Origin of the sequence: Microbispora catharanthi (assembly GCF_006334915.2) — a bacterium.
GTDB lineage: Bacteria > Actinomycetota > Actinomycetes > Streptosporangiales > Streptosporangiaceae > Microbispora > Microbispora catharanthi.
Genome location: NZ_VDMA02000022.1, coordinates 1 through 115343, shown reverse-complemented (window position 1 = coordinate 115343; position 115343 = coordinate 1). Strand labels below are relative to the sequence as shown.

The 115343-nt window shown below is 71.9% G+C and carries 93 protein-coding genes (1 of these 93 running past the window's edge); 36 read left to right on the top strand and 57 right to left on the bottom strand.

Annotated features, from left to right (window positions below):
• Both FH610_RS33150 and FH610_RS33145 read left to right on the top strand, forming a co-directional pair.
• Nucleotides 1-1086 carry the 3' portion of a beta-galactosidase gene (locus FH610_RS33150; protein WP_205826246.1) on the top strand. The gene continues 954 nt to the left of window position 1, outside the view, so only the last 1086 of its 2040 coding nucleotides appear in the window; the start codon falls outside the window, past its left edge; its stop codon occupies nt 1084-1086.
• Nucleotides 1087-1101: 15 nt separating this feature from the next.
• Nucleotides 1102-2730 (top strand): FAD-dependent monooxygenase, encoded by a 1629-nt coding sequence (locus FH610_RS33145; protein ID WP_276607722.1) that lies wholly within the window; start codon nt 1102-1104, stop codon nt 2728-2730.
• 94 nt (nt 2731-2824) lie between these two features.
• Here FH610_RS33145 and FH610_RS33140 read toward each other — a convergent pair whose 3' ends face one another.
• Complete coding sequence (locus tag FH610_RS33140; protein WP_139579173.1) at nt 2825-3547, bottom strand: maltokinase N-terminal cap-like domain-containing protein; 723 nt, start codon at nt 3545-3547, stop codon at nt 2825-2827.
• A 185-nt stretch (nt 3548-3732) separates the two neighbouring features.
• Between FH610_RS33140 and FH610_RS33135 the strand changes: the two genes are divergently transcribed.
• Nucleotides 3733-4716 carry a hypothetical protein gene (locus FH610_RS33135; RefSeq protein WP_139579172.1) on the top strand — a complete coding sequence of 328 codons (984 nt, stop codon included), beginning with the start codon at nt 3733-3735 and terminating at the stop codon, nt 4714-4716.
• A 30-nt stretch (nt 4717-4746) separates the two neighbouring features.
• On the opposite strand, the gene FH610_RS33130 is transcribed toward FH610_RS33135, so the two are convergent.
• The 3 genes from FH610_RS33130 to FH610_RS33120 all read right to left on the bottom strand — a co-directional run bounded on the left by FH610_RS33130 (nt 4747) and on the right by FH610_RS33120 (nt 7447).
• On the bottom strand, nt 4747-5583 hold the full coding sequence (locus tag FH610_RS33130; protein ID WP_139579171.1) for an SDR family oxidoreductase: 837 nt from the start codon (nt 5581-5583) through the stop codon (nt 4747-4749).
• On the bottom strand, nt 5580-6041 hold the full coding sequence (locus FH610_RS33125; RefSeq protein ID WP_139579170.1) for a hypothetical protein: 462 nt from the start codon (nt 6039-6041) through the stop codon (nt 5580-5582). The genes FH610_RS33130 and FH610_RS33125 overlap by 4 nt, the downstream gene beginning before the upstream one ends.
• 215 nt (nt 6042-6256) lie before the next feature.
• Nucleotides 6257-7447, bottom strand: a complete 1191-nt coding sequence (locus FH610_RS33120) for a ChaN family lipoprotein (protein ID WP_139579169.1) — start codon at nt 7445-7447, stop codon at nt 6257-6259.
• 118 nt (nt 7448-7565) lie between these two features.
• Between FH610_RS33120 and FH610_RS33115 the strand changes: the two genes are divergently transcribed.
• Together FH610_RS33115 and FH610_RS33110 are read left to right on the top strand one after the other, a co-directional pair.
• Complete coding sequence (locus tag FH610_RS33115) at nt 7566-8231, top strand: response regulator transcription factor (RefSeq protein WP_139579168.1); 666 nt, start codon at nt 7566-7568, stop codon at nt 8229-8231.
• A 20-nt stretch (nt 8232-8251) separates the two neighbouring features.
• Nucleotides 8252-9343, top strand: coding sequence for a sensor histidine kinase (locus tag FH610_RS33110; RefSeq protein WP_240809339.1), 1092 nt, complete (start codon nt 8252-8254; stop codon nt 9341-9343).
• Nucleotides 9344-9432: 89 nt separating this feature from the next.
• On the opposite strand, the gene FH610_RS33105 is transcribed toward FH610_RS33110, so the two are convergent.
• A complete protein-coding gene (locus FH610_RS33105; protein WP_139579166.1) occupies nt 9433-10035 on the bottom strand; it encodes a dihydrofolate reductase family protein in 603 nt (200 codons plus the stop codon).
• 42 nt (nt 10036-10077) lie between these two features.
• Here FH610_RS33105 and FH610_RS33100 point away from each other — a divergent pair, with 42 nt between their 5' ends.
• The 4 genes from FH610_RS33100 (at nt 10078) to FH610_RS43035 (ending at nt 23947) form a co-directional block, all read left to right on the top strand.
• Complete coding sequence (locus FH610_RS33100) at nt 10078-12723, top strand: helix-turn-helix transcriptional regulator (RefSeq protein ID WP_139579165.1); 2646 nt, start codon at nt 10078-10080, stop codon at nt 12721-12723.
• A gap of 439 nt (nt 12724-13162) precedes the next feature.
• Nucleotides 13163-16885, top strand: a complete 3723-nt coding sequence (locus tag FH610_RS33095; protein ID WP_205826245.1) for a laminin G domain-containing protein — start codon at nt 13163-13165, stop codon at nt 16883-16885.
• A gap of 97 nt (nt 16886-16982) precedes the next feature.
• Nucleotides 16983-23333 carry an RHS repeat-associated core domain-containing protein gene (locus FH610_RS33090; protein WP_205826244.1) on the top strand — a complete coding sequence of 2117 codons (6351 nt, stop codon included), beginning with the start codon at nt 16983-16985 and terminating at the stop codon, nt 23331-23333.
• Between the two features lie 83 nt (nt 23334-23416).
• Complete coding sequence (locus tag FH610_RS43035; protein WP_161628139.1) at nt 23417-23947, top strand: hypothetical protein; 531 nt, start codon at nt 23417-23419, stop codon at nt 23945-23947.
• Nucleotides 23948-24034: 87 nt separating this feature from the next.
• Here FH610_RS43035 and FH610_RS33085 read toward each other — a convergent pair whose 3' ends face one another.
• The 15 genes from FH610_RS33085 to FH610_RS33020 form a co-directional block, all read right to left on the bottom strand.
• The gene (locus tag FH610_RS33085; RefSeq protein ID WP_139579164.1) at nt 24035-25849 is read right to left on the bottom strand and encodes a vWA domain-containing protein; all 1815 of its coding nucleotides are present in this window, start codon (nt 25847-25849) and stop codon (nt 24035-24037) included.
• 49 nt (nt 25850-25898) lie between these two features.
• Complete coding sequence (locus FH610_RS33080; RefSeq protein WP_139579163.1) at nt 25899-26960, bottom strand: AAA family ATPase; 1062 nt, start codon at nt 26958-26960, stop codon at nt 25899-25901.
• An 88-nt stretch (nt 26961-27048) separates the two neighbouring features.
• Complete coding sequence (locus tag FH610_RS33075; protein ID WP_139579162.1) at nt 27049-28029, bottom strand: glutathione S-transferase C-terminal domain-containing protein; 981 nt, start codon at nt 28027-28029, stop codon at nt 27049-27051.
• A complete protein-coding gene (locus tag FH610_RS33070) occupies nt 28029-28553 on the bottom strand; it encodes an NADPH-dependent FMN reductase (RefSeq protein ID WP_139579161.1) in 525 nt (174 codons plus the stop codon). Before FH610_RS33070 ends, FH610_RS33075 begins: the two co-directional genes overlap by 1 nt.
• A gap of 115 nt (nt 28554-28668) precedes the next feature.
• Nucleotides 28669-29202 carry a flavin reductase family protein gene (locus tag FH610_RS33065; protein ID WP_139579160.1) on the bottom strand — a complete coding sequence of 178 codons (534 nt, stop codon included), beginning with the start codon at nt 29200-29202 and terminating at the stop codon, nt 28669-28671.
• 337 nt (nt 29203-29539) lie between these two features.
• The gene (locus FH610_RS33060) at nt 29540-30676 is read right to left on the bottom strand and encodes a sulfite oxidase (RefSeq protein ID WP_139579159.1); all 1137 of its coding nucleotides are present in this window, start codon (nt 30674-30676) and stop codon (nt 29540-29542) included.
• A gap of 21 nt (nt 30677-30697) precedes the next feature.
• Nucleotides 30698-32014 (bottom strand): lanthionine synthetase LanC family protein, encoded by a 1317-nt coding sequence (locus FH610_RS33055; RefSeq protein ID WP_139579158.1) that lies wholly within the window; start codon nt 32012-32014, stop codon nt 30698-30700.
• 79 nt (nt 32015-32093) lie between these two features.
• On the bottom strand, nt 32094-32270 hold the full coding sequence (locus tag FH610_RS43030; protein WP_161628138.1) for a hypothetical protein: 177 nt from the start codon (nt 32268-32270) through the stop codon (nt 32094-32096).
• On the bottom strand, nt 32267-35119 hold the full coding sequence (locus FH610_RS33050) for a fumarate reductase/succinate dehydrogenase flavoprotein subunit (protein WP_139579157.1): 2853 nt from the start codon (nt 35117-35119) through the stop codon (nt 32267-32269). Before FH610_RS33050 ends, FH610_RS43030 begins: the two co-directional genes overlap by 4 nt.
• Nucleotides 35120-35881 (bottom strand): ABC transporter ATP-binding protein, encoded by a 762-nt coding sequence (locus FH610_RS33045; protein WP_139579156.1) that lies wholly within the window; start codon nt 35879-35881, stop codon nt 35120-35122. It lies immediately after the preceding gene.
• Complete coding sequence (locus FH610_RS33040) at nt 35878-36765, bottom strand: ABC transporter permease (RefSeq protein ID WP_139579155.1); 888 nt, start codon at nt 36763-36765, stop codon at nt 35878-35880. The genes FH610_RS33045 and FH610_RS33040 overlap by 4 nt, the downstream gene beginning before the upstream one ends.
• Nucleotides 36762-38174: an ABC transporter substrate-binding protein gene (locus FH610_RS33035; protein WP_139579154.1), complete on the bottom strand. Its 1413-nt coding sequence runs from the start codon at nt 38172-38174 to the stop codon at nt 36762-36764. Before FH610_RS33035 ends, FH610_RS33040 begins: the two co-directional genes overlap by 4 nt.
• Before the next feature lie 12 nt (nt 38175-38186).
• Complete coding sequence (locus FH610_RS33030) at nt 38187-38414, bottom strand: indolepyruvate ferredoxin oxidoreductase subunit alpha (RefSeq protein WP_079312946.1); 228 nt, start codon at nt 38412-38414, stop codon at nt 38187-38189.
• Complete coding sequence (locus FH610_RS33025) at nt 38398-39147, bottom strand: GntR family transcriptional regulator (RefSeq protein WP_139579153.1); 750 nt, start codon at nt 39145-39147, stop codon at nt 38398-38400. Before FH610_RS33025 ends, FH610_RS33030 begins: the two co-directional genes overlap by 17 nt.
• Nucleotides 39148-39277: 130 nt before the next feature.
• Nucleotides 39278-39853, bottom strand: coding sequence for a TetR/AcrR family transcriptional regulator (locus tag FH610_RS33020; RefSeq protein ID WP_139579152.1), 576 nt, complete (start codon nt 39851-39853; stop codon nt 39278-39280).
• A gap of 110 nt (nt 39854-39963) precedes the next feature.
• Between FH610_RS33020 and FH610_RS33015 the strand changes: the two genes are divergently transcribed.
• The gene (locus FH610_RS33015) at nt 39964-42162 is read left to right on the top strand and encodes a glycoside hydrolase family 3 protein (protein WP_139579151.1); all 2199 of its coding nucleotides are present in this window, start codon (nt 39964-39966) and stop codon (nt 42160-42162) included.
• A 115-nt stretch (nt 42163-42277) separates the two neighbouring features.
• Here FH610_RS33015 and FH610_RS33010 read toward each other — a convergent pair whose 3' ends face one another.
• Nucleotides 42278-43936, bottom strand: coding sequence for a TIGR03767 family metallophosphoesterase (locus tag FH610_RS33010; RefSeq protein WP_139579150.1), 1659 nt, complete (start codon nt 43934-43936; stop codon nt 42278-42280).
• Between the two features lie 715 nt (nt 43937-44651).
• On the opposite strand from FH610_RS33010, the gene FH610_RS33005 reads away from it, so the two are divergent.
• Entirely contained in the window at nt 44652-45929 is a 1278-nt protein-coding gene (locus FH610_RS33005; protein WP_139579149.1) for a serine hydrolase domain-containing protein, read from the top strand.
• Between the two features lie 11 nt (nt 45930-45940).
• Here FH610_RS33005 and FH610_RS33000 read toward each other — a convergent pair whose 3' ends face one another.
• Nucleotides 45941-46138 carry an alpha/beta hydrolase gene (locus FH610_RS33000; RefSeq protein ID WP_338104605.1) on the bottom strand — a complete coding sequence of 66 codons (198 nt, stop codon included), beginning with the start codon at nt 46136-46138 and terminating at the stop codon, nt 45941-45943.
• Between the two features lie 223 nt (nt 46139-46361).
• On the opposite strand from FH610_RS33000, the gene FH610_RS32995 reads away from it, so the two are divergent.
• Together FH610_RS32995 and FH610_RS32990 are read left to right on the top strand one after the other, a co-directional pair.
• Complete coding sequence (locus FH610_RS32995) at nt 46362-46946, top strand: dihydrofolate reductase family protein (RefSeq protein ID WP_139579148.1); 585 nt, start codon at nt 46362-46364, stop codon at nt 46944-46946.
• Between the two features lie 62 nt (nt 46947-47008).
• Nucleotides 47009-47797 (top strand): MBL fold metallo-hydrolase, encoded by a 789-nt coding sequence (locus tag FH610_RS32990; RefSeq protein ID WP_139579147.1) that lies wholly within the window; start codon nt 47009-47011, stop codon nt 47795-47797.
• A gap of 92 nt (nt 47798-47889) precedes the next feature.
• Here the strand turns inward: FH610_RS32990 and FH610_RS32985 are convergent, their stop codons facing one another.
• From FH610_RS32985 to FH610_RS32935, 11 genes are all read right to left on the bottom strand, one after another.
• Complete coding sequence (locus FH610_RS32985) at nt 47890-49242, bottom strand: family 43 glycosylhydrolase (RefSeq protein ID WP_139579146.1); 1353 nt, start codon at nt 49240-49242, stop codon at nt 47890-47892.
• A 279-nt stretch (nt 49243-49521) separates the two neighbouring features.
• Complete coding sequence (locus tag FH610_RS32980; protein WP_139579145.1) at nt 49522-50955, bottom strand: gamma-aminobutyraldehyde dehydrogenase; 1434 nt, start codon at nt 50953-50955, stop codon at nt 49522-49524.
• 75 nt (nt 50956-51030) lie between these two features.
• Complete coding sequence (locus tag FH610_RS32975; RefSeq protein WP_139579144.1) at nt 51031-51381, bottom strand: cupin domain-containing protein; 351 nt, start codon at nt 51379-51381, stop codon at nt 51031-51033.
• A gap of 131 nt (nt 51382-51512) precedes the next feature.
• Entirely contained in the window at nt 51513-52889 is a 1377-nt protein-coding gene (locus tag FH610_RS32970) for an NAD(P)/FAD-dependent oxidoreductase (RefSeq protein ID WP_139579143.1), read from the bottom strand.
• Nucleotides 52886-54022: an ABC transporter ATP-binding protein gene (locus tag FH610_RS32965; RefSeq protein ID WP_205826243.1), complete on the bottom strand. Its 1137-nt coding sequence runs from the start codon at nt 54020-54022 to the stop codon at nt 52886-52888. Before FH610_RS32965 ends, FH610_RS32970 begins: the two co-directional genes overlap by 4 nt.
• Nucleotides 54012-54806 (bottom strand): ABC transporter permease, encoded by a 795-nt coding sequence (locus FH610_RS32960; RefSeq protein ID WP_139579142.1) that lies wholly within the window; start codon nt 54804-54806, stop codon nt 54012-54014. The genes FH610_RS32965 and FH610_RS32960 overlap by 11 nt, the downstream gene beginning before the upstream one ends.
• Complete coding sequence (locus FH610_RS32955; RefSeq protein ID WP_205826242.1) at nt 54803-55714, bottom strand: ABC transporter permease; 912 nt, start codon at nt 55712-55714, stop codon at nt 54803-54805. The genes FH610_RS32960 and FH610_RS32955 overlap by 4 nt, the downstream gene beginning before the upstream one ends.
• Nucleotides 55699-56790 (bottom strand): ABC transporter substrate-binding protein, encoded by a 1092-nt coding sequence (locus tag FH610_RS32950; RefSeq protein WP_139579141.1) that lies wholly within the window; start codon nt 56788-56790, stop codon nt 55699-55701. The genes FH610_RS32955 and FH610_RS32950 overlap by 16 nt, the downstream gene beginning before the upstream one ends.
• On the bottom strand, nt 56783-58300 hold the full coding sequence (locus FH610_RS32945) for an FAD-dependent oxidoreductase (RefSeq protein ID WP_139579140.1): 1518 nt from the start codon (nt 58298-58300) through the stop codon (nt 56783-56785). Before FH610_RS32945 ends, FH610_RS32950 begins: the two co-directional genes overlap by 8 nt.
• Nucleotides 58297-59493, bottom strand: coding sequence for an FAD-dependent oxidoreductase (locus tag FH610_RS32940; protein ID WP_139579139.1), 1197 nt, complete (start codon nt 59491-59493; stop codon nt 58297-58299). The genes FH610_RS32945 and FH610_RS32940 overlap by 4 nt, the downstream gene beginning before the upstream one ends.
• A 2-nt stretch (nt 59494-59495) precedes the next feature.
• Nucleotides 59496-59846: a (2Fe-2S)-binding protein gene (locus FH610_RS32935; RefSeq protein ID WP_139579138.1), complete on the bottom strand. Its 351-nt coding sequence runs from the start codon at nt 59844-59846 to the stop codon at nt 59496-59498.
• 194 nt (nt 59847-60040) lie between these two features.
• Here FH610_RS32935 and FH610_RS32930 point away from each other — a divergent pair, with 194 nt between their 5' ends.
• Together FH610_RS32930 and FH610_RS32925 are read left to right on the top strand one after the other, a co-directional pair.
• Nucleotides 60041-60676, top strand: a complete 636-nt coding sequence (locus tag FH610_RS32930) for a TetR/AcrR family transcriptional regulator (protein WP_161628137.1) — start codon at nt 60041-60043, stop codon at nt 60674-60676.
• Nucleotides 60677-60753: 77 nt separating this feature from the next.
• The gene (locus FH610_RS32925) at nt 60754-61650 is read left to right on the top strand and encodes an aminoglycoside phosphotransferase family protein (RefSeq protein ID WP_139579215.1); all 897 of its coding nucleotides are present in this window, start codon (nt 60754-60756) and stop codon (nt 61648-61650) included.
• A gap of 25 nt (nt 61651-61675) precedes the next feature.
• On the opposite strand, the gene FH610_RS32920 is transcribed toward FH610_RS32925, so the two are convergent.
• From FH610_RS32920 to FH610_RS32905, 4 genes are all read right to left on the bottom strand, one after another.
• On the bottom strand, nt 61676-62026 hold the full coding sequence (locus tag FH610_RS32920) for a hypothetical protein (protein ID WP_139579136.1): 351 nt from the start codon (nt 62024-62026) through the stop codon (nt 61676-61678).
• Between the two features lie 127 nt (nt 62027-62153).
• On the bottom strand, nt 62154-63221 hold the full coding sequence (locus tag FH610_RS32915) for a hypothetical protein (RefSeq protein WP_139579135.1): 1068 nt from the start codon (nt 63219-63221) through the stop codon (nt 62154-62156).
• 5 nt (nt 63222-63226) lie between these two features.
• The gene (locus FH610_RS32910) at nt 63227-66784 is read right to left on the bottom strand and encodes a WD40 repeat domain-containing serine/threonine protein kinase (protein ID WP_139579134.1); all 3558 of its coding nucleotides are present in this window, start codon (nt 66782-66784) and stop codon (nt 63227-63229) included.
• 162 nt (nt 66785-66946) lie between these two features.
• Nucleotides 66947-68092 (bottom strand): DUF3103 family protein, encoded by a 1146-nt coding sequence (locus FH610_RS32905; RefSeq protein ID WP_139579133.1) that lies wholly within the window; start codon nt 68090-68092, stop codon nt 66947-66949.
• A gap of 514 nt (nt 68093-68606) precedes the next feature.
• Here FH610_RS32905 and FH610_RS32900 point away from each other — a divergent pair.
• From FH610_RS32900 to FH610_RS32885, 4 genes are all read left to right on the top strand, one after another.
• On the top strand, nt 68607-71960 hold the full coding sequence (locus FH610_RS32900) for an ATP-binding protein (protein ID WP_161628136.1): 3354 nt from the start codon (nt 68607-68609) through the stop codon (nt 71958-71960).
• A 211-nt stretch (nt 71961-72171) separates the two neighbouring features.
• The gene (locus tag FH610_RS32895; protein WP_139579131.1) at nt 72172-74475 is read left to right on the top strand and encodes a nitric-oxide reductase large subunit; all 2304 of its coding nucleotides are present in this window, start codon (nt 72172-72174) and stop codon (nt 74473-74475) included.
• Nucleotides 74472-75059, top strand: a complete 588-nt coding sequence (locus FH610_RS32890) for a hypothetical protein (RefSeq protein WP_139579130.1) — start codon at nt 74472-74474, stop codon at nt 75057-75059. The genes FH610_RS32895 and FH610_RS32890 overlap by 4 nt, the downstream gene beginning before the upstream one ends.
• Nucleotides 75059-75805, top strand: a complete 747-nt coding sequence (locus FH610_RS32885) for a slipin family protein (protein ID WP_139579129.1) — start codon at nt 75059-75061, stop codon at nt 75803-75805. The genes FH610_RS32890 and FH610_RS32885 overlap by 1 nt, the downstream gene beginning before the upstream one ends.
• Before the next feature lie 4 nt (nt 75806-75809).
• Here FH610_RS32885 and narI read toward each other — a convergent pair whose 3' ends face one another.
• The 6 genes from narI to FH610_RS45520 all read right to left on the bottom strand — a co-directional run bounded on the left by narI (nt 75810) and on the right by FH610_RS45520 (nt 83617).
• On the bottom strand, nt 75810-76544 hold the full coding sequence (gene narI / locus FH610_RS32880) for a respiratory nitrate reductase subunit gamma (RefSeq protein ID WP_139579128.1): 735 nt from the start codon (nt 76542-76544) through the stop codon (nt 75810-75812).
• Nucleotides 76541-77233 (bottom strand): nitrate reductase molybdenum cofactor assembly chaperone, encoded by a 693-nt coding sequence (gene narJ, locus FH610_RS32875; RefSeq protein WP_139579127.1) that lies wholly within the window; start codon nt 77231-77233, stop codon nt 76541-76543. Before narJ ends, narI begins: the two co-directional genes overlap by 4 nt.
• Nucleotides 77230-78885, bottom strand: coding sequence for a nitrate reductase subunit beta (gene narH, locus FH610_RS32870; RefSeq protein WP_139579126.1), 1656 nt, complete (start codon nt 78883-78885; stop codon nt 77230-77232). Before narH ends, narJ begins: the two co-directional genes overlap by 4 nt.
• 114 nt (nt 78886-78999) lie before the next feature.
• Nucleotides 79000-82665 carry a nitrate reductase subunit alpha gene (locus tag FH610_RS32865; protein WP_139579125.1) on the bottom strand — a complete coding sequence of 1222 codons (3666 nt, stop codon included), beginning with the start codon at nt 82663-82665 and terminating at the stop codon, nt 79000-79002.
• Nucleotides 82665-83246, bottom strand: a complete 582-nt coding sequence (locus FH610_RS45525; protein ID WP_338104604.1) for an MFS transporter — start codon at nt 83244-83246, stop codon at nt 82665-82667. The genes FH610_RS32865 and FH610_RS45525 overlap by 1 nt, the downstream gene beginning before the upstream one ends.
• On the bottom strand, nt 83207-83617 hold the full coding sequence (locus tag FH610_RS45520) for an MFS transporter (RefSeq protein WP_338104602.1): 411 nt from the start codon (nt 83615-83617) through the stop codon (nt 83207-83209). Before FH610_RS45520 ends, FH610_RS45525 begins: the two co-directional genes overlap by 40 nt.
• Before the next feature lie 242 nt (nt 83618-83859).
• Here FH610_RS45520 and FH610_RS32855 point away from each other — a divergent pair, with 242 nt between their 5' ends.
• Nucleotides 83860-84174, top strand: coding sequence for a hypothetical protein (locus tag FH610_RS32855; RefSeq protein WP_139579124.1), 315 nt, complete (start codon nt 83860-83862; stop codon nt 84172-84174).
• Between the two features lie 104 nt (nt 84175-84278).
• On the opposite strand, the gene FH610_RS32850 is transcribed toward FH610_RS32855, so the two are convergent.
• Entirely contained in the window at nt 84279-84836 is a 558-nt protein-coding gene (locus FH610_RS32850) for a hypothetical protein (protein ID WP_139579123.1), read from the bottom strand.
• Between the two features lie 110 nt (nt 84837-84946).
• On the opposite strand from FH610_RS32850, the gene FH610_RS32845 reads away from it, so the two are divergent.
• The 5 genes from FH610_RS32845 (at nt 84947) to FH610_RS32825 (ending at nt 89280) form a co-directional block, all read left to right on the top strand.
• Nucleotides 84947-85531, top strand: coding sequence for a TetR/AcrR family transcriptional regulator (locus tag FH610_RS32845; RefSeq protein ID WP_139579122.1), 585 nt, complete (start codon nt 84947-84949; stop codon nt 85529-85531).
• A 144-nt stretch (nt 85532-85675) separates the two neighbouring features.
• Nucleotides 85676-86533 carry a hypothetical protein gene (locus FH610_RS32840; protein WP_139579121.1) on the top strand — a complete coding sequence of 286 codons (858 nt, stop codon included), beginning with the start codon at nt 85676-85678 and terminating at the stop codon, nt 86531-86533.
• A gap of 200 nt (nt 86534-86733) precedes the next feature.
• Nucleotides 86734-87183, top strand: a complete 450-nt coding sequence (locus FH610_RS32835) for a VOC family protein (protein ID WP_139579120.1) — start codon at nt 86734-86736, stop codon at nt 87181-87183.
• A 320-nt stretch (nt 87184-87503) separates the two neighbouring features.
• The gene (locus FH610_RS32830) at nt 87504-88112 is read left to right on the top strand and encodes a hypothetical protein (RefSeq protein WP_139579119.1); all 609 of its coding nucleotides are present in this window, start codon (nt 87504-87506) and stop codon (nt 88110-88112) included.
• 178 nt (nt 88113-88290) lie between these two features.
• Nucleotides 88291-89280 (top strand): Acg family FMN-binding oxidoreductase, encoded by a 990-nt coding sequence (locus tag FH610_RS32825; RefSeq protein WP_139579118.1) that lies wholly within the window; start codon nt 88291-88293, stop codon nt 89278-89280.
• Nucleotides 89281-89297: 17 nt separating this feature from the next.
• Here FH610_RS32825 and FH610_RS32820 read toward each other — a convergent pair whose 3' ends face one another.
• Genes FH610_RS32820 through FH610_RS32810 form a run of 3 tightly spaced genes read right to left on the bottom strand, consistent with a single transcriptional unit; the run spans nt 89298 to nt 92008 of the window.
• A complete protein-coding gene (locus tag FH610_RS32820; protein WP_139579117.1) occupies nt 89298-90266 on the bottom strand; it encodes an ABC transporter substrate-binding protein in 969 nt (322 codons plus the stop codon).
• Nucleotides 90267-90284: 18 nt separating this feature from the next.
• Nucleotides 90285-91049, bottom strand: a complete 765-nt coding sequence (locus FH610_RS32815; protein ID WP_139579116.1) for an amino acid ABC transporter ATP-binding protein — start codon at nt 91047-91049, stop codon at nt 90285-90287.
• Nucleotides 91046-92008, bottom strand: a complete 963-nt coding sequence (locus FH610_RS32810; RefSeq protein WP_139579115.1) for an amino acid ABC transporter permease — start codon at nt 92006-92008, stop codon at nt 91046-91048. The genes FH610_RS32815 and FH610_RS32810 overlap by 4 nt, the downstream gene beginning before the upstream one ends.
• A gap of 322 nt (nt 92009-92330) precedes the next feature.
• Here FH610_RS32810 and FH610_RS32805 point away from each other — a divergent pair, with 322 nt between their 5' ends.
• The 3 genes from FH610_RS32805 (at nt 92331) to FH610_RS32795 (ending at nt 95669) form a co-directional block, all read left to right on the top strand.
• Nucleotides 92331-93029 carry a GNAT family N-acetyltransferase gene (locus FH610_RS32805; protein WP_139579114.1) on the top strand — a complete coding sequence of 233 codons (699 nt, stop codon included), beginning with the start codon at nt 92331-92333 and terminating at the stop codon, nt 93027-93029.
• A 100-nt stretch (nt 93030-93129) separates the two neighbouring features.
• The gene (locus tag FH610_RS32800; RefSeq protein WP_139579113.1) at nt 93130-94482 is read left to right on the top strand and encodes an NtaA/DmoA family FMN-dependent monooxygenase; all 1353 of its coding nucleotides are present in this window, start codon (nt 93130-93132) and stop codon (nt 94480-94482) included.
• Nucleotides 94479-95669, top strand: a complete 1191-nt coding sequence (locus FH610_RS32795) for an LLM class flavin-dependent oxidoreductase (RefSeq protein WP_139579112.1) — start codon at nt 94479-94481, stop codon at nt 95667-95669. Before FH610_RS32800 ends, FH610_RS32795 begins: the two co-directional genes overlap by 4 nt.
• Before the next feature lie 44 nt (nt 95670-95713).
• Here FH610_RS32795 and FH610_RS32790 read toward each other — a convergent pair whose 3' ends face one another.
• Nucleotides 95714-97147, bottom strand: coding sequence for an MFS transporter (locus FH610_RS32790; RefSeq protein WP_139579111.1), 1434 nt, complete (start codon nt 97145-97147; stop codon nt 95714-95716).
• 133 nt (nt 97148-97280) lie between these two features.
• Here FH610_RS32790 and FH610_RS32785 point away from each other — a divergent pair, with 133 nt between their 5' ends.
• Nucleotides 97281-97883 carry a TetR/AcrR family transcriptional regulator gene (locus FH610_RS32785; RefSeq protein ID WP_139579110.1) on the top strand — a complete coding sequence of 201 codons (603 nt, stop codon included), beginning with the start codon at nt 97281-97283 and terminating at the stop codon, nt 97881-97883.
• 16 nt (nt 97884-97899) lie between these two features.
• On the opposite strand, the gene FH610_RS32780 is transcribed toward FH610_RS32785, so the two are convergent.
• The 6 genes from FH610_RS32780 to FH610_RS32755 all read right to left on the bottom strand — a co-directional run bounded on the left by FH610_RS32780 (nt 97900) and on the right by FH610_RS32755 (nt 105714).
• Entirely contained in the window at nt 97900-99642 is a 1743-nt protein-coding gene (locus tag FH610_RS32780; RefSeq protein WP_139579109.1) for a dipeptide ABC transporter ATP-binding protein, read from the bottom strand.
• Nucleotides 99639-100481 (bottom strand): ABC transporter permease, encoded by an 843-nt coding sequence (locus tag FH610_RS32775; protein ID WP_139579108.1) that lies wholly within the window; start codon nt 100479-100481, stop codon nt 99639-99641. The genes FH610_RS32780 and FH610_RS32775 overlap by 4 nt, the downstream gene beginning before the upstream one ends.
• A complete protein-coding gene (locus tag FH610_RS32770) occupies nt 100478-101449 on the bottom strand; it encodes an ABC transporter permease (protein WP_240809337.1) in 972 nt (323 codons plus the stop codon). Before FH610_RS32770 ends, FH610_RS32775 begins: the two co-directional genes overlap by 4 nt.
• A gap of 56 nt (nt 101450-101505) precedes the next feature.
• The gene (locus FH610_RS32765; RefSeq protein WP_139579107.1) at nt 101506-103116 is read right to left on the bottom strand and encodes an ABC transporter substrate-binding protein; all 1611 of its coding nucleotides are present in this window, start codon (nt 103114-103116) and stop codon (nt 101506-101508) included.
• 88 nt (nt 103117-103204) lie between these two features.
• Nucleotides 103205-104338: an MsnO8 family LLM class oxidoreductase gene (locus FH610_RS32760; protein WP_420813753.1), complete on the bottom strand. Its 1134-nt coding sequence runs from the start codon at nt 104336-104338 to the stop codon at nt 103205-103207.
• A 179-nt stretch (nt 104339-104517) separates the two neighbouring features.
• Nucleotides 104518-105714, bottom strand: coding sequence for an LLM class flavin-dependent oxidoreductase (locus FH610_RS32755; protein WP_139579105.1), 1197 nt, complete (start codon nt 105712-105714; stop codon nt 104518-104520).
• A gap of 213 nt (nt 105715-105927) precedes the next feature.
• Between FH610_RS32755 and FH610_RS32750 the strand changes: the two genes are divergently transcribed.
• Nucleotides 105928-106875, top strand: a complete 948-nt coding sequence (locus FH610_RS32750; protein WP_139579104.1) for a GlxA family transcriptional regulator — start codon at nt 105928-105930, stop codon at nt 106873-106875.
• A 154-nt stretch (nt 106876-107029) separates the two neighbouring features.
• Nucleotides 107030-108028, top strand: a complete 999-nt coding sequence (gap, locus tag FH610_RS32745) for a type I glyceraldehyde-3-phosphate dehydrogenase (protein WP_139579103.1) — start codon at nt 107030-107032, stop codon at nt 108026-108028.
• A gap of 19 nt (nt 108029-108047) precedes the next feature.
• Here the strand turns inward: gap and FH610_RS32740 are convergent, their stop codons facing one another.
• Together FH610_RS32740 and FH610_RS32735 are read right to left on the bottom strand one after the other, a co-directional pair.
• Nucleotides 108048-109304 carry a PP2C family protein-serine/threonine phosphatase gene (locus FH610_RS32740; protein ID WP_139579102.1) on the bottom strand — a complete coding sequence of 419 codons (1257 nt, stop codon included), beginning with the start codon at nt 109302-109304 and terminating at the stop codon, nt 108048-108050.
• 135 nt (nt 109305-109439) lie between these two features.
• Nucleotides 109440-109625 carry a hypothetical protein gene (locus FH610_RS32735; protein ID WP_139579101.1) on the bottom strand — a complete coding sequence of 62 codons (186 nt, stop codon included), beginning with the start codon at nt 109623-109625 and terminating at the stop codon, nt 109440-109442.
• Between the two features lie 50 nt (nt 109626-109675).
• On the opposite strand from FH610_RS32735, the gene FH610_RS32730 reads away from it, so the two are divergent.
• The 5 genes from FH610_RS32730 (at nt 109676) to FH610_RS32710 (ending at nt 113780) form a co-directional block, all read left to right on the top strand.
• Nucleotides 109676-110485 carry a peptidase associated/transthyretin-like domain-containing protein gene (locus tag FH610_RS32730; protein ID WP_205826239.1) on the top strand — a complete coding sequence of 270 codons (810 nt, stop codon included), beginning with the start codon at nt 109676-109678 and terminating at the stop codon, nt 110483-110485.
• 323 nt (nt 110486-110808) lie between these two features.
• Nucleotides 110809-111423: a trimeric intracellular cation channel family protein gene (locus FH610_RS32725; RefSeq protein WP_139579100.1), complete on the top strand. Its 615-nt coding sequence runs from the start codon at nt 110809-110811 to the stop codon at nt 111421-111423.
• Nucleotides 111424-111567: 144 nt separating this feature from the next.
• The gene (locus FH610_RS32720) at nt 111568-112125 is read left to right on the top strand and encodes a DinB family protein (RefSeq protein WP_205826238.1); all 558 of its coding nucleotides are present in this window, start codon (nt 111568-111570) and stop codon (nt 112123-112125) included.
• On the top strand, nt 112126-112812 hold the full coding sequence (locus FH610_RS32715; protein WP_205826237.1) for a 50S ribosomal protein L11 methyltransferase: 687 nt from the start codon (nt 112126-112128) through the stop codon (nt 112810-112812).
• A gap of 167 nt (nt 112813-112979) precedes the next feature.
• Nucleotides 112980-113780, top strand: coding sequence for a crotonase/enoyl-CoA hydratase family protein (locus tag FH610_RS32710; RefSeq protein WP_139579099.1), 801 nt, complete (start codon nt 112980-112982; stop codon nt 113778-113780).
• 93 nt (nt 113781-113873) lie between these two features.
• Here the strand turns inward: FH610_RS32710 and FH610_RS32705 are convergent, their stop codons facing one another.
• On the bottom strand, nt 113874-115106 hold the full coding sequence (locus FH610_RS32705) for a permease (protein ID WP_139579098.1): 1233 nt from the start codon (nt 115104-115106) through the stop codon (nt 113874-113876).
• Nucleotides 115107-115343: the final 237 nt, after the last annotated feature.

The window sequence follows — 115343 nt, the reverse complement described above, 5'->3', positions numbered from 1 at the left end:
CACTCCACCAGCGCGGTCAACTGGCAGCCGGTCAACCTGGCGAAGAAGCCCGGCGGCATGGCCCGCGACTCGCTCACCCACGTCGCCTACGGCGCCGACGCCGTCTGCTTCTTCCAGTGGCGGCAGTCGGCGGGCGGGGCCGAGAAGTACCACTCGGCGATGGTCCCCCACGCGGGCACCGACAGCGACGTGTTCCGCTCGGTCGCCGACCTGGGCGCCACCCTGGCCGCCCTCGCGCCCGTCGCGGGCACCCGGCGGCTGCGCGCCCCCGTGGCGGTCGTGTTCGACTGGGACTCCTGGTGGGCCGCCGAGCTCGACTCCCATCCCACCTCGCTGCTGCGCTACCGCCAGGAGGCCCTCGACTGGTACACCGCGTTCCTCGACGCGGGGGTCCGGGCGGACGTGGTCGACGTGGACGACGACCTCAGCGGCTACCGGCTGCTCGTGGCCCCGATCCTGCACGTCGTGCCCGCCGCTCTGGCCCGGCGGCTGGAGGACTACGTCACCTCCGGCGGGCACCTCGTCACCACCTACTTCTCCGGGGTCGTCGACGAGGACGACCACGTGTGGCTCGGCGGCTACCCCGGGGCCCTGCGCGACCTGCTCGGCATCCGCATCGAGGAGTTCGGCCCCCTGCTCGACGGCGAGGCCGTCGACCTCGACCTCGGCGTGACCGGCACCCTGTGGACCGACCGGATCGACCTCACCGGCCCGGCGACCGAGGTCCTCGCGACGTACAAGACCGGCGACCACGCGGGCCGCCCCGCCGTCACGACGCGCCGTACGGGAGCGGGCTCGGCGTCGTACGTCTCCACCCGGCTCGGCCCGGAGGGCCTCGGGGTCGTCCTTCCTCACCTGCTGGACGCCGCCGAGATTGCCTCGGAGCTGCCGCCCGAGGCCCGCGGCCTGGTCGACGTCGCCGTCCGCACCGACGGAACGGACGACTACTGGTTCCTGATCAACCGTACGGACCGGCACGTCGACCTGTCCGCGATCCCCGGCGACCCCCTCCACGGCCCCGCCCTGGCCCGGGACACGACCCTGGCCCCCCGGCAGGTCCGCGTCCTGCGGCGGCCCCGCCCATAGCGGGGCCCCCGCCGGCTGGCGCCGTCCCCTCCGCCAGGAGAGGATGACGGGGCGACGAGGGTCGGGCGCTGCACGCGCGGTCCACCGTCCTCGCACCGAAGATCACGGTCAGCGGATCGTTCTCGGGAGAGGCACATGGGAGAAGTCGTCATCGTCGGAGGCGGCCCCACCGGGCTGTGGCTCGCGGCGGAGTTACGTCTCGCGGGGGTCGAGGTCACGGTCCTGGAGAGGCGGGCGGAACGCGACCCCCACTCCAAGGGCTTCACGATCCACCCTCGCACGATGGAGCTGTGGGCGTCGCGCGGCGTCGGCGAGTCGTTCGTCACGCAGGGCAGGCGGGTGCCGGACTCGCATTTCGGTCTCCTCGACCATCGGATGGACTACGGGACGCTCGACACCCCTTTCCCGTACGTCCTTCTGCTCGCGCAGCCGAAGGTCGAGGAGCTGATGGAGGGCTACGCCCGCGACCTGGGGGTGCACGTCCGGCGCGGGCACGCCTTCACCGCGTCGACCCAGGAGACGGACCGGGTCGTAGTGCGGGCCGAGGGCCCGGGAGGGCCCTCCACCATGGAGACGGCGTTCCTGGTCGGCTGTGACGGAGCGGGCAGCGCGGTCCGCTCGGCCGCCGGGATCGGCTTTCCGGGAACCGGCTCCACGGCCTACGCCTGGGTCGCGGACGTGACGCTCGACGATCCCCCGGCGGTGCCGTACTTCCAGAAGACCAACGAGGCCGGCCAGGTGCTGGTCGTGCCCATCGGCCCCGGCCTCCACCGGGTGGCGGGCGTCGACGGCGCAGGCGTCCTCGGGTACGAAGGCCAGCCTGCGGAGAAGGAACTGCGCGCCTGGCTCGTGGCCGTCGCCGGCACCGACTTCGGCCTGCACGACCCCGTCTGGGTGTCCGGCACGGGATCCGCCTCGTGCCTCGCCGACCGATACCGCAGCGGCCGCGTCCTCCTGGCCGGAGACGCCGCGCACCGCCTGTTCCCGGCCGGGGGCATGGGCCTGAACGTCGGCGTGCAGGACGCGTGGAACCTCGGCTGGAAGCTGGCCGCCACGGTGCGGGGATGGGCTCCCGACGGGCTGCTGGACAGCTACCACGCGGAAAGGCATCCGGTCGGCGCGGCCACGCTGCGCCTGACCCGGGGGCAGACCGCGCTCATGACGACGTTCACGCCCGAGACTCTCGCCCTGCGGTCGGTCCTGGACGACGCCATCGCGCGGGTGCCGGAGTTCTCCCGCTTCCTGGCGGAGCAGGCCTCCGGCATCGGCGTGTCGTACGGACGGGGCGCCGGTGATCACCCGCTCGTGGGGACACGGGCTCCGGACCTGCGACTGTCCGGCGGGCCGGGGCTGTTCGCGCTGCTCGTCCCCGGGCGCTACGTGTTCCTCGACCTCACGGGGACGGGCCGCGCCCTGCCCGGCCGGGTGACCACGTCCCCGGAACCGCCCACGCCGCCGGGACTCGTCGTGTGCGCGGACGAGCCGGTCGAGTCCCGGGCCGGATGGCGGCGGGTCCGCGCCGCACTGATCCGTCCGGACGGGCACGTCGCCTGGGCCTCGGAGGAGGACGACGACGCAGCCCTGCGGTCCGCGGCGGCCACGGCCCTCGCCGCCACGACACGCGTCAGGACGCCCGGTTCCTGACCGCCTCCCGCAACGGCGGACGATTGTCACGACGGCGACGACACCCGCACCGAAGGCCTCACCCGGCGGCCGGACGGCTCGTCGGAGGTCAGGATCAGCGGGGCGCGTCCGTGATGACGGCGAACACGCCCCGGGCCTCGGCTCCGTCCGGCAGCCGCCAACCGGCCGCGACGTGACCCAGGACGTCGGCGACGCCCGCGCTGTCCGCTTCGCCGGGCCGCAGGACGCGGGTCACCCGCATGGTCAGCCGTCCGCCCCGGCCGCCGTCCACTGCGCCGTCCACTGTGGCGTCCGCTGTGCCGTCCGCCGTGGCGACGTCCGCGACGATGTCGGTGGCGTGCGGCGCGTCGGCAACGGCGGTCGGCCGGATCGGGCCCGGCGTGGCGGCTCCCGTGAAGCTTCTGGTGACCGACGGGTCGGGGGTGTCGCTCTCGTTCTGATCCTGCGCCTCGACGTCCCCCACGAACAGGGCGTGGAGTTGTGCGGCGAGGACCGGATCGTGGGTGCCGTCATAGATCCACCGGCGTCCCAGGACGCCGTGCTCCGTCGTCCCGATGAGAGCGCGATCGGCCCCCTCCAACGGCGCTCCCCGATAGGTGAGCGGCACGTGATAGGAGACGGGACGGTCGCCGGACACGTCGGTGACCACCATGAACTCCATGCCGACCTCGCCCTGCGGGTCGTCGAGCCGGAAGCCCCCGGCCTTCGTCAGCTCCGGCCGCCGCCCGTCGCCTTCGTACCAGGGCTGGGTGGGAAGCCACGACGTGAGCAGCTCCAGTTTGCTGGGCGTCAGCGTGGTGTGATGGATGACAGCCATACCGTGGAGCCCCTTCGTCGGCGTCCCGTCACCGTTCTCCCCGGCGCGACCGCCCGGGGCCGATCATCGTCTCACACGGCCCGCGGCGGCTCTTCACCTGCTCCCCCATGCGGGGGAGCCGAGTGGTTCCCGCGGGGGAGGCCGGCGCCGGCGCTCGCCGGAAGGATCTCGACCATGCACACGGGTTGGACACAACGGTGAAGGGCACCGCGACACCGGTCGGGACGGGCCAGGTCGGAGCCGGATGGACCGCGGCGCGTGTGGTGGCCGGTTACGGCGCCGCACTGTCGCTGTCGCTCTATCTCGCGGTGAAGGTCGTCTGGGTGGTGGCGGCGCTGCTCGGGCACACGCCGTCCACCTTCACGGACGGCGACTGGGTCCTGCTGAACGCGGTCACCGTCGCCATGTCGATCGTCGGCATCGCTTTGGGGCTGGTCCTCGCGCAACGATGGGGCCGCCGCGTCCCGGCGCCGCCGCTGGTCTTCTTCGCCTGGATGGGAGCGGGATTCCTCATACCGATGATCCCCTACATGCTGTTCAGCGCCGTCCTCGGAGGCAGCGCGGGAGGCGGCGACTCCGGCGGCGGGGATGCCGCCCCATCGTGGGAACTGGTCTTCATCGGTATCGGATTCGCGGGCATGGCCCTGGGACTGGCCATAGCGCTCCCCGTCTACATGCGGGAAAGGTGGCCGGCCGCGTTCCTCGGACGCGTCGGTGACCGCCCTCCCTCGCCCCTCGGCCGATCCGGTCTGCGAGCTCTGTACATCCTGGTCGCGGCGCCGGCCCTCCTATGGACGTATTGGACGGCGGGCGGAACGCTCGGCCTCTCCCCCGCGCACCGCGACCTGATGGACGTCAACGGACGACTGCTCGCCGGCAACTCCGCGCTCTGGGCCCTCATAGGCGCCGCTGCGATCCGCACGATCGCCACGGGACGGCCGAGGATGCCCCTGTGGATCCCCATGGCGTTGGCCTTCACATCGTCGGGTTCGCTGTTCGCGTGGGCGGCGTGGAAGCTTCCGTGGGCCCTCCTCCGGCCGGGCGGCTACGCGGCCGCCGAATATCCGGCCGTTTCCGTCGTCCAGCACGGGCTGGGCGTCATCGCCGGAATCGTGATGCTGGCCGCGCTACTCAAGGCCGCGCGAACGCGCCGGAGCGAGGTCGGGTGACCCACGCCCCGGCGGCCCGCTGTGGAGGTGCTACCCGGCGAAGTCCGTGACGTGGTCGCGGGCCCAGGTGGCGAAGGTGCGGGGAGCGTGGCCGGTCACCTGTTCGACGGTGTCGGTCAGGGGCACGGGGCGGCCGTCATTGGCCTGCCAGTAGTCGAGCAGGGCGTCCGCGTAAGGACCGGGGATGTAATCGGCCATCTCCTGCCTCCATTCCTCGGGGGTGACGTGGTTGACAGTGATCGGCCGGCCGGTGATCTCGGCGAGTTGCTCGATCTGTTCGCTGAACGTGAGGCTCTCCGGGCCGGTCAGGTGGAGGCACCGGCCCCGATGGCGCGGGTCGGTGAGCACGGTGAAGGCCACTTCTGCGAGGTCCCGTTCGTGGACGGGGTCGGTGTGGGAGCCCGGGTAGGGCAGGCTCACCGGGCGGCCGGCCCTGACGGGCCAGGCCCAGGCGCCCGCGTTGCCGGCGAAGGAGCCGGGGCGCAGGATCGTGGTGGTGAGCGGTGCGGCGAGCAGTGCGGTCTCGACGTCGAGGTGGGACGCGGCCAGCGGGTTGCCGGCCGCGCCGGGGTCCAGCACGCTGGCGGAGGACAGCAGGACGACGTGCTCGACCCCGGCCGTGACGGCGGCGTCGACGAACTCGGCGATGTGCGAAGCCTCGGCGTACAGGAAGACCTCGGTGACGCCGGCGAGAGCGGCCGGGAAGGTGGCGGGATCCCGCAGGTTGCAGGTGACGGCCGTGACGCCGTCGGGGACCCGCAGTTGTCCGGGGTTGCTGGAGGCCACGCGTACGGGGCGACCGGCATCGAGCAGCAGGGTCAGCAGGTGGGTGGCGACCGCGCCGCGGCCTCCGGTGACGAGAATCATGGGAATACTCCGGTGATCGGTACGGATGTGCATGCGAATGCCTTCCGGCGGAAGCGTGGAAGGCTCAGTGGGCAGGCGCTCCCCGGCGCGGAAGCAGCGGGATGCTCATCGCGCATGCCGCGGTGACGGCCAGGGTGAGGAGCAGGCAGGGCAGAACGTCTGGACGGCTCGCCCGGCGTGACGGTGGCCAGGTAGACCGTCGACGCGATGGCGGAGCCGGCCGCGTTGACGATCTGCTGCACCGCGTTGAGCACGCCGCCGGCGCTGCCGGCCTGGGCGCCTCCGCCGACGATCATGAGGGAGCCCATCGCGAGCGTGTAGCTCGCGCCGAGCCGGGGAGCCGGTGACCAGGAGGCGCCGAGGTCCCGCACGGTGGTGGGGGCGGCCACGTTGGTCACCGTGGTGCTCAGCAGATCGAGCACGTCGGCGGCGACTACGAGCAGGAAGATCGCCCGCACGTGGAGACAGGGTTGAGGACATGGCGAGGCAGACTCTCCACTGAGAGATCCAGACAGCCTTTACTGAGGCTGTCGTGCCGGCCGGATGTCCCGACGCGCTCGTGAACGAGCACTGCACCTTACGATCAAGAAATTACCACGAACCCGACGCAACCGGAGAACCCGGCAGGCAGATCCAACCCGAGCGCCCTGGGGTGAATCCGTGCTTCTCGCTGTCAGTGACCGCGGTTGGCGGCGCAGCTCCCGGGAGGTGGCGCGGGCAAGGTGATCGGCTGCTGCCGCCGGTACTGTTCCAGGTCGATGAGGTTCCCGTTGATCGCGTTGCGCCTCTGGAGTTCCGCCCAGTACACCGGGTCGAGGAAGATCGCGGGGTTCCACAGCGACTGCGTCAGGTCCGCCAGTTGGCCCAGGTACAGCACAGCGTCGGCCAGCCTTCCCAAGGGGACGCCGCACAGCCGCGGCGCGTCCATGAACTGTCCCGCGTCGGTGGATTCCAGCCAGGTGCCTGAGCACGGGATCACGGTGCGCCGTGGACAGGTCACCAGGCGGGGATGGCTACCGGCCACGATTACGTAGACGTGCTGGCCGGTCTGTTCCTCGATCAGCGGGACTCCGTGGTCGGCGTTCTGTCCTGGCCCCGGCGAGTGCATCACGTGCCCGCTGCCGTAGCAGATCAGTGCCCGGCGTTTCTTGGCGAGCACTTCCCGTTTCACCACTGACGCCATGTGGGCGTCACGTTGGGCGAGAAAGACATCCACTTGGTCTTGGGTGGTGATGTGGGACCAGTCGATCGGCGGATCCCCGAGCAGCACCCGGATCCTTCGCTCCGCAGGCAGCGTCCAGTTGACGGCGCGGACCGTCCGGAAGAACTGTTCACGGATCGGCTGGTCGCCGGTGGCCCCAGGTGACTGCGTGGTGTTCCGCCAGACCTGCCGCAACACTTGGTCGTCGACAGCCGCCCCGGCGACGAACCGGTCGACGATCGGCTGGTACAGCGCGTTGCCGAACTCGACGACGATGTCGTCGACCACCTGCGGCAACCGCGGATCTGCGAGCAGCGCCTGCTGCGCGTCACCATGTTCCTGCTGGCCGTGTGACTCACCGATCGCAACGAGCCGGTGGCGCTCGAAGGCCGCGAGCACCGCCTTGTTGAGGTCCCGTGTGGCCGCGTCGGCCCTGCCCGCCGAGCCGGTCGTCAGCCGCCCGCCGGCGCTGCCCGCCGAGCTGGTCGTCAGCAGTCCGCCGACTGCCGTACCGGCACCGGTGACGGCGAGGAACCTACGCCGCGTCAACCGTGGATCTCTCACGTCTTGTCCTTTCCGAAGGGCGATTTCGCTCGTGTGACGGACACCGTGCTCACGGGTCGCGCCTTTCGTGGACGCCTCTCCGGGATGGTTGTACGGCACGGCCGGTGTCGGCCGGGTGTCAGCGGCTGACACCCGGCCGACACCGGATCCCTGGCATCGTGAGCAGTGCGGTCGCGGCCTGCCGAACGCGGCACCGCCGACGAGAAGGAGGACGTTCGTGCGAGTTCTGGTCGTCGAAGACTTCGAGGTTCTGGCGAGGGCGATCGGGACCGGATTGCGCCGCGAGGGCATGGCGGTGGACGTCGTTCTCGACGGCGACGACGCGCTGGCCCACCTGGCCGGCACCCGATACGACGTGGTGGTGCTGGACCGCGACCTGCCCGGCACACCCGGCGACGACGTGTGCCGTGACATCGCCGCCGGTGGCGCCGGGTCGCGGGTGCTGATGCTCACCGCCGCCGGCACCGTGCGAGACAGGGTCGAGGGCCTGGGTTTGGGCGCCGACGACTACCTGCCCAAGCCGTTCGACTTCACCGAACTCGTGGCCCGCGTGCGCGCGCTGGGGCGCCGCTCGGCGCCCGCCGTGCCTCCGATCCTCCAGGCAGAAGATCTGACCCTGGACCCGAGCCGGCGGGTGGCCTTTCGCGGCGGACGGCGCTTGGAGCTCACCCCGAAGGAGTTCGCCCTGCTGGAATGCCTGCTCGCTGCCGGTGACCGGGTTGTGTCCACGGAGGAGTTGCTGGAACGGGTCTGGGACGAGGCCGCCAATCCGTTCACCACGGCCGTCAAGACGACGGTGCGCCGGTTGCGGGCCAAACTCGGCGAACCGCCGGTGATCGAAACCGTCCGTGAGGGCGGCTACCGGATCGGAGTCCCGCGATGAATCCCGCATCGGACCCAACGGTGACCGGCCGTGCCGGCCGCGCCCGGCACCACCTGCGCCGGCCGTCCCTGCGCACGCAGCTCACAACGCTGTACGCCGGCCTGGTTCTGGCCGTCGTCGTCCCGATGCTGCTGCTCGCCGGCTTCCTCTTCGGGAGAGACCAGATCCGCGTCCGGGCCGGGGACGCCGCCCCTCCGCCCGACACGGCCACCCAGCAAATCGATGCCGCGCTCGCGATCACCGCGATCATCGTCGTGGTCCTCACCGTGCTGATCGCGTGGTGGCTGGCCGGGCGCTTCCTCCGCCCGCTGCGCGCCATGACCGTGACCGCCCAGGAGATTTCAGCCACCAACCTCAACCGGCGGCTCGGCCTGCGCGGCCCGGACGACGAGCTGACCAAGCTGGGGCGCACCCTCGACGACCTGTTCGACCGGCTGGACTCCTCGTTCGCGGCACAGCGCCACTTCGTGGCCAACGCCTCGCATGAGCTGCGCACCCCGCTGGCCGGTCAGCGCGCCGTACTCCAGGTCGCGCTCGCCGACCCCGACGCGAGCGAGGCCAGCCTGCGAGCCGCGTGCGAGGAAGCACTCGGTCTCGGCGAACTGCAGGAACGTTTGATCGACGCCCTGCTCACACTTGCGGAAGGACAGAAGGGCATCGAGCACAGGGAAGCGGTCGACCTGGCTGATGTCACCAAGGGGGTGATGCTGTCGCGCCGTGCGGAGGCCATCCGGCGAACCATCACGGTCCAGGCATCGCTGAACCCAGCACCGATCAGCGGTGACCCCGACCTGCTCGCCAGCATGATCGGCAACCTGGTCGACAACGCACTCCGCCACAACGTCCCCGACGGACACGTCACCATCGCCACCGAACTCACGAACGGTCGCGCCCGCCTGTCGGTCGGCAACACCGGCCCGACCATCCGATCCCAGGACCTGCGACGGCTTTTCCAACCGTTCCAGCGACTCGGTACCCAACGAACCCACACCGCCGGCGGCCACGGACTGGGCCTGGTCATCGTGCGGGCCGTCGCCGAAGCACACGGCGCGCAGCTGACGGCCCACCCCCGCCCCGGGGGCGGCTTGGACGTGACAATACTGTTCGACTGATGCCACCCGGCCGACGACGGTGCCGCCCGCCCTGTCGCCTGCCCGGGCGGCACCCTGTGCGCCGCCCGCTTCGTGGACGCCCGAACGGCTCAGTCGCTGTCGCGGACCTTGTCGTACAGCAGGCACAGTGCCCCGCTCTCGGCCTGCGCGACGGAGACAGCCCGCCAGCCGGTGGCGGGAAGGCCGTCGGCGAACAGGCGGGGCCCGTCGCCGACCAGCTCGGGCGCGAGCGTGATGCTCAGCCGGTCGAGCTCTCCGGCCCGCAGCAGGGCCTGGATGACGCTGGTGCTGGCCAGAACCACGATGTCGCCGCCGTCCTGCTGTCGCAGCTCCTTCACGACCTCGGCGGGGCCGGCGGCGACGATGCGGGAGTTCCGCCATGGGGCCTCGGTGAGCGTGGTGGAGAAGACGACTTTCTCGACGGTGTTCAGCCACTGGGCGAAGGCCCGGTCGCGGGGGTCGGCCGACTCGTCCTCGGCCACCGTGGGCCAGAAGCCGCCGAAGCCCTGGTAGTTCTTGCGGCCCAACAGCGCGGTGGTGGCCCCGGCGGTCACCTCGACCATGTGGTCGCGGGCCACGTCGCTGACGGCGTGGGGGACGATCCAGCCCATGTCGTACTCGCCGCCGGGCCCGTGGATCCGGCCGTCGAGAGAGAGGGTGATGTTGGCGATTACGGTGCGGTTCGTTGTCATGAGGCAAGTCTTCTCGGGGCGAGAGTGACTAACATCGGCCAGATGGCTGATATGCCAGATTCGGACATGGCCGACAACGGTGCTCCGCCGCCGGAGCTGACCTCGTTCGTCGGCCGCCGGGCCGAGTTGCACATGATCGGAGCCGCCCTGGGCGAGGTCCGGCTGGTCACCCTGGCCGGTGCGGGAGGCTGCGGCAAGACCCGTCTCGCGGCCCGGCTCGCCAGACGGCCGGCGCGTCTGCCGCGCGACGGCGTGTGGTGGGTGGATCTCGCGCAGGAGACCGACCCGGCGGCGGTGCCGCGCCTCGTCGCGGCGGTCCTGCGGGTGCTCCTCGCCGGCGACTCCGACGGGACCGCCGCCCTGTCCAGGCAGCTGCGCGAGCGCGAACTGCTTCTGGTGCTGGACAACTGCGAGCACCTGCTGGACGGCGTCGCCGACGTGGTGGCGGGCCTGTTGCGCCACTGTCCGCACGTCACCGTCCTGGCCACCAGCCGGGAACCGCTCGGCCTGCCCGGCGAGCTGGTCTGGCGGGTCCCACCCCTGGACGCGCACGACGGAGTCGCCCTTTTCCTCGACCGGGGCCATGACGTGCCGCGCACCGAGGAGGCCCTGACCGCGGTGCGCCGCATCTGTGCCCGGCTGGACGGCATCCCTCTCGCGCTGGAGCTGGCCGCCGCCTGGACCGGCACGCTGACGCCTCAGGAAATCGACGCCGAGCTGGACGACCGGTTCTCGATCCTGGTGACCGGCAACCAGGGGGCTGCGCCGCGGCACCGCACGCTGGCGGCGTCCATGGCCTGGAGCCACGACCTGCTTCAGGAACGCGATCAGGTGCTGTTCCGCCGGCTGGGCGTGTTCGAGCCGGGCTTCACCCTCGCCGCCGCCCAGGGCGTGCTGGACGGCCATGGCCGTGTGGAGCTGCTCACGGGCCTGCGCCGGCTGATCGACAAGTCGCTGCTGCTGGCCGAGACCCGCAAGGGCGTCACCCGCTACCGGATGCTGTCCTCGGTCAGGCGGTACGCGTGGGAGCGGCTCGCCGAGGCGGGCGAGCTGGCCGCCGTGCGCGACCGGCACCTGGCCGTCTGCCTGGCCCTGGTCCGGGAGGCCGCCCCGCTGCTGGACAGCGACAAGGACACCTGGCGGGCCAGGATGCGCGAGGAGTACCCCAACCTGCGCACGGCGCTCGAATGGGGTCTCACCGGCGACCGCCCGGACAAGGCTCGCCGCCTGGCGGCCGAGCTGGCCTGGCTGTGGCACCTGGAAGGCCGGCTCGGCGAGGGCCTGGGGCTGCTCCGGCTGGCGGCCGAGCGGGGCGCCGGCGAGCACAGCGCGCTGCAGGCCCGGGTCCTCACCGGCCTCGCGCTCGTCGCCGACACCACGCATCCGGCCGGGCTGGAGTTCGACGCGGCCCACGCCGCCCGTCTCATGGCGCTCGACCACGGCGATCTGCGGACCGCCTGCCTGGCGGGGTCGCTCAGCGCCATCGGCATGCTGCTCACCTCTCCGGACGAGGCGCGGGTCAGAGCCGCCGCCGTCCACGAGGAGGCCGTCGCGGCCGGCGACGCCTTCGTGGCCGACGCCGCGCAGGTCCTCGTCGGCCTGGTCCACCACATGAGGGAGGAGCATCGCCAGGCGCTGGCGGAGATGGAGGCGCCGGTAAGCGGCCTGCTGCGGCGAGGCGACCGCGGTGTGGCGGCCCTGGCACTCGGCCTGATGGCCCTCGGCAGCGCCTATCTGGGCGAGCTGCCCCGGGCCAGAACGTGGGCGGAGCAGGCGGTCGAGGTCGCCACCCCTCTCGCCGACTACCACCGTGCCGGTACGGCGCGCGCCGTCCTCGCCCACGTGTGCCACCTGCAAGGCGACGACAAGGCCGCCGAGCTCGCCCTCGACCCGGTCATCCGGCTGGTGGACCAGGCGCCCTCGGCTCCCTTCGTGCCGAGGCTCGCGTTGACGATCGGGCGGCTCTGCCTGAGCAGGCGCGAGCCACTGCGGGCGGCCGAGTGGTTCAGGAGTGAGACGGCCTGGCGCGGCGGCGAGCAGCCGGACGAGCTGCTGACCCCGGAGACCCGCATCGCCCTGGCGGCGGCGCTGCGACAGGCCGGCGACCCGGAGGGCGCGGCCCGCGCCTGCGCCGCCGGCCTCGACGCCGCCCGGGCCCTGGGAATGCCGCGCCTGATCGCCGAGGCTCTTGAGCAGCAGGCGTTCCTCGACGAGGCGCGCGCCGTCGCTCTGCATCTGGAGGCCCTGCGCCTGCGCGCCGCCAACGGCCTCCGCCTGGCCTGCGTGGACAGCCTCGAGGCTCTGGCAGCGCTGGCCGACGCCACCACCGGCGCCCGGATCATGGGCGCGTGCGATCGGGCCCGGGAGGAGCTCGGCTACCCCAGGCCGCACCGGCCGAGTGTCCCGGCCGCTCCCGAAGGCCGCCGGATGGAGCTGGAGGAGGCCATCGCCTTCACCGGCCGCGCTCACGGCGGACGCCGCCGTCCCGCCACCGGCTGGGCCAGCCTCACCCCCGCGGAACAGGAGGTCGTACGGCTGGCCGTGGCGGGCCTGTCCAACCCCGAGATCGCCGGCCGGCTGTTCATGAGCCGCAGCACGGTCAAGACGCACCTGGCGCACGTGTACGCGAAGCTCGGCGTGGCCAACCGCACCGAGCTGGCGGCGCTGCACCGCGAACACGACCGCTGAGACGCCGGCCGGCTCCGGCCCGGGGGTCAGACACGCTCTACCGCGAGCGGCCCGCCTCCTGACGGCGCCGCCCGCCCTGGCGCCTGCCCTGAGACCCCCTGTACGCCGCCCACTTCACGGACGCCGTCGATCACCCGCCGTGAGTGCCCGGTCTCCGTGACGCGACATCCACGGCGGAGGTCTCGCACAGCGACGTACGCCCCGTGCATCGCCGTGTCAATTTGTCTGACTTACCGACCTAATATCACTTTATTTGCTCTTTATGTTGATAAGATTATTCAAATCCTTTATGGGCGAAAAGAATTTATTGACATGGGGTGACAGTAAACGTTTAATGTGTGCGATCTTGCATATTTCGTACGGGAGATAACCCATGTTTAGGTTTCCCGGACTGCGGAGTTGGCGTTCGCTCACTGCCGTGGTCGTGGCGGGTGTACTGGTGGGAACCGGGACACCCCCGGCCGCGATGGCGGCACAGGAAAGTCGGACGGGATCCGACGCGGGCCGGCTCAGCGGCTGGCAGCAGGCGCTGAAGCGCGCTGCCGAGATCCGGGAACCGGTCGAGGTGACCGAGGCCCGGACCGAGTTCACCACCACATATGCCAATCCGGACGGCGAGTCGTTCCGGCTGGAGCAGTCGACCACCCCCGTCCGGGTCAAGGGACCGGACGGGACGTGGGTGTCACCCGACGCGACGCTGCAGCGTCGCGCCGACGGAAGCGTCGGACCGGCCGCCGCGGCCGTGGGCATCTCCTTCTCCGGCGGCGGCGACGGCGGGAACCTCGTCACGATGAACCGGGACGGCCGGACCCTCGCGCTGGGCTGGCCGGGAACCCTGCCCGCGCCGGTGCTCGACGGCCCGAACGCCACGTACCAGAACGTGCTGCCGGACGTGGACCTCAGGATGACCGCGACGACCGAGGGCTTCCGCCAGGTCCTGATCGTCAAGACACCGGAGGCGGCGAACAACCCCGCTCTCGGGCGGATCCAGTACGCCGTCAAGTCGTCCGGGCTCAAGGTGGAGGAGACCGCGGACGGCGGCATGTCCGCGACCGACGGCAACGCCACCGAGGTCTTCACCTCGCCTCCGGCCGCGATGTGGGACTCCACCGGGAACCCCGCCGCCGGGCAGGCCGGGACGGCCGACGCCCCCGCCGCGCCGTCCTCCCCGGCCCCTTCCACCGCCTCCACCCCGTCCGCGAAGGGCGGCGCCCCCCAGGGCGCGCCCGCCGCGGACGGCTCACCGGCCCCGAACACGACATCGGGCACGACACCACAGGCGACGGAGACGAGCGCCCCTTCGGACGAGGGGCAGGCCGCCGACGGCCCCGCCCCCGGGGCGGGGCACGCCGAGCTGCCGATCGAGGTCGGCAAGGACACGCTCACGCTCGTCCCCGACGCCGGCCTGCTGCGGCAGAAGGACGAGTCGGCCTACCCCGTCTACATCGACCCGACCGTGACCTGGGGAGAGACCGACAGGACGCTGCTGCGCTCGGACGGCTACAAGTCGTACAACTGGAGCAACGGCAGCAACAACCAGGGTGAGGGCGTCGGCCACTGCGGCACCTGGAACGGCTACTACTGCGGGCCCGGCTACACCCAGCGGCTGTACTTCCAGTTCTCCCCCGCGAGTCTCAAGGGCAAGCAGGTGCTGAGCGCCGCGTTCCGCGTCACCGAGCCCTGGGCGTTCCAGTGCGACCCCCGGTGGGTCGACCTCGTCCGTACGAACAACTTCACGTCGTCCACCACCTGGTCGGGCCGTCCCAAGGAGCTCGACTGGATGGTGGACCGGTACGTGTCGGCGGGGCGCGGCTCGGCGTGCGATCCCGACGAGCCGACCGCGCCGATCGAGTTCAAGGACAACCCCGAAGAGACGAACGAGAACCTGACCCCGACCGTGAAGGACTTCGCGGCGGGCAAGTTCTCCAAGCTCACGCTGGAGCTGCGGGCGCACGACGAGGGCGACACCTCCGCCTGGAAGCGGTTCAGGAACGACGCCGTGCTCGTCGTCGACTACGTGGGTATGCCCGGGGTGCCGACCGGGGTCGGCCTCGTCACCGGCTCGGGCACCGTCTGCGAGACCAAGGAGTCGGCGCCCGCGATCCTCTCCGACCCCACGCCCACCATGGCGACCACCCCGCAGACCCTCGCGGGCGGCGAGTCCGGCGCGATGCTGCGGGGGGCGTTCTACGTCCAGAAGAAGAACGCCGACGGCACCTGGACGCAGGCCTTCTCCACCATCGAGCGGCCGACGACCGGACACGTGGGCGACAACGTGAAGGTGACCGCTGACGCGCCGACGCTGTCGGAGGGCGTGCTCTACCGCTACGACTCGTGGACGCGCTCCTACTACAGCAACTACACCAAGTGGCTGGCCGGGACCAGCAGCTACCTGAGCGCCGGCTGGTGCTACTTCAAGGTCGACCCGACCGCGCCGAAGGCGCCGGTGGTCACGCTCGGCGCGCCGTACACCGCCTGCACCGCCACGAGCTGCGCGCCGGCCGGCGGGCCGGGACAGAGCACGACCGTCACCTTCGGCCCGGCGTCCGGCGACGCCAACAACGTCGCCTACCAGTACCGCGCGTCCACCAGCTCGACCTGGTCGTCCGACGTCACGGGCGCCACGGCGAAGGCGTTGATCACTCCCCCTGCCGCCGGGACGTACAGCCTGTACGTCCGGGCCAAGGACAACGTCGGCAGGTATGGCGCGACCACGGTCGTCGACTTCCTGGTCGCCGCGGGCGCGGGCCCGGCCGGCAGGTGGCACTTCGACGAGGACTCCGGCGCCGCCGTCGACCGGGGCAGCGGACACCACGACGCCACGCTCTCCGGCGGCGCCGTACGGGACACCCGGGGACGCCGCGGCGAGGTCTGGTACGACGACGCGGGCACGGCACTGGACACCCCGAAGGTCGACAAGGGGTTGGGCCTGAACGGCACGTCGGCGTACGCGGCGACGTCCGGGCCGGTGCTGGAGACCCGGTCGGCCTACACGGTCTCCGCCTGGGTGCGGCTGGACAAGGTGAGCGACGACGGCATCGTGCTGTCGCAGGACGGTTCGGGCGGCTACAGCCCCTTCCTGCTCTGGCACGAGAAGGACTACGGCGCCTTCTGCTTCGGCGTCAAGGACAAGGACGAGGCGACCGGCAAGGCCTACTACGGGGTCTGCTCGAAGAACGGCACGTCCCGGGCGAACGTCTGGACCCACCTGGCCGGCAGCTACGACCCGGCGACGCAGAAGCTGAGCTTCTACGTCAACGGCGTGCCGCAGGGCACCGCCACCATCTCCGGCGTGTGGTCGGCCACCGGACCGTTCGAGATCGGCCGCTACAAGTGGGCCAACGTCTTCCAGTTCTACTTCCCCGGCTCGATCGACGAGGTCGCCGCCTGGCAGCGGGTCCTGACCCCGGAGGAGGTCGCGACGGAGGCGCGGTCGGAGTCCCCGGCGTCCGGGCGCAACGACGTGGAACTGGTGGCCGACTGGGACCCGGCGGACGCCGCCGGAACGCAGGTGCCCGACTCGCTGTCGGGTTACGGCCGGGCGCTGGCGCTGGCCGGCGGGGCGTCGCTGGACGGGGAGGGCCTGGTGCTCGACGGCGTGGACGCCGCCGCCACCACCGCGGGCCCGGTCGTGGACGACACCGGCTCGTTCACGGTGACCGTGAAGGTCGAGCTCGACCGGGACAAGATCCTGGCGAAGCCGATCGGGACCGTCGGCCAGGTGGCCGGGCAGCGCACCGCCGACGGGTCGTCGTGGGGCCTGTGGTTCGAGCTGACCGGCAAGGAGACGCAGCTCGACGACGACGGCAACGAGGTCAGCGTCCCGGTCGGCTTCTGGCGCTTCGGCCGGGTCAACAAGGACGGCACGAAGACCTGGGTGAGCTCCGACGCCTCGGCCAGCCTGGACAGCCCGGTCCGCCTGACCGGCGTGTACGACGCCCTGGCGGCGAACGGGCGAGTGGTGCGGCTCTACGTCGGCCACGAGCAGAACGACCTCGACATGGCCTACACCGCCGTGCCCGGGTCGGGCGACTTCGCGGCCGGCAAGGGCTTCAGCGCGACCTCCTGGGGTCACTTCCTCCCCGCGAGGATCACCGATCTGCGGCTGTGGGCGGGCGCCATGGCCGATTCCGACCAGATGGACGCCGTCATCGGCGACTGACGGCGGTGCGGGGACCGGCTCGCCGGTCCCCGCACCTCCCGCATCTTCCCCCGGTTGATCCGCGGGTTCTCTCTTTTCCTCTCGAGGAGGTTGGGTCATGCGTCGGCCCGGAATTCGTGCTGCCCTGGTGGCCGCGTTGGCGGTGGTGATCTCGTTACCCGTCGGGGTGACGGCGGCCTCGGCCGCGGAGGGACCACCCGGCGCCCCACCCGTGCAGAAACAACGGTCCAGCAAGGTCAGGGCCATGGACGCGAGCGGGGCGAAGGAGGCCAGGGAACGGGTCGCCGCGTCCAGGGCCCGCAACGACGCCGCCGCCGACCGGGCCGCGAAGGAGCGCGAGGCCGCCCGGTGGCCGAGCGCCGGCGAGGCCGACGTGCCGATCGGCGGCGAGCGGAGCGTCAGCGTGGGCGGGCTCCCGGTGAGCCTGAAAGCCGCCGCCCCGGCCGATACCCCCGGCACCGCCGGTTCGCGGACGGCCCGCGTGCGGGTGCTCGACCGCGCCGCCGCCGAGGCGGCCGGGGTGGACGGGGTGCTGCTGGCCGCGTCGGCGCAGACCCCGGGCACCGCGACGGTGAGCGTCGGCTACGCCGCCTTCGCCTCCGCGTACGGCGGCGGGTGGAGCGGCCGGCTGCGTCTGGTCCAGCTGCCCGCCTGCGCCGCGACCACCCCCGAACGGGAGGAGTGCCGCACGCGGACCCCGCTGGACACCGACAACTCGGCCACGGCGCAGACCCTCTCGGCGCCGGTCACGTTCGACGCCGCCCCGGCCGTGCTGGCCCTGACCGCCGACACCCCGGGTGAAGGAGGCGAGGCGGCGGACGGCAGCGGCAACTACGCCGCCACCCCGCTCGCCGCGTCGTCCACGTGGGAGGCGGGCGGCAACTCCGGCTCCTTCACCTGGTCCTACCCGATCGCCCCGGTGGAGCCGGCGGCGGGACCCGCGCCCGCGCTGGACCTGTCGTACGACTCGGGCAGCGTGGACGGGCGCACCTCCACCACAAACAACCAGGGCACCTCGATCGGCGAGGGCTTCGACACCGCCGCCACCTCCTACATCGACCGCCAGTTCGGCAGCTGCGACGAGGACGGCCACGACAAGCAGTACGACCTGTGCTGGAAGTACGACAACGCCTCGCTCGTCCTCAACGGCAAGTCCACCGAGCTCGTCAAGGACGACACCAGCGGCAAGTGGCGGCTGAAGAACGACGACGCCTCCACCGTCACCCACTCCACCGGCGCCGACAACGGCGACGACGACGGCGAGTACTGGACCGTCGTCACCGGCGAGGGCACGAAGTACGTCTTCGGCCTCAACAAGCTGAGCGGCGCGGGCAGCCAGCGGACCGACTCGGTGTTCACGGTCCCGGTGTACGGCGACGACTCGGGCGAGCCCGGCTACACCAAGGGCGACGCCTTCGCCGACCGATCCGTCACCCAGGCGTGGCGGTGGAACCTCGACTACGCCGAGGACACCCACGGCAACGCCATGACGTACTGGTACACGGCGGAGACGAACTACTACCGGAAGAACAAGTCCGACACCGCGACCACCTCCTACGTCCGCGGCGGCTACCTCGACAAGATCCTCTACGGGCAGCGGTCCGACACGCTGTTCACCGTGGACGCGCCCTACAAGGTCGCCTTCTCCTACGCCGAGCGCTGCACGGCCTCCGACTGCGGCAGCCTCACCAAGGACACCGCGGAGAACTGGCCCGACGTCCCCTTCGACGCCATCTGCAAGAAGGACGCGAACAAGGACGACTGCCACGCCGAGAGCCCGGCCTTCTTCAGCCGCAAGCGCCTGGTGAAGATCGAGACGAGCGTCCTGTCCGGCACGGCGTACAAGCCGGTCGACTCGTGGGCGTTCACGCAGAAGTACCTGGACGGCGGCGACATCGGCAGCTCCGCCGACCAGACGCTGTCACTGATGTCGATCGTGCGGACGGGCTCGGCCGGTGACACGCCGCTGACGCTCGACCCCGTCTCGTTCACCTACGCCATGCGGACCAACCGGGTGGCGGGCGGCACCCAGCCGGGAGGCGGCAACATCCTGCCGCTGACCAAGCCGCGCGTCGAGACGGTCACCTCGGAGACCGGCGCGATCATCACGGTCAGCTACAACGAGCCGGAGTGCGTGCGCGGCTCGAAGATGCCGAAGGCCGAGGACGACAACGCGCTGTCCTGCTATCCGCAGTTCTGGCACATCAACGGCGCCACCGACGCCTCCATCGACTGGTTCAACAAATACCGCGTGCTCGCGCTGAACATCGCCGACCCTGCCGGCCACAACCCGCTGGTCGAATACGCCTACGAGTACGCCACGCCCGGCTGGCGCTACAACGACAGCCCGTTCACCCCGGCCGACGAGCGCACCTGGTCGCTGTGGCGCGGCTACCAGAAGGTCACGACGTACGTCGGCGACGCCGACGGCACCCGCACCACGTCGGTCACGGTGTACCTGCAGGGCATGAACGGCGACCGGCTGCTCAAGTCGGCCGACCCGAGGACGGTCGATCCCGACAAGCGGCGCACCGCCACCGTGCCGGGCCTCGACGTCGGCGGTCTCGACGTGCCCGACCTCACGGACTCCGAGCAGTACTCCGGCTTCACCCGCGAGGAGGTCACCTACGACGGGGCCGACCCGGTCGACGTGACGGTCAACGACCCCTGGTCGGCGAAGACCGCCACCCAGCACAAGTCGTACGCCGACACCGAGGCCTACTACGTGCGCATGGGGAAGACGTCGGAGCACACCTACCTGACCGTCCCCAAGACCTGGCGCACCGTCACCACCTCCACGACGTACGACTCGTACGGCATGGCGGTCAAGCAGGACAGCACGGGCGACACCGCCAAGAGCGGCGACGAGACCTGCACCCGCACCTGGTATGCCCGCGACGACGCCAAGGGCCTGAACTCGCTGGTCTCCCGCACCCGCGTGGTCGGCCGCGCCTGCTCGCTGAAGGAGGCCGACCTGTCGCTGCCCGCGGGCTCCGACACCTCGGGCGACGTGCTGTCCGACACGGCGACCGTGTACGACAACACCGCCGCGACCGGGTGGTCGGCGAGCCAGAAGCCGGTGAAGGGCGAGGCCACCTGGACGGGTCGGGCCACCGGCTACCCGTCGGCCCTCACCGGTGACGAGCGCCCGCCGACCGGCTGGCAGCGCACCGAGTCGACCACCTACGACACGCTGGGCAGGCCGCTGACCGTGACCGACGCGGGCGGCAACCCCACCACCACGGCGTACACGCCGACCGGCGCCGGAGTCCTCACCAAGAAGGTGGAGACCAACGCCAAGCAGCAGAAGGCGACGACGTTCCTCGACGCGACGCGCGGACTTCCGGTGCGCACCTACGACCCGAACAACGGCAAGACCGAGCAGACCTACGACGCTCTCGGCCGGCTGACCGGCGTGTGGCTGCCCGACCGCAGCAAGGACGGCGGGCAGACCCCCACCTACGCCTACTCCTACGTGTACGAGCGGGGCAAGGCGCCCGCGATCGGCACCTCGACCGTCAAGTCGTCCACCACCGCCAGCTGGTCGTACGAGATCTTCGACTCGCTGCTGCGGCCGATGCAGACGCAGAAGCCGACCCCGAACGGCGGCCGGCTCCTGACCGACACCCGCTACGACTCGCGCGGCCTCGCCTACGAGACCTACGCCGACATCTTCGACTCCACGCAGACGCCGAACGCCACCTACACCCGGGAGGAGTACGGCGAGGCGCCCAAGCAGACGAACATCGTCTTCGACGGCGCCGGCCGGCAGACCCGCAGCACGTTCCTGTCGTACGGCGTGGAGAAGTGGACGACCACCACGGCGTACACCGGTGACTCCACCGCCGTCAGCGCGGTGACCGGCGGCAGCGCGGTGCGGACCATCACCGACGCGCTCGACCGCACGGTCGAACGGCGCGAGTACAACTCGCCCTCCCCCGCCGACACCCAGTACGGCGCGCTGACCTCCAGCGGGTACACCTCCACGTCCTTCACCTACCGCGCCGACGACAAGGAACTGACCGTCACCGCCCCCGACGGCGCGAAGTGGTCCTACACCTACGACCTGTTCGCCAGGCAGACCGGCATCAGCGACCCCGACAAGGGCGCGAGCACCGTCCGCTACACCGCGCTCGACAAGACCGACACGGTCACCGGCGCGAACGGCACGGTCCTGCTGTACGGCTACGACGAGCTCGGCCGCAAGACCGGGCTGTGGTCGGGGTCGCGCACCGACGCGAACAAGCTGGCCGCCTGGACCTACGACACCGTGGCCAAGGGCCAGCTCGCCTCGTCCACCAGTTACGACGGCGGCGTCTCCGGCAAGGCGTACACGAAGAAGGTCCTCGCGTACGACGGCCAGTATCGCGCCACCGGCACCGAGATCGACATCGACCCGAACGACCCGATGGTCCTCTCCGGGGCGGCGAAGACCAGCTACACCTTCGGCAGCGACTACAACCTCGACGGCACGCTGAAGAACTCCACCGAGCCCGCCGTCGGCGGTCTGGCCGAGGAGAAGATCAGCCTGACCTACACGCCGACCGGGCAGGTGACCGGGCTGACCGGCACCACCGACTACCTCCAGAAGGCCGACTACAACGCGCTCGGCCAGCCCCTGCAGTTCACCCTCGGCCTGTCGGGGGCCACGGAGGCCAAGAAGACCTTCCTCAACAACACCTACGAGGAGGGGACCGACCGGCTGAAGCGGGCCTTCGTCACCACCCAGTCCGCGCCGGTCAAGCCGCAGGACCTGGCCTACCACTACGACGACGCGGGCAACGTCACCGAGATCGCCGACACCCCCACCCAGGACGGCGCGGGACAAAATGACATCCAGTGCTTCGCCTACGACGGGCAGCGGCGGCTGACCGAGGCGTGGACGCCGGCCACCGACGACTGCACGAACAAGACCCTGGGCGGTGCGGCGCCGTACCGGACCTCCTACACCTACAACGCCTCCGGGCTGCGGGCGACGGAGACCCGCTACAGCGGCTCCACCGCGACCACCTCGGCGTACTGCTACGGCGACACCGCCAAGCGGCACGCCCTGACCGCGGTCGTGACGGGCTCCTGCACGGGCGCGACCGCCACCTACTCCTACGACAAGTCCGGCAACACGACCGGGCGCGACGGCCAGGTGCTGACCTGGGACGCGCAGGGCCGCATCGCGACCCTGACCCAGGGCACGCAGAAGACGGCCCACGTGTACGACGCCGACGGGGGACTGTTGATCCGCCGCGCGGTGGGCGACGGGGAGAGCGTGCTCTACCTCGGCGCCACCGAGATCCACTCGAAGAAGACCGGCAGCACCGTCACGACCTGGGCCAGCCGCTTCTACGCCGCGGACACGCAGGTGATCGCGGTGCGCACCACCCAGGACGGGAAGAACGCGGTCTCCTTCCTCGCCGGCGACCAGCACGGCACCTCCTCGCTGTCGGTCGACGCGGCCGGTCAGGCGATCAGCAAGCGCTTCACGACCCCGTTCGGCGCGCCGCGCGGGGACACGGTCGGCGGCGCCTGGCCCGACGACAAGGGGTTCCTCGGCAAGCCCGCCGACGCCGCCACCGGGCTCACCTACGTCGGGGCCCGCATGTACGACCCGGTCGTCGGCAGGTTCCTGAGCGTGGACCCGGTGCTGTCCACCGACCAGGCCCAGTCGCTCAACGGGTACTCCTACGGCAACAACAACCCCGTCACGTTCAGCGACCCGACGGGTGAGGAGATCGGCTCGCGGCCCAACTCCTGCCAGTACGACCTCAAGTACTGCTCGAAGGAGGAGCAGGGGAAGGTCGGGTACGACCCCAAGACCGGCAAGGTCGACCCGTACAAGAACAAGAAGAAGAAGCCCAAGAAGAGCCACCCGACGCCGAGCCCGTCTCCGGGCCCGCCGCCGGTACCGCCGCCCGGCGGATGCTTCTGCCACTCGAACGGGATCAACCTGTTCAAGGCGCTGCTCATCCACCCGTTCCACTGGGGCAACAACACGAACGGCGCCAACGAGCTGGCCCTGAGCTACCACACGCTCTTCAGCGACGGATCATGTGAGCGCCGCGCCCTGCAGTACGTCTGTTACAACGGCTCCCCCGGAGGCGACCAGCCGATGACGGTCGGGGACGTCCACTTCTACCCGTACTCGAAGAAGGACTTCGAGAACCGGCTGCGGGATGAGAAGCAGCGCCGGGACGACATCGCGCGGGTCGCCGGGCGGAAGACGGCCGACGAGTACGGGCCCAACCTCGAAAAGCACGAGGCGGTCCACTCGGAGCAGTGGGCGAGCTACAGCACCGCCACCGCCTACATCGCGGCCTACGGCTACCAGTCCTTGAAATCCCAGCGGGAGACCGGAAGTCCCGCGGCGACCAATACCTTCGAGGTGGGGGCCAACCTGTGGTGGGGCAGCTACGCGAACTGGCGGCCGCTCGAGTATCGCCTGCCGGGGACCTAGGGAGTGTCTGACAAAGGCTGCCCAGGGCCATGATTTGTCGGACACGACCTAGGCTCGGAGGCCGGCGAAGGGAGAGGGAGACGATGACGCGTGGAAGAAGGCCGGGGCGCGGGCGCACCGCCGTCGCGCTGGCCGCTCTGGCCTTCTTCGGCGCGGCGTGCGAGACCACCGCGCCCGCGCCCAAGGGCGTCCTCGCCGTCGAGCGCGCCGAGGACGGCGGGGTCAGGCTGCTGCTCGGCGGCTGCCCCGGCTACGTCGCCAGCGACTTCTCGGTGCTGCAGGACACCGACGACGACGGCGAGCTCGTCACCTGGAGCGTGCACAACGGCGGCTGGACCGGGTCGGTGAACGAGATCCGGCTCTTCCAGGCGCCGCCCGAAGGCTGGCGGTCCACCGGCGACAGCCTCACCGCGCTGCGGGAGGGCGTCCCCTACGTCGCCACCGTCAACGGCACCGCCGGCGACCTGGGCCTGCGGAGCAGGGTGCCGTTCACCACGGCCGACCTGGCGGGTCTCGGCCGCGGGCAGGTGCTGGCGTGGGCGGGAGGCGAGGAGACCGTGAAGACGGACCGGGACGTCTTCATGCGCGCCGACCCGGACCGTTGCCGTCCGTGACCGGCGGCACGTCCCGCCGCCGCACCTTGTGACGGGTGTGGCGGCGGGACCGCCGCAGGCCGCGAGCGGCCGCGGAGAAAGCCCCCGTCAGCTCATGCGGAACACCGGGCCGCGCGGGGCGAACGGCAGGAAGGCGCCTTCGGGGATCAGGAAGGCGTGTTCGCGGCGGATCCGCACCACGTCGCACTCCCCGTCGGTGATCAACAGGATCGGGCCGTCCCGGGGGAAGTCCTCGGCCCGTTCGAGCAGGTCCACGCCCGGCTGGAGGATCGTCCCGCCGCGTCCCCGCACGCGGACCCTGCGCGCGACGTCCTCCACCGGCAGGTATCCCGCGTCGTAGGCGACGGCGTCGCAGAACACGACCCGGGCGCGCGGCACGTCGCGCGCGGTCGCGTACGACGCGATGGCGCCGAGCGCCTTGCCCAGGAGCCGGGTGTTCATGGATCCCGACGTGTCGAGCACGACCCCGAACGTGGCCCGGCGCACCGCCTCCTCCGGCCGCACCCAGCCGGGACGGGGGATGTCCGGCGTCGTGGACTGGCGACGGGAGGCCCGGGCGTAGGACCTGCGCCGTTCGACGGCGGGGACGTGCTCCTCGAACCAGCGCGCGAGCGCGGCGTCCCAGGGCAGCGGCGGGTGATCCAGGGCCCGGATCTCCTGCTCGAGGCCGGCCGGGAGGGTGCCCCTGCCTCCGCTGTGGTGGTAGGCGAGGCCGGTGACGAGGGCGTTGCGGTAGTAGTCGTCCAGGTCCACGTAGCGTCCCGGAGCGCCGGGACGCGGCAGCGGCTGCCCGAGCATGTCGCCCAGGCCGCGCCCGCGCAGCGTCGCGAGCTTGCGCAGGCGACGCAGGTCGCGCGCGATCCGGTCGTAGACCGCCTCGCAGGACAGCCCGCGCAGCTCCGGATCGTGGAGGAGTCCTTCGGGCATCTCCCCCACGCCCATCTCGACCAGCCAGCCGTTGACCACGTAGTCGCAGGCGACGTTCCACAGGTAGGGCTCCCGCCAGCCCACCCGCTCACCGTGCCGCAGTGCGGCGTGGAGCATCTCGTGGGCCAGCACGAACCGCCACTCCTCGATGGTCATCGAGACCAGCGGGTTGACGTAGATCTCGGCCGCCTCGGCGTTGACCGCGGCCACCGAGATGTCCCAGCCCCGGGCGAGGTCCGCGTCCGCCACGATCGTCATCCCCGCCGCCAGCGCCCCCAGCAGCGGGTAGGACGACACGAACCAGCCGAGTGCGTGGTCCCACGGCTTCTTCACCCTGCTCTGGACGGAGTCGCGCGCGCCCCCGGCCACCTCGATCGCCATCGTCGCCGCGGCGGAGATCCCGATCGCGAGCCCCTTCTCGTAGTCGCGGGCCGTGGCCGTCTCGACCGTGCCGGCGAAGAAGTCCGGGAAGGCCGGCACGTCGAACTCGGCGGGCACCCCGGACGTGCGCCACAGACCGGCCAGCGTCCGTTCGTCCTCCGGCGGGAAGACCGGCGGCCGCGGCTCCGGCGCCCTGCCGATCTTGAGGGTGGCGAGGAACCGGTCCACGCTCAGGCAGCAGGCGGCCAGGTAGGGGTGACGGGGAGCGCGCCGCGGCTGCTCCCACCGAGGGGTCTCCTCCCTGTTCAGGTCCTCGGGCAGGGCGTTGCGCGGGTCCATGTGCCCGAATCCCGCGTGCAGCAGGCAGTGCGCGAACACCCACGCCCACTCGCCCGCCTCGGCGCGCCTTCGGGAGTGGTGATACACGCTGCCGCCCGGCGTGATGTAGGCCCACCGGTCGTGGGGCAGCTCGTGCTCGTCCGCCGCGTACAGGTAGCCCCGGAGGTGGCGGAACAGCGGGTGGGAGCGCACCTCCTCCCAGCCCTTGAGCACGGCGTCGCGCCAGGGGTCGGCCTTCTGCTTCCTGCGGGCCACCTCAGCTCCTCACCACCTCAGCTCCGGGCCATCTCAGCGCCCGGCCACGTCAGCCGCGGGCCGCGGCCAGGCGCGGCAGGTCGCGGCCGACCTCGACCAGGAACCACGACGGCAGCACCGGCGCACCGTCGTCGCCCGCCGCGATGACGAGCTGCGCGCATTCGAGCGAGACCCCCGCCAGCTCGACGAGCAGGTTCTTGGCCCGGAAGGCGAGCTGCCGGCCGGCGGGCGAGGCGTGCTCCTTCGACTGCGGCAGCTCCTTGACCAGCCGGGCCCGGAAGGTCTCGGACAGGAAGTACAGCAGGTCGCGGTCCTCGGGCCGGCGCGGCCACCCCGCGTCCCCCTTGATCACGGCGTCGAGGTCGTACGCGTGCCGCACCGTCTTCACGTACGCCCGGAAGGCCGAGGCGTGCGCGGCGGACAGCGTGCCGTAGGCCAGCAGTCCCAGGGTCTCGTCGTCCAGCCGCTCACCGTAGGAGTGCATGGCGTCGGACAGCATGTGCCAGCCGCGCGGCGTGGAGAACGGCTCCTCCGTCTTGGGCGGCGCGCTCCACAGGTGGTCGGGGCGCTGGACGAGGTAGTCGACGATCCAGGGGTGGATGCCGCTCGTGGCCGCCCAGCTCAGCCAGTCGTCGGCCGAGGCCCGGAGGTGGACATGGATCATGCGGTTGACCAGCGCGGACGGCATGGGCCTTGCGAGCGCGTTGTCGGTCGCCCGGTTTCCCGCGCCGATCACCACCGACCCCGCCGGCAGCTCGTACGTGCCGATGCGCCGTTCGAGGATCAGCGAGTAGAACGCCTTCTGGACCTCCGGGGAGGAGGCGTTGAGCTCGTCCAGGAACAGGCAGTAGGGCTCCTGCCTCGCGATCGTCTCCGGCGGGGCGAACCGGCTGCGGTCCCCGACGATCTGCGGGACGCCGATGAGGTCCTCCGGAGCCAGTTGCGTGCCGAGGAGAGTCACGCACTCGAGGCCGAGGGAGTCGGCGAACGAGCGGACGAGCGAGCTCTTGCCGATGCCCGGCGCACCCCACAGGAACACCGGGCGCACGACGGCGACGTGCAGCAGCACCTCCGGAAGCTGCGCGGGAGTCACGGTCAGGGTCGCCTGCATGCCTTCAAGATTCGCAAAGCCCGCCTATCCGCCGCACCTCATTAAGACCCGCCGGCGCGACGCCGGCAGTGGCGGCAGGCCCGCGTGGTCACCGGTGCCGTCCGGTCAGCGCCCCGCGCCCGTGCGGCTCGTCCCAGTCGGCCTCCCGGGGCTCGACCGCGATCCGCACCGGCCCGTCGCCCAGGTAGGCGGGCCGGGCGGTGAGCCGGAAGGCGGCGAAGTCGGTCGTCTCCCGGAACGCCGGGAGCCGGTAGAGGTCGCGTGCGTACGGCCAGAGGTGGGGATAGTCGGTCAGCGGCCGTTCGCCGATCCCGGCGAGCGGGTTGTGCAGCAGGTCGTACCTGACCAGGACCACCCAGAGCTGCACGTCGGACTCGGTGAGGCGGTCCCCGAACAGGTACCGCCGGTCGGCCAGGCGGGCGTCGAGGCGATCCAGTGCGGCGAGCACTTCGCCGCGCCGCCGCTCGTACTCCTCCTGCGTGGCGGCCCTGGCCACCAGGTGCACGCCCTGGCCGAGGTCACGGGCGATCTCCTCGTCCAGGGCCTCGATCTCGTCGCGCAGGTCCTCCGGATAGAGGTCCGCGCCCGAGTCGGCCCACTGACTGAACCGGGTGCCGAGGTCGACCGGGATGTCGGGGTAGTCGTTGCTCACGATCCGGTTCGTCCGCCGGTCCCACAGCACCGGCACCGAGATGTGGCCGGGGTAGCCGGGCTCGGTGGCGTCGTACGCCTCGGCGAGGAGCGTGAAGCCGTTGACCGGGTCGGGACCGCGCCGCTCGCGGAACGCCCAGCCGCGCGCGTCGCGCTCGTCGTCGACGTACGACAGCGAGACGACGTCCTTCAGCCCGGCCAGGTCGCGCACGACGGCCACCCGCTGCGCCCACGGGCACACGTACGAGACGTACAGGTGGTAGCGGCCGGGCTCGGCGGGGTGGCCGCCGGAACCGCCGGCGGTGATCCGGCCCCGGAACGGATAGAGGGGTCCAGGCCGGTCGGTCCTGCCCGGCCCGTACGGGCCGAAGGCCGCGACGTCGGCGGGGCTCGCGTACGCGGGAGCGTGCGTGGTCATCAGGCGGTCGCCCTCCTCTCCAGCGCCGCGGCCACCTGGGCGGCGACGCGATCCGTCCAGTCGGCGAGGATGCGGTCGAGGTCGGGGATCTCGGCCTCGAGCAGCGCCAGGCCGGGGGTGGGCACGAGGGCGCCCAGTTCGACCAGCACGGGGCGCAGGTGCAGCTCGACGGCCAGCGCGTGCCGGGGGGAGCCCATGACCAGCAGCGGCAGGGCCACCGTTCCGGCCAGCGCGCCGCCGGGGAGGCGGTCGAGGAACGCCTTGAGCAGGCCGGTGTAGGTGGCCTTGTAAGTAGGGCTGGCCACCAGGAGCACCTGCGCTCCGGCGACCAGTTCCAGCGCCACCTCCACGGTCGGCGAAGGCCCGGGGGTGAACAGGTGCGGCCCGATCCCGGACAGGTCCACGACCTCGGGCGGCGCCTCGTACCCGATGCGGCGCCCCACCGCCTCGGCCGCCGCCACGGCCGCGAGGTGGGTCCGGGAACCGCCGCGCGGATTGCCGACCAGCACCACGAGAGAGCTCACGAGGCCACCGCCTCGTGCCGCGCGGCGTGTCCTGTGTCCGTGTCGAAGAGCGTACGAGTGGTCAACAGACGGTCCTCCAGATCGGAACGGGTAATCGTGCGAAGCGGAAGCGGGATCACGGGTGGGCGATGAACCGGCCGAAGCGGCCCTGGTGGTAAAGCAGCGGACGCCCCGGCCCGCGCACCTCGGCCTGGGTGACCAGCCCCACGACGAGGACGTGGTCGCCCACGCCGACCCGCTCGTAGGGCAGGCAGATCAGGTGCGCGGAGACGTCCTCGAGCAGGGGCGCTCCGAGCGGGCCCGGACGCCACCGGGTGGGCTCGGCGAAGCGGTCGGTGCCCTTGCGGGCGAACCGGGCGGCGAGATCGGCCTGGTCGCTGGCCAGGACGTTGACGGCGAAGTGGTCCGCCGCGCGCAACGACGGCCAGGTGGTGGACGACCGGTCCACGTAGAAGGAGACGAGGGGCGGGTCCAGGCTGACCGAGGAGAACGAGGTCGCGGTCAACCCCACCGGCACTCCCCCGCTCCGCGCGGTGATCACGACGACCCCCGCCGCGTGCACCGCGAGGGCACGCTTGTAGCCGTCGGCGTCCAGCGCGCGCTTGTAGTCGTCGGCGTCGAGGCCGGGGCCGAGCAGAGTCTCCGTCATGGCAAACCTCCGGAAGGTCGCAGCTGCTCACAAGGTCGATCCCGCCCGCCGCAGGCACCACGACACGCGGGATCAGGGATTCGGATGGAGGCGGGACCGGGCATGACGCGGTCACGCACGGCTCGCGAGGAGGGCGGCCGCGTGCCGCGGCCGGCCCCTCATCGGCACGAAGACGACGGAAGATTCACAATCAACGACACTGCGCGCTGGCGACGTGGCCGTAGTCCACGCTCGAACGCCGGGTCAGACGAACGCCCTGGCTCATACCACCGAACGTACGATCACCGGCCGAGAAAGTCAATATTTCCTACTAGCTTTACAGGAAAATCCAACTGGGTCAGGTGACGACGACGGGATGGCGCACCACCGCGTCGAAGCCGTAGCCGAGGGCGTTGCAGGCCGCACGGCCGGGCTGAACGGCGCCCGTCTCGTCGGCGGCCCGGACGAGCAGCCGGAGGTTCCCCGCCTCGCGCGGGGTCCAGGGGAAGGTCCAGCGGACCCAGCCGCGCGGGTGGCGTTCGCCGTGCAGGCGCGCGGGCCGCCAGGACACGCCCTCGTCGTCGCTGACGTCGACCCGGACCACCTGTCCGTTGCCGGACCAGGAGCGGCCGTGCAGCAGGTGCTCGCGCCCCGCCTCGAGACGGGCCGGCCAGGGCAGTTCGAAGGCGCTCTTCACCCCCACCCGCGTCAGCGGCGGGCCGCCCCCGGGCGGATGGCCGGGGCCGTGCATCCGGTACAGCCGTGTGCTCCACGGCGACTCCAGCGGCTCCGCCGACACCTCGATGTCCCCCAGCCACTTGATCGAGGCGGCGCCCACCCATCCCGGCACCACCAGACGCGCCGGGTGGCCGTGGTCGGGCGGCAGCGGCCGCCCGTTCATCTCGTAGGCCACCAGCACGTCGTCCAGCGCCTTGGCCACGGGAAGCGGGCGCCGCACCCTCCCCAGGTTCTCCCCCGCCTCGACGTAGTCGGCGTCGAGCCCGCGCGGCATCAGCACGACGGCCCTGTCGCTCATCCCCGCCCTCTCCAGGAGCGTCGCGAGGCGCACGCCCCGCCAGCGCGCCACCCCCACCGCGCCCAGCCGCCAGGGGGTGCCCGACACCTCCTGGTTCTGCTGCTCGCCGTACAGGCGGCGCCCGTTGCCCGCGCACTCGATGAACGCGGTCACGGTCTCGGCCGGCATGCCGAGGAGGTCACGATAGGTGAGCGCGACCGGCCCGCCGCGCAGGGCGTCGCCCCACAGCGTGAGCCGCCAGGCGGCCGCGTCGATCAGCGGTGTCGCCGTGTGGTTGCGGACGAAGAAGAGGCCGTCCGGCGTCAGGTAGTCCTCGCCCCGCAGCGCCTCCCAGCGGGTCTCCGCGTTCGTGCCGTGCACGGCGAACAGGCGGGGCGGCAGCGGCTTGCGGATGCCGGGCGGGGTTTCCGTTTCCGGTGCCGCACACCGTGCTCCAAGGCCGTCCTTCATGGCAGTCATGTGCCTCCTCACCTGCCGCTGTCAGCCGGCCGGCCTCCGCAGGGCGACGGCCGGCATGGGAATGGGCGGGAAGGGGTTGTCGGGCAGCAGGATCACGCGGCGCGGCCGGTCCGCCTGTCCCGCCGCGTCCAAATGCAGCAGGGCCGCCCCGATCCCCGCCGCGCCGGTCAGGTAGCCGGTGTCGGCCGACACCTCTCCGGGGCGGTGCCGCCGGTATGCCTGATACCAGCGGTATCCCCTGCCGTCGTAGCCGGTCGCCCGGCCGATCAGGTGGTCGGCGAGCCTGCGGGCGAACTCCAGGTGCTCCTGCTCCCCCGTCGCCGCCCACAACCCCACGTACAGCTCGATCAGCCCGGCGGTGCCGCAGCATTGGCAGGCGACGTTCCACAGCCCCGCGGTCTGCCGGAAGGGCGCGCCCGACTCCCTGACACCCCTGGCGAGCCGCCTCACCCACTCCAGGTCGCCGCCGTCGCCGCTCACCCGATACAGCTCGTAGAACATGCGCGCGATCCCGGCGGAGCCCGAGCAGTAGCCCAGGTGGTCGCCGACCGTCGCGCTCTCCCCCGTCAGGACGCCGGCGGCCCGGACGAGGCCCGCGCCGCGGCGTGCCGCGTCGAGGAACGCCTCCTCGCCCGTCGCGCCGTACAGCCGGGCGAGGAGGAAGGCCGTCCCGGCCGTCCCGGCCAGGAAGCCGGGCGGGGCCGCCTCCGCGGACAGGGCGGGGCACGCCGCGGGCCGCTCGCGGGGGGCGGTCAGCCGCGCGATGCGCCGTCCCGCCTCGACGGCCATCTCCTCGTAGGCCGGCACCCCGAGCGCCGCGGCGGCGCGCAGCAGCCCCAGGACGACGCCGCCGTCACCGCGCAGCGTGACATCTCCCGACCAGCCGATGCCGCCGTCGTCGAACGCGCGGGCGCTCCTGACGATCCTGTCGGCCGCCGCGAGCGCAGCGCCCTCGAAACGCTCCTCGCCGAGCGCCCAGCCGGCCTCGGTCAGCGCGAGGACGACACCGGCGAGGCCGTGGTGGAGCGACACGTCGGCCTGCCGCCGCCAGGTCGCCGCGAGGTGGCGGGCGCCGGCGCGGGCGTCCTCCAGGTACGCCTCATGGCCGGTGCCGGCGGCGAGCTCCAGGAAGAACAGCACGATCCCCGCCGCCCCAGAATGAAGGGACGCGGGCTCGCCGGGCGTCGCCGACCGGCCGTGCGGGTCGGGGTTGGCCCGCCATCGTCTGCCGCTCTCGTCGTCGACGGCGGCCGTACGTATCCACCGTCCCGCCATGATGGCGGCCGTCAGCGGGGTCTCTGCGCGCTCACCGGATGAGCGGAACGGGTCCGGGCCCATGGATGCACTATCCCACAAATCCGGTAGGTAATAGCAACTATTCGCCCGAGCCTTTCAGTCCTGTTCAGCGGGTTCACCGTCACCTGAGCCACCGGCTCAACCAGCCGAACACGCCGCCCTCGTCCTCCTCCGGCGCCGCGTCGTCGTCCGGCAGGTCGTACCAGTGGGTGTCCCCGGGGAAGGGAGCCGGGGGCGTGCCTGGCTCGCCCGCGGCGAACGACGAGGCGCCGGACGGAAGACGGCCGGGCGCGCTCATCCCCGGGCCCCCGCCGGGACCGCGCTCGAACCTTCGGCCGACTCGGCTCGTGCGGCGTCCAGCGCCCTGCGGGCGTAGGCCCGGACGTCAGCGTCGGAGTCGCCGAGAGCGACGTGCAGGGCCGCGGCGACCTCCGGCCGCGCCGCCCACCCGGACAGCGAGAGGACCGCGGCCTTGCGCACGTCGAGGTGCGGGTCGGCCAGCGCCGCCACCAGCGGTTCCACCGCGAGGGCCGGGCCGGCGGCGGCCAGTCCCCGCGCCGCGCCCACCCTCACCTGCCAGGCCTGATCCGCCAGGCCCCGTACGGCCGTCTCCGCGAAGCCCGGCTCCCGGTGGAGAGCCTGGCCGAGCCCGGAGAACGCCTCCAGGGCCGCCGCCCGGACGAGCGGGTCGGGGTCGGCGGCGAGCCGCGCGACGGCGGGGGCGCCGCCCGGCAGGCCGATGACGCCGAGCCCTCTGGCCGCCCAGACGCGTACCTCGCGGTCCCGGTCGCCGGCGGCGAGCGCCACCCGCTCCGCGTCGTCGAGCGCGACCAGGCCCCTGACCGCCTCGATCCGCACCCGGGTGTCGGCGTCGGCGAGCGCCGCCTCGAACAACGCGGCGTCACCCAGGTGCAGCGCCCGCAGGACGTCCAGGACGGCCGCGCGGACGACGGGGTCCCCCACGCCACCCTGGCCCGCTGCACCCTGGCCCACTCCACCCTGGCCCACTCCACCCTGGCCCACTCCACCCTGGCCCACTCCACCCTGGCCCACTCCACCCTGGCCCGCTTCCGTGTAACCGGCGACGGCGCGGAGCGAGGCGCCGAACTCGGCGGTCGCGGGCAGCACCTCGACGAGCTCGCGCAGGCCGGTGGCGGCCGCGCGCCGCACCGTGCCGTGCGGGTCGGCGAGGGCCCGGGTCAGCGCGGTCTCCACGCCCCTGGGCGCGGTCTCCGTCAGCGTCGCGACGGCCGCCCTGCGGACCTTGGGGTCGGCCTCCGCCAGGTAGGGGGTGATCTGGTCCAGCGCCGGCTCGGCGTCGGCGAGCCGCAGGAGTTCGAGGATGCGGGGCGAGCGCCCGATCGCCTCCACCGCAAGCCGCCCGCCCGCCCTGCGCCGCGCGGGGCCCGCCGTGCCGTACGCGCCGAGCGGGACGGGCTCGGCCGGGCGGGGGGCGAAGCCCTCGACGGGCACGAGGTAGGGCTCGACCGGGCGCTTGACGAACTCCATCGCCCCGGCGGCGTTCTTGCGCAGGTTGAGGTGGTAGAGCCACTCGTCGTCGTCCCGGCGAGGCAGGTCGGCGCGATCGTGGTAGAGGCCCCACCTGCTCTCGGTGCGGAGCAGTGAGGACCTGGCGGCCATCTCGGCGCAGTCCCTGATGAACGTCACCTCGGCGCAGCGCATCAGCTCGTGCGGGGTCCTCGCGCCCATGGTCGCGATCTCGTCGCGCATCCGCTCGAACGTCTCCAGCGCGATGTCCAGCTTCCTGGCGGTCTTCGGCGGGGCGACGTAGTCGTTGACGAACCGCCGCAGCTTGTATTCGACCTGTTGCTGCGGGGGGCCGTCGGGGTTGCGCAGCGGGCGGTAGATCAGCTCGTGCGCGTCGGCGATCTGGTCCTCCGGCAGGCCGTCCGGCGTGCGATGGTGCTCGGCGGCGTGGGCGCCCGCGAGGTCGCCGAACACGAACGCCCCGATCATGTAGTTGTGCGGCACGCAGGCCAGGTCGCCCGCGGCGTACAGGCCGGGGACCGTGGTGGCGCCGTTCTCGTCCACCCAGACGCCCGACGCCGAGTGGCCGCCGCACAGGCCGATCTCCGAGATGTGCATCTCGACGTCGTGGGTGCGGTAGTCGTGCCCGCGTCCCGCGTGGAAGGTGCCCCGGGTGGGGCGTTCGGTGGTGTGCAGGATGTTCTCGAGCGCGGTGAGCGTCTCGTCCGGCAGGTGGCTGACCTTGAGGTAGATCGGACCGCGGGCCGAGGCGATCTCCCCGGCCACCTCGGCCATCATCTGGCCCGACCAGTAGTCGCAGTCGACGAACCGCTCCCCCTCGGCGTTGACCTGGTAGCCGCCGAACGGGTTGGCGACGTACGCGCAGGCCGGGCCGTTGTAGTCCTTGATCAGCGGGTTGATCTGGAAGCACTCGATGCCGCTGAGCTCCGCGCCCGCGTGGTAGGCCATCGCGTACCCGTCGCCGGCGTTGGTCGGGTTCTCGTACGTGCCGTAGAGGTAGCCGCTCGCGGGCAGGCCCAGACGCCCGCACGCACCGGTCGCGAGGATCACGGCTCCGGCGGAGACCGTGACGAACCCGCCCGAGCGGGTGTCGAACCCGGCGACGCCGACGGCCCGGCCCTCGCTGGTCAGCACGCGGACCGGCATCACCCGGTTCTCGATGCGCACCCTCTCGCGGATGTCGCGGCGGCGCAGCACGCGATAGAGCACCTTCTTGACGTCCTTGCCCTCCGGCATGGGCAGGACGTAGCTGCCCGAGCGGTGGACCCGGCGCACCGCGTACTCACCGTGCTCGTTCTTCTCGAACTTCACGCCGTAGCGCTCCAGCCGACGGACCATGTCGTAGCCGCGCGTGGCCGTCTGGTAGACGGTGCGCTGGTTGACCACCCCGTCGTTGGCCCTGGTGATCTCGGCGACGTAGTCCTCGGGGGTGGCCTTGCCGGGGATGACCGCGTTGTTCACGCCGTCCATGCCCATCGCCAGCGCGCCGCTGTGCCGTACGTGCGCCTTCTCCAGCAGGATCACGTCGGCGCCGCGCTCGGCGGCGGTGATCGCGGCCATGGTCCCGGCGGTGCCGCCGCCGACCACCAGGACCTGGCATTCCAGATGCGTGCGGTCCGCCGGGGCAGGGATGTCCATTCAGAGCTCCTCGATGATGCGGGCGCGCAGCCCGGCGCGGTCGATGTCGGGGGTGCGCGGGTCCGGCACGCGCAGGACGCGTCCGATGCCGCCGTGTCCGCCGCGATGCCCGAGCACGACGACCCGGTCGGCGAGCAGCAGCGCCTCGTCCACGTCGTGGGTGACGAAGACGACCGTGGCGAGGGTGTCGCGGAGCACGTCCAGCAGCAGGCGCTGCATCCCGGCCCGGGTCTGCGCGTCCAGCGCGCCGAAGGGCTCGTCCATGAGCACGGCACGCGGCGCGCCCGCCAGGGACCTGGCGAGCTGCACCCGCTGCCGCATGCCGCCGGACAGCTCCCGGGGCAGCCGGTCCTCGCAACCGGCGAGGCCGACGCGGGCGATCCAGCTCTCGGCGGCCGTCCTGCGCTCCCGTCTCGGCACGCCGCGGATGCGCAGCGGCAGCTCGACGTTGCGCAGGACCGTGCGCCAGGGCAGCAGCGCGTCGTCCTGGAAGACCATCGCGCGGTCGGTCGAGGGCCCGGTGACCGGCACGCCCTCGGCCAGGACCCGCCCGGCGCGCGGCGCCAGCAGTCCCGCGATCGCCCGCAGGACCGTGGACTTGCCCGACCCGGACGGACCGACAATCACCAGGACCTCGCCGGGAGCGATGTCGAGGCGCAGGTCCTCCAGCACGGCGTGCCGCCCGTAACCGAGGGACACGCCCTCCAGCCGGATGGCGAGCCCGGCGTCCGCCCGTGCGGCGTCCACCGCGGGCGCGGTCATCGGGCGCCGCCTTCCACACCCTCGTCGACACGGGGAAGCCACCGGGTCAGGCGCCGGCCGAGCAGTTCGATCGTGGCCGAGGCGACCCAGCCGAGCACGCCGATCGACGCCATGCCGACGAGCACCGCCGGATAGTCGACGACCGTGTAGGCGTGCCAGGTGCGGTAGCCGACGCCGAACTCCCCGGAGATCATCTCGGCGGAGATCACGCAGATCCAGGCGACGCCCATGCCGACGGACAGCCCGCCGAAGACGCCCGGCAGCGTGCCCGGGAGGACGACGTTCCACAGCACGTGCGCGCGTCCGCCGCCCATCGTGCGGACCGCGTCCTCCCACAGCGTCGGCAGCGCCCGCACGGCGTGCCGCGTGCTCACCATTATCGGGAAGAAGGCCGCGGCGAACGTGATGAACACGATGCCCTGCTCGTCGGTGGGGAACACCAGGATCGCGATCGGGACGAGGGCGATGGCCGGGATCGGCCGGACGACCTCGACGGGCGGCAGCAGCACGTCGCCGGCCCAGCGGGACCGCGCGACCAGGACGCCCAGGGCGATGCCGGCCACGGCCGCCAGCGCGAACCCGGTGAGGATGCGGATCATGCTCTGGGCCAGGTCGAGGTAGTAGATCCGGGTGCCGAGCTGCCGGCCGAACTCCGCCGCGACCTCGGCGGGCGAGGGCAGCCGGTCGAACCGCAGTCCGACCCGGGCGTCCGCGGTCGTCAGCCACTGCCACACCGCGACGACGGCCGCCAGGGAGGCCGATCTGACCGCCCACCTGCGCAGGCCGTCCGCCGTTCTCGTCCGGCCCGTCGCCGTGACGGCGTCCGCGCCTGCGACGGCGGGGGCAGCGGGGCCGAGCGTCGCGTCCAGCGCCGGAGTGCTCATCGCGAGGCACCTCCCGCCGCGGCCTTCAGCGCCTCGTCGTATCCGACGATCCGCGCCCGGGGGTGCTCCTTCACGTACGCCTGCGCGCCGTCCCGGGTGGTGAAGGGCGCGAACCGCTCGTTCTCGTCCGCCGAGGGGTCGCGCACCCAGACCGACTTGTCCGCGAACCAGTGCGTGCCGGTGGCCGCGTCGGGCACGTAGGCGGCCCGTACGGTCCCGCCGGCCGAGGTGGCGGCGGCGATCTGGCGCAGCAGGCAGGTGGGGGTGGCCGCGGGGCGGAGCCGGTCCTCCCCGGCGAGCCACAGCTCGCCCGCCTTCGCGGGGTCGCGCACGGCGGTCCCGCAGGCCTCGTCGGTCCCGGTGATCCGCGCCGCGTTGACGGTGCTCGCGGTGCCGGCGTCGTAGGAGGCGCCGTACGCCTTCCTGATGGAGGAGTCGTTCGCGAACTTCGTCACGTCGACGTCGGTGAAGTCGGTGCCGATGATCTTCAGGTACTTCTCGTCGTGCCGCAGGGCGGCCAGCAGTTGCGGCTTCACGGTCACGTCGAACGAGGCGATGCCGTCGCGGCCGTTGTAGAGGTAGACCACCTCGGGCGGCAGGCCGGTGGCCTCGGCGACCGCCTCGGCCGCCTCCAGGGGATGCTCGTGGAGGTAGTTCGTCGCGTCGATCTGCGCCTGGAGGAACGCCTGGAGCACGTCGGGGTGCTCCTTCGCGTACGCCTGCCGGACGACGACGCCGTGGAACGTCGGCACGCCGAGCGCCGAGCCGTCGTAGACGAGCCTGGCCTGGTTCTTGAAGACGAGCAGTCCCGGCCAGGCCACGAACTGGGCGTATCCCTGCACGTTCCCCGACTGCAGCGCGGACGCGCCCACCGGCGGCTGCTGGTTCACGACCTCCACGTCCGTCGCGGGGTCGAGCCCGGCCCGCTCCAGGGCCTGGACGAGCGTGCCGTGCCCGGCCGAGCCCGAGCTGGCCGAGACCTTCTTCCCCTTCAGGTCGGCCAGCGTCTCCACGTCCGACGACGGGGGCACGACGACCGCGTTCAGCCCGCCGCGCAGGTTGTAGCCGGTCACCGAGACGAGCTCGGTCCGCGCGGAGGGCACGCCCTGGGTGCGGGAGGCGTTGATGAGGAGCGGGTAGTCGCCCATCGACCCGATGTCGATCTTCCCGGCCACCATCTTGGCGGTTATCGGGGCGCCGGTGTCGTAGTCCTGCCACTCGACCCGGTATCTGTCGCCGAGGCGTTTTTCGAGGTAGCCGAGGCCGCGCAGCAGCGTCCCGGCCGTCACCGTGTTGATGGTCTTCGACTGGTATCCGACGACGACCGTCTGCCTGCCGTCGTCGGCGCCGGCGGACACGGAGCACCCGGCCGCGGCCAGCAGCGCCACGGCGGCGATGAGCTTACGCATGGGGGTGTCCTTCTATCGGAGCAGGTAGGGGATGTTCACCGTGACCGCGTCCGCGGGGCACCGGTCGGCACAGGGGCCGCAGTACCAGCACTCGTCCACGTGCATATAGGCCTTGCCGCTGACCTCGTGGATGGCCAGCGAGTCGAGCGGGCACACGTCCACGCACAGCGTGCAGCCCTCGATGCACAACGACTCGTCGATCGTGACGGGCACGTCGACGCGGCTATTGACCAGGGTCATCGGTGTTCCTCCAGAGATGGCCACGCATGGTGAGGCGGTCGCCGCGGAACCTGACGAACTCCAGGTCGACCGGGCGGCCGTCGGACAGGTGAGTGAGGCGCTCGACCATCAGCAGCGCCGCACCGCGCGGCGCGTCGAGGACGGCCGCGGTGTGGGCGTCGGCGTTCACGGCCTCGATCGTCAGCTCCGCCACGCCGAGCGGCTGGCCGGCGACCCGTTCCAGCAGCACGAACACGTCGTTGTGGACGAGATCGGCGTCGAAGAGCGGCTCCCCCACCTCGCGGACGAGGTAGGTCAGGTCGAGCGAGAGCGGCAGCCCGTTGAGCCTGCGCAGCCGCTCCACGTAGACGACGGACTCGCCGTGCGGCAGGCCGAGCCGTCCCCGGACGGCGGCCGGAGGCGGGATCAGCCCCATCGCGCGGACCTCGTTGGTGACCTCGCCGTGCTCCCGGAGGGTCTCGGCGAGGCCGAGCAGCCGGTGCAGGCCGTGCGGATACTTCTCCGCGGCCACCGTGGTGCCCACTCCCGGGCACCGCTCGATGAGGCCCTCGTCACGCAGCAGGTCCAGGGCCTCCCTGATCGTGTTGCGGGAGGTCCCGAACTCCCGGGCGAGGGCGGACTCCAGCGGCAGGTGACCATCGCCGAAACCGCCGTGCACGACCTCCCGCCGCAGCAGGTCGGCGACCTGGCGGGCCCTGTCCGCCCGGCGCCGTCTCGCGTCCGCCAACTCCATGAGGCCAAAGACTACCTTCCAGGTAGGAATACCTGGATAACGGCGCGATTACGCCACTCCGGGAGATCGCGAAACGCGATCCACCTGCGACTTCATGCCGATACGGCCGACAACCGCCACCCCGGGAAGGTCAGGCGGCGAAGAACCGGTCGGCGAAGGCCTCCCACTGGGCGAGGAAATCGATGCCGGCGTCACGCAGCCAGTTGAGCTGCAGGCCGTCGAGGAAGGCGAGCAGGTCCACGGCGGCCTCACCGGGCCGGGGATGCCAGGCCAGCAGGTAGCGCTGCAGCATGGCGCGACCCTCGCGGAGCCGTGCCTGGAAGTAGGCGTGAGCGGGGTGCGCGGGGTCCAGCGCCTCGGCCGACAGCACCGTGTAGAGCTGCACGAGCGAGCGCTGCGCGAGGTTGCGGCGGACGAATCCCGACATGACGGCACGGGCAGTGGCCGCGTCGGGCGCCGGTTCCAGCGCGTCGACCACGCTTGCGAGGTCGAGCGTGTCCCGGCGTTCGAGGACCGCGATGAGCAGTTCCTCCCGGGAGCGGAAGTGATGCAGCAACCCCGCCTTGGTCATGCCGCACGCCGCCGCGAACGCCTCGAGAGTGACGCCCTTGAATCCGGAGGCGGCGATCAGCTCGGTGGCCGCCTTGAGGATCTCCTCGCGGCGTTCGGCGAGCGGCAGCCGGCGCCGTCCCTGCGAGGGGGTCATGCCGTCCTGGCTCCTCGGAGGCGGGGGTTGATTTCGATCACGATACCAGCCTAGGTTATCTACCGTTTGGTAGATAGCGCTGTCGCGCCTGTTCAGAGAGTTGTGTGCGCATGTCGACGCCCTCTTCTCCCACTCCCTTCTCCGCCGCCGTCGCCGAGGTGCGTGCCGGACGGCCCCTGGACGAGGCGGTCGACGAATTGCTGTCGGAGCTGACCCGGGAAGAACGCCTGTGGCTGCTGGACGGAGACCTGCCGTTCTGGCGGGGCATGGCCGAGATGATGACCGAGGGGTACAACCTCACCCCCATCCCGATGGGCCGCGTCGAACGGCTGGGCATCCCCGGCCTGTTGTTCTCCGACGGCCCGCGCGGCGTGGTGATGGGACAGTCGACCGCGTTTCCGGTCTCCATGGCCCGCGGCGCCACCTGGGACGTGGCACTCGAGGAGCGCGTCGGCACGGCTGTCGGGCTCGAGCTTCGCGCCCAGGGCGCCAACTTCTTCGGCGGCGTGTGCGTCAACCTGCCCCGCCACCCCGCCTGGGGGCGTGCCCAGGAGACGTACGGCGAGGACCCGATCCTGCTCGGCGAGTTCGGCGCGGCGCTGACCCGGGGGGTGCAGCGCAACGCCATGGCCGTCGTCAAGCACTTCGCGCTCAACAGCATGGAGAACGCCCGCTTCAAAGTCGACGTCACCGCCGACGACGCGGCCCTGCACGAGGTCTACCTGGCGCACTTCCGCCGGATCGTGGAAGAGGGCGTGTCGGGCGTCATGACCGCCTACAACTCCGTCAACGGCGAGTGGGCCGGGCAGAACGAGCACCTGATGGAAGGCGTGCTCCGCGAGATGTGGGGCTTCGAAGGCGTCACCGTCTCCGACTTCATCTGGGGCCTGCGCGACGCCGCCGCCTCGCTGCGCGCCGGGCTGGACGTGGAGGAGCCCTTCCGCCAGCAGCGCGCCGAGCACCTGCCCGCCGACCTGGAGGCGAGCCGGGCGAGCTGGGACGACGTCGACCGGGCGGCCCGCCGCGTCCTGCGCACCCAGCTGCGCCACTACGCCGCCCTCACAGAGCCCGAGCCCCCGCTCGACGTGGTGTTCGGCCCCGAGCACCGCGCGCTGGCGCGCGAGGTCGCCGCCCGCGGCATGGTGCTGCTCAAGAACGAGCCGGTCGGTGACGCGCCCCTGCTCCCCCTGCATCGGGACGCCGTCACCTCCCTGGCGGTCATCGGGCGCCTGGCGGACGTGGCCAACACCGGGGACAACGGCTCCTCCGACGTGCGCGCGCCGGAGGTGATCACCGCGCTGCGGGGTCTGGCCGAGGCGCTCCCGCGGACCCGGATCACCCATGTCGCGGACGACGATCCGGCCGCTGCCGCCGCGGCGGCCGGACAGGCCGACGTCGCCGTCGTCGTCGCCGGCTACACCGCCGCGGACGAGGGCGAGTGGGTCGGCGGGGACGTGCTGACCGATCCCGGCCTGCTGGCGCTGTTCCCACCCCCCGGCGACGACCCCGCCGGGCAGTCGTTCGCGGCCTTCCTGGCCGAGCCCGGCGCGGTGGACTCCATCAGCGGGGGAAGCGCCGGCGGCGACCGCGCGAGTCTGCGGCTGCGGCCCGTCGACGCCGACATCATCCGGGCCGTGGCGGCCGCCAACCCCCGCACCGTCGTGGTGATCGTCACCGCCGGGGCCGTCATCACCGAGGAGTGGCGCGACGCCGTACCCGCCGTGCTGGTCTCCTGGTACTCCGGCTCTGAGGGGGGCCGCGCCCTGGCCGACGTGCTGCTCGGCGACGTCGACGCCGCCGGACGGCTGCCGTACTCGATCCCGGCCGCCGAGGAGCACCTGCCGCACTTCGACCGTGACGCCACCGCCATCACCTACGACAAGTGGTTCGGCCAGCGGCTGCTGGACCGGGACGGCCACGCGCCGGCCTTCCCGCTCGGGTTCGGGCTGTCCTACACCGGCTTCGCCCTCGCCGACCTCACCGTCAGCGTTCCCGACGGCGACTCCTTCACGGGCGTCGTGACCGTGACCAACACCGGCTCACGTGCGGGCCGCCACGTCGTGCAGCTCTACGGACGGCCCACCGGCATCGACGCGGCCGCGGACGACTTCCCCACCCGGGTCCTGCTCGGCTTCGCCACCGTCGACCTCCCGGCCGGAGCGTCGGCCCGGGTCACCGTGCCCGCCTCGACCCGGCCCCTGCAGAGGTGGACGCCCACCGGGTTCGTCCCCGCCTCCTCGACGGCCCTGATCGAAGCGGCGTCCTACGCCGGCGACCCCGACGCCGTCGTGTCGACCGTCACACTGTGACGGCGATGGTCAGCACCGTCGCAATCGACGGCGCAACGAGATACGACGATTTCCGGTACGGCCGAGGGCGACCGCTCTGGCACCTCCGCGGCAGCGGGTGCCCGCAGGCACCCCGTCAGCGCCTCTTCAACAGAAGCTCGGTGTTGCGGTCACCGGGCAGGCCCGCCAGCCCGCTCCGCATGCCCGGGGAGTTGAACGAGAGCTCCCGGTAGAGCGCGGCCAGGCCGCTTTGGGACAGATCGGTGAAGTCGGTGCGGTGCGGCGCGGCCGACTCCACCAGCGTGGTGAACAGGGACAGCGTCCCATCGTGATTGTCTGCCAGCTCGACGACCCTCGCCAGCTGCGGGTAGTCGACGTGGGAGGCGGTGGAGATCTCCCAGAAGCCGCCCTGAGGGACGATTTTGTTGAGGTGGGAGTGACCGTTGATCCACGCGGCCACGTTGCCGTGCTTCCTCAGCACTGCCAGCAACTCCTGCCCGCCGTGGCGCTTCTCGTGCGGGCGGGCCGGATTGGGGGCGAGGTTGGTCATGGCCCAGCTCGGGTGATGACTGAAGATCAGCGCGGTGTCGTCGGCGTGGGTCTTCAGGGTCCTCTCCAGCCAGGCCAGCTGCCGGGTGCCGACCGATCCGCGGTAGTCGCCGCCGCGGTCGGTGGTGTCCAGGCTGACGCCGATGACCCCGTCGGCGATCCGGAAGGAGTAGTCCAGCCGGCCGCTGTCGAGATTGTCCCGGGTGTAACCGTGGCCGACGGGTCCCGAGCCGGTGTACGCCGGGTCGAGGTGAGCGGCGATGTAGGCGTGCGGGCTCAAAGGGGCGCGGCGCTCGTCGGCGGTGACCGTGCGGGCCTTGCCCTTGTAGCGCTTCCACGCGGCACGGAAGCCGGCACCGGTGGGGTCGCCCCGGCGCAGTGCCCGGTAGACGGCGCCGGCCTCGGAGGCTGGCAGGGCGAACAGCTTGCGCGAGCCGGTGGCCAGGTCGGTGAAGAAACCGCCGGCCGCGGAATAGGCGCCGCCGAAGAGCTGGTCGTGATTGCCGATGGTGGAATACCACGGTACGGCCAGGCCGGGGCTGCTCACCTCGCGGATGGCCGCCTCCAGGAAGCCGTCCAGGCGGGGGAACCCTACTCGCTTGTCGACGTCGCGCATGCCGGAATCGGGCTGCCAGTAGAGGCCCAGGCCGGAGCTCTGCACGCCCTCGTACGCGCCGGGGTCGCCGGTGTTGGGGGTGAAGCGGCCGCCGGTCATGGCGGTGAGGAACCACTCCAGCTCGATCCGGGAGTTGTTGTCGGTGTTGTCACCGGTGGTCATGACGAAGCCGATCGGCGCCCGGGTGGCCGGGCCGTGCCGCAGGGTGTTGACCTGTTCGATCAATGAGACGGCGCCGACGGCGGTCAACGCCTCCTGCGGGCGCCAGGAGCCCATGTCGCCGGCGCGCAGGAACTCATAGCGCTGCGGGTTCTGCACGTCGGTGATGTGCAGGTCGGTGAACTGGACGAAGCAGGCCAGCGCCGTGCGGCGTTCGGCCCTGCCCTTCTTGGCCTCGGCCAGTTCGGTGCGTGTCACCCGTCGCCAGCCGGGGCCGTCGGACAGCCTGCGGTATCCGCCGGTGCCGCGCGGTCCGGCGACGGTGTGAACCGTCGTCATGGGCGTCGTGGTCGAGGGCGTCACGGCCGAGGAGGCGGCCGGGGTGGAGGAAAGTGCGATCTCCAGCGCGACGCCCGAGGCTGTCATCCCGGAGGCGAGCAGGAAGGCGCGGCGGCTGAGGGCGGGATCCATGATGCTCCCAGTGGTGGCGTCGAGGCGAACGTCCACTGGGAATGTTTGACAGCGGGAATGACTCCCGGCCTAACACGGCTGAAACGCTGTCCAGCCATATATGGCCTAGAAATAGCCGTAGGTGATACGGACACCTGGGGGCAGCGGGCCGGAAGCCTGCCGCTTTCCCACCGTTCAGAAGAGCTCGGTCTCGAGTCCGTGAGGCCGCCGCGGCCCGGCCGGCCGGTCGGCCCGCGACGCGCGCGTCATCGGCCCGGCCTACCCCTCACCTGTGATCAGGATGTGATTCGCCGCGCGACGTGGCCTCTGTGCTTCGGCGACCAGCCCCGGGCGCGGCGACCACAGCCGCCGTCGAGTATCCACGGTCCGGGTCCGGGAGGGCTGGACAGGCAGAGATGGCCGCTTGCGCCCCAGCCCGACAGGGTGGTTACTCTCGTCGAACAGGTCGCCCACCTCAGCGGTCTGGGCAGCCCCGTGGCCTTCCGGGCGGCCTTCCACCGCCACGTCGGCACCTCCCCCGCGAACTACCGAGCCACCTTCCGGCGGTCGCAATAGTCGTCCGCGTGGTCTCCGGCCTCGCCGCCGTGCACCGGTCGTCCTGACGCCCCGGCGACTCAACCGTCTGTCCGAAATATTCGTGAACATCATTGTAAGAATCGATCTACGGAGCCTATGATCATCCTCGTTTGTCAGCTATTGAACGGGGGATCAATCCATGCTGACCCGCAGGGACTCTCTGCGCCTGCTCGCGGGCGCCGCGGCGGGAGTCGCCGCACTGCCCGCACTGTCCGCACGGCCGGCGGCCGCCGCGGATCGCGTCTGGACGGTCACCGGCCAGAGTTCGTCGTCGCTGAAGCCCTTCGACGACACGCTCGAGAGCTACATGAAGGCGCGCAACATCCCGTACGGATCGCTGGCCGTGCTCCGGCAGGGCAAGCTGGTGCTGGCGCGGGGATACAACTGGACGACGGACACGTTCCAGGCCCAGCCGACGTCGCTGTTCCGCCTGGCCAGCCTCAGCAAGCCGGTCACCGCCACCGCGATCATGAAGCTCGTCCAGGACGGCAGGCTCAGCCTGTCGGCCACGGTGGCGCCGATGCTGGGGCTCAGCACGGCCCTCGACCCCCGGCTCGGTAACGTCACCGTGCTCAACCTGCTCCAGCACCTGGGCGGCTGGGGAGTTTATAGTCAGGACGCGCCCGACTACCTGCCCGACCCGATGTTCTCGGACTTCGACATCAGGGACGCGCTCCGCGTGCCGCTGCCCGTGACGCAGGCGAATATCATGCAGTACGTCTCGACGACGCGCAGGCTGGACTTCGACCCCGGGTCGACCTTCTGGTACTCGAACTACGGCTACATGCTGCTCGGCAAGGTCATCGAGAAGGTCACCGGTCTCTCGTACGCGACCTATGTCCAGCAGTCCGTGCTCTCCCCGATGAAGATCACCCGGATGGTGCAGGGCCGCACGGCGCAGAGCCTGCGGCGGTCCTCGGAGGTTCCCTACTACTCCCAGTACGGCGGGACGACCGTGCTGGACGGCTCCGGGGCCTGGGTGCCGGCGCCGTACGGGGCGTTCAACCTCGAGAACATGGCCGCGCACGGCGCATGGCTCTCCACGGCCGTCGACATGGCGAAGTTCACCACGATCTTCGACGCTCCCGGCCTGCTCACCCAGCCGAGCCTCGACGCGATGTTCGCCCCGCCCTCCAACTACAACCTCACCGACCCCTCGTGGTACGGCATGGGCTGGTCGGTCCGCCCCGTCAACGGCAGCCGCAGCACCTGGCACAGCGGGTCGATCGCCGGTACCACCACGCTCATGGTCCGGCGGTGGGACGGCCTGAGCTGGGTGGTGCTGTTCGACCAGCGCGACGACCCCTCGGGCCTGGGGTACGACAACGAGATCGACAACCTGATGCACCAGGCGGCGGACAGCGTCCGCTCCGACTCCTGGCCGTCGACGAACCTGTTCCCGTCCTACGGCCTGTGACCCCCGCCTGATCAGCCGCAGCGCGCGCCCTTGGGCGGGACCGTCCCCTCCAGCAGGTACGCGTTGACCTTGTCGTCGATGCACGCGTTCTGACCGTAGGCGCCGTGCCCCTCGCCGTTCAGCGTGAGCAGCACCCCGGTGCGCAACTGGGCGGCGAGGCGCGGCGCCCACTTTGTACGGCGTGGCCGGGTCGTTGGTCGTGCCGACAACGACGATGGGGTTGGAGCCGCCGTCGAGCTAGTGCGGCATTTCACGACATACGTGACCTCTACAGGAAATGGTCGTCTTCCCAGACAGAGTGACGCCATCAGCGCGTGAGCCGCGTCGCCGGTCCTCGCGCAACGCATCGCCAAACCGATTGCGAACCACAACCGGATGACCTAGCGTTGGCTTACTGATGGCAAAACGCAACCAGTTGGGATGAGGCGACGAATGAGCGACACCGAGCCGCAGACCGCGACCGGGAAGGTCCTCTGGCACTTCACCATGTCGCTGGACGGTTTCGTGGCGGGGCCGGACCACGGGATGGACTGGATGAGCGGGATCTCGGCCCGTCCGGGCCTGATCGACGAGTACGTCCGGAGCACGGGCGCCGTGCTGGGCGGCCGGGACGGCTGGGACGCCGCCGGCGGCCACCGTCCGTACGGCGGCCTCTGGGACGGCCCGGTCTTCGTGCTCACCCACCACCCCGAGGACGCGGCGCCCGCCGACGGCGTCACGTTCCTGAACTGCGGCCCGGAGGAGGCGGTGCGGATCGGCCTGGAGGCGGCCGGCGGCAAGAACCTCGAAGTGTTCTCGCCCACCATCGGGCGGCGGCTTCTCGAACTCGGGCTGATCGACGAGATCGACCTTCACATCGCGCCGGTCCTGCTCGGCGAGGGCGTCCGGCTGTACGACAACCCCGGCGGCGGGCCGATCCGCCTCCACCGGCTCGGCGAAGGCGACCCCACGTCGGTCGTGAACGTACGCTACCGGCCGGCCACGACGGCGCGGATCCCGGCCGGAACCGTCGAGTGACCGAGCGGCGGCGGCACCGATCGTCACGCACGGCCGCAGACGCGATCTGACACTCTGTACCGATGCGACAGGTCACCGTGCTCGGCAGTTGTGGCGCGTTTCCCGAACCGGGCCGTGCCTGCAGTGGCTTCCTGGTGGACTGGGACGGCTTCCGCATGGTGCTCGACCTCGGATACGCCACGCTGCCCCGGCTGCTCGCGCGCCGGCCGGACGGCGCGGTGGACGCCGTCGTCATCACGCACGAGCACCCGGATCACTGCATCGACCTGCACGCGCTGTTCCGAATGCGGTTCTACGGCCACCCGGGTGCACCTCGGCTGCCGTTGTACTGCCCGCCGGGCGTGCTCGACCGCATCGGCGGACTGGAACCCGACGTCGACCTGCGTACGGTCTTCGAGGTGCATCCGCTGCCCGGCCGCCACCGGGTGGGGCCCTTCGAACTGACGGGACTGTCGCTTCCGCATCACGTGCCCAACGCGGGCGTCCGCCTGGAGGCCGGCGGAATCGCCCTGGCCTACTCCGGCGACACCGGCCCGACCCCGGTGCTGGCCCAACTCGGCCGCGACGCCGACCTGTTCATCGTCGAGGCCACCGACCGCGGCGGCGAGACCGGCCGTTCCACCCGCAATCTCATGACTTCCGACGAGGCCGGTCATTGGGCCCGGCGGGCGGGCGCCCGCCGTCTGATGCTCACCCACTTCTGGCCGGGCAACGATCGGGACGCCTCCATGGCCGCCGCTCGGCGGGCGTTCGGTGGTGAAGTGCTGGCCGCCGAGGAGGGCCTCACCGTCGGGATCGGTGAAGGTGTGATCGCGAAGGACGTCCCGAGCGGTGGCGCGGACCCCGGGTGACGCGCCGCCGGCGCCTGCCGAGCTGGTCGAGCCCGCTCAGGCCGCCGGCGTACGGCCGAGACCCCCAGCGGCGTGAGTCCGCGCCGGGGTGGTCAGTCCTTGCTGTGCCCCGGGTTCCGGCGCGCGACGTACAGGCGGTTGCCCTCGGGGCCGGTCCACTCCAGCCGTACGACGCCGGGCACGGCGGCGTTGCCGATACGCGACGGGTCGGCCCAGTAGCCGACGTTGGGGTTGCGGAAGAACGTCGCCCACAGCTGGCCGCTGCGATCCACGAAGATGTTGTTGTGGCCGGCGCCGACGCCCAGGGTCCACCGCTTGGAATACGGCCCCTCGAACCTGTCCGCGACGGCGATGATCGCGTCGTACTGGTACTGCACGCGGCCGGGGGCGGCCGCGTCGTAGGCGTACCGCGTGCTGCCGTCGGAGTTGGCCGACGAGCGGTCCCACGCGGCGTGGATGAGGTAGTACTTGCCGCCGTACTTGAACACGTACGCGCCTTCGAGATACGGCTCGGGTGCGTAAGGCGTCTGCTGGAACTTCGGCAGGTTCGTCGTCGGGATGATGTCCTCCATGTCATCCCGGAACTTCGCGTACAGGTTGTTGTGCAGCACGAGCCACGCCTCGTCGCCCTCGCTGTAGAGGCCGCCGTCGATGTGGTGGTAGGCGCCGGGCTTGATGAAAGCGGGCCCGCCGATGAAGGAGTCGCCGAAGGGCTTGTCGTAGTTGCCCTGGATGAGCCGGTACGGGCCCTCCACCCCGCCCTCGCTCACGAGCATGAACGAGCCGACCTTCTGGGAATGGTCGCCCATGCACGCGACGATGTACCACTTGCCGCGGAAGTAGTGCACCTCGGGCGCCCAGGCGTTGCCGCGCTTGCCGAACTGGTCGTCGTACCAGTACTCCTGCCACGGAGCGACGACCGTGCGCCCGGGCCGGTTCTCGCCGACGAACTCGGGCGACCACACCTTGCCCTTCTCGGCGTCCGGCCGGATGCCTGTGGTGTCGGCCAGCTTCCACGGCCCGTGCAGGGACGTGGCCGTCCACACGAAGATGCCGTCGTTCCACGGGCCGGCCGCCCCGAGCCCGGGCACCCGGGTGGTGCCGGTGGCGACGTAGATCGGACGACCGTCGACGTCGAAGCAGTTGACGTAGGTGTCCCGCATCCAGACCCGGCCGAGCTCCTCGTCGCGGGGGCGCAGCTCCAGCGGGAGGATGAAGGAGTTGTCGTCGCGCGGCCACAGGTCGGGCCGCGTGTCCGCCAGGCCGTAGGGCGCGAGCTCGGGCCAGTTCGACGGGTACCGCCCCATCGGCGCGCCCCCGTTCGGCAACTCCTTCGGGTCCGCGTGCGCGGCGGCCGCCGGCAGCGCCGCCGCTCCCAGCAAGCCCGCCACACCGGCCAGCACGGACCGCCGGCCCACGTACAACCCGTTATCGGAACCAGTCATCAGTAGCGTCCTCCTTTCTCACGCAGGACGCGGGCGCCCTGCCGGGAGGACACGGTAGTGAGACTCATTTCGACAGTGAACAGACGACAAAAAGGTTCTCCACGCGCCCACGTCGGGCCGGACGTCACTTGCCACCGGTCGTGGAAGTCTCCGTCATTTCCGGGCCGAGCGCGGAAAACAACCGGTGACGAATCCGTGTGAAGCGTCAGCGGGACACGGAATAGCCGGCGCGCACAATGCCGAATCGCTTTCCATTGTTCAATCGCAAATTCGAAAGGCTCACAGGTCGATGTTGCTCATGACGTGCTTGATCCGGGTGTAGTCCTCGAATCCGTACATCGACAGGTCCTTGCCGTATCCGGAGTGCTTGAACCCGCCGTGCGGCATCTCGGCGACCAGGGGGATGTGCGTGTTCACCCACACGCACCCGAAGTCGAGATCGCGTGCCATGCGCATCGCCCGGCCGTGGTCCTTCGTCCAGACGGAGGACGCCAGTCCGTACTCCGTGGAGTTGGCGATTCTCAGGGCGTCGGCCTCGTCGGCGAAGGGCTGCACGGTGATCACGGGACCGAAGATCTCCTTGCGGACGATCTCGTCCTCCTCCCGCAGGCCTGACACCACCGTCGGGGCGTAGTAGAAGCCACGGTCGCCGATCCGGCCGCCACCCGCCACAACCTCGGCGTGTGCCGGGAGGCGCTCGACGAACCCGGAGACGTGAGCGAGCTGAGCGGCGTTGTTCAACGGCCCGAAGTCAGGATCGGCGACACCGGGGCCGGTGCGGTGGGCGCGCGCCTGCTCCACCAGGGCGCCCGTGAGCGCGTCGTGCACGCCTTCCGCGACCAGGACCCTGGTGGCGGCCGTGCAGTCCTGCCCCGCGTTGTAGTAGGCGGCTCCGGCGATCTTGCGGGCGGCGGCCTCGATGTCGGCGTCGTCGAAGACGACGACGGGCGCCTTGCCGCCGAGTTCCAGATGGACGCGCTTGAGATCGGCCGCGGCGCCGCCGGCCACCTGCATGCCGGCCCGGACCGAACCGGTGATGGAGACGAACTGCGGGATCTCGTGTTCCACCAGGGCGCGGCCGGTGCCGCGGTCGCCGCACACGACGTTGAAGACGCCCGGCGGCAGGAACTCAGCGGCGATCTCGGCCAGCAGGAGAGTCGAGGCGGGAGTGGTGTCCGACGGCTTGAGCACGACGGTGTTTCCCGCCGCGATCGCCGGAGCGAACTTCCACACTGCCATCATCATCGGGTAGTTCCACGGCGTGACCTGGGCACACACCCCGATCGGCTCCCGCCGGACCATCGACGTGTGCCCCGGTGCGTACTCTCCGGCGGACAGTCCGGACAGCTGCCTGGCGGCGCCGGCGAAGAAGCGGACCTGGTCGGCCATCGGCGGCACCTCGCCCGACGCGGTCGCTCCACGCGGCTTGCCGGTGTCGCGGCACTCCACGTCCACGAGCCGGTCGGCGTTCTCCTCGATGGCGTCGGCCAGCCGCAGCAGCGCGCGGGCGCGCTCCCCCGGAGTCGTGTCGCGCCAGGTCTCGAACGCGGAGGCCGCCGCGCGCATCGCGACGTCCACCTCCTCCTTCGAGGACACGGGTGCGAGGGCGTAGGGCTCGCCGTCACAGGGATCGATCATCTCGGAGGTGACGCCGTCGGTCGTGTCGGTGTAACGACCATTGACGAAGTTCTTCAATACCGGCAAGTCAGACACTGGGGGAAATCTCCTGAAGTTTCGCTTTGTTCGGCCGACACGGCCGGAGAGACCAGGGGAACGCCTACCGAAGAGTCACAGTCGCGTGGTCACGTACGTCTTCCGCACGGTCTCGTGGACGTGCCACTCCCCCCGCCAGCCGGCCGGCATGACCAGGGTGCTGCCGGGGCCGGCCTCCTGCTCCGTGCCGTCGGCGGAGACCACGGTCACCCGCCCGGAAAGGATCTGGCAGATCTCGTGGTAACCGTCCCGCACGGCGGTGAACCTGCCGGGCGTGCACTCCCACACGCCGGCGCTGGTCCTGCCGTCCTCGGAGGTCCACACCGCGAGGGCCGCCTCGCGCTGGTCACCCTCGACGGAGGTCGGCTTGGGCGCGGCGGGGCCGAGGACGGCCGTGCTCGCGTCGGGTACGACGATGCTGGTCAACTTCTCTCCTGTTCGTCCGCCGGATCATCCGGCGGCTCGACATGTGCTGTACGTGTCACCGTCCGCCGGGCTCAGCTCCGGCGGGCTCAGCTCAGGTGGGTTCAGCTCAGGTGGGTTCAGCTCAGGTGGGTTCAGTTCCGGCGGGCCACGGCGTCGGCGATCCTGGCGATGGGCGACGTCGTCGTCCGGCCGCCCACCATCTCGGCCCGGTCGGCGGCGCGGTAGGCGGCGTACATCCCGCGCACGCCGATCCAGCGCAGCGGTTCGGGCTCCCACCTGCGTACCTTTCTGCCGACCCAGGGCAACCGGGTCAGGTCCGTGTCGGCGCCGAGCACGAGGTCGCGCAGCGTCCTCCCTGCGAGGTTGGTCGTGGCCACGCCGTGACCGACGTAGCCGCCGGCCCAGCCGAGCCCGGTCCGCCGGTCCAGCGCGGCGGTCGAGCACCAGTCCCTCGGCACGCCGAGGACGCCGCACCAGGCGTGTTCGACCGCGGCGTCCCGTACGGCGGGGAAGAGCCGCACCAGGGCGTCACGCAGGGCGCGCACCGTCGTGGCGTGCGTGCGCCCGTCGTCGTCCGTACGGGAGCCGAACAGGTAGGGCACACCGCGCCCGCCGATGGCGATGCGATCGTCGGCCGTCCGCTGGGCGTAGATGTAGGCGTGGGACATGTCGCCGAGCAGTTCGCGGCCCTCCCAGCCGATCCGCTCCCACACCCGGCCGGGCAGCCGCTCCGTGACGATGAGCGAGGAGTTCATCGGCAGCCAGGTCCGCCGCTCGCCCGCCAGCCCGGCGGTGAACCCCTCCGTGGCGCGCAGCACGAAGTCCGCCCGCACGGCGCCGTACGGAGTGCGCGCCTCGTGCGGCACGATCTCCGTCACCGGGGTGGACTCGTAGATCCGCACCCCGAGCCCCTCGACGACCCTCGCGAGCCCCTGCACGAGCTTGGCCGGCTGCACCCTGGCGCAGTGAGGGCTGAACGAGGCGCCGAGCGCGCCGTCCACCCGGATCCTGGCCGTGGTCTGCTCGGCGTCGAGTTGCTCCACCTCGGTGTCGCCCCAGGCCCGGGCCGCCCGCACCTGGGCGGTCAGGCGCGGCAGGTGGGACGGGGCGTGCGCCACCCTGAGGATGCCGCCCTTGACGATGTCGGCGTCGATGCCTTCGGCGCGTGCCACCGCGATGACCTCGTCGACGGTCTCGTTCATCGCCCGCTGGAGGGCCTGCACGCCTTCACCGCCGTGGGTGCGGGCGAACCTGCGGGGCGACCCCGCCAGCGCGCCGGTCAGCCAGCCGCCGTTGCGGCCGGAGGCGCCGTAGCCCGCGAACTTGCGCTCGAGGACGACGACGTCCAGGCTCGGCTGCGCCTTCTTCAGGTAGTAGGCGGTCCACAGGCCGGTGTAGCCGGCCCCGACGATGCAGACGTCCGCGTCGACGGGCCGCTCCAGAGGCGGGCGTCGCGCGGGCAACCCCGTCTCGCGGTACCAGAACGACACTCCGCCGTTGGCGGTCATGTGAGGATCCTTTCGGTGGTGGGGTCGTCGGGCAGCAGGACGCAGTCGTCGGGATGCCAGCAGAGGCGGGCGCGGTCGCCCACCCTCAGGTCGCTCGACGTGCCCGCCTGCTCGCGTACGAGACCCCGCGCGCCGCCGGGCAGCAGCACCTCCAGCTTGCGGGCCGCCCCGAGGTAGATCTCCTCCACCACGGTGACCGGGATCGCGTTCCCGCCGCCGCCGGCGTCGCTCTCGTCGGCCTCCAGGCGGAGCCGTTCCGGCCGCACGACCAGCGCGGCCGGTCCGCTGCGTACCCCGCCGGAAGCCCGTACGGCGAAGCCGTCCAGGTCGAGGCGGGACCGGCTCCCGTCCGGCGTCGCGGTGCCCCGAAGGACCGTGGACTCGCCGAGGAACCGGGCCACGAACAGCGTGGCCGGCCGCTCGTACAGGTCCCGGGCGGTGCCGACCTGCTCGATCCTGGCGTTGTTGAACACCGCGATGCGGTCCGAGAGGACCAGCGCCTCCTCCTGGTCGTGGGTCACGAACACGAAGGTGGACCCGACCTCGCGGTGGATGCGTTTGATCTCCAGTTGCAGGAACTCACGGAGCTTGCGGTCGAGCGCGCCGAGCGGCTCGTCCATGAGCAGGACGCGGGGGCTGAACACGATGGCCCGGGCGAGCGCGACCCGCTGCTGCTGCCCGCCGGACAACTCCCGGGGGTAGCGGGAGGCGTGACCCGGCAGTTGCACGGTCTCCAGGGCGGCGGCGACGAGGCGGTCGCGCTCGGCCCTGGGCACCCTGCGCTGTCGCAGCGGGAAGGCGACGTTCTGGGCGACCGTCATGTGCGGGAAGAGCGCGTAGTGCTGGAACACCACGCCGATGTCCCGTTTGTGCGCGGGCACGGCGCCCACGGGCCGGTCGTCGATCCGGAGGGTCCCGGACGTGATGTCGGTGAAGCCGGCGATCATGTTGAGGGTCGTCGTCTTGCCGGAGCCGGAAGGCCCCAGGAACGTCATGAACTCCCCCGGCTCCACGGTGAGCGTGACGTCGTCGACGGCCACGGCGCCGCCGTAGCGCTTGGTCATGCCGCTCAGGTCGATGCGGGCGCCCTTGCCTGCGGGCAGGGCGGCACCCTCGGGCGGGTCAACGGGCACGGTTCCTCCTTGCGGCCAGGGTGAGGCCACCGCCGACCAGGACCGTGGTGAGGACCAGGATCATGGTCGCGGCGGCGGCGAGCGTGGGATCGGTCTCACGGGTGACGCTCGAGTACATCTGGACGGGCAGGGTGACGAGGGTGGGGCTCTGGATGAACAGGGAGACCACGACCTCGTCGAACGAGGTCACGAACGCGAACAGGGCGCCCGAGACCACACCCGGCATGATCAGCGGCAGGGTGACCTGCCGGAACGTCGCCCACCGCCCGGCGCCCAGGCTCGCGGCCGCGGTCTCCAGCCGGACGTCGAACGTGCGCAGGGAGGCCGTCACGGAGACGACGACGAAGGGCATGGCCAGGACGGTGTGCGCGGCGACGAAGCCGACGAGCGTCCCGGCGAGCCCGAGCTTCAGGAAGACGGCGTAGATCCCGATAGCCAGGATGATGCCCGGGACGATCATCGGGGCGAGCAGCAGTACGCTCGCGGCGGCCGAGCCCCTCCCGTTCGTCCAGCGAGTGAGCCCGAACGCCGCCGCGGTGCCGATAGCGGTCGCGACGACGGCGACGAGAACGCCGACCAGCAGCGAGTTGGCCAGTGCGGCGGTCCACGCCGGATCACCGAAGAAGTTGGCGTACCACCTGGTCGACCAGCCGGTCGGCGGGAACGTCAGCGACACCTTGTCGGTGAAGCCGAGCGGGATCACCACCAGAGTGGGCGCCACCAGCCATGCGGCGACCAGCACACCGGCGGTCCACAGGGCGGCGCGGCCGAGCCGGGCGCTCACCGGGCGCCCGCCTTGCCCCGGCGGCCGGCCCGCATGGCCAGGCCGAGCAGTCCGATCAGCAGCAGGGTGGCGGCGAACAGCACGACCGCCATGGCGCCGCCCCTGCCCCACATCAGCATGCCGCTGACCTGGGTGTACATGAACTGCGAGATCAGCGCCTCACTGGGCGAGCCGAGCAGGGCCGGCGTGACGTAGAAGCCCAGCGAGGTGATGAAGACCATCGTCGCCCCGGCGGCGACTCCCGGCAGGGACAGCGGCACGAAGACGCGCAGCAGCGCGACCAGCGGGCGGGCGCCGAGGCTCTGGGCGGCGGTCAGCAGTCGCCGGTCGATGCCGCTCATCACCGAGTACAGCGGCAGCACCATGAACGGCATGAGGATCTGGACCATCCCGATGAGGACTCCGGTCTGCGTGCGGACCAGGCTCACCGGTCCCAGGCCGAGCAGCCCGAGGAACCCGTTGACGAGGCCGGTGTCCTGCAGCAGCACGAGCCAGGCGAAGGTCCGGACCATGAGGCTGGTCCAGAACGGAAGCATGACGATCAGCAGCAGCGTCGCCCTGGCCCGGGGCGAGGCCACCGTCATCAGGTACGCATAGGGATAGGCGAGGCACAGGCAGATCACGGTCGCCCACAGGGCCGTCGAGAACGTCCTGGTCAGGACGGCGACGTTGGCCGGGGAACCGAAGAACCAGGCGAAGTTGCCGGTTCCCGGCGATGGTGTGGTGAACGCGCTGACGAACGTCTGGGCGACCGGGTACGCGAAGACCGCGAGCAGGACCAGCAGGGCGGGGACGATCAACAGGAACGGCCGGTTCCGCGCCCTGCCCCGGGATCCGCCGCCCTTCTCGGCGGGCGTGGCGGCCGCCGCCGGGCCGCTTGGGGACAGCGGGCTCAGGAGAGCAGCCACTGCTGGAACCTGTCGTTGACGGAGTCACGGTTCTTGCCCCACCACTCGTCGTTCACCTTGACCTGGGTGTCGAGGTGGGTGGTCGGGAGGTTCTCCCTCGCCGAGGGGTCGACCTTGTCCTGCGCCGCCTTGCTCACCGGTCCGTACGGCTGGTACTTCGTGAACTCGGCGGTGGGACCGGCGGAAGTCATGTAGGCGATGAGCTTCATCGCCTCGGCCTTGTTCCTGCTGCCCTTCACCACGACCCAGTACGCCTCCTGCGACAGCCAGGAGTCCCAGGCGATCGTGATGGGGGCGTTCGCCGCCGACAGCACGGCGCGGGCGATCCACACCATGCCCATGACCGCCTCCCCGCTCTCGAGATACTGCTGGGCCTGGGCGCCGGTCTCCCACCAGATGAGCTGGTCCTTGATCGTGGACAGCTTCTTCAGCGCCCGGTCCACGTCGATCGGATAGAGGTCTGCCGGGGCGACGCCGTCGGCGAGCAGCGCGATCTCGAAGATGCCGCCGCCCACCGACTTCCACGCGGTGCGCTTGCCCGGGTACTTCTTCAGGTCGAAGAAGTCCGCCCAGGGGGTGGGCGCGGCGCCACCGGTCTTGTCGGAGCGGTACGCGAGGACGGTGCCCTCGATGTCGGCGGCGACGCGGTACGTCTGCGCGTAGCCGTCGACGATGGACGACTTGTCGACGACCGAGTAGTCGATCGGCTCCAGCCACTGAGCGTCGGACTCGCTGCCGAAGTCGTTCCCGACGACCACGATGTCCCAGGACGGGTTGCTGGACTCGGCCTGCGCCTTGATCTTGGCGTTGTCCGTCGGGCCGTCCTCCTTCACGGTGATCCCGTTCTTGGCGGCGTACGGCGCCCACATGGTTTTGGCCTGGGCCTTCTGGTAGTCGCCGCCGAAGCTCACGACGGTCAGGGTCGCGCCGCCACCGCCACCGCTCGACGACGAGGCGGAGAAGCCACCGCCGCAGGCGCTGAGCACGCCGGAGGCCGCGAGGAGGCCGAGCCCTTGGCCGCCGCGGATGAGCAGCGTTCGGCGGGAGAGCATCCCGTGCGCGCCGGTGTCAGTCACTGGTTCCTCCTGAAGGAGACGGCCGCCCGGCCGCGCCGGGCGAGACAGGGGTGAGGGGAAGGTCGCTTTCCGGCTTCCATCGGGACAGGCGGCGGCCCGCTTCGGCGCCGTGTGCCAGGGCGGTGGCGGGGTCGGTCGTCCCCGCCGCGCCGCCCGCGACCGCCACGCCGCCCGGCAGGGAGTAAGGTCCGTCCGCCTCGTCACGGATGACGTCGAGCGTGACGTCGCCGTGGTAGAGCCGCTGCAGAAGCAGCTCCTCGGCGGGTCGCCGTCCCGCGGCCACCACAACCGTGTCGCATGCCAGCCGCACGACCGGGCCGCCGGCGCCGCGCGTGCCCGGCGGGGCGACCACCAGCCGGCGCACGCCCCGGCGCCCCACGGCCTCCCGTACGGCGTGGCCCGGCAGGTAGGGTACCCGCGCGGCGGCGAGCACCGCCGGGAACGCCCCGGCCGGGATCTCCTGTTCCGGCCGGGGGTCGACGACGGCCGCGAGCGCGACGCCGACGGCGTGGAGCTGCTCGGCGAGGCCGTAACCGTACGGCTCGGCGGCCACCACGACGGCGCGTTCGCCGGGGCGGACGTGATCGACGTTGATCAGACGCTGGACCGGACCGGCCAGCATCACGCCGGGGACGTCGTTGCCGGGGAACGGCATCGGGACGTCGTAGTCGCCGGTCGCGACCAGCAACCGCTCGGGGCGCAGCACCAGCAGGCCGTCCGGAGTGTCCACCGGCAGCACTCCGCTCTCGTACCAGCCGAGCGCGGTCGACGCGGTGAGCACCGTGATCGAGGCGTGCGCCCGCGCCCGGGCCGCGAGGCCGTCCGCCAGCCGGAATCCGGGGACCTCCACGCCGTCGAGGCCGCGCACGCGACGCGTCTCCGCCCGGAGCACGCCGCCCGGCTCGTCGCCCTGGTCCACCAGGACCACCTCCAGCCCGCCCTCGGCGGCGGCCAGGGCGGCGGCCAGCCCGGCCACACCACCGCCGACGACGGCGAGCGAGGTCCGCCGCTCCCCCAGACGGGGTCGGAGCGCCCGTGCGGCGGCGCCGGCCCCCACCGTCCGCCCGCCGCCGGCGATCACGCCCATGAGGCGTTCCGCCAGATGGGCCAGCCGGGGTGACCCGCGGAACAGCCGGAACTGGAAACCCGCCGGAACGAGCGCGGAGAACCGGTCGACCGCCCCGAGCAGATCCCGGTCGGCGCCGGGCCAGGCACGCTCCCGGCGCACCGACTCGCCCCCGCGCAGCGGAGTGGCGCATCCCGGCAGGCCGTACTGACCGTCGACGGTGAGCTGGCAGCCGGGGCACGAGGGGGTGCCGCAGGTCAGCCCGATGCCGCGGGGGCGGTGGTACTTGAAGCTGCGCGAGAGCACCCGCACCCCGGCGGCGTGCAGCGCGGTGGCGACCGGCTCGCCCTCGTAGCCGTGCAGGGTCCGGCCCTCGAACGTGAACGCGACCCGCCTGGACCTGCCCGGCGAAGCTGACGGATGTGTGGTGATGCGCAGGCTCATGCGGCGCTCCCCTCCTCCGCGGCGACCACGAGGGCGCCTTCCTGGATGAGCCGTCCCTCGTGCAGGCGGGTGACCGAGAAGGGCCGGATCAGCTCCGGCATGACGCCCTCGTGGATCCCCCGGGCGAGCAGCGCGCCGGTCGCGGGAGCGCCCATGAAGCCGTAGACCCAGCCGCAGGTCAGGTGGAACCCGCTGACCTCGGGCACCGGACCGATCACCGGGGACAGGTCGTCCGCCTGGTCGACCAGCCCCGCCCAGTGGCGGAGCAGCCGGACCCCGGCCAGCCGGGGCAGCAGCCGGACGAACTTCGCGGCCATGTCGGCGAGCAGCGTGTAGGTGCCGTTGAGGCTGTCGCTGACGTCGGAGTACGGCAACTCGGTCCCGCCCACGAACTCGCCCCTGGCCGTCTGGTGGCAGTAACCGAGCAGTTCCAGGCTGGCGAGCGCGGGACGCAGGAACGGCGCCACCGACTCGGTGACGATCATCTCCAGGCGGCAGGTGCGGGTCGGCAGCCGCACGCCGGCCATCTCGGCGATCGTCCTGGCCCCGCCGCCCGCCGCGTTCACCACGACCGGCGCGGCGACGTCCCCGCGGTCGGTGCGCACGCCGCGTACGGCTCCGCCGGCGACCTCGACACCGGTCACCGTGACCCCGGTGTGGATCTCGACACCGAGGCGCGCGGCGGCCCGGGCGTACCCCCACACGACGGCGTCGTGGTGGGCGAATCCGGCGTGCTCCTGGTAGACGCCGCCCAGCGCGAGATCGGGATTGACCTCGGGCACGATCCGGCGTGCCTCCTCTGCAGTGACGAACTGCGAGCGCACGCCCAGCGCGGCCTGCCGTACGGCGTCGGCCCGGCACCGCTCGACCTGCTCCGGCGTGGAGGCCAGCACCAGGTAGCCGCTGCCGGAGAACAGCACGTTGAAGTCCAGTTCGGCGGAGAGCGTGCGCCAGCGGCGCAGCGACTCGTCGAACAGGCCCGTCCACTCGCGGGAGCCGAACGCGGAGCGGATCATCTCGCCGTTGCGCCCGCTGCCGCCGCCTCCGGGGTAGCTCCGGTCCAGCACCGCCACGTCCCGGACGCCGAGCTTGGCCAGCTCGTACGCCAGGGCGAGGCCCTGCACGCCCGCGCCGACGATCACCACGTCGTACGCGCGGCGGAGCGGGGAGCGGCAGGCTCCGGGGACCGCCATGGTCAGGCACCCCCCGTCGCACCGCTCGCAGCGCCCGTGCCGGGGCCCGTCTCGGGGCCCGTCTGGGCGGGCGGCCCTGCGGACGGCCCGGCGGCGCCGGCGAGCACGCCGAGGAGGACGGGACGCAGCGGGGGCCGGGCCGTGGGGCGCCGGGAGACCCGTCCCTCGTCGCCGCCCGACAGCTCCCGCAGCAGTTCCATGACCGGACCCGCGCAGTGCTTGCCCTGGCAGGGGCCCATGAAGACGGCCGTCGCCCGCTTCAGCGTCTCGGGGTGGGTGTAGCCCGCGGCGTACATCGCCCGGATGTCCTCGACGGTCACGTCATGGCACGGACAGATGATCGTCTTGCCCACCGCCCCCTCCAGTCCATGGCTCGGCGGGACGCTCCGACCTGCGTCAAGCGCCCCGGGTCCGTTAGTACCGCATTATTAGAAGAGCGGGCTCGTTCCCTTGTCAATAGGGCTTTTCGGGTTCCTTCTACGCGTCAGTGATGGCTATAGTGCGACCCGGAGGCGACAGGACAGGACCGTCCGAGAAAGGGCAACGGGTGGACGCCGCACTGGAGGTACGGACCGACGGTCAGCGAGGGCGCATCCTCGCCTCGGTCATCGAACTGGTCGCCGAGATGGGCTACGAGCGGGTCCGGCTGCGGGACGTCGCCAAGCACGCCGGGGTGTCGATCGGCACCCTGCAGCACTACTACGAGACCCGCGACGGGTTGATGCTGGCCGCCTTCGCGCACCACACCGGAAAGATCATTCAGGGACTGGAGGAGATAGCGGCCCGCCATCGCGACCCCTGGGACCGCATCCGCAGTCTGGTGGAATACATCACCCACCCGCGCGGCTTCCGGAACCGCTGCCTCGCGTTCATGGAATACGCCGCCGCGTCCGCGCGGGACAAAGAGCTCAGACGCCTCTTCGGGCTCCAGTACGACGGCTGGCGGGCCCCCATGCACGCCGCGATCGAGGAGGGCCTGGCCAACGGGGCCTTCCGGGTCCACTCGACGGTGGAGGAGACCGTCGACCTGATCCTCACCCAGATCGACGGCTTCGAGATCGCCGTGGCCACACAGGTTTCCGGCATGACCAGAGCCCGCATGCACGACTCGCTGCTCCGCGGCATCTCGGTGCAGCTCGGCCTGCCTCCGTGGACGCCCGGCCAGGTGGCCGCGGGTACCTGACGGCCGGCGACGCCCCCGCGGGGGCCGAAAACAGGTTGCGGGAGACGACCGGAACGCGGAACGCTCCCCGTGTGAAGATGCACGCCGACCAGCTGACGGTGTCGCGGGAGACGGTGCGCGCCTTGGTGGACGAGCAGTTCCCGCAGTGGCGGAGCCTGCCCGTCACCGGCGTCGACGCCCATGGGACGGTCAACGCCATCTTCCGCGTCGGCGATCACTTCACGGCCCGGTTTCCCCTGCAGCCAGGGCCGGTCGACGCGACGCGGCGCCGGCTGGAGTCCGAAGCGGAGGCGGCCCGCGAGCTGGCGGGCAGCACCCGCTTTCCCACGCCGGAGCCGGTCGCGCTCGGCGAGCCCGGTGCGGGATATCCGCTTCCGTGGTCGGTGCAGACGTGGCTGCCCGGCGCCGTGGCGACCGACGAGGACCCGGGCGAGTCGGTCGCGTTCGCCCACGATCTCGCCGATCTCATCGCCGACCTGCGCGCGGTCGGTACGCGTGGCCGTATGTTCTCCGGCAAGGGCCGGGGAGGCGACCTCCGGTCCCACGACGCGTGGATGGAGACCTGCTTCGAGCGCAGTGAAGGGCTGCTGGACGTTCCCCGGCTGCGCCGGATGTGGGAGACGTTCCGGAGCCTGCCGCGCGAAGCGGCCGACGTGATGACCCACGGTGATCTCATCCCCGGCAACGTGCTCGTGTCCGCCGGCCGCCTCGCCGGGATTCTCGACGGCGGCGGCTTCGGGCCGGCCGACCCCGCTCTCGACCTCGTGAGCGCCTGGCATCTGCTGGAGGCGGCGCCGCGCCAGGTGCTCCGTCTTGACCTGGGGTGTGACGACCTCGAGTGGGAGCGGGGCAAGGCGTGGGCCTTCGCGCAGGCGATGGGGGCCGTCTGGTACTACCTCGAGACCAACCCGGCCATGAGCCGGATGGGCCGGCGCACCCTCGAACGCATCCTCGCGGACGACGGGCCCGCCTGAGCCTGCGCCCCTCGGACGCAGGGGCTCAGCCGCGGGTGACGCTGACGCCGCCGAAGACGCTGTAGTTGCGAACCCGGACGACACGCCCGGAGGGACCAGGCGTTCCCGGCTCCACACGGCGTCCGCCGATCAGGCTGAAGCCCTCGACCTCCACCGTGACGTCGGCGGGCACCCGCAGCCGCACGCCGCCCGCGATCGAGATCTTCGTCACCGAGGTGACCGGCGCGATCTCGGCGTCGCTCAGGTCGAGGTCGGCTCCGCCCACGGGGGTGAGGACGACCGTGTCCGCGGGCATCCGCCCCGGCCCCCGGCGCTTCAGGCCGCCGAGAAGGGAGATGTTCCAGTCCGTACGCTGCGATGATGGCGTGTTCGTCATAACCATCACAGTACGGATCAGGCGATGTGGCGATAAGTGCCGCGCGTCGTGTCCTGACCCGTGACACCCGTCATATCCGCAGCTCAGCCGGTCGGCGTAACACGCGCCCGCTGCCGGTATGGGCGGCTCAGGTCGCGGTGAGCCTGCGGACCGGTGACTTGCACGACCGGCGCTGCGACGGCGCCTGCGAGTCGAAGCGAACCTGCCAGTCGCCCGTCGACGGCACCTTCTTCCGCAGGGTGAACCTGCCGTCGGAACCCGTCGTCGCCGACCCCTGCACGGCGTCGGCGCCCGAGCCCGACGGGTCGAACCAGAGGCGGACGCGCTGCTGGGGCAGCGGGTCCCACCGGGCGGGCCCCCCGGCGGGCTCGACCCGGACGAGCAGTGTGCCGGTGTGGGTCGCCTTCCTGCCTCGCCTGCCGCTCTTGGGGCTCGCCGAATAAGTGATCGTGGTCCGGGCCCCGGCGGCTCGCACTGTCGAACGGACCTCGGCGCTCCTCGCGGCGGTCGAGCGCACACGGTCCTCTGCGGCCCTGCGGAACTCCGCCGACCAGAAGCCGGACTCGGTCGCCGTCACCGTCGCGTCGAACCGGCCCGACCTGCCGGTGACGACCCGCGCCACCTCCCTGCGGGCGAGCATGTCGTCGGGCCGGAACAGCAGGGCGACCGTCCGGCCGGGAAGACCGCCCCAGTCGTCCTTCCCGGTCATCGTCTCCAGGCGGCCCGAGACGGTCAGCCGACCCCCCTCGTCGATCGGATCCGGGGACAGCTCGAAGCCGTCGATCCTCGACAGCCGCAGCCCCTCCTCGGCGCGGACCTCGAACTCCCGCTCCTCGGAGACGCCGCCGACGCCGACCACGACGCGCCAGGTCCCCATCGCCGAGTCCCGGCCGAACGCGTGCCCGGCCCGCCACCGCTCCTCGAAGGGCGTGCGCTCCGCGCGCTCGAAGCCCAGGCCCGTACGGGACCCGTCCGGGGCCACCAGGTCGCCCTTCACCTCGGCGGGCGACCCGCTGGTGACCACCTCGAAGGTCGCCACGACCTGGTCCGCGCCGCCGATCGGGACGGGGTCGGGATCGACCTCGACCGACTCGATCTCCACCGGCTCGGTCTCCACGGGCTCGATCTCCATGGGGGCGCCGTCGCCGCTGGGCCGTCGCAGGAGCCGCGCGAGCAGGTGGTGGATGATCGTCATGTCGCTCAGCACACCTTCCGGTAGGGCGCCTCCGGCACGAGGCGCCGCCAATCGTCATCTCCCAGGGCGCCGCCCGCCCGCGCGCACACCTCGGCGGCGGCCCGCTCCGGGTCGATCGTGTAGCGCCGCAGCGTCCCGTCCTGCCCGGCGCTGTAGAGGTACCGCCCGTCCGCGTCGAAGGCGAGCGCGAGCACCCGGCCGGTGTGGACGGCGTACGGCAGGCCCAGCGGCGACCGCGTGCCGGTGTCCCACAGGCGGACCTCCCCGCTCGTGCCGCCGGTGGCGATCAGCCGCCCGTCGGGCGAGTAGGCGAGCGCCACGACGTCGTCGAACCGTCCCTCCTCGGGCGCGAGCGTCCCCGTACGCCGCAGCGTGCGGGCGTCCCACAGGCCCACGCCGGCCTCGTGGAAGCCGGTGGCGATCATCGAGCCGCCGGGGCTGAACGCGATCGACCGCACCCCGTCGAGGACGGGCCCGAATGGACGGCCGGCGACCGTTCCGGTGGCCAGGTCGACCAGGGCGGCGTCCCGTCCGCCGATCGCGAGGACCCGGCCGTCCGGGCTGACCGCCATGACGTCCCATCCGCTGCGGCGCGGGACGGGAATCTCCGCGCCGCGGGCGAGGTCCCACACCCGGACCGGCTCGTAGTCCTCCGCGACGGGTGCCACGGCGAGGACTCCGCCCCCGACCGCCAGCCCGCCCACCGAGCCGGCGCCCGCGACCGGGACGCGGCGCAGCGGGCGGCCGTCCGGCACGCTCCAGAGGCTCACCGTCGCGGCCTCGCCCGGCGCCTCGCCCGCGGGAACGGAGGCGAGCGTGTGGACGTCGGGGAAGGCGAGCGCCCCGGCCGGTGTGCCGCCGAGCGGTGGCCCGAGGCGGATGTCCCTGGCCGGATCCCACAGGAGCGGCCCTTTCCCGGCCGGCGAGACGGCGAGCGTCCGTGCGCCCGGGGCGAAGGCGGCGGCGACCGCCGACGGGGACACCGCCGTGGAGCGGGCCCCCGCCCCGGCGTCCACCGTGGCGACCCTGCCGCCGCTCAGCAGGTAGCGCAGCACCGGGCCGCCCGCCGCGCCGGTGGCGACCCTGATGTCCGGCATGCCGGTGGTGTCCCCCGGCGTGGAGTAGGCCAGCAGGCCACCGCCGTCCGCGCTCCACAGGCCGGCGCCGGTGCGGTCGAAGGTCAGGACGAGCCTGCCGCCGTCGCCGTACGCGAGCCACACGGCGGAGGCGCCCTCCAGGACGGTGGCGCGGCGGCGGCCGGTGGACAGGTCCCAGAAGCCGACGTTCCCGCCGTGGCCGACCGCGATCGTGCGGCCGTCGGGGCTGAAGGCGACGGCGTCCGCCCTGCCGCCCGCGGGGGCGGGAAGGCGCCGCGGGCCGTGCGCGCGCCCCGCGACCGGCTCGTACAACCGGTACCGGCCGTCGTCCAGCAGCACGACCGCGTGCCGCGCGGAGACCTCGACCCCCTCGGCCCGCTCGTCGCGCACGTCGAGGAGTGCGACACCGCGAAGGGCGTCCCAGACCTGGCCCCGATGGCCGGGCGCGAGCACGGCGAGGCGCCGGCCGTCCGGGCCGAACGTCATCTCCAGTGCGCCGTTCCCGAACGCCGGCCCGAGCGGACGGCCGGTGGACAGGTCCCACACGCGCAGACGGCCGCCGTCGGAAACCGCGAGGCGGTGGCCGTCGGGGCTGAGCGCGACGGCGTCGGGGTCCGGTCCGATGCCCTGGGCGCCCCCGGCCACGCGGTGGGCGGCCACCTCCCACAGGACCGCCCGGCCGGCGTCGGCGACGGCGAGCAGCCGGCCGTCCCCGCTCAGGTCGAACCGGGCTCCTGCGGTGACGGGCGGGGGCGGGTCGATCCGCCGCAGCGGCTGGGCGAGCGAGCTGTAGAGGGCCGCCCGCGCCTCGGGCACCCCGGCCAGCCGCCAGGCGGCCACGCTCAGCGCCATCGCCCGGGTGGGATCGGACGAGCGCGAGGTCTCGGCCAAAGCGGCGAGCCGCCGGGCCACGGCCACGTCCCGCTGCCGCTCGGCGGACGACTTCAGGTTGAGGGCCAGCCCGGCCGAGGTCGCCGCGACGGCCACGAGCACGGCGAGCGCGGCGTTGAGGCGGCGGCGCCGCCGGGCGCGGACCTGGACGAGGGCCCGGGACGCGTCGAGGAACGCCTTCTCGAGCGTGTTCAGCGTGACGTGATGGCGCGCGGTCGCCGCCCAGCCGAGCGCCGTCTCCAGCGCCGTCCCCTGGTAGAGGTCGCCGGGACGCCGCCCGTGCAGGTCCCACGTGCGGGCGGCCTCGGTCAGCGGCCGCTGCACCCGCAGGCCCGCCCGATCCGCGTCGACCCACCCGCGCAGCCGGGGCCAGGCGCGCAGCAGGGCGGTCGCGGCGAGCACGACCGTCTCGCCCTCCCGGACGACGAGGTCGGCGCGGGCGAAGCCGGACAGCACCCGGCCGGCCGTCTCCCGGTCGACCACGCCGTCGAGGAGCTCGTCCTCGGGCACCGGCCGGGGAAGGTCGTCGTTGCCCTCCCCCGGCGCGACCATGCGCAGCAGGATCCGCGGCACCAGCGCCTGGTCGGCCGGAACGAGCGCGCCGTACGCCTCCTCGGCCACGGCCGCGAGGGAGGGCGGCGCGCCGGCCCTGGACGCCCCGAGACCCTCGGCCGTACGGGTGCCCTCCGCGAGCAGCGCCTCGCCTCGCGGCGACGGGTGCCCGAGCAGCGTCGCGAGGAGGGTGTCCGCGTCCGGTCTGGCCTCCGGGTCCTTGTCGAGCGCGCGGGCCACCAGGCCGCGCAGCGGCTCCCCCAGCGCCGTCAGGTCCGGTTCGGCCGCCAGGATGCGGTGCAGCAGGGCCGCCACCCCGGTCAGCGCCTGCCCCGCCGCGCCCGGACCGCCGCCGGGTACGGGCAGACGGGCGGCCCCCTCGGCGAACGGCTCCCGGCCGGTGGCGGCGAACAGCGTCACGGCTCCCCATGCCCAGATGTCGACGGCGGGGCCCGCCCGCGCCCCGAGCACGCTTTCCGGAGCCATGAAGGCCGGTGTGCCGGCGACGTGCCCGGTCGTCGTCAGCGACATGTCGGCGGTCCGCGCGATGCCGAAGTCGATGACCCGCGGCCCTTCGGGGCCGATCAGCACGTTGTCCGGTTTGAGGTCGCGGTGGACCACCGACGCCCCGTGGATGGCGGCCAGCGCCGTCGCGATGCCCGTGGCGAGACGGTGCAGCTCCCCCGGCCCGTACGGCCCGTCCCGCGCGACCGCCGCGCGCAGGCTCGGCCCGGCGACGAACTCGCTCACGATGTACGGCTGGGGGCCCTCCAGGTCGGCGGCGATGACCCTGGCCGTGCAGAAGGGCGCGACCCGCCGCGCGGCGGCGACCTCCTTGGCGAACCGCGCCCTCGCCCGCGCGTCGCCCGGCCCGCCCGCCGGGCGGAGGACCTTGACGGCCACCCGGCGGCCGGCCTCGTCGTAGGCCTCGTACACGACGCCCTGCCCGCCCTCGCCCAGGCGCCCGGCCAGCCAGTAGCCGCCGAGCCTGCGCGGATCGCCGGGGAGCAGGACGGTCGCCATCCAGACCTCCCGCCAGCCGGAGACCGCATGCCCCGATCGTGCTACGGGGATCCGGTGCCGCCAAGACCAGACGGGTGATCGGTGTCTCGCCGTTCCGTCCCCCGGGACGGGGGCGGCCCCGGACGCGGAAAGCGCCCGGGGCCGCCTGAGCCGGATGTCGTACTACAGCGTCTTGTAACCGAGGCGGACCTGCATCCCGTCGGGGTCCGCGGCGCAGTTCAGCAGGGCGCCCGTGATCGAGACCGCCACGTTGACGTTGTAGCAGGAGTCGACCCAGTCGTCGTCGTCCGTGACCCAGCCCGTCGGCAGGGCACTCACGATCTTGTCGGCCACCTGCACGTACTGGCCGTTGCCGCTGACGACGAGCGCTCCGTCCACGACCGCGCGGACCAGACCGGACAGGTCGGCGTTGTCGTCGTGTTCCATCCACACCACGTCGAGGGAGCTCCAGCTGAAGTTGGACCATTCGATCAGGACCTGTCCCGGGGCGTAGGACTTGCCCTCCTCCTGGATGTAGGGCATCTCCAGCTGGTCGACCCGGGCCTTGCCGTCGGTGCCCGCGCCCGCGACCCAGGCGTAGATCTCCGGGCCGCCCTTGTACCAGGGCTCGTGGTCGTTCACGTTGGTGATGCGGAAGATGGTGGACACCGGACGGGTTCCGGCGGCCGCGCTCTGCTGGGCCTCCTCCGCCGAGCGGTCGGTGCCGCCGATGCCGGCCGCGGTCAGGGCCTGCCGGATCGCGCGCTGCGCCAGCTCGGCGTCCTTGCGCTCGTCGAGCCCGACGACGAGCACGGGGCGCTCGGGCGCCTTGAACGCGTCGAGTTGCCACGCGCGCCCCTTCGAGTCGTACGCGACGAGGGTTCGCACCTTCTTCTCGTCGGCCGAGGGCGTGGCCGTCACCAGACTGCCCGCCGAGATCCGCCCGGCCATGGCCGGATCGATCCGGATCTGCAGCAGCGACTCCTGCGCCTGGATGCCCTTGAGCCGCAGCACCTCGGTGTTGGCCCTGCGGGCGTATTCGGCCAGTTCTCCGGTGCCCGGTGCCGAGGCGAGCAGCGCCGCGAGGTCGGCCTCCCCGTCACCGGCCAACTCGTGGACGAGAGCGTCCCGGAACCGCGGCTCGTCGAGCCGCCGGGCCACCTGCTCGGCCAGATGGCGCTTGAAGCCGTCCATGGCGGCCGCCCGCTGGTCGGCGGACGGCCCTGCGACGGACTGGAGGGAGGGAAGGGGCGTGGCCGCCGCGGAGGGTGCGGCGGCCACGCCGCCGAGGAGGGCGGCGGCCAGGGCGATTGTGGGGATTCTCTTCATCGACTTTCCTCACGTCTGGTTGACACGTCCCGGCAGGAGCGGCACGCGGCCGTCCGTGCGGGCCCGTCGGCGTGGGTCTCACGAGACGGTCAGGCGGACGCACCGGCCGTGCCGGCGCTTCGACACGACACCGCCGACCGCTGATGAACCGTGGCGGTACGGCGAGTTCGTGCCGGGAGAATCGTCACATTTGCCACTTACGACGTACTTTTCGCCGAGGGAAACCAGCACTTTCGATTTCTCTTAAGCAGCCGGAAAGCAGCCGAAGCGCCCCGTCGGCCGCACGGCGCTCCTATCCCTCCCGACCAGCGCGGACTCTTTCATTCGCCGCACCATGTGGCCGTCATGGTGAAAATCGGGGTCCCGCTTCCGGTGGATTCGGCATCCGTCTCACGAGTGACGAGCCGGGGTGATGTTCTCCGTAATCATGCGGAAGTAGCCGCCAACCTCACGTCGCCAGCAGGCACCGGTGCGGAACGGCGAAGCAGGGCGCTCGGACAGGGGGATCGAGAAGTTGCTTCACGAGCGACACAGCACGAAGGTCGCATTCCGCGTTCTGGGCTCGCTCGAGGTCTACATAGGGGGAACGCCCGTCAGGCTCGGCGGCCGCAAGCAGAGAGCGGTTCTGGGGCGGCTGCTCGTCGCGCCCGGCAGGGTCGTCCCCACCGGCACCCTCATCGAGGACCTGTACGAGGGCGCGGCACAGGACGGCGCGCTGCCCTCGCTCCACGTGCACGTCTCCAACCTGCGCCGGGCCCTCGAACCGGGACGCGTTCCGCGCACTCCGTCCCGTCTGCTCGTCGCCCGCCCGCCCGGCTACCTCCTCGTCGCCTCCGACGTCGACGCGCTGAAGTTCGCCAGGCTCGTCACCGGCTCGGAGCACCTGCCCGCCGAGCGGGTGCTGGCCATGACGAAGGAGGCGCTGGCGCTGTGGCGCGGGACGCCGTACAGCGAGTTCGCCGGGGAGCTGTGGGCGTTACCCGAGGTCAACCGGTTGTCCGAGCTACGCCAGGTGGCGGTGGAGCGGCGCGCCGCAGCTCTGCTGGAGCTCGGCCGCCCGCAGGCGGCGATCCACGACCTGGAGCATGAGTCGGCCGAGCATCCGCTGCGCGAGCGGCTGTGGTGCCTGTTGGCGCTGGCCCTCTACCGCAGCGGGCGGCAGGCGGACGCCCTGGCGGCGCTACGCCGGGCGCGCGAGATCGTCAGGGAACAGCTCGGCGTGGATCCGGGCCCCGAACTGCAGGCTCTGGAAGACGGCATCCTCCGCCAGGACCCGTGTCTCCTGCCCCCGTCGCGGCCCGTCCCCGTACCTGCCCCACCTGTGCCTGCCCCACCTGTGCCTGCCGCATCCGGAAACGACCACGCGCCGTCGAGGCAGGGCCGGGACGAGCAACTCGAGGAGATGGAGACGGTGCTCCATCGCGGCGGGGTCAACACCATCGCGGTCAGCGGCGAACCGGGGATAGGCAAGACGTGGCTGCTGCGGTCCTTTCTGCAACGGTGCACTCCGGCGGACGACCTCGTGGTCCTCTGGGGCGACTGTCAAGAGGTCGACGGCGCCGTGCCGCTCTGGCCCTGGATCCCGGCTCTGAGGACGCTGGCGGGGGTCCATCCGCCCGGCGACCGGGCCGCGTTGGCCGGCCTGCTGAGCGGCGAGCCCCCGGCCGGGCTGCCGGGCGGAGCGAATCTCCAGCGGCGCCGGGCCATCGCCGACTGGCTCGTCTCCGCCGCCCGGGTCCGGCCGACCCTTGTCGTCTTCGACGACCTGCACTGGGCGGATGCTGCGACGCTCCGGTTGCTGGGCGACGTGATCTCCCTCACCAAGGACCGGAAGGAGCAGCTCCAGCTCACGCTGGTCATGGCGTTCCGCGACGACGTGGACTGCCCCGCCGTTGAGGACCTCTTGCGCCGGCTTGCCCGCCACGGTCTGCTGCGCCTCCACCTGACCGGCCTCAGCGCCGACGCCGTACAGGCGGTCGCGGCGGCCATGAAGACCGAACTCGACGCGTCCAGCGCCCGCCGGCTGACCGAGCGCACCGGCGGCAACCCGTTCTTCGTACGCGAGATCCTCCGGCTGCTCTCGCGAGGGCGCCCTCTGGACACGCTGCCCGGCGCGGTCGCCGATCTCATCGGCCAGCGGCTGGCCACGGCCGGCCCGATGGTGGACGACGTGCTGCGGATCGCCGCGGTCGTCGGCCGCGAGTTCGACCCCGAGGTCGTCGCCGAGGTCCTCCGCGCGCCGGCCTACCACGTGCTGGACCGGGCCGTCAGGGCGGGGCTGGTCGTCCCGGCCAGCAAGCGCCTGGCCTTCGCCAACGACCTGGTGAGGGAGACCCTCCTTCAGCGGATTCCGCCCCTGCGCAAGGCCACCGTCCATCGAGAGGTGATGACGGCCCTCGCCGCCCGCCCGGGTGTCGATCTGCCGGTCGTCGCCCACCACGCGATCGAGGCCGGCCCGGCGGCCTACGGGGAGGCGGTCCGCTGGTGCAGGGCGACGGCTGAGCAGGCGGCCCTCCGCTTCGACTATGAGAATGCCGCCATCTGGTGGTCGCATGCGGTGGCGGCGCACGGCTCCTCCGCCGGAGATCCCGCCGACCATGTGGAACTCCTGTTATGCCAGCGGCGGGCCCTGCTCGCGGCGGGAGATCCGGCGCGCGCCCGGCAGGTGTGGGCGCAGGCCCTGAGGGTCGCCGACCGCATCGGCGGCCGGGACGGCGCCGAACTGGCCGTGCGGGTCCTGACGGCGCTCGACGCGCCCTCGATGTGGACGGCATGCCGGACGTGGGACGAATGGGACGTCCGGCTGGAGCATCGCTTCGAGATGGCCCTGCGGACGGTGCCCGACGCCGACGGCCCCGTACGGGCGAGGCTGCTCGCGGGGCTGGCCCAGGAGCTGTACAGGAACCGGGACACCCGCAGCCGCCTCTACGCGGCCGAGGCCGTGGCGATGGCGCGCAGGATGGACGAGCCGCTGCTGCTGATGCAGACGCTCAACACGCGCTACGCCTCGATTCCCGGCGAGGACGGGAAGCAGCGGCAGGCGACGGCCGAGGAGCTGAACGGGCTGGCACGGCGAACGTCGGCGCCCGACTTCGAGTTGCTGGCCCAGATGATGCTCACGCACCACCGGCTGCGGGAATACGACGTGGCGGGAGCGGACCGGGCGGCGGCGCGCTGCGACGCACTCCTCGAACGGCTGCCGCTGCCGGGACCGCGATTCCATCACACCCTGTGGCAGGCGGGGCGCCTCGTCCTGGCCGGCAGGTTCGGCCGCGCCCAGCGCATGTACCGGGAGGCAGAACGGCAGGCCGACCGGATCGGCATGTGCGACGCGGGCGCCGCCGTGACCCTCGGCCGCGTCGTCCTCGCCTACCATCGGGGGACGATCGCCGAGGCGGGGCCGCTGATCGGCTCTGTCACCGGCCTGCACCGGGCCGTGGAGCAGAGTCTGAGAGTCCTCCACCTGTCGGCGCGGGGCCGGGCCGAGGAGGCGAGGAAGACCGCCGGCGACGGCTGGCTGTCTCCGCCCGCCGATTCGTCATGGCTCACCGCGACGTGTCTTCAGGGGGCGGCACAGGCGGCGATGGGTGACGTCGTGGCCTGCGGGGTCACCTACGACGCCCTCCTCCCCCACTGCGGCCGGATATCGGTGGGCGCGGCGTTCGCCTTCCTCGGGCCCGTCGACTGGTTCCTTGCGATGCTCGCCTGGACCAGGAACGACCGCGCGGCCGCCCGACGGCACGCCGCGGACCTGGCGGAGCGTGCCGGACGTGCGGGCCTGCTCGCGTGGCGCGACCGCGCGCTGGGGGTGGCGCGGATGGGACGCTCACCGCTGGAACCGCCGGACGGCGACGCCTTGCGACAGTGAGACGCCGCGGCCGGCGAGCGGGTCGTGGCCTCCCCGCGTTCTCCACGGACACGGGGGCGTCCCGGACGCCTCCCATGATCGTCGACTCCGCGCTGCTCGCCCGGCCCGCAGCGCAGGAGTCCGGCACAGAGGGCGTGTCTTCTCGACCGGTACGGCCGGCGCCCGATAGGAGTAGGAACACTCCCCCCTTCCTGATCGAGATCGGTGATCGATGGTGCCAGGGGCGGGGACGCGCAGAGAAGTTCTGGTCTCGAGGCACTGGATCCAGGCGGCGGCGCTGGTGGCGGTGTTCGGGTTCTTCGTCATGGGGGTGCTCGCCTTCCGCACGTACACCGCGGGGGCGCCCGTGCCGCGACTCGTGGTGAGCGAGTCCGGGCAGGAGCTGTACACCGGCCGCGACGTCGCCGACGGGCAGAAGGTCTTCCTGGCCAACGGGCTGATGCAGTACGGGTCGGTGCTCGGGCACGGGGGCTACCTCGGGCCGGACTACACGGCCGACTACCTGCGCCGCGCCGCCACCGCCGCCCTCCGGGCCCGCGGCGGCGGCGACCGGGCCGGTGAGCAGGTCAGGCAGGAGTTCCGCGCCAATCGCTACGATCCCCGTTCGGGGGTGCTGACCTACACGCGGGCACAGGCGGACGCCTTCACCGCTCTCGTCGGGCACTATCGCGACTACTTCGCCGACCCCCGCACCGACAAGGGGCTGCGCCCGCACGCGATCACCGACCCGCGGCAGGTCCGTCAGCTGACCGCGTTCCTGTCCTGGACGGCCTGGATCGCCTCGGCCGAACGCCCCGGCGCGGTCTACTCCTACACCAACAACTGGCCCGCCGAGCCGCTGGTGGGCAACGCGCCCACCGCCGACACCGTGCTGTGGAGCGTGGTGTCGCTGGTCGCCCTGCTGGTCGGCATCGGGGCGCTGTTCGGAGCGGTCGGCCGATGGGGCGGCCACCTGGGCTGGCGAGGCCGTCAGGCGGAGGCCATCGACTTCCGCTCCCCCGATCAGGTGGCGCTCACGCCCGCGCAGCGGGTCACCGCGTTCTTCTTCCTCGTCGTCGCGCTGCTCTTCCTCGCCCAGGTGCTGCTGGGCGGTGCGACCGAGCACTATCGGGCCGATCTCACGAGCTTCTTCGGCCTCAACCTGGCCGAGTTGCTGCCCTTCAACCTGGCCCGCACCTGGCACCTGCAACTGTCGCTGTTCTGGGTGGTGGCCGCCTTCCTCGCGGCCGGCGTCTTCCTGGCTCCGCTCATGGCCGGAACCGAGCCGCGCGGGCAGGGGAGGCTCGCCTGGACGCTCCTGGCGGCCCTGGCCGTCGTGGCGTTCGGCTCCCTCGTCGCGGAGGGGCTGAGCATCCACGGGTTCGTCCGGCCGGGCAACTTCTGGGGCAGCCAGCAGTTCGAATGGCTCGACCTCCCCCGCGTCTGGCAGATCCTGCTGGCCGCCGGCATGGCGCTGTGGGCGGTGATGATGTGGCGGGTGCTCCGGCCGACCCTCGCGAGGGACAGCCGCGGCAACCTGCCCTGGATGTTCTTCCTGTCGGGCCTGGCGATCCCCGGTGTCTACGCGGTCGGGCTGCTGGCCCGCCCGGGCGACACCTTCGCCGTCACCGACTTCTGGCGGTTCTGGGTGGTGCACCTGTGGGTGGAGGACTTCCTCGAACTGTTCACCACCGCCATGGTCGCCTACATGTTCGTCCAGCTCGGCGTGGTGCGGGAACGGGTCGCCCTCGTGGTGATCTATCTGGACATCATTCTGTACTCGGCCGGCGGCGTGATCGGCACCATGCACCACCTGTACTTCAGCGGCACACCCGTGGAGCATCTCGCGCTGGGCGCGTTCTTCTCCGCGATGGAGGTCGTGCCGCTGACCTTCCTGACCGTGGAGGCGTGGTCGTTCGTGCAGCTGGGGGCACGCCAGCACATGGAGTCGCGCACCCCGTTCCCGCACCGCTGGGCCGTGATGTTCCTGGTCGCCGTCGGGTTCTGGAACTTCCTCGGCGCGGGCGTCTTCGGCTTCCTGATCAACCTCCCGATCGTCTCCTACTACGAGATCGGCACCGGCCTGACCGCCAACCACGCGCACGCCTCGATGATGGGCGTCTACGGCATGCTCGCCGTCGCCCTGGGCCTGTTCGCGCTGCGTTACCTGATCCCCGCCGACCGGTGGCCGGAGAAGTGGGCCAGGGTCTCCTTCTGGTCCCTCAACATCGGCCTGGCCTGGATGTGCTTCGCCACCCTGCTGCCGCTCGGGCTCCTGCAACTCTACGAGTCGGTGGCCTCCGGCTACTTCGAGGCGCGCTCGCTGGGCTACCTCACCGGCCGCACCAACACCCTGCTGGAGTGGCTGCGGCTGCCCGGCGACGCGCTGTTCATCGTCGGCGGCGTGCTGCCCTTCTGCTGGATCGCCTGGCTCGGCGTACGCCACAGGGGCCGCCGGGCGGCGGCCGACCCGGCGACCGGGCTCACCCCCGCGCCCCGGCTGTCGGACATCCGGGAGCCGGTGGACACCGCATGACCGGTCCCTTCACCACGGAGGCGGTCCTGGCGTACGGCTACGCGGCCGGGCTGCTCGTCGCCGCCGCCGGGCTGGACCGCCTGGCCCGCCACGTCGCCCGGCGATCCGAACGCCACCGCACCGGGGGCTTCACCTATCGGCCAGAGCACGACGCCTGGGTGTGCCCGGCGGACCAGTTGCTCTGGCCCGTCGGCCAGGACCGGCACCACCGGCTCTACCGGGCCAGGCCCTCGGTCTGCAACGCCTGCCCCCGCAAGCCCGACTGCACCCCCTCGCGCCACGGGCGCGAGATCGTCCGGGCGCTGCGGCCCTGGCCGCACTCCGAGGCGGGGCGCTTCCATCGCGGGCTCGCCCTCGTGCTGGTCGTCCTGGCCGCCACGCTGACGCTCATCGAGGCGGTGCGTCACCCCGCCTGGCCCGATCTCGCCCTGGCCGCCGCCGCACTCGCGGCCACCGCCGTGACGGGATGGTGGCTGACCGGCCACCTGCGCGCCACCCCCGCCGGCTTTCCCGGCCCCTTCCCCGAGCCCGAGGAGAAGTCGGCGAATCGCGATCGGTACACCACCGTCTGGAGGTCGGAGTGATGATCTGGGCGACCGCCGTGGCGGCCCTTCTCCTGGCGGGCGCCCTGGCAGGAGTGCGGGTGCTGCGCGAGTACGAACGGGCGGTCGTGTTCCGGCTCGGCCGGCTGCTGCCCCTGCGAGGGCCCGGGCTCGTGGTCCTGGTTCCGCTGGCCGACCGGATGGTCCGCGTCGACCTGCGGACCATCGCCCTCACCATCCCGCCGCAGGAGGCCATCACCAGGGACAACGTCCCCGTCCGGGTCAACGCCGTCGCCTACTTCAAGGTCGTGGACCCGGTCCGGTCGGTCAACGAGGTGGAGAACCACGCGGTCGCGACCTCCCAGCTCGCCCAGACGAGCCTGCGCTCCGTGCTCGGCCGCCACGACCTCGACGCCCTGCTCGCCGAACGCGACCGGCTTGGGGAGAGCCTGCAGAAGGTCCTCGACGAGCAGACCGAGCCCTGGGGCGTGAAGGTCGACCTGGTCGAGATCAAGGACGTCGAGATTCCGGAGGCGATGCAGCGCGCCATCGCCCGGCAGGCCGAGGCCGAACGCGAACGCCGCGCAAAAGTGATCAACGCGGAGGGCGAGGTCCAGGCCGCGCAGAACCTGCGCGACGCCGCGCGGATCCTGTCGGCCGACCCGGCCGCCATCCAGCTGCGCTATCTGCAGACCCTGCTCGAACTGGGCGGCGAGGGCCGTTCGACCATCGTCTACCCGGTGCCGGTCGACCTGCCCGCCTCGACTTTCCTGAGGGGATCTTCCTGAGCTGTCAGGGGCGGCCCGCGGGCTCCCAGCCGCGCCGGGGCGGGCGCGACCCGGCGCGGTCGTCCCGGCTGCGGTAGACGATGTACGGGCGGGTCAGGTATCCGACCGGGGCGGTCAGCATGTGCACCAGCCGGGTGAACGGCCAGACGGCGAACAGGACCATCGCGCTGAGCGCGTGCAGCTTGAACAGGATCGGCGCGGCCGCCATCAGGTGCCCCTCGGGCTGGAGGTAGAAGACCGACCGGAACCACGGCGAGATGGTGGTGCGGTAGTCGTAGCCGCCGCCGAGGACGTTGGCGACGACCGTCGCCGCCAGCCCGAGCGCGATCGTCAGGGCGAGCAGCGCGTACATCAGCTTGTCGTTGCGGGTGGTGGCGGTGAAGACGGGGCCGACCGTGCGGCGGCGGTAGACCAGGATGGCCAGGCCCGCGACGGTGCAGACGCCGGCGACCGTGCCGAGCACGACCGCGGTGAGATGGTAGGCGTGCTCGCTCACCCCCGCGGCCTCGGTCCAGTTCTTGGGGATCACCAGGCCGCCGATGTGGCCGAGGAGCACGACCAGGATGCCGAAGTGGAACAGCGGGCTGCCGATCCGCAGCAGCCTCGACTCGTACATCTGGGAGGAGCGGGTCGTCCAGCCGAACTTGTCGTAGCGGTAGCGCCAGATGTGGCCCAGGACGAAGACCGTCAGCGCCACATAGGGGGCGACCACCCACAGCGTCACGTCGAGGGCGTTCACCGCGGACCTCCCTGCCGTCCGCCGCCGAAGGGCGCGGAGACCGCGTCGGGCGCCCCGCCGCCGTACGGCCCGAGGCCGTGGGGTTCCGGGCTGTGGGGTTCGAAGCCGTAGGGTTCGAGGCCGACCTCCTCGGCCGGTGGTCCCTCTTCGGCCAGCCGCAGGGCGGCACGGCGCTCCCGCTCGGTCGGCGGGGGCAGCGTCGCCAGCACCGCGGCGACGACGCCCGCGTACGGCGACTTCTCCTCGCGCAGGGCACGCAGCAGCGTCTCGAGACCGGCGCGGTGCTCGCGCAGCAGCCGCAGCGCCACATGGGTGGCGCCGCGCCCGGACAGCTCGCACACGACGCCCAGGTGGTCGGGCAGCTCCCCGGTGACCTCGAACCCCGCCGCCTGGTACGCCTGCTTGAAGCGCAGCAGGGCCATCCCGCGCCGCCGGGTGTCGCCGTAGGTGTAGTAGGTCAGATAGGGGCAGCAGCGGCGCTTGAGGTCGAACGTCGCCACGTAGTGCTCGGCCAGCTCCGCCAATGGGGTGGCGGCCACGTGGTCGAGGAAGGCGGCCAGCCGCGTGGCCGGCTCACCCGGCTCCAGCTCCGCCACCGTGGCCTTCAGCAGCGGCAGCGCCCCGGCCAGCCGCTCGTCCGGATACGACAGCAGCACCGAGGCAGCCAGGTGCACCGCGCGGTCGCTCACGACTTGTCCTTCCGCTTGGGGAACAGCCCGTCCGGGGTGCCCTTGCCGTCCCAGTTGAGTAGGTTGACCCGGCCGCGCAGCTCGTCCGCCCGGCCCAGGTCGTCGGTGGCCTGCCGTTCCTTCAGCGCGTGGAAGTTCTCCACGGCGACCGGCGCGGGCGGGCCCGACGCCTCACCGAACGGGCCGCCCATGCCGGGGCCGCCCTCGTAGTCGAGGCTGCACCCGGTGGCGAGCTCCTCCAGCCGGGCGCCCTGCTCGGCGTGCGCCTTGGGGATGACGTACCGCTCGCCGTAGGGGGCGATGGCCAGCAGCCGGTACATCTCCTCGATCTGGTCGCCCTCGAGACCCACCGCGGCGGGGATCGACTCGTCGCGCTCCCCCGCGAGGTTGATCCCCCGCATGTACGACCGCATGGCGGCCAGGCGGCGCAGCACCGCGCGTACGGGCTCGGGGTCGCCGGCGGAGAACAGCTCGGCCAGGTAGCCGATCGGGATGCGCAGCGCGTCGATGGCGCCGAACAGGTTGCCGGCCCGCTCGCCGTCGTGACCGGTCTCGCGCAGCACGTCGACCACGGGCGACAGAGGCGGGATGTACCAGACCATCGGCATGGTCCGATACTCCGGATGCAGCGGCAGCGCCACACCGTAGTCGAAGATCAGCTTGTGGATCGGGGAGTTCTCTGCCGCCTCCAGCCAGTCCTCCGGGATGCCGGACGCTCGCGCGGCGGCGATCACTTCAGGGTCGCGGGGGTCGAGCATGACGCTCTTCTGCGCCTCGTACAGGGCCTTCTCGTCCGGCGTGGACGCGGCCTCGGCGACGCGGTCGGCGTCGTAGAGGATCAGCCCGATGTAGCGCAGCCGGCCGACGCAGGTCTCCGAGCACACCGTCGGGATGCCGACCTCGACCCTCGGGTAGCAGAAGGTGCACTTCTCGGCCTTGCCGGTGCGGTGGTTGAAGTACACCTTCTTGTACGGGCAGCCGGTGACGCACATCCGCCAGCCCCGGCAGCGGTCCTGGTCGACCAGCACGATGCCGTCCTCGGAGCGCTTGTACATGGCGCCGGAGGGGCAGGAGGCCACGCACGACGGGTTGAGGCAGTGCTCGCAGATGCGCGGCAGGTAGAACATGAAGGCCCGCTCGAACTCGAGCTTGACCTGGTCGGACACCTTGCGCAGCACGGGGTCGGCGGGGGCCAGCTCGGGCGCGCCGGCGAGGTCGTCGTCCCAGTTGGCGCTCCATTTGATCTTCGTCGGTTCGCCGGTGATGAGCGAGCGGGGCCGGGCGACCGGGGTGTCCTCGGTGACCGGCGCGGAGAACAGCCGGTCGTAGTCGTAGGTCCAGGGCTCGTAGTAGTCGCCGATGGACGGCATGAGGGGGTTGGCGAAGATGGTCAGCAGCTTCTTCAGCCGCCCGCCGGCTTTGAGCTGGAGCCGGCCGCGCCGGTTGAGCTCCCAGCCGCCCTTCCACTTGTCCTGGTCCTCGTAGGTTCGGGGGTAGCCCTGGCCGGGCCGGGTCTCGACGTTGTTGAACCAGACGTACTCGGTGCCGGCCCGGTTGGTCCACGCCTGCTTGCAGGTGACCGAGCAGGTGTGACAGCCGATGCACTTGTCGAGGTTCATCACCATCGCCAGCTGAGCCATCACGCGTGTCATCAGTCGCTCACCGCTCCTCATTCGCTACGCGGGCGGCCTGTCGTGCCGGAGGCGCGCCCATCCGGCAGGGCCTCGGCCGACCACTCCGCTCACTGCGTCGGGTTCGCTCGCGCATCAGTAGTCCACCTCCTGGGCGCGGCGGCGGATCACCGTGACCTCGTCGCGCTGGTGACCCGTCGGCCCGAGATAGTTGAACGCGAAGCTGAGCTGCGCGTACCCGCCGATCAGGTGGGTGGGTTTGATCAGCAGGCGGGTGAGGCTGTTGTGGATGCCGCCGCGGCGGCCGGAGGTCTCGCTCTTCGGCACGTCCACCACGCGCTCCTGGGCGTGGTACATGTACACGGTCCCGGCGGGCATGCGGTGGGAGACCACGGCCCGCGCGACGACCACGCCGTTGCGGTTGACCGCCTCGACCCAGTCGTTGTCGCGGATGCCCGCCCGCGCCGCGTCGGCCGGGCTCATCCAGATGGTCGGTCCGCCCCGCGACAACGTCAGCATCAGCAGGTTGTCCTGATACTCCGAATGGATCGACCACTTGGAGTGCGGGGTGAGGTAACGCACCACGATGCCCTCCTCGCCGCCCGGCCCCGCGGCGACGGCGGCGGTGTTGAGCGGCGGCCGGTACACGGGCAGCGCCTCGCCGGCCTCCTGCATCCAGTCGTGGTCGAGGTAGAAGTGCTGGCGGCCGGTGAGGGTGTGCCAGGGCTTGTGGTGCTCGACGTTGATGGTGAAGGCGGAGTAGCGGCGGCCCCCGGTCTCGCTGCCCGACCACTCCGGCGAGGTGATCACCGGTGTCGGGCGTGACTGCGTGTCGGCGAAGGTGATCCGCCGGTGCTCGTCGGCAAGCCCGCCGAGGTCGGTGCCGGTGCGGCGGGCCAGGGTCGCGAACCCCTGGGCCGCCAACCGGCCGTTGGTGGTGCCGGACAGCGCGAGGATCGTCTCGCACATCGCGACGTCGGTCGCCAGGGAGGGCCGGCCGTCGGCCGTTCCCCCGCGCACGGTTCCGTTCACCCTGCCCAGCCGTTCGACCTCCGCCGCGACGTCGAACGTGACGCCCTTGGTCGTGGCGCCCAGGCGCTCGGCGAGCGGGCCGAGCGCGGCCAGCTTGTCGGCGATCGCGCCGTAGTCCCGCTCCACCACGACGATCTTGGGGAACGTACGGCCGGGCACCGGCTCCTCGCCGGTCTGCCGCCAGTCGCGCACCCGTCCGTGCGGACTGGCCATCTCGTCGGGCGTGTCGTGCAGCAGCGGCACGGCGACGACGTCCCGGCGTACGCCGAGACGGTCGCGGGCCAGCGCGCTGAACGCCCGGGCGATGGCATGGAAGGCGGCGAAGTCGGTGCGCGTCTGCCACGGCGGGTCGATGGCCGGGGTGAACGCGTGCACGAACGGGTGCATGTCGGTGGACGACAGGTCGTGCTTCTCATACCAGGTGGCCGCGGGGAGCACGATGTCGGAGAACAACGTGGTCGAGGTCATCCGGAAGTCCAGCGACAGCAGCAGGTCGAGCTTGCCCCGGGGCGCCTCGTCCCGCCAGGTCACGTCGCCGGGCCGCCGGTCAGGGCCGTTCTCCTCCGCCCGCACCGCGTCGGAGGCGCCGAGCAGGTGCCGCAGGAAGAACTCGTTGCCCTTCGCGGAGGAGCCGAGCAGGTTGGCCCGCCACACGGTGAGCACCCGCGGCCAGTTCTCCGGCGCGTCGGGGTCCTCGCAGGCGAAGCCGAGGCGGCCCGCGCGCACCTGCTCCACCACGTACGGGCCGGTCTCCCGGCCGGCGCGCTCGGCCTCGTCGGCCAGGTCGAGCGGATTGCGGTCGAAGGTGGGATAGGACGGCATCCAGCCCAGGCGCGCGGACTGGGCGAGCAGGTCGGCGCTGGTGCGACCGGTGAAGCCGCCGCCGAGCGGCGAGGCCACCACGTCGGCGGTGTGCTCGTCGTAGCGCCACTGATCGGTGTGCAGATACCAGTAGGCTGTGCCGATCATCTGCCGGGGCGGGCGGGACCAGTCCAGGCCGGAGGCCATCTGCGCCCAGCCGGTGACCGGGCGGCACTTCTCCTGCCCGACGTAGTGCGCCCAGCCTCCGCCGTTGACGCCCTGGCAGCCGGTGAGCGTGACCAGTGCGAGGAACGCCCGGTACATCGTGTCGGAGTGGAACCAGTGGTTGGTCCCCGCCCCGAGGATGATCATCGAGCGGCCGCCGGACTCCTCCGCGTTGCGGGCGAACTCCCGCGCGATGCGCGCCGCCGCGTCCGCCGGCACCGAGGTGATCGCCTCCTGCCAGGCTGGGGTGTACGGCTGCGCCGGGTCGTCGTAGCCGGACGGCCACTCCCCCGGCAGCCCGTCGCGGGCCACGCCGTACTGCGCGAGCATCAGGTCGAAGACCGTGGTCACCAGGTGGCCGCCGACGCGGCGGGCGGGCACCCCGCGGCGCATCACTCCCGCGCCGGGGTCGTCGAACCTGTCGTCGAACCTGTCATCGAACCTGGGCAGCGCCACCTCGGCCGCCTCCCCCTGGTCCGCCAGGGTGAGCACCGGGTCCACCTCGCCGAGGTCGAGGTTCCAGCGGCCCTCGCCCTCGGCGGAGAACCGGAAGCCGAGCGAGCCGCCCGGCACCACCGGTTCGCCGTCGCGGGCGTCGAGCAGGACGGTCTTGAAGGCGGCTTCCTCGCCCTCCTCGCCCAGGTCGGCCGAGGTGAGGAACTTGTCCGGCACGTACGCCCCGTCGTGCTCGCGCAGCCGTACGAGGAAGGGCAGGTCGGTGTAGCGCTTCACGTAGTCGAGGAAGCGGGGGGTCTGCCGCTCGACGAAGAACTCCCGGAGGATCACGTGGCCCATCGCCATGGCCAGGGCGCCGTCCGTGCCGGGGTGCGGGGACAGCCACTCGTCGGCGAACTTGGCCGCGTCGTTGTAGTCGGGGGCCATGACGACGACCTTCTGCCCCCGATAGCGGGCCTCGGCCATGTAGTGGGCGTCGGGGGTGCGGGTGACCGGGACGTTGGAGCCCCACAGCATCAGGTAGGAGGCGTCCCACCAGTCCGCCGACTCCGGCACGTCGGTCTGGTCGCCGAACACCTGCGGCGAGGCCACCGGCAGGTCGGCGTACCAGTCGTAGAACGACAGCATCGTGCCGCCGAGCAGCGAGACGAACCGCGCGCCCACGGCGTGGGAGACCATCGACATGGCCGGAATCGGAGAGAAACCCGCGATCCGGTCGGGCCCGTACGCCTTGATCGTGTGCACGTGCGCGGCGGCGACGATCTCGGCGGCCTCGTCCCAGGAGACGCGGACGAGGCCGCCCCTGCCCCGGACCTCCTGGTAGCGGCGGCGCTTGACGGGATCGGTCGTGATCTCCGCCCAGGCCGCCACGGCGTCGCCCAGCCGTGCCTTCGCCTCGCGGTACATCTCCACCAGCACGCCCCTGGCGTACGGGTAGCGCACCCGCGTCGGCGAGTAGGTGTACCAGGAGAAGGCCGCGCCGCGCGGGCAGCCGCGCGGCTCGTATTCGGGCCGGTCGTCCCCGACGCTGGGGTAGTCGGTCTGCTGGGCCTCCCACGTGATGATGCCGTCCTTGACGTACACCTTCCACGAGCACGACCCGGTGCAGTTCACCCCGTGCGTCGAGCGCACCACCTTGTCGTGGCTCCACCGGTCCCGGTAGAACACGTCGCCCTGCCGCCCGCCGACCTGGTGGAGCGTGCGCAGGTCCGGCGACACCTCGCCGCGGCGCAGGTGGCGTCCCAGCCCGAGCAGGGCGTCGCTGACCGGCCCGTCGATCCTCGACATCAGATTCCCTCTTCCTGGGTCAGGCGGGCGATCCCGGGAGACCGCAGCACGAACCAGCAGTAGACGAGCGCCGCCGCCGCGACGGCCGCCAGCAGCATGAGCCCGATCGCGTACGAACCGGTGGCCTGGTAGATGAGGCCCATGACGATCGGCGGCAGGAATCCGCCGAGACCGCCGACCGCGCCGACCACGCCGGTCGCGCTGCCGATCGCGTGCGCCGGCACGGCCCGGCCGAGCAGCGCGAACACGGCCCCGTTGCCCAGGCCCAGCGCGGCCGCCATGGCCAGGAAACCGGCCGTCGCCAGTGGCATCGGCGGGGCGAACGACACGGCGACCGCGCACACCACCGCGACGGCGAGCGCCCCGGAGAGCACGATCTCGCCGCCGAAGCGGTCCGCCAGCCAGCCGCCCACCGGCCGGGCGAGCGTGGCCAGCACGACGAACCCGGCCGCCCGTGCGGCCGCGTCGGCGGTGGACAGCCCGTAGACCGCCTTCAGATACAGCGGCAGGTAGGCGCCGAACGCCACGAACCCGCCGAAGGTCAGCGCGTACATCGCGGCCAGTTCCCGGGTGACGCGCAACCGCCCCGCGGCCAGGAACCTGGCGAGGAAAGGCTCGGTCGCGCGACGGGTGCCGGGCGCCTCGCGGCCGAACGCCGCGAAACAGGGACCACGCCGAGCATGCTCGCCACCGCGAACATCAGCCGCCCGCCGTACCGGTCGGTCAGCGCACCGAGCACGATCCGGCCCAGCGACCCGACGATGACCGGGATCGCGACCAGGACCGACGCCTCGAACGGCGTCAGCCGGAGCATCTCCTTGTAGGTCGAGCTGAGCGGGCTGAGCAGCGCCCACGCCCAGAAGTTCACCGCGAACCCTGCCGTGGCCAGAATCAACGCGGTCGTGCGGCCGCCCTCTCGCGTCTCGTGGACGGCTGCCGTGCCGACTGTCATTCCGTTCCTCCGGGGGAAGAGGATCTTTCCGCCTCACCTTTCCGTTGGGACCGGCGGGGACGTCAGGGACTTTGGTCCTTCAGCCGATACCCAGAAGACCATCCCGTATCCCCCGAATCGCCCGTATCCCCTCGCCGCGTGCACGTCTGACTCGTGCCGCCTCTCGGAAGCCGACGACCGTCGGGAGATCAGGGGACCTTCGGCCCTCCACGCGCGGGGGCGGCCGGCGGGACGGTTGGGTCATGACGATCCTGAGCAGGCAACCCCGTCCGATCCCCCGGCCCCAGGAGGACGAAGAGCACCGCGAACAGGCCACGGGTCCGCTCGCGCGGCTCGCGGTGCGGGAGGCCCTGCACGAGGCGTTCACCGACGTGGTTGACGACGTCCGCCTGGCGGAGGTGGACGGCATGGCGCACGTCTACGTGTCCGTCCGCCTCACCGCCTCCACATGTCCGGAACGCATCCGCGCCACCGCCCGTGAGGCGTATCGGGCCGTTCGCGGTGAGCCGGTGGTCGCCCATGTGGCCGTGTCCTGCTCCACTCACGGACGCCGGTGACCGCCGCGACGCCGCTCCCAGGTCTGGCTCTCTCGCCGACGCGCAGCGCCTGCTCAGGAAACACCGTGGTCAGCGGCTGACGGCTCCGGCAGCGGGACGGGGTTTCAGGTGCTCTTCGCGGTGCGGTGCAGACGCACGGCGGAGATGAGGAAGAAGACGCCGCCGACGGTCGCGTACCCGGCGAGGCTTGTCAGCGATGCGGTCGGCGTACCGGCCTGGAGGATGAACCCCGTCCCGGCGATCGTGGAGATCGCCCCGCTGAGGATCATCGCCCATTGGCCGCCGAGCCTGCGGCGGCTGACCGCCACGATGAGCTGCACGATTCCGGCGGTGATCGCCCAAGCGCCCCAGACGCGCAGCACTGCGGGCACGCCCGAGGCGGCCGTGGTGGCAAGGCCGATGGCGGCGAGCAGACTGAGGGCCAGGTTGACGTACAGGGCCGCGGCGGGGCGCGCGGTTTTCGAGGAGCGCAGATCGACGATGGCCGCGGCGACGTCGAACAGCGGGTAGATCACGAGCAGTGCCACACTCACTGGGCCAGAACCTGGTCCGGTCAGGAACAGCAGGACCGCCCAGATGAGGGCGAATCCGAATCGCACCAGGTAGAGGTTGCGCAACGCGGCGGCAGTGCCGCTGGCTTTCACATCAGTGGCGGTGGTCATTCTCTATCTCTTTTCGGTAGGGGGATTAGGTAGAATGACTAGTAACTCTACCGCGCTGACAGTAGCTCGGCGCCGAGGTCCGGCGCAAGGGGCGAAGAGGAGGGACGCGTATGATCTCGAGCATGAACAGCCCCATGCGTGAGCGCCTCCTTGAGGCGGCGACCGAGCTGTTCTACGCGCACGGGCTCCGCGCGGTGAGCGTCGACAAGGTCATCGACCTCGCCGGCACGACGAAGGTGACGTTCTACCGACACTTCAAGAGCAAGGACGACCTCGTCGTCGCCTACCTCGAACGCCGCGCCGCACTCGAGCGGGACGGCATCGGCGATGCGATCAAACAGGGCGACGGCGATGTCGATGCCACCCTGCGGGTGATCTCCGAGGCGATCGGGATCATCGCCTGCGCGCCAGGCTTCCGCGGCTGTCCCTTCATCAACGCCGCCGCCGAATACCCTGACCCGGAAAGCCCGATCCGCAAGGCCGTCGACGCGCATCGCCGCTGGAACAAGACGACGTTCGAACAGCTCGTCGCCCCGCTCGGTCTCACGAATTCCGGAGACGTCGCCGACGACCTGATGCTGATCCGCGATGGCGCCATGGTCGCCGGATACCTCGACCAGCCGGCGACCGTCGCCGCCTCGTTCCTCCGCAGTAGCCGGGCCGTCATCGGCACCGGCGACTCGCCAGGGAGATGAGCCCGCCCGCTTCTCAGGTAGTCCTTGACGTACGCGCACCCGCGTCCCGTACGCGGATGGTGGGGTGCCCCTCTATCGGGCTGGGCTCAGCTGACGGCTGTTCCGTCGCCGATCGTGTGGCGACGGTTCTGGCAAGATCACTGCATGGTGCGGTTGGCCGGAGCGCTTCTGGCTGTGGTGCTGCTTCTCAGCGGTAGCGCTGGTCTGAGGGGACGGCCCACGTTCGGGGAGAACGCCACATGGGCCGTCTCGACCTGGCGGACGAGCGGCGCCGCGAAGATCTGGCGTACGGGTTTCGTCCCGTTCGAGGACCTGAGCACGATGTCGCGCAAGACGCGCGAGCGCATCAACCATGAGTACGGCTGGGTCGTGGCCGGCCCGCTCCCCGCTCCGCCGGCTGAGGGGCGGATCCGGTGGGACGACGGGTCCACGATGCGGGTCCCCGTGATCCGACCGCGAGAGGCGCTGATGGCGTTGTCCGCCTGGCCGGAGGAGTACACCTTCCCCGATGACGAGGAGTACAAGCTGACCGGCGCCACCTTCACGACGATGCGGCTGAGGACCTCACGCGGCATGGCGACCCTGCCCGCCTGGCGGCTGTATTTCTCGAACCTTCCCGGCCCGATAGACCATGTCGCGGTCGATCAGAAGGCGGTCGGCACGATCGAGGACGCTGTCGGCGACTACTCGTTGGCCGACGAGCAGATCACAGACTTCGAGGTCCTCGACGAACGCACACTGCTGGTGGGTTACGACTATGGCCGGTGCACCAGTGAACCGCTTCCCGTGAGCGTACGAGTGCGGGAGGAGCCGGACGTGGTGGTCCTGGGGATCGACCTCCCCTACGAGGCCCCCGGCCCGTGCGCAGGCGTCGGCGGGTTCGGCAAGGGCCTCATAAGGCTCGACAAGCCGCTGGGTGACCGCGTGGTCGTGGACGCTATAAGCGCACTGCCCGTCCTCTGCCGTCGTGCGCGGAACACGTGCCGCGCCGGCCGCGGGTGACACTTTCCCCCATCGACTCCCGTCGCCTGCCGGCGGGCCTGCTGGAGGATCGAAGTCGCTCACGTGGCAGGTAGATGGACAGTCCGCAGGGGAAGGGGCGCCCACTCGTCGACGATCTTCGGTCACATGGATGGAGGCGGCCCCCTCCCGTCCGGACCGTGCGCCGGCAATTGTCGGTCGGGGGCGGCAGGATGGCTGCCATGGTTTCCTATCAGCTGGTCATTGACTGTGCGGCACCCGAACGGATGGCCCGGTTCTGGGCGGGCGCGCTGCGGTACACGGTGGAGCCGCCGCCGGGCGGATTCGACACGTGGCGGAATTACTGGCGCAGTGTCGGAGTGCCCGAGGACGAACTGGGCGAGGGCGACGGCAGCGACAGCATCGTCGATCCCGAGGGGCACGGGCCGAGGATCTGGTTTCAGCAGGTGCCTGAGGGCAAGGCGGTCAAGAACCGGTTCCACCTGGATGTGAAGGTCGGCGGCAAGCGGGAGGACGTACCGCTGGAGACCCGGAAAGCGCGGGTGGATGCCGAAGTGGAGCGGCTTGTCCAGGCGGGGGCGTCCGTTGTGCGGGTGCTGTCGCAACCCGGAGTTGATCACTATGCGGTGGCGATGGTGGATCCCGAGGGGAACGAGTTCGACGTGGTCTAGCGCCGTTTTCCGCTGGTCATCACGGCTGTCCCGCGTCTCCGCCCGCCCGCGCAGCGGCCGGGCCCAGTGCCCGAGGGGATGTCCGCGACGGTTTCCGGGGGTGCGGGTGACCACTCAGCCGATGCCGGTCAGCGTCGGTGAGGCCGCAGCCCGGTAGGACTCGACCGCGAAAGCCCCGTCTGCCGGGCTTGGACCGAAGGTCCCACGATCACGGGACTTCGAGACGACCGGAGCGTGCCGTACGGCTCCTGCGGCACGGCCGGTGATCGCGGTTTCCTTGAGGTGTCACAAGAGAGCAAAGACGTTGAAAGGGGCCGGTCATGGCCACCACCCAAGGGCGCAACCAGAGGAACGACCGCCTCCACGACGCCGCTCCCACCGCGGTCACCGTCCCCGCCCCCCGCACGCACGGCGAGACCATCCCCGCCGCCACCACCACCGCCGCCGGCCCGGCCCGGTACGCCTGGGCCGCCGCCCGCATCGCCATCGGCTGGGTGTTCCTGTGGGCCTTCCTGGACAAGCTGTTCGGCTGGGGCTTCGCCACCCCCACAGCCAAAGCGTGGATCAACGGCGGCAGCCCGACCACCGGCTTCCTCAAGGGCACCGCCGACCACACCTTCGGCGGCCTGTTCAACACCCTCGCCGGCCAGCCCTGGGTCGACTGGCTGTTCATGACCGGCCTCGTCGGCATCGGCACCGCCCTCATCCTCGGCGTGGGCATGCGCATCGCCGCCACCACCGGCGGGCTGCTCCTACTCATGATGTGGGCCGCCGAACTGCCCCTGACCACCAACCCCTTCATGGACGAGCACATCGTCTACGCCATCGTCCTGGCCGGCCTCACCCTCACCGGCGCCGGCACCACCCTCGGACTCGGCACACAGTGGGCCGCCACTCCCCTGGTCCGCCGCTTCCCGATCCTCAAGTAGACCGATTCTCACCCCAGCAGACTCCGGTTCTCACCCAGCAGACTCCGGCGCCCACCCCCGGCCCCCTGGGGGTGGGCGCCGGCTTGGCCCGGCCGCCCGGCGTGCTTCCGTCGTGACGACGGCGAGCCCCGCAGAAGACCTCCCTGAAGGCAGAAGACCTCCCTGAAGAAGGTGCGCCGTGAACTCTCCCTTCGCCGCAGAACGCGCTTTCCACCGGCTGCTCACCGCCGCCGGGCAGGCGCCCTCGGTGCTCAACACGCAGCCCTGGCGGCTCGAAGCGGTCCGCGGGGAGTTCGCCGAGTTGCTGGCCGACCCCGACCGGCGGCTGCGGGTCAGCGACCCCCGCGGTCGCTCGCTGCACGTGAGCTGTGGCGCCGCCCTGTTCAACCTCCGGCTCGCCGTGCGGACGGCCGGTCACCGGCCGCTGATCTGGCTCCTGCCCAACACCGCGGAGGAGCCACGGCTCCTGGCCGCCGTCCGCGTGTCGCCGTACGGACCGGCTTCTGTGGAAACGCGCGAGCTGTACGACCGCATCGGCCTGCGCCGGACCAACCGCGAACCCTTCAGCGAACGGCCGCTTCCCCCGCATGTGCTCGCCGACCTGCGCCACGCGGCCGCCCGCGAGAGGGCCTGCCTGGTCATGCTCGGCAGGCACGCCGCGGCGGACCTGCTGGAACACATCGCCATCGCCGACGACGAGCTCGCCAAGGACGGCGACTACCAGGCCGAGCTACGGGCGTGGACGATGAGCGGAAACCGGCGCGACGGCCTGCCGTCCTACGTGCGGGGGCCCGGCTGCGCCGACGACCCGGCACCGGTCCGGGACTTCGGGGGGCACAAGGAGCGCGGGCCGGTCCACTTCGAGTCCCGTCCCCAGCTTGCCGTGCTCACCACCGCCGGCGACGGCCCCGCCGACTGGCTGCGCGCCGGCCAGGCGCTGCAACGCCTGCTGCTGACCGCGACCGTCCACGGCATCTCGGCCTCGTTCCTCAACCAGCCGCTTGACCTGCGCGACATGCGCCGCCGCAGCGATCCCCACCACCGGCGCGGGCACATCCAGATGATCATTCGGCTGGGGTACGGCCCCGCGGTCCCCCGCGCACCCCGCCGCCCCGCCGCTGAATTGAGAACCTCTCCGGCCGGGACCCGCGAAGGCTGCGCTGTGTGAGCCGGCGCCGAGATGGCCTACTGCTCGCGGGGCAGGCCGGGCGGGTTGACCAGGGATTCGGGGACGGCCTCGTTGGACAGGCCCCAGCGGGCGAGGGCCTTGGCGTAGGTGCCGTCCTTGATGAGCGCGTCGAGGGCGTCGGCGATCGGCTTGGCCAGACCGTTGCCCTTCTGCGTCATCGCGGCGATGAGCCCCTGGAGCGTGGGGCCGGCGCCGGAGTAGGTGCCCACGATCTTCGTGTCGCCGCTCACCGCGGCGTGGTAGGCGGAGGTGGGGTTGGGCGCGAAATACGCCTGGATCCGGCCGGACTTGAGCGCCAGGTAGGTGTCGGCCGCCTGCTTGTAGTACTGGATCTGGGCGGGCTTCAGCCCGGCTGCGCGGTTCTGCTTGTCCCAGCCCAGCAGGATCTTCTCCTGGTTGGTGCCGGAGCCCACGGCCACACTGAGCCCGGCGACGTCGGCCGGCTTGGCGATCGAGGTGATCGTGCTGTCCTTCGGCACCTCCCATGCCAGCTGGTCCAGCCGGTAGGTGGCGAAGTCGTAGACGTCCTTGCGCTCCTCGGTGACGGTGATGTTGGAGAAGCCGGCGGTGTACTTGCCGGACCGCACCGCGAGGAACAGGTTCTCCCACGACGTGGCCTCGATGCGCAGCTTCAGGCCGAGCACGTCGGCGACGAGGGAGGCGATGTCCTCCTCCACGCCGATCGGGGTGACGTTGTCGTCGGCGACGAACGACAGCGGCGGCTCGAACGTGGAGGTGCCGATCAGGAACTCGCCCTTGGCCCGGATCTCGGCGGGCACCTCGGCGGCGATCGCCTCCACCTTCTCGGCCCGGATCCGGTTCTGCTCCGGACTCGTGTCGATCTTCAAGACGCCGGGTGGGGCCGCGGCAGCGGCGGCGGCGCCGGCCGCGTCGTCGGGAACCGTGCCGCAGGCGGCCAGCAGCAGAGCGGACACGCCGAGCACGGATAACCGGGATGGTGACATGCGATCGTCCTTCAGGGTTCAGAGCACCTTGCTGAGGAAGGCGCGCGTACGGTGGTGCCTCGGCCGGTCGAGCACCTGCCGGGGCGGGCCGTGCTCGACGATCTGACCGGCGTCCATGAAGACCACGGTGTCGGCGACCTCACGGGCGAAGCCGATCTCGTGGGTCACGACGATCATGGTGGTGCCGCTGCGGGCGAGGGCCTTCATCACTTCCAGCACCTCGCCCACCAGCTCGGGGTCGAGCGCCGAGGTGGGCTCGTCGAACAGCACGACCTTGGGCCGCAGGGCCAGGGCCCGGGCGATCGCGACGCGTTGCTGCTGTCCCCCGGACAGCTGCCGCGGATAGGCGTCGGCCTTGTCGGACAGGCCCACCTGCGCCAGCAGCTCGGTCGCCAGCGCCTCGGCCTGGCCGCGAGGGCGGCCCTGCGCCGAGATCGGGGCCTCGGTCACGTTCTCCCGGACAGTGAGATGGGGGAACAGGTGGAAGTTCTGGAAGACGAAGCCGATCTGGGTGCGCCGGCGCAGGATCTCACGTTCCCGCAGCTCGTGCAGCCGGTCACCGGACCGGCGGTAGCCGACGAACTCGCCGTCGATGGCGACGTACCCGCGGTCGATCTTCTCCAGGTGGTTGATGCTGCGCAGCAGCGTCGACTTGCCCGACCCGGACGGACCGATGATCACCGTCACCTCGCCGGGGTGGACCTGCAGGTCCACTCCGCGCAGGACCTCCAGCGGGCCGTAGCTCTTGTGCACACCGCGCACGTCGACCATGGGTGTGCTCATCGCCGCCCGCCCCGGGCCGGGCGCTGCCGCCGCGCGGCCCGCCGTACGGTGAGGATCCCGCGCACCCGCTGCAGCGGCGTGGGCGGCAGGGCCCGCGCGAGGCCCCGGCCGAACCTGCGTTCCACGTAGTACTGCGCGGCCGACAGCACCGTGGTGAGGACGAGATACCAGATCGCGGCCACCAGCAGCATCGCGATCACCCGGCCGTTGCGGTTGTAGATCACCTGAACCTGGTAGAACAGCTCGGGCAGCGCCATGATGTAGACGACCGAGGTGCCCTTGACCAGGCCGATGATCTCGTTGCCCGCCGCCGGGACGATCGACCGCATGGCCTGTGGAAGCTGGATCCGGAAGATCTGCCTGGCCCTCGGAATGCCGAGCGCGGCGGCCGCCTCCAGCTGGCCCGGGTCTACCGACAGGAAGCCTCCGCGCACGATCTCCGCGGCGTACGCCGCCTGGTGCAGCGCCAGGCCGAGCGCGGCGGCCGTCACCGGTCCGATCAGGTCCATCGAGTCGACGGAGAAGAATGCGGGCCCGAACGGCACCCCGAACGAGATCTGCTTGTACAGGGCGGCGAGGTTGTACCAGAACAGCAGTTGCAGGATGAGCGGCACCGAGCGGAACAGCCACACGTAGCCCCAGGCCGCCGACGCGAGCAGCGGGACGCGGGACAGCCGCATCAGCGCGAGCACGGTCCCCAGCAGGAAGCCGAGCACGATGCCGAGCGCGGTCAGCTCCACGGTGAACAGGACCGCGTGCAGCACCGAGGGATGGAACAGGTACGCGCCGACGACCGGCCAGTCCCAGGCCGGATTGGTGACCAGCGCGTTGACCGCCATCGCCAGCAGCACCGCCACCACGGCGCCGGCGATCCAGCGTCCCGGGTGACGCGCCTTGATCACGGTCAGCGAGCCGGCGGACTCCGCCGCCGCCTCCTCCAGCACGGCGGGCGCGGTCATCGTGCCTCCGCGGCGTGAGGTAAGTGGACGTAATTGAGCGCGAAGGGCTCGACAGTCATGGATCAACCCTCCCGGCGACCGCGCTGATCGCGGGCGTCCGACATGCCTCTATCTTCAGCACAGGGAAACAATACCGTCAAGACCTACTTGTTTAGTGGGTTATTGCCTAGAATGCCTCCGCATGAGGACGAGTGATTAGGAGGTCCGATGCCGAAGGAATGCGCGTCCCCGCATGTGCGCGGCGACGGCCGCACCCGCGACGAGACGGCCATGGAGGTGGGCGCGTGAGCACCGGCCACGACGTGTCCCGGGGAGAGCCGCGATGAGCGACCGGCACCTCTTGGACAACCCCGTGTGGGCGTCGCTGACCGGCCCGCACGGGCGCTTCGCCGAACGGCGCGGCAGCGCGTTGCGCTACCCGGATGACGTCTCCCCGTTCTTCGCGCTGCCCGACGACCCCGGCCCCCCGGAATGGAGCGACCTCGCCGCGCTCGCGGGGCCCGGCACGACGGTCCCGGTCACCGGTGAGGCCACTGCGGCACCGGACGGGTGGGAGGTGGTCGCGCACGGCGCAGGCGTGCAACTGGTCGGCGACGACGTGGTCCCCGCACGCGACGACGAGGCGGTCCGCCTGCGGGCGGCGGACGTGCCGGAGATGCTGGACCTCGTCGCACGCACGCAGCCGGGACCGTTCCGGCCGCGCACCATCGAGATGGGCGCCTATCTGGGCATCCGCCGCGGCGGCGCGCTGGTCGCGATGGCCGGGGAGCGACTGCACCCGCCCGGCTGGACGGAGATCAGCGCGGTCTGCACCGATCCGGCCTTCCGTCGCCAGGGCCTGGCGTCACGGCTGGTGCTGACCGTCGCCGCCGGCATCCGCGCCCGCGGCGAGACCCCGTTCCTGCACGCCGCCGCGAGCAACACCACGGCGATCCGGGTGTACGAGGCGCTCGGCTTCCGCCTCCGCCGGCGGACGACGTTCGCCACCATCCGGGTGCCCGCCGACGTACCGGTCGCATGAGCGAAGGCCGGATGATTGACGACAAAACCGAGTATCCCTACTGTGTTACTAGGTTTTCTTCACCGTGGCGCAAACCGGGCCGAGACGTCAGGAGTCCCCCGTGACCAAGCAGATCCATCTCGCCGCGCACTTCCCCGGCGTGAACAACACCACGGTCTGGTCCGACCCCGCGTCGGGCAGTCAGATCGACTTCGACTCGTTCCGCCACCTGGCCCAGACGGCCGAACGCGGGAAGTTCGACTTCTTCTTCCTGGCGGAAGGACTGCGGCTGCGCGAGGCGAAGGGACACATCCACGACCTGGACGTCGTGGGACGCCCGGAGTCGCTCACGGTTCTGTCCGCCCTGGCCGCCGTCACCACCCACCTGGGGCTCGCCGCGACGGTGAACTCCACCTTCAACGAACCGTACGAGGTGGCGCGGCGGCTGGCCACGCTCGACCACCTGAGCGGCGGCCGGGCCGCGTGGAACGTGGTGACCAGCTTCGACGCCTTCACCGGGGAGAACTTCCGCCGGGGCGGCTTCCTGGACGAGGCCGACCGGTACACCCGGGCCAAGGAGTTCCTGCAGACCGCCAGGGAGTTGTGGGACTCGTGGGCATCGGACGCGGTGGCCGCGGATCCGGAGTCGGGGCGGTTCCTGCGGCCCGGCGGCGTCACCCCCTTCCGGCACCAGGGCCGGCACTTCGACATCTCGGGACTGTTCAACGTGCCGCGGGGCCCGCAGGGCCACCCGGTGATCATCCAGGCCGGAGACTCGGACGAGGGCCGCGAGTTCGCCGCGTCATCGGCCGATGTGATCTTCAGCAGGCACAGCAAGCTGGAGGAGGGCCGCGCCTTCTACCGTGACGTCAAGCGCAGGCTCGCCGCCTACGGCCGGCGGCCGGAGGAGCTGAAGATCCTTCCCGCGGTGACGTACGTGCTCGGCGACACCGAGGCCGAGGCCGCGGAACGGGCCGTCGAGATCCGCCGCGCGCAGGTCAGCCCGCAGACGGCGATCTACTTCCTGGAGGCCGTGTGGGGCCGCGACCTGTCGGGATACGACCCGGACGGTCCGCTGCCCGACGTCGAGCCGAACCTGGACGAGGGTGTGTCCAAGGGCCACGCGGCGTTCCGCCGCGACCGCGGCGAGCTGGTGGCCAAGTGGCGCGCCCTCGCCGAGGAGAAGAACCTGTCGATCCGCGAGCTCGCCATCGAGGTCTCCGCGCCGCAGACCTTCATCGGCACGCCGCGGTCGGTCGCCGACGTGATCGACCACTTCGTGCAGACCGACGCGGCCGACGGCTTCATCTTCGTGCCCCACCTGACTCCCGGCGGGCTGGACGACCTGGTCGACAAGGTCGTCCCCCTGCTGCAGGAAAGGGGCGTGTTCCGAACCGACTACACCGGGCCCACCCTCCGCGACCACCTCGGCCTCGCCCCCCGCACTCCGAACCGCATCGAGGAGACCTCATGACCCTGCATCTCGCCGTCGCGCTGGACGGGGCGGGCTGGCACCCGGCCGCATGGCGGGCCGGGGGCGCTCGGCCGGACCGGCTGTTCACCCCCGGCTACTGGGCCGAACTCGTCACGGAGGCGGAGCGCGGCCTGCTCGACTTCGTCACCTTCGAGGACGCGCTCGGCCTCCAGTCCTCCCACCTCAACGAGCCCGACGGGCGACTCGACCAGGTGCGCGGGCGGCTCGACGCGGTGCTGATCGCGTCGCGGGTGGCCCCGCTGTCCTCGTGGATCGGCCTCGTGCCGACCGCCGGCACGACCCACACCGAGCCGTTCCACGTCGCGATCGGCATCGCCTCGCTCGACCACATCAGCCGCGGCAGGGCCGGCTGGCGGCCCCAGATCTCCGGCCGCCCCGACCACGTGGCCCACTTCGGCCGCCGTCCCCCGTTCCCGCCGCAGGACTACTCTCGCGACCGCGATCCCGTCTTCGGCGAGCACGTGCTGGACCTGTTCGCCGAGGCCGCCGACGCGGTCGAGGTGGTCCGCCGCCTGTGGGACAGCTGGGAGGACGACGCCGAGATCCGCGACGTCCCGACCGGCCGGTTCGTCGACCGCGACAGGCTCCACTACATCGACTTCCGCGGCGAGTGGTTCAGTGTGAAGGGCCCCTCGATCACGCCGCGCTCCCCGCAGGGGCAGCCGCTGGTCACGTCCCTGGCCCACGACACGCTGCCGTACGAGTTCGCGGCCCGGTCTTCCGACGTCGTGTACGTCACGCCACGCGACCGGGAAGACGCCGCCGCGATCGTCGAGAGCGTCCGGGCGGCGGAGGCGGCCGTCGGACGCACCGAGCCGCCGTTGCGGATCTTCGCGGATCTCGTGGTCTTCCTCGACGCCCGCGACGCGGCCGGCCGGAAGGCCCGGCTGGACGACCTCGACGGCGCCGAGCTCGACTCGGACGCCCACGTCTTCACCGGCACCCCCGAGGAGCTCGCCGGGCTGCTGCTGGAGTGGCGGGAGGCGGGGCTGGAAGGATTCCGCCTCCGGCCGGGAGAGCTGCCTCACGACCTGGTGGCGATCACCAGGTCCCTGGTGCCCGCCCTGCAGAACGCGGGCGCGTTCCGGACGGCGTACGACACGGTGGACCTGCGCGGGCGGCTCGGTCTGGCCCGCCCGGCCAGCCGCTACGCGAAGGCGTCGTGAGCGGCCGCACCGCCCGAGCCGGCCGGCTCGGGCGGTGCGGCGCGTCAGCCCCGCACTCCCGGGCGATACCAGGAGGCGGCCACGACGAGCAGGGCGGCGACCAGCGCGCCGCAGGCCCAGGCGAACACCGACGAGATGCCCTCGGCGAGACCGTTCGCGCCGAGCGGGATCAGCATGGCGGCCAGGCCGAGCGAACCCCCGATGGTGAGCGCGGTCTGCAGCAGTCCGGCGGCGACCCCGGCGTACTCGGCCGGGACGGTGGTCAGGACGATCATGTTGAGCGGGATGATCGCCACGCCGACGCCCAGCCCCATGACGACGAGGGCCGGAAGCACATCGGCGGCGTAGGCGCTGCCGCCGTCGAGACGGGTCAGCCAGGCGGCCCCGGCGAGCACCACCGCCAGGCCGAGCAGCGCACGGGTCCTGAGGCCGACCGCGGCGATGCGGGCGGTGAGGATCTGCGTGCTGACGAGCAGCGCCAGGCCGAACGGCAGGATGGCCAGGCCGCTGCGCAGCGCGTCGAGGTGAAGCACCCCCTGGAGATACTGCACCAGGTAGATCAGGAAGCCGGTGAGGACCGCCGCGAGCAGCAGCAGGCCGGCGAAGGCGCCGGCCCGCTCCCGCCCGGCCAGGACGGCCAGGGGCAGCAACGGCTCGGCGGCCCGCCGGTCCACCAGGAGCAGCACCGCGGCCAGCACGACCGCGGCGCCGAGTGCGGTCGGCGTCCAGCGGTCGCCCCAGCCCTTCTCGGCGGCGTGGACGAGGCCGTACACGGCGGCGGCGAGTGTGGCGGTGCTGAGCAGCGCGCTGCGCATTCCAGGAACACGGGGCAGGCCGAGCGAGCGGGACCGGGTCGCCTCGTCGCGCACGCCGAGCGCCCGGGCGGCGAGCGCGGCCACGACCAGCCCGATCGGCACGTTGACCAGCAAGCTCCAGCGCCAGTCCCCCGCCCAGGTCAGCACACCGCCCAGCACCATGCCCGCGGAGGCTCCGAGACCGGTCACCGTGGAGTAGAGCCCGAAGGCCCGCTGCTGCAGCTCGCCCCGGAAGACGATCGCGAGCAGCGCCAGGCCGGTGGGGCCGGCGACGGCGGCGCCCGCGCCCTGCAGGACCCGGCCCGCGATCAGCACCGCCGCGTTCGGCGCGAGGCCGGCGACCAGCGACGCCACCACGATCAGCCCGAGCCCGGCGAGGAACACCCTCCGGTGCCCGAGGGCGTCGCCGAGGCGGCCGGCGAACAGCAGGAGCCCGCCGAAGGCGAGGAGGAACCCGTTCGGCACCCACGATCCCCCGGCCACGGACAGGCCGAGGTCGGACTGCAGGGCCGGGAGCGCGACGTTCACGATCGTGCCGTCAAGCTGCAGCATGAACTCGGCACCGACGATCGCCGCGAGCGCGAGCGCCCACGCACGGTCGTGGCCTTCACGGGGCAGGCCGGCCGAGACGTCGCCGGCCGTGGTGGTGCCGTCTGTGCTCATGGAGACCTCCACGGTCCGTAGAAATAAGGTGAGATGCCCTCAGGTAAGTCGACGGAATTATCCTGAGGTTGCCTCAGGTTGATGGTCAAGATTCAAGATGAGGTAACCTCAGGATGTCAAGCGGGAGGTACCGATGGACGGCAAGCCCTACATCGCCCGGCGCCCGAAGCGCGCGGACGGCCGGCGCAACTACGACGCCATCCTCGCCGCCGCGCGCAAGGCGTTCGAGACCTCGGGCGCCGACGCCTCGCTGGAGGACATCGCGAGCCAGGCGGGCGTCGCCATCGGCACCCTGTATCGGCACTTCCCCACGCGTGCCTCACTCGTGGAGGCCGCCACCCGCGACGGCCTGGAGAACCTCGTCGCCCGGGCCGAACGGCTGGCCGCCGGGCCGGATCCCCTCGACGCGCTGACCGAGTGGATGCGCGAGGCCGTCGTGCACTTCAGCACCTTCCGCGGCCTGGTCGGCATCCTCGCCCGGAGCATGTACGACGAGGGCACCCCCTCCCACGCCATGTGCGCCGCGATGCACCGCAGCGGCGCCGACCTGCTGCGCGCCGCCCAGGCGGCCGGCAGGGTGCGGCCCGACCTCACACCCGAGGAGCTGTTCGACCTCCTCAGCGGCGCGGCCTGGGTGCGCGAGCAGGCCGCCTCCGGCAGAGACGGCAGCCCGCGGTTCCTGCGGCTGGTGCTGGAGGGCATCACCATCCGCGAAGACCGACCCTTGCCGCACTGACCCTCGCCGCACCGGTTCACTCGGGGAGCCGGGGCACCGCCGCGAGCAACTCCCGGGTGTACGGGTGCCGGGGGTGATGGAAGACCTCGCCGGCGTCCCCCTCCTCCACCACACGGCCGTCCTTCATCACCAGGACCCGGTCGCTCAGATGGCGTACGACGCCCAGGTCGTGGGAGATGAACAGCAGCGCCGTCCCGTCCTCGGCCTGGATCTCGGCCAGCAGGTCGAGCACCTGGGCCTGGATCGACACGTCGAGCGCGGAGACGGGCTCGTCGCAGATCAGCACCTCGGGCCGGAACGCGAGCGCGCGGGCGATGGCCACGCGCTGCCGCTGGCCGCCGGACAGCTCGCGCGGACGCCGGCCGAGCAGTTCGGGCGGTAGCCCGACCCGGCCCAGCAGTTCGATGGCGCGCTCCCGGCGCCGCCGCCTCGGCAGCGCGAAGAGCGGATCGGCGACCAGGCGGTCCACCGTGTGACGCGGGTCGAAGGAGTCGAGCGGATTCTGCGCGATCACCTGGACGGCCGGGCGGAGGGGGCGCCGCCGCCGCTCGGGCAGGCCGCTCCACGGGCCTCCCCGCAGGGTCACCTCACCCGCGTCCGGCGCGAGCAGGCCGAGGGCCAGCCGCGCGAGGGTCGTCTTGCCCGATCCCGACTCGCCGACCACGCCGAGCGTCTCCCCCGCGTGCAGGCGGAAGGAGACGTCGTCCACGGCCCTGCGCGAGCCGTACGCGACCGACAGCCCCCCGGCGGCGAGCACGGGACCACGCGGGGCGGCCCCGTGGGAGCGATCCGGCCGGCGCGGCACGGCGGACGCGGAAGGCACGGCGGACGCGGAAGGCACGGCGGACGCGGAAGGCACGGCGGACGCGGAAGGCGCCGCGGACGCGGAAGGCGCAGGAGACACCGAGGGCCCAGAGGTGGAGGGTTGCAGGGCGGAGGGCACGGCGGCCAGCAGGGCCCGGGTGTAGTCGTGCCGCGGAGCCGTCAGCACGTCCCGTGCCGGACCCTCCTCGACCACCAGGCCCTCCTTCATGACCAGGACGCGATCGGCGACCGCGGCCACCACCGCGAGGTCGTGGCTGATCATCAGCAGCGCCGTCCCGGCCGCTTTCCGGTCCGCGAGCAGCCGCAGGATCTGGGCCTGCACGGTCACGTCGAGGGCGGTCGTGGGCTCGTCGGCGATGATCAGCTCCGGCTCCGCGGCGATGGCGGAGGCGATCAGAGCCCGTTGCCGCAGCCCGCCGGAGAGCTGGTGCGGATGCTGCCGCGCGCGCACCTCGGGGTCCGGGATTCCCACGGCCTCCAGCAGCGATCGGACGCGCTCCGGGCGGGCCTGGCGGGGCACCACGTCATGCTCGGCGAGCACCTCGGTGATCTCGGCCCCCACGGTGCGCAGCGGATCGAGCGAGACCAGGGCGTCCTGCAGGACCAGTCCGGCGAACCGGCCGCGCAGGCGGCGCCACTCGCGCGGGCCGAAGGTCAGGGCGTCCCCGCCGCCGACGCGGAAGGCCGACGCCCGCACCTTCGCGCCCGGGCCCGCCAGGCCGATGAGGGCGCGGGCCGTGACGCTCTTGCCCGATCCCGACTCGCCGACCAGGGCGACGCACTCCCCCGGCGCGATCGACAGCGACACCCCGCGTACGGCCTCGACGCCGGAGGCGGGAAAGGAGACCCGCAGGTCCTCCACCGCGACGAGCGGAGGAGCGGCGGCGGCGGGGTCGGGGGCGGAGTGGGCACGGATGATCGCGAGCTCTGTCATGGTGTCCTTCCCTCGAAACGCCGCTGCAGGTGCCGCCCGGCGACCGTCAGGCACACGACCGACAGGGTGAGGGCCACTCCCGGAGCGAAGGCCACCCACGAGGCCACGCGCAGGTAGTCCCGCGACTCGGCCAGCATGGTGCCCCACTCGGGGGCGGGCGGCTGGGGGCCCATGCCGAGGAAGCTCAGGCCGGATGTGGCGATGACGGCCTGGCCGAGCCCCATCGTGGCCAGCACGGGGACCGGCCCCACGACGTTGGGCAGCACGTGCCGGGCGACGACGCGAGCCCGGGAGTGGCCGAAGGTCACCGCCTGCTCGACGTAGCCGGAGCGGCGCACGACGAACGTCTGCGCCCGGACCACCCGCGCGTACGTGGGGATCTGGGCGATCCCGATAGCGGCGACGACGCTCCATGTGCCGGGGCCGGTGATCGCGATCACCAGGAGCGCGAGCAGCAGCTCGGGAAAGGTCGACAGCACGTCGAACAGGCGGGCCAGTGCCTCACCGGCCAGGCGGGTCGCCAGCCCGGCGGCCAGGCCGAGCAGCGAGCCCGCGTCCACCGCGAGCGCGGTGGCGAGGACCCCGATGCCGAGCGAGTGGCGGGCGCCGTACACGACGCGGGCGAACACGTCGCGGCCGAGGTGGTCGGTGCCGAACGGATGGCCCGCGCCGGGCGGGGCCAGCGCCCGCAGCGGGTCGGCCGCCAGCGGATCGACCCGGGTGACCAGGCCGGGGGCCGCCACGGCGACGACCAGGACGGCCAGGACGAGCAGGGCGAGGACGAGGCCGGGACGCGGGCGGGCGCCCGGCCGGAGAGCGGGGGCGGCGGCGGCCATCATGCGCTCCTGAGCCGGGGGTCGATGAGCCGGTAGGCGAGGTCGAGCAGGGCGCTGATCGTCACGTACACCGCCGCGGACAGGATGACGACGGCCATCACGACCGGCATGTCCTTGGCGCTGACGGCCTGCATCGTCACCCGGCCGAGCCCCGGGCGGCCGAAGAGGGCCTCGGTGATGACGGCCCCGCCGAGCAGGACGCCGGTGAACCAGCCGGTGAGGGTGACGGCGGGAAGGAGCGCGTGCCGCAGCGCGTGCCGGGCCACCACGGCACGCTCGCTGAGGCCGCGCGAGCGCGCCGTCACCGCGAACGGCTGCTCCAGCGCGCGTTCCAGGCCCTCTCTGAGCACCTGGCCGAGCACGCCGGCGACGGGGAGGCCGAGCGCGAGCGCGGGAAGGACGAGCGCCTGCGGGTCGGCCGCGCCCGAGACGGGGAACCAGCCGAGCGAGAACGAGAACACGAACAGCAGCACGATGCCGATCACGAACTGTGGCACCGACACCGCCACCAGCTCGGCGGCGGAGACGATCCGGCGCGGCCAGACCGACCTGCCCGCCGTCGCCACCGCCAGGACGAGCGCCAGCACCACGCCGACCGCGGCGGCCGCCAGGGTCAGCCGCACCGTCGGCCCCACCTGCCCGGCCAGCACCTCGCCGACGTCGCGCTGCAGCTGGTAGGAACGGCCGAGGTCGCCGTGCAGCAGGCGGCCGAGGTAGCTCAGGTAGCGCACGGCCTCGGGCCGGTCCAGCCCCCACTCGGCGACGATCTGCGCGCGGATCTCCGGCGTGTCGGCGCCGTCGCCCACGAGGATGTCGACGGTGTCGCCCGGCGCCAGCAGCAGGGCGGCGTACGCGGTCGTGGCGGCCGCCCACAGCACGGCGACCGCCGAGACGAGCCGCCGGACCGGCGCGCCCAGCCAGGCGGGCGCGCGCAGGGCCGGAAGCCGCCGCCGCGCGGGCGGCCCGGTCACGGGCGGCTGCTCGGCGGGTGTCGGTGGCGCAGGCCGCCGGGCCGGTAGCGCCGCCGTCACGCGGCGATCCGCACGTCGTAGACGCCGCGGGGCGTGCCGGATACGGGGTCGAAGCCCAGCCCCTGGACGTTCCTGCTCGCCGCGATCTGGTCGGAGGGGACGTAGATGGGGAAGACGATCGCCTCGTCGGCCACCACCTTGCGCTGGACCTTGGCGTACAGGGCTTTCCGCTCGGCGGCGTCGGAGCTCGCCGACGCGTCGGCGAGCCAGCCGTCGAGGTCGGCGTCCTCGTAGTGGGTGCGGTTGATGGCCCCGCCCTTCGGCAGGATGAGGTTGAGCGCCGCCCCGACGTCGGAGTCGCCGCGCGAGTTCTCGAAGATCTCGTACGCGTCGTCGTCGAGCGCCTTCTGCGCCGTGCCCTGGTCCACGATCTTCACCTGGAAGTCGATCCCCGCCGTCTGCTTGACCTGCGCCTGGACGGCCTGGGCCAGGATGTCCCTGCGGTCGCGGACGAACGGCGCCGACGCCACCGAACGGACCGTCAGCCGCCTGCCGTCTTTGACCCGGTAGCCCTCGGCGTCGCGCCCGGTCCAGCCCGCCGCGTCGAGCAGCGCGTTCGCCGTGGCGGCGTCCCCGCCGTACGTCCTCTCCAGGGACGGGTCGTAGAAGGGGCTGGTGTAGCCGACGATGCTCCAGGCCCGCTTGGCGGTGCCCTGGTAGACGGACGCCAGCACGGCGTCGACGTCGACGGCCTCCCGGAACGCCTGCCGCACGCGCTTGTCGTCGAAGGGCGGATGAGAGGTGTTGAAGTAGTAGGAGAACGACGTGCCGGAGTTGAGCGCCGACTGGAAGGACAGCGCGGAGTCCCGCTTGATCGACTGGACGTCGGTGGCCGGGACGCCCTCGACGACCTGGACCTGCCCGGACGTGAGCGCGCCGACACGGACGGCCGCCTGCGGCAGGAAGCGGTAGGTGACCTCCGGCAGGTACGCCGGTCCCTGGTGGGCGCTGCCCTGCGGCGCCCAGTTGTAGCGGGGGTTGCGCCGGTAGTGGACCTCCTGGCCCCGCACGTACCGGTCGAGGACGAACGGGCCGGTGCCGACCACGTCCGGGCCGCCGGCCTTGAGATCCTTGGCCTCCCGGAGGGACTTCGGGGACACCTGCCCGGCGTACGGCGAGGCGAGGAAGTCGAGGAACAGCCCGTCCGGCTCCTTCAGCGTGATCTTCAGGGTGGTGGGCGAGAGCACCTCGGCCTTGTCGAAGGCGTGCAACTGGATGGCGGCGACCGTCGGGTTGTAGCCGGGCTCGCGCAGCTTGTCCAGGTTCGCCTTCACCGCCGCCGCGTCGAACTTCGTGCCGTCCTGGAAGGTGACGTCGTCGCGCAGCTCCAGGGTGTAGGTGCGCCCGTCGTCCGAGACCTTCCACGACCGGGCGAGCCACGGGACGAACGCCCCGTCCTCGCCGTGCGCGAGGAGCGCGTCGAACTGGTTGAACACCAGCAGCCTTGCCTTGTTCTGCGCCCACAGATGGGGGTTGAACGTGATGGGCTCGGTCTCGACGGCCCACGTGAGAGAGGTGCCGCCCGCCTGCGCCTCCGGTGTCTGGGAACCGCATGCGGCCAGGGCCGCGACGAGGATGAAGGGCAGCGCGCCCCTGACGACCTTCACAGTGGTCCTCCTGTTGTGCCCGCGTGGAACGCCTCGGCCTCCGGCAGCGGGTCCCGGCCGGGGACGCCGGGACGGACGCCGGAGACGGTCACGATCTCGCCCCTGACGTGCGTCTTCCGTGCCACTCCTCCGCGAGCAGCTCGTAGGAGCGGACCCGGTCGGCGTGCCCGTGCGTGATGGTGGTGACCAGCAGCTCGTCGGCGCCCGTGACCCGCTGGAGCACGCGCAGCCGCTCGGCGACCGTCTCCGGGGAGCCCGCGAACTGGGTGTCCACGCGATCGGCCACCAGTTCGCGGTCGGCCTCGCTCCAGACGTGCGCGTCCGCCTCCTCGGGCGTCGGATAGGGGATCGCCCCCTGACCGCTGCGGATGGCGCGCACCCAGAGGCCGTACGGTCTGGCCAGTTCCCTGGCCGTCGCGTCGTCCTCGGCCACGACGGCGTCCGCGGAGACGACGACGTACGGCTCGGACAGCGCCTTCGAGGGGGTGAACGCCTCGCGGTAGGCCTCGACGGCCTCCAGCACCGACGCCGGGCTGACGTGGTAGTTGGCGGCGAACGGCAGGCCGCGCTCCCCCGCCGCCTTCGCGCTCTGCCCGCCGCTGCTGCCGAGGATCCACAGCTCCACCTCGGCGTCCTCGCCCGGCACGGCGTGCGCCGCGATCCCGTCCGGCGACCGGTAGGCGCCCTCCAGGAAGGCGATGACCTCGTCGACCTGCTCGGCGAAGTCGGGGGTCCGCGCGCCCGGCTGTTGCAGCAGCGCGGCCTGGAGAGCGAGCTGCGGAGAGCGGGCCAGCTCGGCGAAGGAGAACGCGGGCGGGATCAGCAGCCCGTCCACCACCCGGGACTCGCGGGGCTCCGAGGTTCGGGCCGCCTCGGGAGACCGGTCGGCCTTCGCCACGATCTCGGCCCTGCGCTGCCCGGAACGGCCGAGCCCGAGGTCGATCCGGCCGGGATGGAGCGCGTCGATCAGGCCGAACTGCTCGACCACCGCGATAGGCGTCTGGTGGCCGAGCTGCACGGCTCCTGAGCCCACCCTGATGTGGTTCGTCGCGGCCGCGATGAGGCCGATGAGCACCGCCGGGGCCGAGCTCGCGACGCCGGCCGCGAAGTGGTGCTCGGCCACCCAGTAGCGGAGGTAGCCGAGACGCTCGGCGTGGCGGGCGAGGTCGACGCTGTTGCGCAACGCGTCTCCCGCGCCGCTGCCGGACGGGATCGGGGACAGGTCGAGGATCGACAGGGGAACCGGCCGGCTGCCCGGCCGTGCTGTGCTTACCGGCTGCGCTGTGCTTATTGGCTGCGCTGTGCTTATTGGCTGCGCTGTGCTTATTGGCTGCGCTGTGCTTATTGGCTGCGTTGTGCTTATTGGCTGCGCTGTGGACTGTGCTGTCGGCTGGGGGACGCTCATGCCGGCACTCCGGTGCTCGTGGCGGTGCTCTGGTGGGTCGCGGCGGTGCTCCGCTGGGTCGCGGTCGCACCCTGACGGGTCACCGCCGTGCTCTGCTGGGTCGCGGCGGCGCTCTGCGGGGCCGCGCTGTCTCCCTGCCGGGTCCCGGGGACGGCGGGGAACGGCCTGCTCGGGATCTCCTGGCGCAGCACGGGGGCGATGTCGCTCTGGAACAGCTCCAGCGCCGCCCGGTGCTGCGCCCGGGTCAGGCCGTCGGCGTCCGCGCTGATGTGCATGACCTCGTGGCCGAGCCGCTCGTGGTAGCGGAGGACCTTGTCGACGATCTGCTGGGGGCTGCCGACGAGGATCGACCCGCGCTCGACGGCGTCCTCCAGCGAGTGGAAGACCGGCTCCACGCCCGACTTGCGGAACAGCGCGACGCGGGCGTCGTAGATCGGCCGGTAGGTCGCGATCGCCTCCTGGGAGGTGCGCGCCGCGTAGAAGCCGGCGCTGCCCGCGCCCACCAGCGCGTCGGACGGGTCGTGCCCGTAGTGCGCCCAGCGTTCGCGGTAGTGGTCGACCAGCTCGGCGTACGGCTCGATGGGGTTGGTGACGTTCGCCGAGAACAGCGGGTCGCCGTAGCGGGCGGCCAGGTCGACCGAATCTTTGCTGGTGGCGCTGCCGTGCCAGACCCGGATCGGCCGCTGCAAGGGGCGCGGCCAGGTCTCCGCGTCGGTGAGGGACGGCCGGAACCGGCCCTCCCAGGTGACCCTGTCCTCCCGCCAGAGCCTGCGGAACAGTTCGTACGCCTCCCGGTTGCGGTCCCACTGGTCCTCGGCGGTGACGTGGAAGAGCCGCGCCTGGGCCGACCCGTTCCCCTTGCCGATGATCAGCTCCAGACGGCCGCCCGACAGGTGGTCGAGCGTCGCGTAGTCCTCGTACGCCCGCACGGGGTCGAGCAGGCTGAGCGTGGTGACGGCGGTGAACAGCCGGATGCGGGAGGTCCGGGCGGCGATGTGGCCGAGCACGACCGGCGGTGAGGAGGAGATGAAGGGCCGCTCGTGCCGCTCTCCCACTCCGAAGCCGTCGAAGCCCAGCTCCTCGGCGAGTACGGCGGTGTCCACGACGTCGCGGAACCGCTCGGTGGTGGACCTGGTCTCGCCGGTCAGCGGGTCGGGCCCGTGCGCGATGAGGGTGATGGCGAGGAATTTCACGTGGTCGCATACCTCTCGAATGGGCTATACCTACTAACTATGTAGGAAAACCATGCTTTGTCAACGGCTGCGAGGAAGTCCGCCATCCCCAAGCCCCCGCCGCCACGTCTGCCTGACGTGGCGCGGGCCGGTGGCAGGATGCTTGCGGTAGAGGTCATCGAGGTCACGGCGCGAGGGGACGCCGCCGGACCGCGGGAGAGCCGAAGGAGGCCGATGAGCCGGAAGAACCATCGCGTCGCCGTGCTCGTATTGGAGGGCGCGAAACCGCTCGACGTCGGCATCCCGGCGCAGGTGTTCTCCAACCGGCCGAGCATGCCGTACGAGGTGCGGGTGTGCGGCGCGGCGCCCGGACTGGTGACCGGCGGCGACGGCCTCTCCTATCACGTGGCCGAGGGCCTCGACGCCTTCGAGCAGGCCGACACCGTGTTCATCCCCGGCTATCGAGAGCCGGCGACCACGGAACCGCCGGCCGCGGTCGTCGGCGCGCTCATGGCCGCCCACGAGCGCGGAACCCGGCTCGCGGCCATCTCGACAGGGGCGTTCGCGCTGGCGGCGACGGGCCTGCTCGACGGCAAGCGGGCGACGACCCACTGGCACTACACGAAGGCCCTCGCCGGCAAGCATCCGCTCGTGCGGGTGGACGAGAACGTGCTGTTCGTGGACGAGGGCGACGTGCTGACGTCGGCGGGCGCGGCGTCCGGCATCGACCTGTGCCTGCACCTGGTGCGGCGCGACCACGGCGTCGGGCTCTCCAACCACGTGGCGAGACGGCTGGTGGCGGCGCCCTACCGCAGCGGGGGTCAGGCGCAGTACGTGCCACGCAGCGTCCCCGAGCCGCTCGGCGACCTGTTCGCGAACACGCGTGAGTGGGCCCTGGCGCACCTGTCCGAACGGCTGACCCTTGAGACCCTCGCCCGCCACGCACGGGTGTCGGCGCGCACCTTCTCCCGGCGGTTCGTGGAGGACACCGGCTACACGCCGATGCAGTGGGTGCTCAGGGCACGCGTCGACCTGGCACGCGAACTGCTCGAACGCACCGACCTGGGCGTGGAGCAGATCGCCGACCGGGTCGGGCTCGGCACCGGCGCCAACCTGCGCCTGCACTTCCAGCGCATCCTCGGCACCTCCCCCACCGAGTACCGCCACACCTTCTCGGCCTGAACTCCCGGGCCCGCCTGCGTGCGGGAGGATGTGGCGAGATCCTTGCGCACGCTGGCGAAACTTCTGGCTGGATCCTTGCGTGCGGTGTCGTTCAAGCCACTGTCGGCCCGGCGTCCGAATGCCGATCATGGAGCGCGGAACGAAAGGAACGCCCATGACTCGCATCGCCGTCAACGGATTCGGCCGCATCGGACGCAACACCCTCCGCGCCCTGCTCGAACGTGACAGCGACCTCGAAGTGGTCGCCGTCAACGACCTCACCGCCCCCGAGACCCTCGCCCACCTGCTCAGGTACGACAGCGCGCTCGGCCGCCTCGGCCGCTCCGTCGAGGTCGACGGCACCGACCTCGTGGTCGACGGCCGCCGCATCACGGTGCTCGCCGAACGCGAGCCCGCCAAGCTGCCCTGGGCCGAGCTCGGCGTCGGCATCGTGCTGGAGTCCACCGGCCGCTTCACCGCGGCGCGTGCCGCTCGCGCGCACATCGACGCGGGCGCCGGGCGCGTGTTGGTGAGCGCCCCCTCCGACGGCGCCGACGTCACGCTCGCCTACGGCGTGAACACCGAGGCCTACGACCCCGCCGAGCACATGATCGTCTCGAACGCCTCCTGCACCACGAACGCGCTGGCACCGCTGGCGTCCGTGCTGGACGACCTGGCCGGCATCGAGCACGGCTTCATGACCACGGTGCACGCCTACACCCAGGAGCAGAACCTGCAGGACGGCCCGCACCGCGACCTGCGCCGCGCCCGCGCGGCCGGCGTGAACATCGTGCCCACCACCACCGGGGCCGCCAAGGCCATCGGCCTGGTGCTGCCGAACCTCGACGGCAAGCTGTCGGGCGACTCGATCCGCGTGCCGGTCCCGGTGGGGTCGATCGTGGAGCTGAACACCGCCGTCTCACGCGAGGTCACCCGCGACGAGGTGCTCGCGGCCTACCGCGCCGCCGCCGACGGCAGGCTCAAGGGCATCCTCGATTACGCCGACGAGCCGCTGGTCTCCAGCGACATCACCGGCCAGCCGGCGTCGGCGATCTTCGACGCCGCCCTCACCCGGGTCGAGGGCAGGCACGTCAAGGTCGTGGCCTGGTACGACAACGAGTGGGGCTTCTCCAACCGGGTCGTCGACACGCTGGAGCTGCTCGCCCGCGACTGAACGCCGCCGTACGCGCGGCTCACATCGTGAGCAGGTAGTGCCGCTCGGTGCGCCACTCGACCAGCAGCACCGTGGCGTCGTCCTGCAGTTGGCCGCGCTGGTAGGCGAGGATCGAGTGGACCAGGCGGCGCAGGGTCTCCGGAGCGGAGACGCCGTCGATCTCCTTCCGGATGACGAAGTCGGCGAAGCGGTCCAGCCCGAACCTCTCCCCGTCCGGGGTCTGCGCCTCCACGACGCCGTCGGTGTAGAACAACAGCCGGTCGCCGGGCTCGAGCTGGCGCCGCGCGAGCACGGCGGCCGGACCCAGGCGCAGGCCCATCGGGGTGTCCGGCGGGCTGTCCAGCTCCGAGGCCACCCGCCCCTGCCGCAGGACGAGCGGCGGGGGATGCCCCCGGTTCACCCAGGTCAGCCGCCCGGTGCGGAGATCCAGATCGGCCAGGACCCCGGTGGCGAAGCGGGAGGTGCCGAACTCCCCGGCGATCGCCTCGTCGATCGCGTCGCTGACCTCGAGCAGCCCGACCCGGCGCCGGCGGCGGTTGTTGCGGTAGGCGCTCAGGGCGATGGCCGCGGTCAGCCCGGCGGAGGTGTCGTGCCCCATGGCGTCGAAGATTCCGAGGTGGAGGGTGGCGCCGTCGAGGGCGTAGTCGAAGGCGTCCCCGCCGACGCGGTAGGCCGGCTCCAGCGCGGCGCTGACCGTCATCGTGTCCGTCGCGAAGTTCCTGATGGGCAGCAGGGCCCACAGCATCTCGGCCGACAGGTGCATCTCCTCGGTGCGCACCAGCCGCACGAAGGCGTCGCTGTAGGCGCGCTTGCTCACCACCAGCAGCGCGACCAGGCCGCCCAGCTCGGTCGCGATCCGCTCGGTGGCCTCGTCGACCACGGGCACGGTCACGCCGAGCACGCCGACCCGTTCCGTGCCGTTCAGCATCGGCACCCACAGGCGCCGCGGCCCCTCGCTGCCGAGCGGTTCCGCGGCTTCGGCGACGTACGGATCGACGGCGGGACGCGCCTGGACGATCTCCAGGTTGCGGTAGGCGCGCCCGGCCAGGGTCGTGTCGATGGCGACGCGGTTCAGCGGCTCGCCGTACGCGTCGCACTGCCCCGGCAGCGGCACGAGATACAGCGGCCGCAGGCTGGCCACATAGATCATGACCTCGCTGTAGCCGAGCGGCCTGACGTGCTCGATGACGGAGGACGCCAGATCGTCCAGGGGCGTCAGATGATGGTCGCGCACCAGACCGCCCCAGATGCGCCCCGTGTCAGGACACCCGTTCACCTGCCGCCCCCTACTGCCCCCCCCCTGCCGCCCTCGGCCGGTCTCGGGGCGGAAAGTCGCCGGCAGGGGCCCCACCCGGCGGGGTGCGGACCCCAGGCCCTCGACGGCACATTCCCGACGCTACCCGGCCTCGCTTCACACAGAGCCAACGTGCAGGGCATGCGCAGGCCAGGGGCCGGGGTGCGAGCAGGCGAAGGCCCCTACCGCCGAATCCAGTTCGGCGAGCGTGGCGTGGAGGAAGCGCCGCAGCCCCGCGCGGATGTCGGACCCGCCCGGCAGCGCATCGTCGATGACACGAAGGATCTCTAAGAGAACCTTCATCCGGGTGGTCTACCGTCCGGCAGACGTCACGTCGGGAGAGGAAGGCAATCGTGGGACACGATCACCAGGGCGCAGTGGGACACGATCACGAGGGCCAGAGGGTCAGCCGCCGGACCGCCGTCGCCGGAATCAGCGCGATCGGGCTCGGCGCCCTCCTGTCGGCCTGCGGTGCGAAGGCCGGCGGCTCGGCCTCGATCTCGACCACGTCGGGAGCCACGGTCTCGATCACGCCGACGACGAGCACCCCGGCCGGCTTGACGGACCTTTTCGCCGGTTCCAACACCTGCGTCCTGACGCCCGCGACCACTCAGGGGCCGTACTACTTCGACGCTGACAAGATCCGCTCCGACATCCGTGAGGACCGGCAGGGCAAGCGGCTGAAGGTCGCCGTCAAGGTGCAGGACAGCGAGAAATGCGCGCCGCTGGCGAACGTCGTCGTCGAGATCTGGCACTGTGACGCGGCCGGCCTCTACTCGGGAGCCGAGGCGCAGTCGAGCGGGCAGGGCGGCGGAGGCGGCGCGCCAGGACCCGGCGGCGGCCCGGGCGGTCCGCCACCCTCGGGCATGCCGGCGGGAGGACCCGGCGGGCCGCCCCCTTCCGGGATGCCCGGAGGACCCCGCGGCGGTCCCTCCGCTGACGACGGGATGGCCGACCTCACCCCCACCGACGACAAGCGCTATCTGCGCGGCGCCCAGGTCACGGACAAGAACGGCGTCGTCCAGTTCACCACGATCTGGCCCGGCTGGTACCGGGGCCGGACCGTGCACATCCACGCCATGGTGCATGTCGGCGATGAGCGTACGCTGACGACACAGGTCATGTTCGACGAGGACCTGAACGCGAAGGTGTTCAAGGAGTAGCCCTACTCCGGGCACACGGGCAGGGACACCCTCAACGACAAGGACACCATCTACAAGCCCAGCATGCTCATGAAGGTGAGCGAGGACGGCGACGGCTACCTCGGCGTGATCACCTTCGCCGTTGACCCCGACAAGAACAGCAAATAGGTCATTGCTCTCGGCAACCCGCCAGGCTTGGCGGACACCGGACGCGCGAGGGGCACCCCGCCGCGGTCCCCGACGGCCGCCACACCCCTGGGCCTCGCCACCGGCCGCGGCCGCCGGGTCTCATCACACTGATCTTGACGCGGCGGTGCGCCCGATATATGGGAGACTGAGCGTCTGTGACCCCCGTGCTCGACCTTGTCGGAATTTTCGTATTCGCCCTGTCCGGCGCGCTGGAGGGTGTACGCAAACGGCTCGACGCGGTCGGCATCGCGGTGCTCGCGTTCTTCACGGCCGTCGGCGGCGGCATCGTGCGCGATCTGTTCATCGGCGTGCAGCCCGCCGCGCTGCGGGACACGGGCTATCTCCTCGTGCCGATCGCGGCCGCCGTCATCGCGTTCTTCTGGCATCCCCAGGTCGAGCGGGCGATGCCCGGGGTGCTGGTCTTCGACGCGGCGGGCCTCGGCCTGTTCTGCGCGGTCGGGACATCCAAGGCGCTGCACTACGGCCTCGCGCCGATGCACGCGGTGTTCCTCGGGGTCTGCACGGCGGTCGGCGGCGGCGTCATCAGAGACGTCCTGTCCGGCGAGAAGCCGACCCTGCTCTACGACCGGGAGCTCTACGCGGTGCCGGCGATGCTCGGCTCGGCGATGATGGCCGCACTGTACGCGCTGGAGGTGCGGGGGTTCGCCGCCACCCTGTCCTCGGCGGTGCTCGCCTTCGCGTTCCGCATGCTCGCCATGCGGCACCGCTGGCGGGCACCCCTGGCCAGGGGCGTCCGCGAAAGGGAGTGAGGGCTGCCGCCTAACCACGCCACCGGGGCGCCGGGCGAGGAAGGCCTGTTGCGGGACTCGGCCGTTCTCGGTGATCGTTACGGAGAGACCGGCCGTCGACGCAGCAGTGCAGGACGGCTTCGCTGAGTTCGATAGAGGACTGAAATGACCCTTGAAAGGCCGATGTTTGCCGAGATGTTCGTCGAGGAGAGCGCCGACCCCAGAATCGACGTGCCGACCGGAGGCGACGAGAAGGCCATGCTCGCCGCCTTTCTGCGCTGGCAACGCCAGACGCTGAGGCTGAAGTGCTCTGATCTGGACCCGGAGGCCCTCGCCCGGCGTTCGGTGTCCTTCTCCGGCTTGTCCCTGCTGGGCCTGGTGCGGCATCTGGCTGACGTCGAGCGCCGCTGGTTCCGCCGGGACCTGGCAGGGCAGGCGGCCGAACCGCACTTCAGCAGGGAGGACCACGCGGACGCGGCCTTCGACGATGCCGCACCCGTTGCCGAGACGGTCTCCGAGGCCTGGCGCCTGTGGCAGGAGGAGGTCGACTTCGCCGACCGTTTCGTGGCCGCGGCGGACAGCCTGGAGGTGACCGGTAGGGATTCCTGGCGAGGCACGATCACGCTGCGGTGGGTGATGGTGCACATGGTGGAGGAGTACGCGCGGCACAACGGGCACGCCGACCTCCTCCGCCAGGGAATCGACGGCGCGGTAGGCCTCTAAGTGGATATCGAACGGTGGGCCGAGGTCGGCCGCCTCCTCCTGACGAGCGACGGCGTTCACCGTCCGTCGCTTTTCTCGGCGTTCCTGGCCGCCACCATGGACGACTGCGGGGATCTGACGGTGATCGACGCCGGGTGCGGGGCCGGTCTGGTGGCCGTGGCTGCGCTGGCGGCGGGAGCTCGGCACGTCGTGGCCCAGGACTACGACGCCAAGGCGCTGGCCGACACCGCCGCCAACGTCACGCGTGTCCTCGGCCCGCAGGCGCGCGCCCGGTTGACCCTGTGGGAAGCGGACTGGAGCCAGCTGCGCCCGATGAACGCCGAGCTCCTGGCCGTCAACCCGCCCCAGCGCCCAGCCGCCCTGCTGCCCGCCGTACCACGGAATCAACGGCACCTCCACGACGGCGGTGGGCCAGACGGACTCGCGGCGATCCGTCTCGTCGTGTCCCACACCGGGGCGGCCAGGGTGCGGACCACCGCCGCGGCTGCTCTACGGTTCGACACGCTGGTGTTCCCGGGCTGGTCGGCGCCCCGATGCGTGGCGATGACAGAACTGCCCTACGACCCGGCATGGCGCGCCCTCGTCCCCGACTTGTTCGGACCAGTCGGCATCTGGGAACTGCACCGGGAACGTCCGATGCCTGTTCGGTCCCGCCCTCCGTCGGTGAGCGCGTTTGGAGAAGCATGACAAGCACGGCGCTCTCCGGTCTCCGAGCACGCCATGACCAGCCGTCCGGTGCGCTCGTGGACGGCACGAGCGCTGGTCCCTGAGCTCCCGCAGCTCCGGACTCGCGACCTAACGTGGTCTCGTTTCCACCGCAGGGCCGCGCAGGCCGTGACGTGACGGGAGTAGTGATGGGTGACGTGCGGGTGGAGGTCGAGGGACCGATCACCACGATCTGGATGGACCGGCCCGACCGGCGCAACGCCGTCGACCGGGCCATGGCCGGGGAACTGCGGGCGGCGTTCGAGGAGTTCGAGGCCGACCAGGACCAGCGGGTGGCGATCCTGGCCGGCAGCGGCGGCACCTTCTGCGCGGGCGCCGACCTGACCGCGGTCGGGGACCCCGAGCGGCGCAACGAACTGGATCCCGAGGGAGGCGGCAGCGGCCCGATGGGACCGACCCGGATGCGACTGGGCAAGCCACTGATCGCCGCGATCAGCGGATACGCGGTCGCGGGTGGCCTGGAGCTGGCGCTGCTGGCCGACCTGCGGATCGTCGAGTCCGACGCGGTGCTGGGGGTGTTCTGCCGTCGCTGGGGGGTGCCGCTCATCGACGGCGGCACGGTCCGGCTGCCGCGGATCGTCGGCCTGGGCCGCGCCCTCGACATGATCCTCACCGGCCGTCCGGTGCGGGCCGACGAAGCCCTCGCGATCGGATTGGCCAACCGGATCGCCGAGCCGGGCCGGGCGGTCGAGGCGGCCCGCGAGCTGGCCGGGCAGATCGCGGCGTTCCCCTTCGAATGCGTCCTGACCGACCGGGCCTCCACCTACGCCGCCCTGGACCTGCCCCTGGCCGAGGCGTTGCTCGCCGAGGGCGCGGCGGGCGTCCCGATCGTGGAACGCGAGGGCATGGCCGGCGCCGCCCGCTTCGCCGACGGCGCCGGCCGCCACGGTGTTGTCCCCGATCACCCCTCCGGGCCGAGGCCGGAGTAGGCGCGGACGCCGTCGTAGGTGTCCAGCGCCTCCGGCAATGACCGCAGCACGTACACGGGGTCGTACGTCATCCGCTGCATGCCCGCGCCGACGCTAGGGGTGGTGGCGCCGGTCCTCGGGAGCGGCGGGCGCGGGTCCGTCGTGGCCGTGGTCGGCGTGGTGGGCGTCGTGGGCGTCGTGGGCGTGCCGGGTGTCGTCGGGGCCGCCGCCCATCGTCTTCAGCATCGGCAGGCCGCCGGTCGTGAAGAACCGGATCAGCAGCACCGCGGCCAACACCAGGAAGGCGATGTTGAGCCAGGTGGTGTAGTTCCAGGAGATGTGGGCCTCCACGACGGAGGCGTTGCGGTGGCTCGGCACCAGGCCCAGCAGTGTGAACAGCAGCTCGACCGCGTAGCCGGCCAGCACCATGGTGGCGTAGAAGGTGCCGGCGACGAAGGCGGCCATCTTCACGCCGTAGTACTTCCGGTAGATGTTCAGGATCGGCAGGATGATCAGGTCGGCGAAGATGAACGCGACCACACCGCCGAAGCTGATTCCGCCGTTCCACAGCACCGCCGCCAGCGGCACGTTGCCGACGGAGCAGACGAAGCTGATGACTGCGACGATCGGGCCGACCAGCGGTCCCCAGATGCGGGCCCACAGCGGATGGTCGGTCAGGAAGAAGCTCTGCCAGAAGCCCATCGGCACCCAGGCGGCCAGCGCCCCGGTGATCAGCAGGCCGGCGACGATGTCCCGCCAAATGGCCGCCCATTCCATGACGAAGATGTGCGACACCGAGGTGAGGCCCTTGGCCGAGGTCAGCCGCCGCCAGAACGAGCCCGGTCCGGTGACGGACATGTCCATCGCGGCGTGCCCCTCCATCGACCCCGCGACGCCCCGCTCAGCCTGACGGAGCGCGTCGTCGACCAGGCGCCGCCGCAGGAAGACGCGGAACAGCACCGCCAGCAGGACGATCATGATGGGGCCGCCGACGAACTCGGCCAGGGTGAACTGCCAGCCCATGAGCAGGGCCAGAATGATGCCCAGTTCGACGACCAGGTTGGTCGAGGCGATCTCGAAGGTCATCGCCGCGGTGAAGCTCGCCCCCTTGCGGAACAGCGAGCGGGCCAGTGCCACCGAGGCGTAGGAGCACGACGAGGAGGCCATGCCGAATCCGGTCGCCGCAGCCAGGGCTCGGGGGGAGTCATCCCCGAGTGCCCGGGTGATCACCTCCCGGCGGACCACCGCCTGCACGATCGCCGACAGGGTGAACCCCAGGATCAGCGCCCACAGGATCTCCCAGGTCATGGACCCCGCGATCACCGGCGCGCGCCACAACCAATCCATGACCTGCTCCCTCTTCCGCTCTTGCCTTCAGCTTTCCGGCTGGGATCGGGTTACACCGTTCACCTGCCGCGAATAGCGCATTCCGATGCGGAAGGGCCTCCGGGCGAGTCGCCGGAGGCCCCTCGGCCAGCGATCAGCGGAAGCTGCGCAGGCGCAGGCTGTTGCTGACGACGAAGACGCTGGAGAACGCCATCGCCGCGCCGGCGATCATGGGGTTGAGCAGCCCCGCGGCGGCCA

Bases quoted from the DNA above. Each gene is read 5' to 3' on its own strand.
- FH610_RS33140 (WP_139579173.1), bottom strand. From the start codon at position 3,547: ATGGCTGTCATCCATCACACCACGCTGACGCCCAGCAAACTGGAGCTG.
- FH610_RS33130 (WP_139579171.1), bottom strand. From the start codon at position 5,583: ATGATTCTCGTCACCGGAGGCCGCGGCGCGGTCGCCACCCACCTGCTG.
- FH610_RS33105 (WP_139579166.1), bottom strand. From the start codon at position 10,035: ATGACAACGAACCGCACCGTAATCGCCAACATCACCCTCTCTCTCGAC.
- FH610_RS33100 (WP_139579165.1), top strand. From the start codon at position 10,078: ATGGCTGATATGCCAGATTCGGACATGGCCGACAACGGTGCTCCGCCG.
- FH610_RS33090 (WP_205826244.1), top strand. From the start codon at position 16,983: ATGCGTCGGCCCGGAATTCGTGCTGCCCTGGTGGCCGCGTTGGCGGTG.
- FH610_RS43035 (WP_161628139.1), top strand. From the start codon at position 23,417: ATGACGCGTGGAAGAAGGCCGGGGCGCGGGCGCACCGCCGTCGCGCTG.
- FH610_RS33080 (WP_139579163.1), bottom strand. From the start codon at position 26,960: ATGCAGGCGACCCTGACCGTGACTCCCGCGCAGCTTCCGGAGGTGCTG.
- FH610_RS33075 (WP_139579162.1), bottom strand. From the start codon at position 28,029: ATGACCACGCACGCTCCCGCGTACGCGAGCCCCGCCGACGTCGCGGCC.
- FH610_RS33065 (WP_139579160.1), bottom strand. From the start codon at position 29,202: ATGACGGAGACTCTGCTCGGCCCCGGCCTCGACGCCGACGACTACAAG.
- FH610_RS33060 (WP_139579159.1), bottom strand. From the start codon at position 30,676: ATGACTGCCATGAAGGACGGCCTTGGAGCACGGTGTGCGGCACCGGAA.
- FH610_RS33055 (WP_139579158.1), bottom strand. From the start codon at position 32,014: ATGGGCCCGGACCCGTTCCGCTCATCCGGTGAGCGCGCAGAGACCCCG.
- FH610_RS43030 (WP_161628138.1), bottom strand. From the start codon at position 32,270: ATGAGCGCGCCCGGCCGTCTTCCGTCCGGCGCCTCGTCGTTCGCCGCG.
- FH610_RS33050 (WP_139579157.1), bottom strand. From the start codon at position 35,119: ATGGACATCCCTGCCCCGGCGGACCGCACGCATCTGGAATGCCAGGTC.
- FH610_RS33045 (WP_139579156.1), bottom strand. From the start codon at position 35,881: ATGACCGCGCCCGCGGTGGACGCCGCACGGGCGGACGCCGGGCTCGCC.
- FH610_RS33040 (WP_139579155.1), bottom strand. From the start codon at position 36,765: ATGAGCACTCCGGCGCTGGACGCGACGCTCGGCCCCGCTGCCCCCGCC.
- FH610_RS33035 (WP_139579154.1), bottom strand. From the start codon at position 38,174: ATGCGTAAGCTCATCGCCGCCGTGGCGCTGCTGGCCGCGGCCGGGTGC.
- FH610_RS33030 (WP_079312946.1), bottom strand. From the start codon at position 38,414: ATGACCCTGGTCAATAGCCGCGTCGACGTGCCCGTCACGATCGACGAG.
- FH610_RS33025 (WP_139579153.1), bottom strand. From the start codon at position 39,147: ATGGAGTTGGCGGACGCGAGACGGCGCCGGGCGGACAGGGCCCGCCAG.
- FH610_RS33020 (WP_139579152.1), bottom strand. From the start codon at position 39,853: ATGACCCCCTCGCAGGGACGGCGCCGGCTGCCGCTCGCCGAACGCCGC.
- FH610_RS33015 (WP_139579151.1), top strand. From the start codon at position 39,964: ATGTCGACGCCCTCTTCTCCCACTCCCTTCTCCGCCGCCGTCGCCGAG.
- FH610_RS33010 (WP_139579150.1), bottom strand. From the start codon at position 43,936: ATGGATCCCGCCCTCAGCCGCCGCGCCTTCCTGCTCGCCTCCGGGATG.
- FH610_RS33005 (WP_139579149.1), top strand. From the start codon at position 44,652: ATGCTGACCCGCAGGGACTCTCTGCGCCTGCTCGCGGGCGCCGCGGCG.
- FH610_RS32995 (WP_139579148.1), top strand. From the start codon at position 46,362: ATGAGCGACACCGAGCCGCAGACCGCGACCGGGAAGGTCCTCTGGCAC.
- FH610_RS32990 (WP_139579147.1), top strand. From the start codon at position 47,009: ATGCGACAGGTCACCGTGCTCGGCAGTTGTGGCGCGTTTCCCGAACCG.
- FH610_RS32985 (WP_139579146.1), bottom strand. From the start codon at position 49,242: ATGACTGGTTCCGATAACGGGTTGTACGTGGGCCGGCGGTCCGTGCTG.
- FH610_RS32970 (WP_139579143.1), bottom strand. From the start codon at position 52,889: ATGACCGCCAACGGCGGAGTGTCGTTCTGGTACCGCGAGACGGGGTTG.
- FH610_RS32945 (WP_139579140.1), bottom strand. From the start codon at position 58,300: ATGAGCCTGCGCATCACCACACATCCGTCAGCTTCGCCGGGCAGGTCC.
- FH610_RS32940 (WP_139579139.1), bottom strand. From the start codon at position 59,493: ATGGCGGTCCCCGGAGCCTGCCGCTCCCCGCTCCGCCGCGCGTACGAC.
- FH610_RS32925 (WP_139579215.1), top strand. From the start codon at position 60,754: ATGCACGCCGACCAGCTGACGGTGTCGCGGGAGACGGTGCGCGCCTTG.
- FH610_RS32920 (WP_139579136.1), bottom strand. From the start codon at position 62,026: ATGACGAACACGCCATCATCGCAGCGTACGGACTGGAACATCTCCCTT.
- FH610_RS32915 (WP_139579135.1), bottom strand. From the start codon at position 63,221: ATGACGATCATCCACCACCTGCTCGCGCGGCTCCTGCGACGGCCCAGC.
- FH610_RS32910 (WP_139579134.1), bottom strand. From the start codon at position 66,784: ATGGCGACCGTCCTGCTCCCCGGCGATCCGCGCAGGCTCGGCGGCTAC.
- FH610_RS32905 (WP_139579133.1), bottom strand. From the start codon at position 68,092: ATGAAGAGAATCCCCACAATCGCCCTGGCCGCCGCCCTCCTCGGCGGC.
- FH610_RS32895 (WP_139579131.1), top strand. From the start codon at position 72,172: ATGGTGCCAGGGGCGGGGACGCGCAGAGAAGTTCTGGTCTCGAGGCAC.
- FH610_RS32890 (WP_139579130.1), top strand. From the start codon at position 74,472: ATGACCGGTCCCTTCACCACGGAGGCGGTCCTGGCGTACGGCTACGCG.
- FH610_RS32885 (WP_139579129.1), top strand. From the start codon at position 75,059: ATGATCTGGGCGACCGCCGTGGCGGCCCTTCTCCTGGCGGGCGCCCTG.
- narH (WP_139579126.1), bottom strand. From the start codon at position 78,885: ATGACACGCGTGATGGCTCAGCTGGCGATGGTGATGAACCTCGACAAG.
- FH610_RS32865 (WP_139579125.1), bottom strand. From the start codon at position 82,665: ATGTCGAGGATCGACGGGCCGGTCAGCGACGCCCTGCTCGGGCTGGGA.
- FH610_RS45520 (WP_338104602.1), bottom strand. From the start codon at position 83,617: ATGACAGTCGGCACGGCAGCCGTCCACGAGACGCGAGAGGGCGGCCGC.
- FH610_RS32855 (WP_139579124.1), top strand. From the start codon at position 83,860: ATGACGATCCTGAGCAGGCAACCCCGTCCGATCCCCCGGCCCCAGGAG.
- FH610_RS32850 (WP_139579123.1), bottom strand. From the start codon at position 84,836: ATGACCACCGCCACTGATGTGAAAGCCAGCGGCACTGCCGCCGCGTTG.
- FH610_RS32845 (WP_139579122.1), top strand. From the start codon at position 84,947: ATGATCTCGAGCATGAACAGCCCCATGCGTGAGCGCCTCCTTGAGGCG.
- FH610_RS32840 (WP_139579121.1), top strand. From the start codon at position 85,676: ATGGTGCGGTTGGCCGGAGCGCTTCTGGCTGTGGTGCTGCTTCTCAGC.
- FH610_RS32835 (WP_139579120.1), top strand. From the start codon at position 86,734: ATGGTTTCCTATCAGCTGGTCATTGACTGTGCGGCACCCGAACGGATG.
- FH610_RS32830 (WP_139579119.1), top strand. From the start codon at position 87,504: ATGGCCACCACCCAAGGGCGCAACCAGAGGAACGACCGCCTCCACGAC.
- FH610_RS32820 (WP_139579117.1), bottom strand. From the start codon at position 90,266: ATGTCACCATCCCGGTTATCCGTGCTCGGCGTGTCCGCTCTGCTGCTG.
- FH610_RS32815 (WP_139579116.1), bottom strand. From the start codon at position 91,049: ATGAGCACACCCATGGTCGACGTGCGCGGTGTGCACAAGAGCTACGGC.
- FH610_RS32810 (WP_139579115.1), bottom strand. From the start codon at position 92,008: ATGACCGCGCCCGCCGTGCTGGAGGAGGCGGCGGCGGAGTCCGCCGGC.
- FH610_RS32805 (WP_139579114.1), top strand. From the start codon at position 92,331: ATGAGCGACCGGCACCTCTTGGACAACCCCGTGTGGGCGTCGCTGACC.
- FH610_RS32795 (WP_139579112.1), top strand. From the start codon at position 94,479: ATGACCCTGCATCTCGCCGTCGCGCTGGACGGGGCGGGCTGGCACCCG.
- FH610_RS32790 (WP_139579111.1), bottom strand. From the start codon at position 97,147: ATGAGCACAGACGGCACCACCACGGCCGGCGACGTCTCGGCCGGCCTG.
- FH610_RS32785 (WP_139579110.1), top strand. From the start codon at position 97,281: ATGGACGGCAAGCCCTACATCGCCCGGCGCCCGAAGCGCGCGGACGGC.
- FH610_RS32780 (WP_139579109.1), bottom strand. From the start codon at position 99,642: ATGACAGAGCTCGCGATCATCCGTGCCCACTCCGCCCCCGACCCCGCC.
- FH610_RS32775 (WP_139579108.1), bottom strand. From the start codon at position 100,481: ATGATGGCCGCCGCCGCCCCCGCTCTCCGGCCGGGCGCCCGCCCGCGT.
- FH610_RS32750 (WP_139579104.1), top strand. From the start codon at position 105,928: ATGAGCCGGAAGAACCATCGCGTCGCCGTGCTCGTATTGGAGGGCGCG.
- gap (WP_139579103.1), top strand. From the start codon at position 107,030: ATGACTCGCATCGCCGTCAACGGATTCGGCCGCATCGGACGCAACACC.
- FH610_RS32735 (WP_139579101.1), bottom strand. From the start codon at position 109,625: ATGAAGGTTCTCTTAGAGATCCTTCGTGTCATCGACGATGCGCTGCCG.
- FH610_RS32720 (WP_205826238.1), top strand. From the start codon at position 111,568: ATGACCCTTGAAAGGCCGATGTTTGCCGAGATGTTCGTCGAGGAGAGC.
- FH610_RS32710 (WP_139579099.1), top strand. From the start codon at position 112,980: ATGGGTGACGTGCGGGTGGAGGTCGAGGGACCGATCACCACGATCTGG.
- FH610_RS32705 (WP_139579098.1), bottom strand. From the start codon at position 115,106: ATGGATTGGTTGTGGCGCGCGCCGGTGATCGCGGGGTCCATGACCTGG.